Below are 115,343 nucleotides of genomic sequence, written 5' to 3'. Positions count from 1 at the left end.
AGGGGTCAACGCGAGCTCGCGGCGCGTGCGCTCGGCGATGGGGGGCTGTCCCGCGCGCTGGTCGAAGAGGATCAGCCATCCGCGCTGGAGCTCCAGCCCGGCGAGGTACTCATCCAGCTGGGCAAGCCCCTCGGCAAGGGGATCCGGGCGGCCGTCGCGCCAGACCTTGAGCTCGATCGCGAGCGTTTCGCCCGCATAACGGACGCAGAGATCCATCCTGCCCCGGCCGATGGCGTACTCGCGATCGATGGTGCCGCCGCCGTTCACGACGCGGTGGAGGAAGGCCATGACCACGAGGTGCGGGGCGATCTCGTGGTAGGGCGCCGCCCTGAGCAGCGGCTCACCGTGCTGGCGCCAGAAGGAGAGAAAGGCGTCGAGGAGGCGATCGGCGTCGAGGCGGCCGTCCTGAGTGAGCCAGGTCGCCGGGATGCGCGGCAGCGAGTCGCGCACCCCGCTCGCGAGCTCACGGACGATGATCTCGCGGTAGATGGGGTTGGCGATGACGAGACCGCCTTCCGCCGTTCGGCGCACGAGGCCCAGGTCGACCGCGAAGCGCCGGTCGTCTTCGGGCACATCGCCGAGGGTGGTGCCGGCGAGCATGGGCTCGATCACGGCGCGGATGCGCGGCTGGCGCAGCCGGTCCACCAAGCTGTCGAGGTGCGTGTCCTGCCGCTCGATGAGGATCTCCCTGGCGCGATCGACGTCCGCGGCCGTGATGGGCAGCGCGCGATCCTTGACCAGGACATCGACGAGCTGGCGGGCGAGCGCGTTCACGAGCCATGGCTGACCCTGGGTGAGCTCGAAGGCCCGATCCACGGCGTCCGGATGGAAGACCTGGCCGGTTTCGGCCGTGTGCTGGGCGTAGAGCGCCGCGACCTCGTCGTGCGTGAAGTTGCGCAGGGTGAGGGACTCGACCTTGATGTTGAAGGGGCTCGACGTCCCGAGCCTGTCGCTGCCGCCGGACGTGACCTTGTAGTCGCGCACATCGCGCAGGCCGACGAGCGCGAGCGCGTGCGGGAAGTCACTCGGGCGATCGGGATAGCCGCTGCGGATCTGGCGCAGCAGGGAGACGAGCGTCGCGTCGCGCAGGGCGTCGGCCTCATCGAGGAAGACGACGAGCGGACGCGGCGCAGCCTTGGCCCAGGCGCGCAGTGCCGCTCCGATGCGCTGGCCGGGGGGGGCATCGGGGAACGGTGGCGGCCGCAGATCGGCCGGGAGCTGCGAGCCGGCGGTGCCGCGCCATTCGGCGAGCATCGCGAGCTCGGCTGCGCCAGGGTCGTCGGGGAAGGGAGCGCCGATCTCCGCCGAGACGAGGACCGCCACATAGCGCCCTTCGGCCGTGAGATCCCGGGCGAGCGTACGCAGCGAGGTCGTCTTGCCGATCTGCCGCGGCGCATGCAGGACGAAGTAAGCCTTGCGATCGACGAGGTCGCGCACCCCGGGCAGGCGCTCCTCTGGCGGGAGCATGTAGTGATCGGCCGGATTGCAGGGGCCTGCCGTGTTGAACCAGCGGTGCATCGCGGCGGTGAGCCTAAGGGCGGCGGCTCCGGGTGGCCAGCGTGGCGACGCCGGCGGCGTTCGCCCGGCGGCGGCGAACCTCGATGAGATAGGATGTGCGGCAATGTCGAACGGGCGATTCGGAAGCGGCGCGGCGGGGCTGGACGCGATGCGCCGCGCCTTGCAGCGCGGCGACGGCTGGGCCCTCGACGACGACCGCATCAAGGCCTCCAAGGATCTCGACGCGGCCAACCTGCAGCCGACCGTGACCGGCTTCCTCGCCGGCGCCGCCGAGGGGGAGACGCTGCTCGTCTACTTCGCGGCCACGGCCTCGACCAGCGTCCGGCGGCGCGGCCCGAGGTGTTCGAGCCGGGGCCATGGAAGAGCGGCCAGGTCCAGCGCCTCGGTGTGCCGCTCAAGGACCTCGAGCCCGGCGATTACCGCGTCGAGGTCGAGCCTTGCCGGGCGGGAACGGAGCGCGGCCACGAGCCTCCATCGACATTCCGGATCCGACTCGGCGGCTGAGATCACGCCGCGCGCTGCCCTGCGCGGCCGGCCAGGACCTCGATGCCCGGGCACCAGAACGCGCCGTGGTCGCGAATGTCCCCGGACGCCCGGGCACCAGAACGCGTCGTGGTCGCTCTGCGATCCAGGTGCCGAGACAGACCACACCTTGGGATGATCGTGGTGTAGATTACATTTTGCTCCCGGCAGGGTGCCGTGGTCCCGCGGGGGAGGGCCGTCGCCGGAGGCCCGTGTGAACGACATCGCAGACGCAATGCGCGATTTGGACGTGGTCGAGGAAAGGTTCGAGATCGAGCGGTTCGCCGGAAGCGGCGGGATGGGCGACGTCTATCGCGCGCGTGACCGGCGGTCGGGGGAGGCGGTCGCGCTGAAGGTGCTCCAAGGCGCGAGCGCGGGCGATCTGCGCCGGTTCGCGCGGGAGGCGAAGGCGCTCGTCACGCTCCGGCTGCCAGGGGTCGTGCGGTACGTGGCGCACGGGACGACGGCCGCAGGACAGCCGTACCTGGCGATGGAATGGCTGGAGGGCGTAACGCTGGAGCAGAGGCTCGCTCAAGGGCCGCTCTCGATGGCGGAGAGCGTGACGCTGGCGGCGCAGGTGGCGACGACGCTGGGCGCGGTCCACCGGCAGGGCATCGTCCACCGCGACCTGAAGCCGAGCAACCTGATGCTGGTGGGCGGCGCGGTCGAGCGAGCGACGCTGCTCGACTTCGGCATCGCGCGCGAGCTCTGGCTCACGCAGAGCCTGACGGCGCCCGGAGCGATCCTCGGGACGGCCGGGTACATGGCCCCCGAGCAGGCGAGCGGCGAGGCGCCGGTGGACGCCCGGGCGGATGTGTTCGCGCTCGGGTGCGTCCTGTTCGAGTGCCTCGCGGGGCGCCGGCCGTTCCTGGGCGACAACCTGCTGTCGCTCCTCGTGAAGGTCGTGCTGGAGGAGGCGCCGCGGCTCGGGGAGCTGCGCGACGGCATCCCCGAGCCGCTCGAGCGCCTCGTGGCCCGGATGCTGTCGAAGTCGGCGGAGCAGCGGCCGCGCGACGGCGCCGCGGTCGCGGCGGAGCTGGCCGCCTTCACCGGGGAGGGGCTCGCCGCGGGAGGGAGCGCGGTCGCGGCGCCGCGCGCGCCCGGCGAGGAGATCACGACGTCGGAGCGGCGGGTCATGTGCGTCATCCTGGCCGCCCATGGCAGCGAGGAGACCGACGCCACGCTGGCGGAGGCCGATGGGGTCGCGCAGGCCCAGGCGCTGCGGGACATCGCGGCGCGCCACGGCGGGAAGCTCGAAGTCCTGCGGTCGAAGTGGCTGCTCATCGCGCTGTCGGGGGCCGAGTCTCCGACGGACCTCGCGGTGCGAGCGGCCCATTGCGCGCTCGCGCTCCGGTCCGTGATTGGGGGCGTGCCCATGTCGGTCGCGACGGGGCTGGCGGCGATCGAGGGGAGGCTGCCAGTCGGCGAGCTGGTCGATCGGGTGGCCCAGCTGATCGTGGGGCGCGACGGCCCGCCGTCCGGGGGTATCCGGCTCGACAGCGCGACGGCGAGCCTGCTCGCGAGCCGCTTCGAGACCGTCCAGGGCCCGGACGGGTGCTGGCTGCGCGGCCGGAAGGAGGAGCCGGACACGGTGCCGAGGCTGCTCGGGAAGCCGACGCCGTGCGTGGGGCGCGAGCGAGAGCTCTCGCAGCTCGCGGCCGAGTGGCGCCATTGCGTGGACGAGCCCGCGGCGAGCGCGGTGGTCGTCGTGGGGGCCGCGGGCATGGGCAAGTCGCGCCTCGCCTGGGAGTTCCTGCGCGTCATCGAGGAGCAGCGCGAGGCCGCCGAGGTCTGGATCGGCAGGGCCGATCCGATGGCGGCCGGCTCGGCGTTCGGCTTGCTCGCCCAGGCGCTCCGCCGCGCCATGGGGCTGCTCGACGGCGAGGCGCTGGAGGTGCGGCGGAGCAAGGTGCTGGCGCGGGTAGAACGGCTCGACGGGCTCGGGAGCAAGGGGCCGCACGTGGCGGCGTTCCTCGGCGAGCTGGTGGGGGCGCCGTTCCCTGACGAGGGCGATGTGCAGCTGCAGGCGGCGCGTCAGAGCCCGGTGCTGATGGGCGACCGCATCCGCCAGGCGTTCGAGGACTTCGTTCGGGCCGAGTGCGAGCGGCAGCCGGTGCTGCTGGTGCTGGAGGATCTGCACTGGGGCGACCTGCCGACGGTGCGGCTGATCGACGCGGCGCTCCAGCACGCGAGGGACCTGCCGCTGCTGGTGCTGGCGCTGGCGCGCCCCGAGGTGGACGAGCTGTTTCCGGAGCTGTGGCGCCAGCGGGTCGGGCTCCGGCTGCGGCTCGCGGCGCTGCCCCGGCGCGCGAGCGAGCGGCTGGTGCGGGAGGTGCTGGGCGACGGCGTGAGCGCGGCGCAGGTGGACGAGCTGCTGGCGCGCGCCGAGGGCAACGCGTTCGTGCTGGAGGAGCAGATCCGGGCGGTGGCCGAGGGGCGGGGCGAGGGGATGCCGGAGACGGCGCTGGCGATGGTGCAGGCGCGGCTGGAGGCGCTGAGCGTGGAGGAGCGGCGGGTGCTGCGCGCGGCGAGCGTGTTCGGCGAGACCTCGTGGGAGGGCGCGGTCGCGGCCCTGGTGGGCGGGGCGCCGGTGGCGCAGCCGCTCGCGGAGCTCGGGCGGAGGGAGCTGTTGGTGCGGCGGCGCGAGGCGCGGATCGCGGGCGAGGTGGAATACGAGTTCCGGCACGCGCTGGTGCGGGAGGCGGCCTACGGCATGCTCACCGAGCGCGACCGCCGCGTCGGGCACGGGCTTGCGGGCGACTGGCTGGCGCGGGCTGGCGGGGCGGACGCGACGGCCTTGGCGGAGCACTTCGAGCTCGGCGGGGCTCCAACGCGGGCGGCGGAGGCGTACCTGCGCGCGGCGGAGGAGGCGCTCCGGGGCGGCGATCTCGACGCGGCGATCGCGCGGGCCGACCGGGGTATCGGCTGCGGCGCGGCCGGGGACGCCGCCGGCAGGCTCCGCTGGGTCCAGGCGGAGGCTCATGTTTGGCGCGGCGATCTCGCGCTGGCCGCGGAGCGGGGGAGCGAGGCGCTGGGCCTGGTGGAGCGCGGCTCGGCCGCATGGTTCTCGGCCATCATCCCCCTCCTATGGGCCACGTCGAAGCTGGGTCGACTGGATGTCGTCGGTCGCGTGACGACCGAGGCGGTGGACGTGGCTGCCTCTGGCGACGCGCAGGACGCGAAGCTCCGCTGCCTGTCCGTGGGCGCGAACGCGCTGGCGCTGGGGGGGCGGTACGCCGAAGGCGCCGCGTTGCTCGATGTGGTCCAGCGCGCCCTCGCGAGCTCGGAGACGAGGGATCTGGAGGTGGTCGCGCACATCCACGACGCGCGCGCGGCCTATGAGATGTGCAGGGGCGACCTGGGCTCCTGTGCAGGCAGCCAGGAAGCGGCGTTGCTCGCCTTCGAGCAGGCTGGTGATCATCGCAACGCGCTCAGCGCCCGGGCGAGCCTGGGCGCCGTGTGCATGGAGCTCGGCGACTTCGAGGCGGCCCAGTCGATGCTGCGGGCAGCCGTGGAGGCGGCCGACCGGATGCACCTGGACGAGCTGAAGGTTTCTGTGCAGGCCAACCTCGCGCAGGTACTCGGGTACCGTGGTCAGCTCGCCGAGGGGCGGGCGCTCGCCGAGGAGGCGGTCGCGTCGAGCCAGGGTGCCGGCATGGTGCGCACGGAGCTGTTTGCTCGCTGCTACCTGGCGAAGATCGCCTTCGCGATGGGGGATTTCGAGGCCGCCGAGCGCGAGGCGCGCGCCGCCATCGCGCTCTTCGAGAGCGCGCCGACGCTCTGCGTGCAGGCCTTCTCCATCCTCGCGCGCGCGCTGCTCGGGCTCGGGCGCACCGACGAGGCGATGCAAGCTGCCGCCGAGGCGAGCGCGCGGCTCTCGGAGTTTGGCACGCTGGAAGAGGGCGAGTCGCTCGTCCGCTTGACCTATGCCGAGGCGCTCGCGGCGAGCAGCCGGCGCGCCGAGGCCGAGGTCGCGATCACGTCGGCCAGGACGGCGCTGCTCGCGCGCGCCGAGCAGCTCAGCGATCCGACCTGGCGCGAGCGCTTCCTCCGCGACGTGCCGGACAACGCCCGCACGCTCGAGCTCGCGCGGCAGTGGCTCGGCGGCTGAGCCCTCGCGCTGCTGTCGCGCCGAACGGCGCGGGGGAAGCCGTGGCGCACGAAGCGGCGGACCGCCGTCGGCGCCGCGGGCCCCTCGCTTGCCGGCGCTTACTTCGTGGCCAGCTTCGTCAGGTCGAGCATTTCGTCGACGTCCGGCAGGACGATCAGGTCGCACCGGCGGTTCTTCTGCTTGCCGGCCGGCGTGTTGTTGCTCGCGATGGGGTCCGTGTCCGCGAACCCGGCCGCGCTCCAGTGCCTCGTCGGCAGCTGGCCCTCCTTGCCGATCAGGAACAGCAGCACGGCCCGGGCGCGCATCAGCGACAGCCCCCAGTTGTCCTGGAACGGGCCGCTCTTGTAGGGCTGGCTGTCGGTGTGCCCGGCGACCTGGTAGTCGCGGTCCACGAGCGACTTGTCGCCCCGGATGACGTCCGAGATCTTCTTCAGGATCTGCTGGCCGTCCTTGCTCAGCGTGTCCTTGCCCGAGTCGAACAGGACGTCTCCGGGCAGCGAGATGACCATCCGGTTCCTGCGGACCTGGACCTCCAGGCCGAGCTTGACGAGCTCCTCGAGCTTCTTCCGGAGCAGGTCGAACCGCGCCTGGATCGCCTCGAGCTGCTTCGCGCGCGCCTTGTACTCGGCCAGCGCCTTCTCGCGGTCCTCCAGCGTCGAGCTCATCTTCGAGATGTCGGCGCCCTGGTCCGCGAGCTTCTTCTCGAGCTCCTCGACGCGCTGCTTCGCGTCGGCGAGCTCCTTCTCGAGCTCGGCCTCCCTCTTCTGGCTCCGGTTCTGGAGCTGGTTGTACTTGTCGAGCTGCGACTTCCACTCCTGCTCGGAGTGGCCGCAGCCCGCGGCGAGCAGCGACGACAGCGCGAGGGGTAGTGCAATGAGTGTCCGGTTCATGAGCGCTTTCTCCATGGCTCCGTCGGCGGGAGCGGGATGCTGCGGGCGAGAGCGTCGCTCAGCTCGGGCGAGAGATCCAGAGGGGAGGACGGCGAGATCCCCCCGTCCGCGCGGCCGTGCGCTGCAGGTGAGGCGGGATCGGGGCTCCGGCGGCGCAGGTGAGAGCGGCGGCGGCGCGGCCGGCGACGGCGCTGGCGCGAGCGGGGACGCCGGCGGCGGCGCAGCCGCGGGCGTTGCTGGTGCGTCTTGGCTTCGTCAGCGCGTTGCCCACCCCGACCGAGGTTGAGGCGGACCTGGCGGACCCGACCGAGGTTGAGGCGGACCCGACCGAGGTTGAGGCCCCGACCGAGGTTGAGGCGGACCGGTGGACCCGACCGAGGTTGAGGCGGACCCGACCGAGGTTGAGGCGGACCCGACCGAGGTTGAGGTGGACCCGACCGAGGTTGAGGCGGACCCGACCGAGGTTGAGGCGGACCCGACCGAGGTTGGGCCGGCCCCGCCACCCTGACTGAGGTTGAGGAGGCCCCGCTAGCCGTCCCTGCCAGCCGACCGGGGTTGGGGTGGCCGGGGTTGGGGTGGCCGGGGGGCCCCTGCTCCGATGCGTCCCGGGTGCGCATCCGTGACCGGGTTCCAGGGCATGGGGCCGAGCGGTGCCTTGACCACACAGGCCGGGCGTGAGACATCGGCCCCCGGCCTCCGGGCCACCGAGAGCTCGGATCTTCAACCTCTTCCTGCGCGCGGGGCGAAAACGCGCGAACGAAACCAAGCAGATGCCCATCTCGTCGCGGTCTCCGGGTACGTCGTGCCGCCCTGGCACCCCTCGCCGTCGCCTCCGGTCGGGCCTCGCGCTCGCGCTCGTGCTGGGCGCGTCTTCCGCGTCCGCCCAGCCGGCACGCCGGCCGGCCCAGCCCGCCGCGCCGGCCCAGCCCGGCGCAGCGCAGTCCGGCGCAGCGCAGCCCGCCGCACCGGCCCAGCCCGCCGCAGCGCCGCCCGCCGCAGCGCCGCCCGCCGCGCCGGCCCAGCCCGGCGCGACGCCTGCGCAGCCCGGCGCCGCGCCGGCCGGCGCCGAGACGCCCGAACCCCCGGCGGCGCGCCAGCCGCTCCTGCCGCCGGCCGACACGGCCGCTCCCTCCGCGCCGCAGCCGGCCACGCCGGCGGCCTCGGAGGCGCCCGCAGCGGCTGCGGCGGCCGAGCAGCCCGAGCGGCAGGCGATCCAGGCGGAGATCGGCGCCCGGCCCAGCGAGGTCTACGCCGAGGACTGGTGGTCTCACGCGCGACCGACGTTCGAGTTCCACGGCTACTACCGGCTCCGCTGGGAGCTCTTCAACAGCTTCGCCCTCGGCCGCATCGACCCCCGCAATCAGGCGCTCTGGCCGCAGCCGGCCGACAACTCCTACAAGGGGCACGTGCTCGAGCGCTGCAACCCGAGCGAGACCACGAGCGGCGGCACCCGCTCGTTCGACTCGTGCAAGAACGACACCCAGGCCGGCGCGAACATGCGGTTCCGCCTCAATCCCGAGCTGCACATCAGCGACAACCTGCGCATCCTCACTCAGGTCGATCTCCTCGACAACGTGGTGCTCGGCTCGACCCCGGACGGCTACGCGAACCAGCCGGCGGCGGGCGGCGGCTACGAGGTCGCCCGCCGGGGCGGCTACTCGCCGCTCGGGGCCTTCTCCAGCACCCAGTGGGCGCCCAGCGCCGGCATCAACTCGACGAAGGACTCGATCTCCGTCAAGCGGATCTGGGGAGAGTACATGACCCCCGTCGGTCTCCTCCGCTTCGGCCGCATGCCGAACCATTGGGGCCTCGGGATGGTGGCGAACAGCGGTGACGGGTACGACTCAGACTACCAGTCGACCGTCGACCGGCTGATGTTCGTCACGGGCATCAAGAAATACGACATCTACTTCGCCGGCGCGTGGGACTGGGCCAACGAGGGCGCGACGAGCGCGTCGATCCAGGACCTCGAGGGCCAGCCGTACGACCTCGCCCAGTCCGATGACGTCGATCAGTACGTGTTCGTCGCCGTCCGCCGCAAGAATCCCGAGCTCCAGAAGCTCGAGCTCGCCCGCGGCAACATGGTCATGAACGGCGGTGTCTACTTCGCTTACCGGCAGCAGACGCTGGCGAACGACGTCACCGCCGGCGACACCACCACCACCGCCCCGTCCGCGGCGCTCGGCCAGAGCGCCGACAACGTCGCTGCGGGGTACGTGCATCGGGGTGCGGAGATGATCATCCCCGACGTGTGGTTCCAGCTCCTTTACAAGAAGTTCCGCTTCGAGCTCGAGGCTGCGATGATCTACGGATCCCTCGATCTGCGCGGGCAGGGCGAGAGCGATTATGCGAACGTCCTCTCGCCGAAGGACACCGGCTGGGGTGTCCGGCAGTTCGGGCTCGCCACGCAGGCCGAGCTCACCGAGATGGAGGGCCGGCTGCGCGTCCACTTCGGCTTCGGGTACGCGACCGGCGACGACGACGCGCCCGCCCTCGAGCCGCGGGGGACGGAGCTCGGGGCCATGGATCCCCAGAACTCGACCGATCGCACGTACTCGACATTCCGCTTCCACCCCGATTACCGGGTCGACCAGATCCTCTTCAGGAACATTCTCTCTCGGGTCCAGGGCGCCTATTATTTCCGCCCTGGCGTCGACTGGGACTTCGCCCGCGACAAGAACGGCCAGCGCGCCGGCCTCGGCGCCGCGGCCATCTGGAGCCGCGCCTCCGAGTTCCTCCAGGCTCCCGGCAACTCCCGGGATCTCGGCATCGAGCTGAACGCGCAGCTGTACTTCCAGTCCAAGGACGGGACGCTCAACGACGACCCCGACAAGATGGGCGGCTTCTACACGGCGGTGCAGTACGGCGTGCTGTTTCCTCTCGGCGGGCTCGGCCAGCTCAGGGGTGACGACGCGGTCCAGAAGATCGATCTCGAGACCGCACAGACGGTGCGCTGGTATCTCGGTATCCTCTTCTGAGCCCGAACCCGCCCAGCGCTCAGCCAGCCTCGCGCGCCGCCGTGTGTCTGGAAATGAGCGCTCGGGGCGGCGAAGCGGCGCGAAACGGCGACGTCGTCGCTCTCGTCATGAGTCCTGCATGAGCCATCCGGGGCCAAACAGCCCTTGATCTCGCGACCGTCCTGGCCAAGGATAGGATTGTCTGGACGCCAGGCGCGTCGCGATACTTCCCTGGTTCACCGAGGAGAACGGGTGGCGCGAGCCGCCGTTCTCCGGAGGGACGTGATGGTTCGTCGTCTCTTCATTGCGATGTTCTTGGCGGCGTCGATGGTGCTCGGGTCGACCGCCCTGTCCGTCGCCCAGGACGCAGACACGTCCGCTTTCCGCGACATCGCGGTCGGCAAGGACTATCGGCTCCGTGTCGCGGCGGCGCTGTCGCTCAGCAGGTCGAAGAGCCCCGGCGCGCGGCCTGCCCTCGAGAAGGCGCTCAGGGATCCGCACCCGGCGGTGCGCGCGTCGGCCGCGGCGGCGCTCGGCGCGCTGGGCAACCCCGCGGCGGTCCCGGCGCTCAAGGCGGCGCTCAACCTCGAGCCTGCCCCCAACCTGAAGCGCCCGATCCAGGCCGCCATCGAGAAGCTCTCGCGCTCGTCGTCCAAGGCGCGCTTCCTGGTCAGCCTGGGCAAGTTCGAGAACCGCTCCGGCGTGAAGGACGCGAAGCTCGGACCGCAGCTCAAGCAGCAGACGCGCAACCGCGTGGCGCAGTTCGCCGACATCGAGATCGTGGCCGACGGCACGGACCTGGCTGCGGAAGGCAAGAGCCGCAAGCTGCCGGCCTTCACGCTGGACGGCTCGGTCACGCACCTGAGCAAGCGCCATGGGGCGGACGGGGTCGGCTTTGCCGCCAAGGTCGAGTACGTGATCCGCGAGATGCCGAGCCAGACGCTGAAGGGCTCGATGACCGGCTCGGCCCAGGCGCTCGGCGAGGCGAAGCGCGCCCAGGGCTTGAGGGAGCTCGCCCAGCTGCAGAGCGACGCTGTCGCGGGCGCGATCGAGAGCGCGCTCCAGAGGGCGCCGCTCGCCCTCGAGGCCGCCTCCGGCAGCAGCGTCGTCGCCTCCGGCCGCTGACCCGGCGCTCCGGCCTCGCCGGCGTGGGCCGGCGCGCGCCGGCTCGCGCACCGGCCCGGCGCGAGCGGGACCGGACACCGGCCCGGCGCAAACCGGCCCGGCGCGCGCGTCTTCCGCGGCGGGCGCCGCGGGCGCGCGTCGAGCAGGCGGAAGCCGCTCTCCGGTCGTGCTAGACCGCGCGTCCTCCTATGTCCATCGCAACGCCTGCCAGCTCCGACCTGCTCCGCCGCACATTCCTCGAGTTCTTCGCCCAGCGCGGGCACGAGATCGTCCCGAGCGCGCCGCTCGTGCCCCAGAACGATCCGACGCTGATGTTCGTGAACGCGGGCATGGTGCAGTTCAAGGACGTCTTCACGGGCAAGGACAGGCGCCCGTACCAGCGCGCCGCCTCGAGCCAGAAGTGCATCCGGATCAGCGGCAAGCACAACGATCTCGAGAACGTCGGCGTCACCGCGCGCCACCAGACGTTCTTCGAGATGCTCGGCAATTTCAGCTTTGGCGACTACTTCAAGGAAGACGCGATCGCCTTCGCCTGGGAGCTCCTGACGAAGGTCTACGATATCTCGCCGTCGCGGCTCGTTGTCACCATCTACAACGGCGAGGGGGGCTTCCCGGCCGACGACGAGGCCGCGGCGATCTGGCGCAAGGTCACGGGCTTCGGCGACGACCGGATCCTCCGGCTCGGCCTGGCCGACAACTTCTGGACGATGGGTGACGTCGGCCCGTGCGGCCCCTGCTCGGAGATCCACTTCTTCCACGGGAAGGAGCCCGACGTCGCGCGCTTCGGCGAGGAGCCGCGCATCGATGGCACCGGCTGGACCGAGATCTGGAACAACGTGTTCATGCAGTACGAGCGCGCCGAGAAGGACGGCCCGCTCGTGCCCCTGCCGGCGCCGAGCATCGACACCGGCATGGGCCTGGAGCGGCTCGCGAGCGTGCTCCAGGGCGTGACGTCGAACTACGACACGGACCTGCTCCGCGGGCTCGTCGACAAGGCCGCCGAGCTCAGCGGCAAGCCGTACACGGGGGGCAGCGCCGACGACGACGTGTCGATGCGGGTCATCGCGGATCACGCGCGGACTGCCGCGTTCCTGATGGCCGAGGGGGTGATGCCCGAGAAGCAGCGGCGCGAGTACGTGCTCCGCCGGGTGATGCGCCGCGCGATCCGCCACGGGCACCGGCTCGGGATCGAGCGGCCGTTCCTGCATGAGGTCGCGCTCGAGGTGGTCCGCCGGATGGGCGAGACGTACCCGGAGCTCCGCGACCGGCGAGAGCTCATCGCCCGCGTCACCGAGGACGAGGAGGTCCGCTTCCGCTCCACGCTGAAGCGCGGGATGAAGATCCTCGACGAGCGCTTCGACGAGATGCGCTCGTCCGGCGAGCGGACGCTCCCGGCCGCCGCCGCGGCCGATCTCTACACCACCTACGGCTTCCCGCTCGATCTGACCCAGGTCATCTCCGCCGAGTCGAACTTCGACGTCGACGTCCAGGGGGCCGAGGCGATCATCAAGGGCGCCGGCGAGGCGGACGGCCCGATCGATCCGACCGCCGCGGTGGACCCCGCGCACCGCGAGGCCCGCGCCAAGCTCGCGCAGCCGGTGGTGTTCACGGGCTACGAGCACGAGGAGGGCGACAGCGAGATCGTCGCGATCGTCCGGGTCGAGGTCCAGGGCGAAGGCGACCGGGCGCGCAAGGTCCGTGCGCTGGTCGAGCGCGCTGAGGCGGGGGCGACGGTCGAGATCGTCGTGCGCGAGACGCCGTTCTACGCCGAGTCGGGCGGCCAGGTCGGCGACGTCGGCGAGGCGACGGCGGACGGGGCGCGCGTCGAGGTGAAGGACACGCAGAAGCCGCTCGCCGGGCTGGTCGTGCACGAGGGCGTGGTCAGCGAGGGGGCGCTCGCCGTGGGGCAGCGCGTCCACCTGGCGGTGGACCACGCGGCGCGGTCGGCGACGCGGCGCAACCACTCGGCCACGCACGTCCTGCACTGGGCGCTGCGCAAGGTGCTCGGCGAGCACGCGCAGCAGAAGGGCTCGCGGGTCGGCCCGGACGTCCTCCGCTTCGACTTCACGCATAACCGGCCCCTCACCCGCGAGGAGATCTCGCGGATCGAGGATCTGGTGAACGAGAAGGTCCTGACGAACGCGAAGGTGACGACCGAGATCCTGCAGATGGACGAGGCGCGGCGGCGGGGCGCGATGGCGATCTTCGAGGAGAAGTACGGCGACACGGTGCGGATGCTCACGATGACGCCGGAGGTGGTGGAGCTCTGCGGCGGCACGCACGCGTGCGCGCTGGGGGACATCGGGCTGTTCAAGATCACGAGCGAGGGCGGCGTGGCCGCGGGGGTGCGGCGGATCCTCGCTTCGACCGGCCTGAACGCGCTCGCGTACGCGCGGGGCGTCGAGGCCGAGCTCGCCCGGGCGCGCCAGGTCGCGAAGGCGCAGGGCGGCGATCTCGCCGAGAAGATCGGGAAGATCGTGGCGCACGAGCGGGAGCTCGAGAAGAAGGTCGCCGAGCTCGAGCGCCGGATCCTGGAGGGGGCGGGCCCCGCGCAGGGCGGCGGCGGCGGTGGCGGCATCGACGCGATGCTGGACGGCGCCCGGGACATCGGCGGGATCAAGGTGCTCGCGCGCCGGGTGCCGGACGGCACCAACCCGGGCGCTCTGCGCGATCTCGCGGAGAAGCTGCGCGACAAGCTCGGCGATCGTTCGGCGGTGCTGCTCGGCGCGGCCGTGGGCGACAAGGCGCAGCTCGCCGTGATGCTCTCGAAGGCGGCCACCGAGCGGCTCAAGGCCGGCGAGCTCATCAAGCCGATCGCCCGCATCGTGGGCGGCTCCGGCGGCGGCCGCCCGGACATGGCGCAGGCCGGCGGGACCGACGTGGCGCAGCTCGACGCGGCGATCGCGGCGCTCTACGCCGAGGTCGAGCGGGCGCTCGCGTCGTAGCGCGCGCTGCCTGCGCCCTGCCGGGACAGTCGTTCAGGCGTCACGCCACTTGGTGCGGGCGAGCGGGAGCAGCTTCGGGGCTTTCCCGCCCCGCGCGGGGCGTGCCGGCAGCCGCGCTGGCTCGCCCGGCGCGGCCACCCGGGGCCGCGCGCCGCGGGCGTGAGCGCCGATGGTCGCGCGAACGATCGGCGGCAGGAACACGGACTCCAGATCGACGCGCGCGAGCGCGGCCGCGACCGTGGCGATGCGATCCGGCAGCGACGCGTTGGCGTCGACCAGGATGATCCGCCGGCCGAGCACCGTGCAGAGCCCGCCCCGCGGATTGCGCGCGTCCGACAGGTGCGGATCGAACGCTTCCATCCTGACGGCGATGCCGACCTTGTCCGCCGCCAGGGTGAGCTCGTCGAGCAACCGCGAAAGCTCCACCCACCCAGCGTAACCCTCCTGTCCGGCAGATGGCAAAGCGCAAAAGCGCTGTTGCCCGCGCCGCGCCGCGCCACCGCTGGCCGGGCGAGCCGCGGCCGTGACGACCGCCTGACGATCGCGGCGCGCCGTCCGGGAGCGCCCGTCCGCGCCCGGTTACACGCGGTTACCTGTCGTTGTGCATGATTACGCGCGGTTACGCATGATTGCGCACGGTTACGCACGATTACGCGTGGTCATGTACGGTGAGGCCCGGTCCGTCCGGCGCGCTCCGGTCAATCGCTTCCTCCATCATCGCATAGCGCTCCTCGGCCGCGCGGTGGTGGTGCCGTCGTGCGGCGATGGGTTGAGTCGAGGGAGAGCCTTCGACTCCTGGACTCCCGGACATCTCGACGCACTCGACACCTCAACAGATCGACGCATCAACTCCGCTTCTCCATCGGTCTTCTCCCGTGCTCCGGACTGGCCGACATCCGCTCACGAGCCACATCGATGCTCGTCCAGGGGCCCGCGCGCGCCGTTGGTTGACTGCGCGCCGAGCGTTCATCGTTCATCCAGCCTGCCGCTTCCGGCCGCCGCGCGCTCGCCTCGGCGCGGCGCCCGGTCGATCCGGGCATCGCGCCGCCCGCCCCCAGGTTCCGTGCCCTAGAGGTCGGTCAGCGGCTTCTCCTGAGCCGGATCGCGCGTCCCGTTGACCGCCGTTTCCGAGCGTGCTACGAGCAGGCCGTTCCGCGCGTCGTGGTCGAGTGGGAGCGAATGTGCGTTTCCCGGCTGCGGTGGGGTATCCCGCGCGCTTCGTCAGCCACTTTGGACGGGGCGGCCGCGATGGGGACGACGAGGGCGCCCGCCGGGCGGCGCGCCCGAAGGGCGAACAAAGATGACGTTCACGGATGCAGCCGCCGAGGTGCTTCGCCTCATCGGTAGACCGCTTCACTATAAAGAGATTACCGATATCGCGATCGAGAAGAACCTCCTTAGCCACGTTGGAAAGAGCCCAGAGGTGACGATGGGCGCCCGCCTGGCGGCGACGTTGAAGAAGGACACGGCGGACAACCCTCTGGTGCGCGTGAAGCCGGGCGTGTTCGCGCTGCGCGAGTGGGACGAGAAGACCATCAAGTCCGGGCTCGACGGCAAGAAGGCGAAGCGCGGCGGAAAGCCCGAGGCGGCCAAGGCGCGCAAGGACGAGGAGCAGCCGACCCTGTTCGACGCGGGCGCCGACGACGACGCGGTGGAGGAGAGCGATCTTGGCGCTCCCGCGGAGCTCGAGGCGGAGAGCGGCGCGGTCGAGGTCGAGGGCGGAGCCGTGGACGCGGCGGCGCAGGCGGCGCCTGCGATCGACGATGAGGACGAGGACGACGAGAAGGTCGCGGCCGGCGCGACGAGCGCGGCCGGGCTGAACGGCGTGGAGATCGCGGCAGCGCGCGAGCCCGTGCCGCCGCCGACGCCGTCGTCCCCGCGCGCCGCGAGCACGTACATCGACGAGGAAGAGGGCGAGCTCGACGACGCGGAGCCGCCGGGCCCGGACGAGGCGATGCGGGCCGAGGCCGTCGCCGGCGCCGCGGAGCTCTTCGACGAAGAGGACGACGACGATCAGCCGATCCTCGGCGGCGACGACCGCGCGACGCCCGGCTCGTCGGGCGAGCAGGGCGAGGGCCGTCGCCGCCGCCGCCGTCGCCGCCGTGGCCGCGGGACCGCGGAGGCCAACCCGAGCACCGGTGGGCTGCCTTCCTACGTCGCGACGCCGGTGTTCGAGGCGCGGCGCGAGAACGGCCGCGAGCCGCCGCGCTCCGACCGGACCGAGCGCTTCGATCGTCCCGACCGGGGCGAGCGCACCGACCGGGTCGAGCGCACCGACCGGGGCGAGCGCACCGACCGGGTCGAGCGCACCGACCGGGCCGAGCGCATCGATCGAGCGGACCGCCCCGACAGCTTCGGCGCCGAGCCCGTCTACCGCGGTCCGCAGGTCATCGAGCTCACGGGCGGCGAAGGGCACGCGCTCGACGACCTCGCCGGCCGTGATCTCGCCGATGCGGTCGCCGGCATCCTCTCGACCTTCGATCGGAACGCGGGCGCGGTCTCGCTCCGGCAGATCGCCGAGACGGCGCAGCGCCGCGGCCGCCTCGCCGGCGACGTGCAGCTCGTGCAGTCCCAGGTCGCGGCCGCCGTGCGCGCCGACAACGCGCGCCGCACCGCCGCGGGGCAGCGGCCCCGCTTCCGCTTCGCCGGCGGCAGGATCGCGCTGACGGACTGGCTGCTGCCGGGCGACCTGGCGCGGCTGGAGCAGGAGGCGCTCGCCGCGGTGGAGCGCTACCGCGACGCCGCGCGGCGCGCCTTCGTGCGCAAGCTCTCCGAGCTCCCGGGCCATGCCTTCGTCGAGATCTGCGTCCTCGCCCTCGAGCGCATCGGCATCGGCCAGCTGCGCGCGGTGCGCCGCGCCGGGGCGCCGGGCGGCGAGAGCCACTTCTCCGGCGCGCTCCGCACGGCGGGTGACGAGATCAAGATCGCGCTGGTCATCCGGCGGGACGGCCGCGAGGTCGGCCGCGAGCGGGTCACCGAGCTGCGCGGCTCGCTCCACCACTACGGCCCCGCGACCGCCGGCTGGATCCTGACCGCCGGTCAGATGCTCTCCGGCGCGCGCGAAGAGGCCGCGATCGTGGGGACCGCGCCCATCTCCCTCTTCGATGGGCTCGCGGTGGCCCGCCTCTGCGAGGACAACGACGTCGCCGTCCTCCGCGCCCGCCTCCCGGTCGCGATCCCCGACGTCGATCTGCTCGAGGCGCTCCGGGCGTCCTGATCCCGCTCGCGCGCGCGTCCGGCCGGGGGCTCGCTCCGGGCCGGACGCGCGGCTCTCCCGCCGCCGTCTCCTGGGCCCTCGGCCCTCCCTCGACAACCCTCCTCCACGGCCGCGCCGCTCGCGCCGCTCCGGCGGTGTACGGGCTCGGCGCCGCTTCCGCGGTTGACGGGCTCGGCGATCCTTGCCAGCGTCCGCGCCCATGCGCCATCGCGCGATCGCCTGGGCCGCGTCCCTCGCCGTGCTCGTGACCGGCTGTGCCTCCGTGGATCCGCCCGCGTCCCGGTTCCCGACCGCCGACGCGGCGCTCGACCGGATGAAGGCCTCCTATGCCTGCGTGAACGGCGTCCAGGGCACCGCCAAGGTCGACCATTTCTCGCGCCAGGGGCGGCTCCGCGGGGACATGTACATCCTCGCGGTCAATCCGGATCGGGTGCGCTTCGACGTGGTGAGCCCGTTCGGCGCGACGCTCTTCACGCTCACGTCGAATGGCACCCAGTTCCAGATGCTCGATGTCGGGGAGAAGCAGCTCCTGCACGGGCCCGCGAGCGCGTGCAACCTGGCGCGGCTCACCCGGGTGCCCATCCCCGGGCACGCCCTCGTCTCGCTGCTCCGCGGCGAGGCGCCGGTGCTCGCTCACGAGCCGCGCGGCGCCTCGATCGCCTGGGACGGCGACGGGTTCTACCGTGTGCTGATCCAGGGCTCCCGCGACGCCGTGGAGGAGATCCACCTCGAGCCGCACCCCCGCGACTTTCTCGCGCCGTGGAGCCAGCAGCGCCTGCGCGTCCGCGAGGTCCGTGTCGCCCAGCGCGGGACAGACCTCTATCACGTGGAGCTGAGCCATCACGAGGCCATCCGCACCGCGCCGCCGCGCGTCGATCCGGAGGGGATCGACGATCCGATCCCGCCGAGCGGCGGCGCCTGCCTGGCCGAGATCCCCCGCTCGATCCGCATGCGGGTGCCCAACACCGAGGACGACGTGATCTTTCAGTACAAGGAGGCGAAGTGGAATCCGCCCCTCATCTCGGGGGCGTTCACGCAGCCGGTCCCGGGCGGCGTCGTCCGCCGTCATGTCGACTGCCAGGACTAAGGTGCTCTGAGCAGGCGCGCTCAGGCGGCTCCTGAAAGGACAATGGCCATCGTGGCTGGCGCCCGCCGGCATACGGCAGCGCTCGCCTGATGGCGTGGACGCCGCTCGCTCGAACGTCTAGACAGACGCAATCCACCTCGCCGTGGCGGGAGGAGTCGGCGATGGACGCTGAGCCGGGAACGATCGTCGGCGACAAATACCGCCTGGAGGGGCCGCTCTCGCGGGGCGGGATGGGCTCGGTGTGGCTGGCCCGGCACCTCCAGCTGGGGGCGCCGGCGGCGATCAAGTTCATGGATCCGGAGCACGCGGCCTCGCCGGAGTTCCGCGCGCGCTTCTACCGCGAGGCGCGGACCGCGGCGAACCTCGGTAGCCCGCACGTCGTGAGCGTGCAGGACTACGGGATCTGGGGGGCTGTCCCGTACCTCGTCATGGAGCTGCTCCGGGGCGAGGATCTCAGCCGTCGCCTGAGGCGCGTCCGCCGCCTCTCCCTCGCCGAGGCGGCGCGCATCGCGATCCAGACCGGCAAGGCGCTGCGCCGCGCGCACGAGTCCGGGCTCGTCCACCGCGATCTCAAGCCTGGCAACCTGTTCCTCTCGCGCGTCGACGAGGACGAGGAGATCGTCAAGATCCTCGACTTCGGCATCGCCAAGCAGCTCACCGGCAAGCTCCTCACCGACGAGACCACGAGGACCGGCGAGCTCCTGGGCTCGCCGTTCTACATGAGCCCGGAGCAGGCGCGCGGCGACAGGAACCTCGACGCGCGGAGCGACCTGTGGTCGCTCGGGGTGATCCTCTTCCGCGCGGTCACGGGCAAGCTCCCGTTCGAGGGCGACGTGCTCGGCGCGGTCCTGTCGCGCATCCTCTGCGAGCCGATCCCGCTCGCGACGCACCTCGCGCCCGACGTGCCGGCCGATCTCGACGTCTTCTTCCTGCGCGCCCTCTCGCGCGACAGAGCCCAGCGGTTCCAGTCGGCGCAGGAGATGGTGCACGCCTTCGTCGTCGCGATGGGCGATCCGGGCATCCCGCTGCCCGTGCCCTCGGCGCCGGCGCCGGCGCCCGTGACGTTGCGGCCGGCGCCTGTGACGTCGCGCACGGGGACGCTGCTCGGGCTGTCTCCGGGCGGCACCGGCGACTTGGAGGGCTCGGGGGAGCTCGCCCCGCTCTCCCGACCCGGGGACCAGGGCCCGCGCCCGCGGCAGGACACGCTCGCCTCGCTGGCCGATCCGTCCCGGCCCGGCACGCTGACCGCGGCAGCGGCCGGCGAGGTGCGCGTGGACCGAAGGCCTCACGCGAGCGCGACGCTCCGCTGGCTCGTGGCGTGCGGCGCGCTGTCCGCGATCAGCGCGACGGTCGCGGTCACGGCGCTACGGCCCGTCGGCGAGGAGGGCGCCGCGCCCTACCACGTGGCCGCGCCGATCGAGCCCGAGAGCGTGAGCTCGGCTGCGCCGACCCTGCAGGTGGTCCGCGCATCGACCCCTGTGATGGCACGCTTGCCCCTGGCCGAGGACGTGCCCGCCGCGGACGCCGCGCTGCTCGCGGCCACGGCCGAGCCGGCGGTGTCCGCCGAGCGAAAGGCCCCGCCGTCTCCGTCGGCCCCGCGCCGGAGCCCGCGCCGGTCGCGCGAGATCATCGATCCCTGGCAGCGAAGGTAGCGTGCGGTCGCGCCGGTCCGACGAAGCCGGCTACGCGAGCGCGTCGCGGATGCGGCGCGGCGCGTCCGTGATGAGCCCGTCGACGCCGAGCGCCGCGAGGTCCTGCGCTTCCCGTGGGTCGTTCACGGTCCACACGTTGATCACGCGGCCCTGCCGCTTCAGGAGCGCGATGCGCTCGGGGGACGCGATCGTCCGCTCGATGTGCGCGGCGAGCGCACCGAGCGCCGGCGCGAGGCGCACGGCCGCGTCGTGGTAGCGGCTCCGGTGCACGAGGAGCGCGCGCGGGACGGCCGGCACCAGGGCGCCGAGGGAGGCGATCATGACCGGATCGAACGACGAGACGAGCAAGGCGTGGCGCGGATCCCAGGCGCGCACGAGCCGCGCGGTCGCGAGCACGACGGCGGTGCGATCGGGCACGTCCCGCTTCATCTCGATGTTGACGGCGAGCCGCCGGCCGCGCGCGAACGCGAGCACCTCGGACAGGAGCGGCACCCGGTCGCCGCGGAGGTCGACCCGCCGGAGCTCGTCCCAGGGGAGCGCCGCGGCGGCGCGCGGGTCCGCGCCCTCGGTCACCCGCGCGAGGTCCGGGTCGTGCAGCGCCACGAGCTCGCCCGAGCCGCACACCCGCACGTCGAGCTCGATCCCGTCGGCCCCCTGCGCCGCGGCTTCCTCGAAGGCGGCGAGGGTGTTCTCCGCGGGGGCGCCCTCGCCGCGCACGCCCCGGTGCCCGAAGAGGAGCGGCGCGCGTGTCGCCGCCGCGCGCGATGACGCTGCCCGTCCGGTCTCGCGCGCGCTCCTGCGGAAGCGCTGCTCGGCCCAGGTCACCGCGCGGGCTCCCCGTCGAGCTCCTCGGCGACGGCGCGGGCCGCCTCGCGCGCGCGCTCGAGCGCGGAGAGCGGGAAGGACGCCGCGCCGACCGCCGGGTGCCCGCCCCCCTCGTAGCGCCGGCAGATGGGGGCGATGTCGCGATCGCGGGGGACGCCGCACCACGGGTTGTAGCCGACCGAGAGCTTGTAGTGCTGCTTCTGCCGGGAGAGCGTGACCGAGTACACGCAGTCCGGGTACATCGCGTACGTCATGAACTTGCCGACCGCCTCGAGCGGCGCGTCGGAGAGGTCGACGAGCACCACGCGGCCGAGCTTCCGCGCGCCGCGCTCGATGCGCGTGACGAACGTCTGGCGCGAGACGGAGAGGGGACGCCAGAGATCCTGGATGTCCGCCTCGCGCGCCACCTCGCTCACGGGCCGCTCGACGAGCCGGGGCACCACGGAGGCGAGGAACGGCCCGTCCCCGTGGTGCTCCACCACGGAGGCGAGCTGCATGATCGGCTCCTCCCGGCTCACGGCGGCCTCGGCCGAGGGGAAGCGCGCGGTGTCGATGAGGTCGGCCCACCGGATGAGCTCATCGGCGCCGGACATCTCGACGCCGAAGTGATCGCGCGCGACGTCCGCGATGAGCTTCGTGCACGAACCGTAGGCGGCGTCGTAGAAGACCTGAGGCGCGTCGCCCGCGACCTTCGCGCGCGACGCGCCGGCGAGCGCCGCGTCGCGCTCCTCGTCCGAGCCGAACCCGGTGACGTGGTGGTCGAAGTACCACGTCAGCTTCTTCGTCGGCGTGTAGCGGAAGTCGAGGATCGCGTTCTCGTCGCCGTCGAGCCACGAAGGCGGGATCATCGTCATGCCCGGGCCGTACCCGCAGGAGCGGTACCGCAGCGCGAGCGGCTCGCCGGGGCGGAGCGCCTGCATCAGGCGGGTGAACAGCGCCGCGCTCGCCATGCCGTCGAAGCAGTGACCATGCGTCGCGACGACGATGTCCCTGGGTTTCATCGGGCGAGTGGGTAGCACGACCCACGGCCGGCCGCTCGCAGGCCGAGCGCGGCGCGGCGGTTCTGGTAGGCTCCGCGCGGTGCGGCGCGCTCTCGCTCTCGTCGAACTGCATCCGTTCGGGCCGGCGCGCCGCCTGCTCGCTACGTCGCTCGCGCTCGCCGTGTCGGCGTGCGGCGGAGGCCGCGCCGAGGTCCTGCGCCCCAGCCCGCCGCCTCCGCCGGCCTCCTCGCCCCCGCCCGACGTGCCGCGGAACCCGCCGCCTCCGCGCGACGCGCCCGAGCTGGACCCGGAGGCGTCGCGCCTGTTCCTGAGCCGCGCGGCAGAGCAGCGGCCCGCGGCGAGCGCGCCGGTGCCGCGCGTGACGGCGCTCGCGCTCGCCAACACCGCGCGCGGTGAGGCGAGGGGCATGGCGCCCCTCGGCGACGTCGTGTCGCTCGCGATCGCGGAGGGGGAGAGCGCCGCGATCCCCGTGCGCGTCCCGCGCGGTGTCGACGAGTGCGCGGTGTTCATCGCGCAGGGCGGGCTCGGCGTGATCGAGGTCGATCTCTTCGTCACGAAGGGCGCGCCGCCCGCGCTCGAGATCGTCGCCCAGGACGCGGACCGCGGGCCGGTCGCGGTGATCGGCGGCCGGGGAGCGTGCCTCCCGGCGCCCGGCGCCGCGCCGCTCGCCGTGGAGCTCCACGCGCAGGTGCGGCGCGGCGCGGGCGTCGTGCTCGTCCAGGGCTTCCGGGGCGCGCGCCCGGCCCCGGCGCCCGGCGCCGCGCCGCCCGGCGCGACCCCGCCTGACACGGCGCCGCCGAGCGCCGCGCCTCGCGTGCCGCCCCGATAGCGCGGCGACCGCGCCGGGCGCGGGCGGCCGCGCGCTCCTCGTGCTGCGGTCCTCATTTCGCGCAACTCGTCCCGGGCGTCGGTCGACACGCCGCGTATGGCGTCGATCGAGATCCAGCCCGCAGATCCCTCCTACCCCGCGCAGCTCTGGGCCCTCGTTACGGAGACCGAGGCCGCGCCGCCGACGCTCTATCTCCGCGGCGCGCTCCCGGCGTGCCCGGGCGTCGCGATCGTCGGGACGCGCGCCGCGAGCGACGAGGCCCTCCGGTTCACCCGCGCGCTCGCCGCGGCGCTCGGCGAGGCGGGCTTCTCGATCTGGTCGGGCGGGGCGCGCGGCGTCGACGCGGCCGCGCACGAGGGCGCGCTCGACGCGCGCGCGCCGACGGTCGTCGTCGGCGGCGGAGGCCACGCGCACCCGTACCCGCGCGAGCACGCGGCGCTGTTCGCGCGCGTCCTCGCCGCGGGCGGCGCGCTGCTCGCGCGCGTCCCCGACGACACGCCGCCGCTGCCGGCGCTGTTCCTCCAGCGCAACGCGGTCCTCGCCGCGCTCACGCTCGCGACCGTCGTGGTCGAGGCGGGGGTCGAGAGCGGCGCCCGCTCCGCCGCCGCGGCGGCCCGCCGCCTCGGCCGCCACCTCTGCGTCGTCCCCCACGCCCCGTGGAGCCCGCGCGGTGTGGGCTGCGCGCTGGAGCTCGTCTCCGGCGCGCGCCCCATCACGCGCGCGGCCGACGTCATCGACGTCCTCGGGGGGCAGGCGCCGCCGCCCCGCCGGCGGGCGCGGCGCTCGGAGCGCAACAGGCCGGCCGGCGGGGGCACGCTCCCGCTCCCGGAGGCCGCCTTCGGGGCGCGGACGGGCGTTTTGCCCGAGGAAAATGGGCCACCTCCGTCGATGAGCGCGGCCGAACGCGCGGTCCTCGACGCCCTGGACGCCCGGCCGGCGCACGTGGATGAGGTCTGCGAGAGGACGGGGCTTCCGCCCAGACGCGCCGTGGAGGCACTCTTGACGTTGACGCTCCAGGCCGTAGTAGTAGAGGGGCCCGCCGGGTTGTTTCGGCGGGCTCTTCGTTGAAGGGGCGCGCCGGCTCACCCTGCCCAGTGCGGTTTCGGGTGGCCGCCTCCTCGCGGGGGGGCCTCCCTCGCACCGAAGGGCGCCCTTCAATCCTCACAAGCCCGATCTCGTTGCTCAGAAGGTGGTGATGGCCAAGACGCTCGTCATCGTGGAGTCGCCGGCGAAGGCGAAGACCATCAAGAAATATCTCGGCAACGGGTACGAGGTGTTCGCCTCGAAGGGGCACGTCAAAGACCTGCCCAAGAAGCAGAACGCCGTCGACGTGCAGAACGATTTTGCCGAGACCTACGAGGTCATCGAGGGCAAGGAGAAGGTCCTGGAGGAGCTGAAGTCCGCCGCGAAGAAGGCGGACGAGGTGCTCCTGGCGACCGACCCCGATCGCGAAGGGGAGGCGATCGCGTTCCACATCTCGGAGGAGATCAAGAACCCGAAGCTGAAGGTGGCGCGGGTCGAGTTCCACGAGATCACGAAGAAGGGGGTCGACCACGGCGTCCACAACCCCCGCAAGCTCGACGAGAACCTGTACGACGCGCAGCGGGCGCGGCGCGTGCTCGACCGAATCGTCGGCTACGACGTCTCGGCGCTCGTGTGGTCGAAGCTCGCGTTCGGCCTCTCGGCGGGGCGGGTGCAGTCGGTCGCGCTGCGGCTCATCGTGGACCGCGAGCGCGAGGTCGAGGCGTTCGTCCCGGAGGAGTACTGGAACATCGCGGTCGGCCTCGGCGCGGCGAGCCCGCCGCAGCGCGCCCCGTTCGTCGCGAAGCTCGCCTCCGCCGACGGCAAGAAGCTCGAGGTGACGAACGGCGAGGTCGCCGGGAAGGTGCGCGCCGATCTCGAGACCGCCCGCTACAAGGTGGCGAAGGTCGTGCGGCGCGAGCAGAAGCGCAACCCGCCCGCGCCGTACACCACCTCGAAGCTCCAGCAGGACGCGACGAACTACCTGCACTTCGGCGCCAAGCGGACGATGCAGATCGCCCAGGCGCTCTACGAGGGCATCGACCTCAAGCGCGACGGCGGCCCGGTCGGCCTCATCACGTACATGCGTACCGACTCGACGCGCGTCAGCGACGACGCGATCGCAGAGGTGCGCGGCGTGGTCGCGAAGCGGTACGGCAAGGAGTTCGTCCCCGAGCGCCCGAACGTCTACAAGTCGAAGAAGAACGCGCAGGACGCGCACGAGGCGATCCGACCGACGAGCGTCGAGATCCACCCGGACTCGATCAAGAAGCACCTCAAGGACGAGCAGTACAAGCTGTACAAGCTCATCTGGAACCGCTTCGTCGCCTCGCAGATGACGCCGGCGGTGTACGACCGCACGACGGTCGAGATCGACGTCGCGCCGACGGTCGCGGCGCCCGCGTACCGGAGCTACCTCGCCCGGGCGACCGGGCGGATCCTCAAGTTCGCCGGCTGGCTGCAGGTGACGGAAGGCCAGCAGGAGTTCGCCGGCGAGGAGGAGAGCGCAGGCGCAGCCGCGGAGGGCGGCGCCGCCGCGCCGGCGCCCGAGGCGGCCGCCGCCGAGGCGGAGCGCGCGGCGCCGGGGCCGTCGGCCGAGGAGGATTCGGAGGCGCTCCTGCCCGACATGAAGGAGGGCGAGGCGCTCGCCGTGTCGCCCCCGGGCGTCATCACCGACCAGAAGTTCACGCAGCCGCCGCCCCGCTACAACGAGGGCTCGCTCGTGCGCGAGCTGGAGAAGCGCGGCATCGGCCGCCCGTCGACGTACGCCGAGATCATCAGCAAGGTGCAGCAGCGCGCGTACGTCGAGAAGCGGGACGGCGGCGCGTTCCAGCCGACGCTCCTCGGGAAGTTCGTGGTCGACGGCCTCGTCCGGTCGAACCTCGACATCATGGACCCGAACTTCACGGCGCAGATGGAGGAGGAGCTCGACGCCGTCGGCGCCGGCAGCCTGAAGCGCGAGCAGCTGCTCAAGACCTTCTACAAGAAGTTCAGGGAGCAGCTCGACAAGTCGAAGAAGCTCGCGCCGTGGAAGCCCGAGGCAGAGAAGACCGACATCGTCTGCGACGAGTGCGGGTCGATGATGCTCAAGAAGTGGGGCAAGAACGGCTGGTTCTTGAGCTGCGAGCGCTACCCGAAGTGCAAGGCGACGCGCGACCTGTCCGACGCGCGGGGGACCGCCGCCGTCCGCGAGACCGACATCTCGTGCGACAAGTGCGGGAAGCCGATGATCATCAAGACGGGCCGCTTCGGCGACTTCCTGTCGTGCACGGGGTACCCGGCCTGCAAGAACACGCGCCCGGTTCCGCTCGGCGTCGCGTGCCCGAGCTGCGGCGGCGATCTCATCGAGATCCGGCCGCGCAAGAAGGGCGGGCGCACCTTCTACGGCTGCTCCAACTGGAACGCCGAGCAGAAGTGCGAGTTCAAGCTCTGGCAGAAGCCGGTGCCGGTCCCGTGCCCGCAGTGCGGCGCGAAGTTCGTCACCCGCACCGGCGGCAAGAAGGCGATGCTCGTCTGCGCGACGAAGGACTGCGGCTTCAAGCAGGAGATCGTCGAGGGGGAAGGGGAGGACGGCGCCGCCGACGGCGCCGCCACCCCGGACGCCGCGGCGGCCGTCGCGAGCGCCGCCCCGGCGCCGGCCGCCCGGCCCGCGCCGGCGGAGCCCACGCCAGCCGGCCGGCCCGAGGCCGCGCCGCACGGCGCTGGCGCGGCCCCGGGGGCCGCCGAAAAGCCCGCGCGGGCCGTGCGCGCCCGCCGCACGGCGAGCTAAGAAGCCCGCGAGACCCCCCACCCTGGTGAGCTGTATGAACGGAGCGGAGAGCCCGCACGACGTCGTCGTCGTCGGAGGCGGCCTGGCCGGTTGCGAGGCGGCGTACCAGCTCGCGCAGCGCGGGCTGCGCGTGCGCCTCGTCGAGATGAAGCCTCACAAGCGTACGCCCGCGCAGACGAGCGATCGGATGGCCGAGCTCGTGTGCTCGAACTCGCTGCGCGGCGCCGCGCTGAGCAACGCGGTGGGGCTCCTCAAGGAGGAGCTCCGGCGCGTGGGCTCGCTCGCCTTGCGGTGCGCCGACGAGACCTCGGTGCCGGCCGGTGGCGCGCTGGCGGTCGACCGCGAGCGGTTCGCCGAGGCGATGACGCGGGCGATCGAGGCCCACCCCCGGATCACCGTCGAGCACCGGGAGGTGACCGAGATCCCCGCCGAGCGGCCCGTGATCCTCGCGACGGGGCCGCTCACCTCCGACGCCCTCGCGGCGAGCCTCGCCGCGGCCGTCGGTGCCGAGCACCTCGCCTACTACGACGCGATCGCGCCGATCGTCAGCGCCGACTCGATCGACTGGTCGCGCGTGTGGAAGCAGTCGCGCTACGGCAAGGGGGGCGCGGTCCGCGGCGACCGGGCCGCGCAGCGGGAGCCAACCGCGCAGCCGGACCGGGCCGCGCAGCGGGAGCAAACCGCGCCGCCGGAGGACGCGGCCGAGCGCCGCGACGACGCCGAGGCCGGCGACGAGGCGTACGTGAACTGCCCCTTCGACGAGGCGCAGTACAAGGCGTTCGTCCAGGCCCTCGTCGCGTCGGAGAAGGTGGAGGCCCGCGCCTTCGAGGAGGTGCGTTACTTCGAGGGGTGCCTGCCCTGCGAGGTGATGGCGGCGCGCGGCGAGCAGACGCTCGCGTTCGGGCCGATGAAGCCGGTGGGGCTCACCGATCCGCGCACCGGCCGGCGCCCCTACGCGGTGCTCCAGCTGCGCCCGGAGGACGAGGCGGCGACGGCGTACAACCTGGTCGGCTTCCAGACGCGCATGAAGTACGCCGAGCAGCTGCGGGTGTTCCGGATGGTGCCCGGCCTCGAGGAGGCCGAGTTCCTCCGCACGGGCTCCGTGCACCGCAACACCTTCGTCGACGCTCCGGCGCTCCTCGGCCCCGCGATGGAGCTCCGCGCGCTGCCGGGCGTGCACCTGGCCGGCCAGATCGCGGGCGTCGAGGGCTACGTGGAGAGCGCTGCGGCGGGGTTCGTGTGCGCGATCCTCCTCGCGCAGCAGCTGCGGAACGAGCCGCTCCGGCCGCCGCCGCCCACGACGGCGCTCGGCGGCATCCTCACGCACCTCGGCCGGAAGCAGCCCACGTACCAGCCGTCCAACATCACCTGGGCGCACATCGCGCCGCTCGATCCAGCGCACGGCAAGCTGCGCAAGCGCGCCCGCTACGAGGTGATGGCCGAGCGCGCCCTCCGCGACCTCGACGCGTGGTGGGCCGCGGGCTGACGGCGGCTCGCCGCGCTCCCGCATGGCGCGCGGCGCGCCAATCGTGCGCTGGCTGCCCGCAGCGCGCCGGCTTGGATAGCCTGGCGGTGGTGCGCCGCGCGCCGCCCGCGCGCTCCCGAGAGCCCGCCCGCGCGGACCCGCGCCCATGGAGGTAGCCGATGAAACTTCGCTTGTTCGCGCTCCTTGCGCTCGCCGTTCCTTCCGCGACGCTCCTGTCGCCGCGCGAGGCGCTCGCCTGCGGCGGGTGCTTCGCCCCGCCCACCGAGACGACGGTCGTCAACGCGCACCGCATGGTGCTCTCCGTGTCGCCCGTCCAGTCGGTGCTCTGGGATCAGATCCAGTACTCCGGCGATCCCAGCGCGTTCGGGTGGGTGCTCCCGGTGAAGCGCGGGGCGTTCCTCGAGGTCGGCTCGGACGCGTGGTTCGAGACGCTCGACGCGGCCACGTCGGTGCGCATCACCGCGCCGAGCTCCACCTGCGCCCGCAGCGGCGGGGGCTGCGGCGCGGCCCTCGGCTCCGCGGACTCGGCGGGGGAGGCGTTCGGCGGCGATGACGTCACCGTGCTCCACCGCGGCACCGTCGGCCCGTACACCACCGTGACGCTCGCCACCGATACGCCCGGCGCGCTGAACGCGTGGTTCGACGAGAACGGCTTCAACGTCGATGCGTCGACGCAGCCGATCCTCGACGCCTATGTCGACGAGGGCTTCGACTTCATCGCCATCAGGCTCGAGCCGGGCAAGGACGTGAAGGAGATGACGCCGGTGCGGGTCGTCACGCCGGGGGCGAACCCCGCGCTCCCGCTCCGGATGGTCGCCGCCGGGACGGGCGCGAACGTCGCGATCACCCTCTTCACCATCAGCGAGGCGCGGCTCGCCCCCGAGGGGTTCGCGGCCGCGGCCGTCCCCATCGACCTCCTCGCGTGGGACTTCGCCTCGCAGGAGTCGAACTACGGCGTGCTCCGCGAGAAGGCGATCGCGGCGGCCGACGGCGGCCGCGCGTTCCTCACCCCCTACGCGCAGCAGGGCTCGCTGTTCTCGCCCGTGTCGAGCCCCGCGGCGCCGTTCGGCGTGCGCTACACGACGAGCGGCTCGACCACCCCGGTCGACACGATCGCCGCCGCGTTCGCCCAGCAGGGGCTCGCCAACGGCGAGACCGGCGAGGTCCAGGACTCCGCGTGCGCCGTGCGCTTCGCCGAGATCGCGACCGAGAGCCGCGCCGTGGCGAACCCGTGCCCGGCCGGCGTCCCGCTGTCCCATCCGAGCTGCGGGGAGGTCGCCGCCGACCAGATCGACGCGCGCGAGCTCGCGTGCGGGGCGCTCGACGACCTCGCGATCGCGATGGTCGGCCTGCACCCGAAGGACGTCTGGCTGACGCGTCTCGAGGCGAACCTGCCGCGCGCCGCGCTCGACACGGACCTCGTCCTGAGCCCCGCGCCGCAGGAGCGGGTCGACAACTGGCTGCGCGCCCGCGTCAGCGTCCACGCCGACGTGCTCTGCGGCGCGGCGATCCCGGTCCTCGACGGCGACCGCCCCTCGCGGACCCGCGGGCAGGGCACGCTCGTGGGCATGACGCTCGGCGCCCTCGCCCTCGCGGCGGCGATCGCCCGACGCGGCGCGCGCCGCCTCGCCTCCCGCCCGGCCTGACCGGCGCTCAGACGCCTTCGTCCCGCGTGCTGGCCCGGGCGACGGGCAGGGCGTGGCCCTGCTCCGGGACGATGGTGAGGGCGCCGTCCGCCTCCAGGATGGCCCATCGCACCTGGGAGAGGCGCTCCAGCCCGCTCTTGTGCATCTCGGACAGGATCTCCTCCGGCTGGATCCGCTCGCGATTGCACGCCTCCTCCAGGATACGGCCCTTCGCGACCAGCACCGTGGGCGAGCCGTCGATGACCTCGGACGCCTTCGGGAAGAGGTGCGTCAGGACGGACGTCAGGAACACGAGCACGAGGACGGTGGACACGCCCGCGAGCGCGTTCGCGAGCGACGCCTCGCGGACGAGGGCCTGCGAGACGATCTCGGGGATCAGCATGAGGGTGACGAGCTCGAACGGCGACATCGAGCTGAGCTCGCGCTTGCCGAGCACGCGGAACGCGGCGGCGAGGAACACATAAACAACGGCGACGCGGGCGACGGTCTCCATGGTGATCTCAGGGGAAGATGAACGTGCGGAGCGGCACGTGGACGCCGCGCTCCCCGCCGCACGACAGGGTCGCGTTGCCCGAGGCGAGCCAGCTGCGCTCGCCGCGGAGCTCGATGTCGATCCGGCGGCGCTCGCCGGGCGCGAGGTCGCCCAGCGCGAAGCGCCCGAACGCCGCCTCTGCAGGCGTGGTGTGGTGCTCCTCGAAGCTGTCCAGGTAAGCCTCGTCGATCGTGAGCGCGGCCGCCCGGCAGGGCTCGCCCGCCGTGTTCTCCACGTCGAGCGTGACCCGCTCCATGTCGCGGAAGCGCATCCGCTCGGGGTAGGCGACGCGGAGGGTGAGCCCCTGCGCCGTCGCCTCGCGCGTCTGCAGCGCGTGCATGAACAAGGCGCTCGCGGCCACGCAGGCGAGCGCGAGCGCGCCGATCGCGTGCAGGGGATCCAGGGCGAGCCGGCGCCGCAGGGGCGGCGCGGACGGCGGTGTGGGCACGGGTTCGGACGGCGCCCGGCGCGACCTGGTGCGCGTCCGGGCGGGCCGAGGAGCGGAGAGCTCGCGGGTGGCGGGGATCATCGCGCCCACGCCGTTCAAGACTGGTGCCGCGCCAGCTCGCGCACGCGCGGTCCGCTCGCGCACGCGCGGCCCGCTCGCGAGGGCGGCCGCTGCGCCGGAGAGGCCGCTTGCCCCGCACGCACCGCGGACGGCGCCGTGAGCGTGGCGCTTTGCCACGTGGTGAGCCTCCTGTTGCTGACATCCCTGCGCGATCGCGCCTTGGCGATGTGGCACACGGGCTGCTTGAGCCACGGCGGTGAGCGCGCGGGCCGCTGTGGCAATCGAGCTTCAGCCGCCCGGCGTTCGGGACTCGACATGACCTGCTCGGCGCCGACGTTTCCAGGCTCCAGGGCGGACTCCAGCACCGCTCGCGCTGCGGCAGGGGGCGCTCTCCACACGACGCGCCTCCTCCCCGGGATGAAATGGGTGCTCGAGTCGCTCCTCGATGACATCGCGCTCGCCCGGGAGCGGATATGGATCTCCACGTACATCTACCGCAACGATCTCATGGGTCGTCGCTTCGCCGACGCCTTCGCGAGCGCCGCGCGGCGCGGCGTGGATGTCCGGCTCCTGTACGACGCGCTCGGCAGCCACACGACGCCGGCGGCGTTCTTCGAGGACATGCGGGCTCGCGGCATCCGCGCCCGCGCCTACAGGCCGCTGGGCGCCGTGCTCCGCGGGGGCGCCCTGTTCCCGCGGGAGCACTCGCGCATCGTGGTGATCGACGGCGCCGGGTACGTCGGCGGCGCTGCGTGGGCCGACGAGTGGCTGCCGCGCGACGAGGGCGGCGACGGCTGGCACGAGGTCTGTAGCCGGGTGATGGGGCCCTGCGTGACCGACATGGCGCGGGCGTTCGAGTGCCGCTGGATGCTCGCCAACGAGGCCGCGGGGCGCTCCTTCGATTACTGGACGGGCGGCGTCTACGACGACGTGGAGTTCATCACCGACGCGCCCACGCCGCCCGCGGTCATCTACGAGCGCCACCTCGCGCGGGTGCGCGCGGCGAGGCGGCGGGTGTGGATCGAGAACGCGTACTTCTGCCCTCCGCGCGGGCTCGAGCGCGAGCTCATCGACGCCGCGCGCCGCGGGATCGACGTGAAGATCATCGTGCCGCGCGACTCCGACCTTCCAGCCATCCGCCACGCGAGCCTCGCGCGGTACCCGTCATGGCTGGAGAACGGGCTCCAGATCCACGAGTTCCTCCCGTCGATGCTCCACGCGAAGTTCGCGGTGATCGACGACGACTGGGCGACGGTGGGGACCTTCAACGCGAACTCGACGAGCCTGAGGTGGGTGAGCGAGGCGAACCTCATCGTCAAGCAACCCGCCTTCGTGAGGGACGCGGCCCGCCTGTTCGAGCAGGACCTCGGGCGGAGCGAGGCTGTACGCCTCGACAACCTGCCCAGGCAGGGCCCCTTCGCGCAGGCGCGCAACGCGCTGTGGAGCTTCGGCCTCGACCTGGTGGAGCCTCGCCATGCGGGCGCGCTCCCCGAGGCCGAGCGTGAGGGCGGGTTCCTGCAGGCGCTCGGCGTCTAGAACACCTATCACGTTGAAACCCGGAGAATTTTCACAGGGAGGCGAGGAGGCGGGGGAGGAAGAAAGAATGATTTCTTTCTCTTGCCGTCTCTCGCTCCCCGCCTCCCCGTCTCCCTGTGAATTTCCTGCTTTTCTCGTGGTTTCAACCCGTGTCGCTCTAGCCCGCCCGCCGGGCCGGCGTCCGGGCCGCTACGGCGCCGCTGGAGCGCTCGAGGAGCCCTCCGCTGCGCCGGCATCCGCGGCCGGCGGCGCCTCGTCGGCGGTCGCCGGACGATGGACGCCCTGCTCCTTCTCGGCCGCCCCGGCGTCATCGTAGACCTCCACGGCGCTCGGGGGCGCCTCGGCGGCCGGCGGGCAGGCCGCTTCCCCGCCTTCCTGGCCTCCGCCAGCCGCACAGGCGGCGCTCCCTGGCGCCTGCGCCGAGCCGGCGGAGACCGGCTGCGCAGACGAGGCCGGCGCCTCCGCGCCCGCGCTGGGCCCGGACGAGCCGGGCGGCGGGCTCGCCGCTGGCGCCGGCGGCTTCCCGGTCGCGGCGGGCGCGTTCGCCGCCGGCGCCGCGATCGCAGCCCGCGCGGCGGCCGCGACCGGCGCCTGAGGCGCGGAGACCGCGGCCTTCACCGCGCGCGCCGGGCGCGATGTCGTGGGTTCGACCGGCGGCGCCGCGCTCCCCTGCGCCACGCCGTCCGGAAGGGAGCTCGCCACGAGCGGTGGCTGCGCCGGAGACGGCGCCGCGGCGACCATCGCCACGGGCTGGACCAGCGGCGCCGGCATCGACTCGCCCGCGCGACCCGCCGTGCCCAGCGCGACGCTCCACACCGCCGCTCCCGCCAGGGCCACGAGCCCGGCCGCCGCGACGGCGCGGAGCGGAAAGCGCTCCCGCCACGACGACCGCGGCGACGGAGACGCCGCCCCCGGCAGATTCACCATCGCGGTCGCCTCGGACCACGCGCGCTCCCCGCTCTCCTCGATCCCCTTGCGCTCCACCGCCCCCGGCGCGCCGTGACCCGCCGCAGCCGCCGCCCCCGGCGCCCTCGGCGCGGCCGTCATGGGCACCTGCAGCTCCAGGGAGTCGTCCGCGCGGCGCGAGTGCAGCGTCGGCGCGGAGCTCACCGCGTTCAGCCGCGGCGACGGCGACGGGATCTGGCTGGCCCGCTCGTCCAGCCATTGCGCGCGGAGCGACGCGCCGCACACGTCCTCCGAGACTCCCCTCGAGACAAGCCACGTCGCGAGCGCGCTGCCCAGCTCGCGCATGCTCCCCCAGCGATCCGCCGGATCCTTGCGCAGCCCGCGCTCGATGATCGACCACAGCGCCGGATCCGAGCCGCAGCGCTCGACGAGCGAGCGCACCGGATCCTGGATGATCGCGCGCAGCGTCCCGAACCCCTGCTCCCCGGCATACGGGGTCTCGCCCGCGATCGCCTCGTACAGCATCGTGCAGAGCGCCCAGATGTCCGCGCGATGATCGATGTGGCCTTGCCCGAGCGCCTGCTCCGGCGGCATGTACTGCGGAGTCCCGATCACGGCCGCGCCCGTCGATCCGGACTCGGGCTCGGTCCACGTCACCTTCGCGATCCCGAAATCGACGACCTTGGGCCTTATCCGCCCGTCGCCCTGATTCGCGAGCATCACGTTGTCCGGCTTGAGATCCCGGTGAACGACGCCCCGCTCGTGGGCCGCGTGCATCGCGCTCGCGACCGGCAGCAGGATCGCCAGCGCCACCTCGGGAGCGAGCCGGCGCTCGCGGCAGAGCACGTCCCGGAGGGCCTCGCCCTCCAGGAGCTCCATCACGATGTACGGGGTGCCGCCCGCGGTCTTGCCGAGATCGAAGACACGCACGATCCCGGGGTGGCTGAGCTTCGCCGCGGCCCGCGCCTCACGCAGCAGGCGCTCGGCGATCGCGGGAGAGCGCATCTCCGGCCGCAGCACCTTGATGGCCACATTGGCCTCGAGCGCCGTGTTCGTGGCGACCCAGACAGACCCCATCGCGCCCTCTCCCGCTTTGCGGAGGAGCTGGTACTTCTCGCCCACCACCGTGTCGACCTCGAAGCATTCCCCTGAGGTGTGCTCGAACGCCTGGGTCATGTTGCTCGACATGCGCTCTCCTGCCGTCTGCTCCGGCCATCCGCCGCTCGCCACGCGACGGCACGCGCCGAGTCTGGAGCATCGCGTGTGCCAGGCGATCCGCTCGGGGAGCTCCTGAACGCCTGCACGGGCGCGTCAGCGGCAGCGCGCCTCAGCGAGGCAAGTTGCCACGTGCCTTCCGCCTTCCGGCGACCGCTCAGATGAAGCTGTCGTAAGGGCGCCGCTGCGAGCTCTCGCTCCGGACGTCCTCGGCGCCGGCGTACTCGAGGATCAATTCCAGGATCTCTGCGTCTCGCTCGGAGGAAGCATTTACGCCCACGAGGATCGCGCCTTGTCGTAGGCCGCTGTCATAGATGCTCGCCCGGTGCTCGGGAATGCCGGCGCTGACGAGCGCGTCGACGAGCCCGCCGGCCGCGCCGCCCGCGCCAGCTCCGGCGAGCGCGGCCTCGATGGGCCCCGCCGCCACGAGCCCCAGGTCAGGGAACGCCACGCTCGCGCCGAGCACCACGAGCGAAGTCGAGGCTGCCCCCGCCGCCCCGCCGACGTCCGCCGCCGCGCCGGCGGTTCCGTCCACGGCGCGCTGGTCGGACCCCGCATCGCTCATGACAAGGCTGATGGCGTCACGCGTGTATCCACAGCTCATCACGCGCTCAACCGACCTTTCGGCGTCCGACCGTGTCCTGACGAGACCGGTCACCAGCTTTGGCCTCACCTACAGCTCCTTTCCCGATGAACGTCCTCTCGCGCGCGCCCTGCCTGTATTCTGGAAACCCACATCGTCACAGCAGGCGACAGCAGGCAGCATGCCAAAGGAAAATGCGGGAAATGCTCGGTACTCTGCGCAGTCGATCGCCCGTGTGCCGCGCAAGAGCTTGCGCAGGTGCGCCACACTGAGGCGTCGTTGCAGCGCAGACGAAACCGCCGGGCGTGCTCGGGGGGGATCGCGGGTGTTGTGTGGAGAGCGGCGGTGACGGGAGATGAAGCGAGCTCAGCGATGCAGCCAGATGCGGAGCTGCGCCAGCAGCTGCTCCGTGTCGACCGGCTTCGAGGTGTAGTCGGTCGCGCCCGCCTCCAGGCACTTCTCCCGGTCGCCTTTCATCGCCCTCGCCGTGACGGCGATGATCGGCAGCGTCTGGAATGCCGGCTGTTTGCGGATTGCGCGGATCGTGTCGTATCCGTCCATCTCCGGCATCATGATGTCCATGAGCACGACGTCGATGCCGCTCGTGCTCGCCAGGCGCTCGATGGCGGCCTTCCCCGTGTCGGCGGTGAGGGTGCTCATCCCGTAGCTCTCGAGGACGGTCTTCAGCGCATAGATGTTGCGGAAATCGTCGTCGACGATCAGCGCACACTTGCCGGAGAGCGCGGCGGCCGACTCGTGGAGCTGCTCCACGATGAGCCGCGCCGGCTCCGGCAGATCCGAGACCCGGCGGTGCAGCGCGAGCGTAACCTCGTCGAGCAGGCGCTCTCTCGACTGGACATGCTTCACGGGCAGCTTCTGCGCCAGCCGGGAGAGCTGCGCCTCGTCGTCCCCGGCGACGCCGGCCGGCGCGACCACGATGGCCGTGAGATCGGCGAAGCGCCCTGCGCGATCGAGGCGCTCGATGAGCTCGAGGCCGGGCATGTCCGGCAGGCGCAGGTCGATCACGATCGCGTCGAACGCCTCGCGATCGAGCGCTTCGAGCGCCTCCTGGGCCGTCGTCGCGCTGGCGACCGTGACCTCCTCGTCCCCGAGCAGCTCGGTCACCGGGGCGAAGGAGGCCTCGTCCGGCGCGACCACGAGCAGCCGGCGCCGCGGCGAGCCGATCAGCCCGGCGAGCCGCGCGAACGCCTCGTCGAGCGCCGTCCTGCTGCTGAGCGGCTTGTTGAGCAGGCCCACCGCGCCCATCCGCCGCGCGCGGCTCCGCTCCTCCTCCGTCTCTGTCGTGATCACCTGGACCGGGATGTGCCGAGCCGAGAGGTCGCGCTTCAGGCAGTCGAGCACGCGCCACCCGTCGACGTCGGGCATGTTGATGTCCAGCGTGATCGCCGCGGGCTGGATCTCTCGCACCAGCGAGAGCGCGGTCGCGCTGCGGAGCGCGACGACCGCCTTGAAGCCGTGCTCCCGCGCGACATCCACGAGGAAGCGGGCGAACACGGTGTCGTTCTCCACGATCAGGATCGCGCGGTCGCCGGGGCGGACGTTCTCGCTGTCGTCGATGATCTGGACGTCCGCGCTCGCGGACGTGCGATCCGACGGCCGGCTGCTGTGGACGGCATCATCGATGGACGGCGGCGCGTCGAGGACGTGAGTCGGCTGCCGCCGCGCCGCCCGCACGGGCCGGAAGGTGCGCGGCAAGTAGAGCGTGAACGTGCTGCCGCGGCCCGGCGCGCTGACCAGCGTGAGATCGCCGCCGAGCATCCCCGCGATCTCCCGGCTGATCGCGAGCCCGAGCCCTGTGCCGCCGTACTTGCGGCTCGTGCTGCCGTCCGCCTGCTGGAACGCCTCGAAGACGATCTGCTGCTTGTCCGGGGCGATCCCGATCCCTGTGTCATGGACGGAGAGCGCGATCACCACATCGGACCGGCTGAGCACTTCGTTCTCACGGCTCCAGCCGCTGCGGGCCACTGTCACCTCCAGGACCACCTTGCCGCGCTCGGTGAACTTGAAGGCGTTGGAGAGCAGGTTCTTGAGCACCTGCTGCAGCCGCTTCGCGTCGGTGAACATCGACGTCGGCAGCGTCGACGAGAAGGAGAGCTCGAAATCGAGCTTCTTGGCCTCGGCGACGTGCCGGAACGTGCGACGCACGTAGTCCGAGAGGTCCGTGAAGCTGATCTCTCCGACGTCGACGACGACGGTGCCCGACTCGATCTTCGTGAGATCGAGGATGTCGTTGATGAGCCCCAGGAGATCGGTGCCTGACGCGTGGATCGTCTTCGCGTACTCGACCTGCCTCGCCGTGAGGTTCTGGTCGTTGTTCCTGGAGAGCTGGTCCGACAGGATGAGGAGGCTGTTCAGCGGGGTCCTGAGCTCATGGGACATGTTCGCCATGAACTCCGACTTGTACTTGGAGGTGAGGGCGAGCTGGCGCGCCTTCTCCTCCAGGGCCTGGCGGGCCTGCTCGACCTCGTGGTTCTTCCGCTCGACCTCCACGTTCTGCTCCGCGAGGAGCCGCGCCTTCTCGCCGAGCGCGGCGTTCGTCTCCTGGAGCTCCTCCTGCTGGCTCTGGAGCTCGCGCGCCAGCGACTGGGACTGCTTGAGCAGGTCCTCGGTGCGCATGTTGGCCTCGATCGTGTTGAGCACGATGCCGATCGACTCGGTGAGCTGGTCGAGGAACGCCTGGTGGGTCGGGCTGAAGCGCTCGAGCGACGCGAGCTCGATGACGGCCTTCACCTGCCCCTCGAAGAGCACGGGCATCACGATGATGTTGACCGGGGGCGCGTCGCCGAGGCCGCTCGTGATCGTGATGTAGTCGTGGGGCGCGTTGACGAGGAGGATCTTCTCCTTCTCGAGCGCGCACTGCCCGACGAGCCCCTCGCCCAGCTTGAACTGGTTGTCGACGTGCTTGCGCTCCTTGAACGCGTAGCTCGCGAGCAGCTTCAGGACGGGCTCCTCGCGGGAGGCATCCATGATGTAAAAGACGCCCTGCTGCGCCGTGACGACGGTGGCGAGCTCGGACAGGATCCTCCGGCCGACGGTGAGCAGATCCTTCTGCCCCTGGAGCATGCGCGAGAACTTGGCGAGGTTGCTCTTGAGCCAGTCCGTCTCGCTGTTCTTCAGCGTCGTGTCCTTGAGGTTCCGGATCATCTCATTGATGTTGTCCTTCAGCGCGGCGACCTCGCCCTGCGCCTCGACCTTGATGGACCGGGTGAGATCGCCCTTGGTCACGGCGGTGGCGACCTCGGCGATCGCGCGCACCTGCGTGGTGAGGTTCGCCGCGAGCTGGTTCACGTTGTCGGTGAGGTCCTTCCACGTGCCGGCCGCGCCGGGCACGCTCGCCTGCCCGCCGAGCTTGCCCTCGACGCCGACCTCGCGCGCCACCGTCGTCACCTGATCCGCGAACGTCGCGAGCGTCTCGATCATGCCGTTGATCGTGTCCGCGAGCGCGGCGATCTCCCCCTTGGCGTCGACGACCAGCTTGCGCTTGAGATCGCCGTTGGCGACAGCGGTCACGACCTTGGCGATGCCGCGCACCTGGTTCGTCAGGTTGCCGGCCATCGAGTTCACGTTGTCGGTGAGGTCCTTCCAGGTGCCTGCGACGCCGCGGACGTCGGCCTGCCCGCCGAGCTTGCCCTCGGTGCCGACCTCGCGGGCGACGCGGGTGACCTCGGAGGCGAAGGAGCGGAGCTGATCGACCATCGTGTTGATGGTGTTCTTGAGCTCCAGGATCTCGCCTTTCACGTCGACCGTGATCTTCTCGGAGAGATCGCCGTTGGCGACGGCGGTGGTGACGGCGGCGATGTTGCGCACCTGGGAGGTGAGATTGCCGGCCATCGAGTTGACAGAGTCGGTGAGGTCCTTCCAGGTGCCTGCGACGCCGCGGACGTCGGCCTGCCCGCCGAGCTTGCCCTCCGTGCCGACCTCGCGGGCGACGCGGGTGACCTCGGAGGCGAAGGAGTTGAGCTGATCGACCATCGTGTTGATGGTGTTCTTGAGCTCGAGGATCTCGCCCTTGACGTCGACGGTGATCTTCTTCGAGAGATCGCCCTTGGCGACGGCGGTGGTGACGGTCGCGATGTTGCGCACCTGGGCCGTGAGGTTCGACGCCATCGAGTTGACGGAGTCGGTGAGGTCCTTCCAGGTGCCTGCGACGCCGCGGACGTCGGCCTGCCCGCCGAGCTTGCCCTCGGTGCCGACCTCGCGGGCGACGCGGGTGACCTCGGAGGCGAAGGAGTTGAGCTGGTCGACCATCGTGTTGATGGTGTTCTTGAGCTCGAGGATCTCGCCCTTGACGTCGACGGTGATCTTCTTCGAGAGATCGCCGTTGGCGACGGCGGTCGTGACGGCGGCGATGTTGCGCACCTGGGAGGTGAGGTTGCCGGCCATCGAGTTGACGGAGTCGGTGAGGTCCTTCCAGGTGCCTGCGACGCCGCGGACGTCGGCCTGCCCGCCGAGCTTGCCCTCGGTGCCGACCTCGCGGGCGACGCGGGTGACCTCGGAGGCGAAGGAGCGGAGCTGATCGACCATCGTGTTGATGGTGTCCTTGAGCTCGAGGATCTCGCCCTTCACGTCGACGGTGATCTTCTTCGAGAGATCGCCCGTGGCGACGGCGGTGGTGACGGCGGCGATGTTGCGCACCTGGGAGGTGAGGTTGCCGGCCATCGAGTTGACGGAGTCGGTGAGGTCCTTCCAGCTGCCGGCGACGCCGCGGACGTCGGCCTGCCCGCCGAGCTTGCCCTCGGTGCCGACCTCGCGGGCGACGCGGATGACCTCGGAGGCGAAGGAGCCGAGCTGCTCGACCATCGTGTTGACGGTCTTGGCGGTCCGGAGGAACTCGCCGTCGAGCGGCCTGCCGTCCACCTCGAGGGCCATGGTCTGCGAGAGATCGCCCTTGGCCACGGCGCCGATGACGCGCGCCGTCTCGGCGGTGGGGTGGACGAGATCGCCGATCAGCGCGTTGATGCACGCGATCTCGTCGGCCCAGGCGCCGCTCACCTCGCCGATGAAGGCGCGCTGGGAGAGCTTGCCCTCCTTGCCCACCGCGCGGCTCAGGCGGGCGAGCTCCTTCGCGAGCTTCTCGTTGCGCTCGACGACATCGTTGAACGTATCGGCGATCTTCCCGTCGAGCCCGAGCCAGTGGACGGGCAGCCGCACCGAGAAATCGCCCTTCTTCAGGCCCGTCAGCGACATCAGCAGCGTCCGCCGGTCGAGCTCGTCGCTCTCGATCGGCGCGGCGGCCTGGGGGCGCTCGGCCGGGCGGGCCTTCCTCGCGCGCGCGGCGCCGTGCTGCAGCCCATCCCCGGACGCGGCCTTCTTGCTCTTGCCATTGCCGGCTTTCGCCTTGCGGGCCGCCTTGTCGAGGTCGCTTCGCTGCTCCATGCCGCTGTTCTCCTGGTCCCGCCTGCGGACAGGACCGATCGGTCACCAAGGAAAATGAGCGCGCCCCCCGGGCGCGGAGGGGCCCAGGGGGGCTGGAGGCCGTCGGACCCCGTGCCCCGGCGCGATCCCAGGGCGCCGCGCGAGAGGACGGCAGGAGGACAGGCCCTCTCGCCTGCACGGCGGTCTCATCGGTCGAGGCTGCGCTGGGGCTCCGCGCGACGCTCCCCGCCGCCGAGGAGCGGGGCCCTCGCTGAAAGGCCGCGAGGCGGCCGTCGGGGTCCCCTCGGGTTCAGGCTTCATGGCACGTCGGCCATGCGCTTCTGCTCCCACCGCGCAGCAGCATGGGCTCGTCTTACTAGCAGGCGCTCAGCCGGGCAAGCTTCGCGCCACGCGCAGCACGCAGCGCGCGCGTGCGGCGCGCAAGGCGCGCGTGTCCGCGGCGCGCGGTCGGCCGAGCGCGCGCCTGAAACCGCGGCGGGACACCGCGGGAAGGGGCCGCTGCGCCGGCGCGGCGGCCCTCCGAGCCGGCGCCTCAGGCCACGTCGGATTTGGGCGAGCGGCGCCTCGTCGGGAGATCGCTCGGCTTGTTGCGCGGCGTGATGATGCTGTAACGCCCTGCCTCGCCCACCCTCTCATGGACGCCCGACTCCATGGCATCTCTCGCGGTCCTGAGCGGCGGCAGCCATCGCGACACGTTCGCGAGGCACGAGGTGCGCTCGGGAAAGGGAGAGTGACGGGGGGGCGGCCTCTCCGTCGCTCCGCGCAGCGGCCGCTCCGAAGCCGCGTCGTGCGGCCGCTCTTCGGCGGCGTCATGCGGCCGCTCCGGTGGCCCGTCAACCGGCCGCTCCACGGCGGTGTCGTACGGCCGCTCCGCGGCGGCGTCGCACGGCCGCTCCGGGGTCGCGCTGTGCGTCCGCTCCGAGGGGGACCCGTGCGGCGGTGCGAACGGTGCGGCGCTCTGCGCAGGGAGCGTGCCGGAGGACGCGCGCCGCTTCGCGGTCGTCGCGGCGATCCGGTGCCGGAGATCCTCGACGTGCTTCGCGAGCCGCTCGGTCTCCTGCGTGAGCCGCGTGAAATCCTCCTCGGTGAGCCGAGTGAAATCATCGACCTGGCTTCTGCGCTCTGACATAAACGATCCTTTGCCGCGTCTCGTCAGCCGATCTCGACGCCCCGTCGGCTCCGCTGCACCTCCGCTTGCGTCTGCACGCCGCATGCCGCGCCGCTCGGGTCGGTCGCACGCACCCGGCGGGGTCGAGCGACGCTGGCGCGGATCGCCCCAACGGGGCGTGCCTGCCTCCATCCGTCCTCGCGATCTCTTGTCGGCGAGCGGCGGGGATCTGGCTGGACACGCGGGGGAGGGTTCGGCGGCACGCCCTGTGCCGTGGGGACGCCGCACACACGATAGATGAGCCCGGCGCGCCTCGCCCGGTCACAGCCCTCTCCGCCGCTCTCCAGAGCGCGGCGGGGAGGCCCGTGTCCCTGGGGCTCCAGGCCACGGAGGCGCGCGCGGCGCTGGTGCGCTGGTGCGCTGGTGAAGGAGTGGACGCATGCAGAACTCGAACTTTGAATCGCTCGGCGCCCGGCTGGGGATCCCGGGGGATGGCGTGTGGCCGTGGGTGATCGTCGCGGCGAGCGTTCCGGTCGGCTTCGGGCTCGCTCGGATCGCCGCGAGCGTCTTCCGGCGCGCCGGTCTGATCGTCGCGCGACGGACCGCGACGCCGTGGGACGAAAAGACACTCGACGCGGCAATCGGCCCCGTGACCCTTTGTCTCGGGGTCGTCCTGACAGCGGGCCTCGCCAAGCTCACGCCGCTCGGCCAGGGCCTCGTGACCGATCTGCGGGCGCTCCTCTCGGCGCTGTTCATCGGCGGGGTGGCGTGGCTCCTACTGCGCATCGTGGGGATCCTCACGGAGGTGCTGGACGCGCGCGCCCTGCGTCACCTGGAGGAGGGGAGCGAGTCGTCCCGCGGGCTCCGCACCCAGGCGCGCGTGCTCGAGCGGGTCGCGCGGGTGCTCATCGTGATCGTGGCGAGCGCGCTCGTGCTCCTGAACTTCGAGGCGGTGAGGAACGTCGGCGTCTCGTTGCTGGCGTCGGCCGGCATCGCGGGCGTCGTGCTCGGCCTCGCGGCGCAGAAGCCGGTCGGCGCGATCCTGTCGGGCCTCCACATCCTGTTCACCCGCCCCATCGACCTCGGCGACAAGGTCGTGGTGGACGGCGAGTTCGGGACGATCGAGGAGATCCGGCTGACCCACGTGGTCGTGAAGATCTGGGACGAGCGGCGGCTCATCGTCCCGACGGCGAGGCTCCTGGACCAGTCGTTTCAGAACTGGACGAAGCACGGGGCGGAGAAGCTGGGCACCGTCGAGATCTACGTGGATTACCGGACCCCGGTGGACGCCCTGCGGCGGCATTTCGAGTCGATCCTCCCGAGCAGCGAGCTCTGGGACGAGCGCGCGAAGGCCGTTCAGGTCACGAAGGTGACAGAGCGCACGATCGAGGTGCGTTTGCTCGTCTCGGCGCGCGATCCTGGGCAGCTGTTCGATCTGCGGTGCTGGCTTCGCGAGGAGATGCTCCGCTGGGTCCAGGAGCAGGAGGGCGGCGCGTACCTGCCGCAGGAGCGTTTGACCCGGAGCGCCTCTCTCTCGGAAGCGGCAGAGGGTCGTGGTCCGGCCTCGGGCCGCGCGCGCCGGGCTGGAGCGGGCGACAGGCTGCCCGATGTGGCGCCGTGACGGTGGGCGCCCACCATGTAGCGGAACGCCACACCGCGGCATTCAGGCGACGTGCGATGAGCCCGGCGCATCCGCTGCGCGCCTCGGGAGTGTCGGAGGCCGGTCCAGGCCCTGCCGCAGGCGCTCCGACGCGATGACGACGCGATGACGACCAGCGCCGCGGAATAGCCCTTCAGGCCAGTCGCGCCCTGCCTGATCGCCAGGAATGGCTCCGCGCGCCGCCCCCCTCGCAAGCGAGGCGCAGGAAAACGGCACATGATTTGCAGTAAAATCAGAAAGATCTGGGACAAGTGCCCGTCAGCCGAGCGGTCGATCGCGCGACGAGGTGTTCGCCACGCCCCGGGGAGGAGGCAGTGGCACGTCGGAACTGCGCCTCGCGCCATGTGCAGGTGCCTGCGGGAACCCAGGAGCAAGACACCATGAAGTCGGTCATCAGGATCACGCGGCTCGGCGGTGTTGATGTATTTGCGCATGCGGCGTTCGGCCTGCTGCTCCCGATCGGGGCGCTCCAGTGGGGAGCGCGGCATGGGTGGAGCGGCGTGCTCTTCGGCTGCGCGCTGGGCGCGGCGCTGCTCGGGTGCGTGGCGCTGCAGGCGCTCGTGCGTGGGATCGTGGCGAGGCAGCTCGGGCTGAGGCTGCGGGAGATCCTGCTCTCGCCGCTCGGCCCGATCGTCAGCCGCTCGCGTCCTGCTGTGGGACGGGCGCAGGGCCGCGCGCTCGGCCTCGCGGCGAACGTGGCCTTTGCGGTGCTCTTCGTTCTGGCCGTCGAGGCCCAGCACGGGGTGGGCGAGCTCGGGTGGATCTCGGTCCTTCAGGCCGCCGAAGCGCCCTCGCGCGAGGCCGCGAGCGTGTGGATCGCCAGCGCGAACCTGGGGATCGCCCTGCTCGGCCTGCTGCCGGCGTTGCCGCTCGAGGGGGGGCGCGCGCTGCGCGAGGCGCTCTCGCCGCTCACCGGCGCCTGGCTCGCGACGTCGATGACGGCTGCGCTCGGGCAAGCGGCGGCGGCGGTGCTGTTCTTCATGGGCCTGTTCGGCGGTCAGCTCGTCGTGGCCGCGCTGTCGGCGCTCCTCTTCGTGGAGGCGCGGCGGGAGTGGAGCGCGGCCCAGGCGGTGATGGCGCCCGCGGCGCCGCCCGAAGAGCCTCCGAGCGAGGGCAGGGCGATCCAGCTGTGGCCTGGCGAGCTCGTGGGCGACGCCGCGCGGCGGATCCTCGCGAGCCAGGAGCCGGACTTCCCGGTCGTCTACGAGGACCGCGTGATCGGGGTCGTGACGCGCACGGACGTCATGCGCGCGCTGGCCGCCGGCCGGGAGGGGTCGTTCGTCGCATGGATCATGCGCTGCGACGTGCCCCGGGTGGCGGCGGACGTGTCGCTCGACGAGGTGGGGCGGCAGATGATCGAGAAGAACACGCCGGTGGTCGCCGTCTTCGACGGAGAGAGCTACCTCGGGCTCGTCAAGCACTCGGACATCGCGGGCGCGCTCACGCGCGGGGGCGGGGGTCGGCTCGGGAGGATCCACCTGGCTCCTCAGGTCGGCTCGGCATAACCGCGTTAACCAATTCGCGCGGCGTCCTCCCACCTCCGAACGTTTACGTGGTCGTCAGAGAAAGCCGAGGACGCCAGAAGACGCCAAGAGACGCCAAGAGACGCCAAGAAAACAATAAAATTTTGGCGTCTCTTGGCGTCTTCTGGCGTCTCAACTTCTCGCCGTTTCCGTAGCGTGGTTCCGGACCCAACGACGCTCGAGCGAAGCGCCCCGCCAACCCGGAGAGGGGGGCGGGGCGCTTGTCGGGAACCGCGAAGCTCAATCGCCTCGAACGAAATTGAGCTTGAAGGAGACCACGAGCACGAGCGCGTCCTGACTGATGCGGCGCTTGCCCCAGGCGACCCCGATGTGCAGCCCCTCGATCGGATCGAGGTTGGAGGGGAGCCCCACGGTGTGCGTGAGCGTCTTCGTGAAGTTCCACTCAGGCCGCTTGTTCGCGAGCGCCGCGTTGACCGCCTTCATGACGGTGTGGTCGAGGATCGAGGGGATGCCCCGGATGTCCGCCTCCTCGAGCTCGACGTTGAACGCCAGGACACTCCCCTTGTTCCTCTCGATGATCTCGGGGCAAATCAGCACCTTGAGCTCATCGAGCCGGATGGTGGGGTTGACGCCCGCGATGGACCACTGGAGCTCCGCCGGGCAGGTGACCCGCAAGCCCAGGTCGTCGGCCAGGGCAATCTCGGTCGCCTTGCCCAGGTACAGCCAGCGATCGGTCGTCTCGTCGTCGTCCAGGTGGATCTTCACCGGGAGGAACTCGCCCAGGATCTGCGCGAGATCCTCCCGCGTGATGATGGCTTCGAGCCACACAGCCAGCGCCTCAGCTCAGGTGATGGCCGCTCTCGCCGCCGTGGGACAGCCCAGCTCCCTCGATGCCGTAATGCGAGTTCGCAGAGCTCGCGTCGGACGGCGCGACCGCGCCCTTCACCGCGTCGACCGCGCTGCCGACCTTGTCCTGGACCTTGCGCTCGGCCTGCGTCGCCTGGCGCTTCAGGCCGTCGAGGCGGGTCAGGAGCTCGCGGCGCAGCGCCTCGCCCGACGTCGGCGAGAGCAGCAGGGCCACGCCCGCGCCCACCGCGAGGCCGGCGCCGAAGAGGCCGAGCGCCGTGAGCGGGCTCCGCTTGCGCGACAGCCCGACCCAGCCGAGCACGTCGTCGAAGCCGAGCGCCCCGACCGTGGCGGCGACGCCGGCGACCGCCTTCGCGACGTCGAACGCCGTCGTCCTGGCCGCCGTCGCGGCGACGCCCGCGCCGGTAGCCGCCGACTCAACCACACCCTTCGCAGTCCCCACCGCGTTGTTCATTCGGTTCGTCATGGCTCTTGTCTCCTCGTGACGGACACGACATCCGCCGGTTCGTGTCGGGAAACCATTGCAGGGCCCGGACCAACCGAGAGCTTGCGCCCGGAGCGCCTGTCCCCGGGGCCGCGGAGCGCCGCCGTGGCGCCTGCGTGACGAAACGCCACAGCTGTCGTGACGCGCCTCGGGCGCAACACGCGCCGTGACACGCGCGCCGGTGAACCAAGGGCCGCGGCGCGCGGCGCCGTCGCCAACGGAAGAGGTGGGACTGGAGGAGGAGAGCCGCCCTGCGGAGAGGGAGAGAGCCAGCTGCAGCGCCGCTCCGGCAGGGCTCCGAGCCGCGTCCGCCGAGCGGGCGGGCGGGCGAGCGCGCGCGTCACCGGGGGGCATGGGCGACGCCGATCAGCGCGACGTCGACCCTGCGATCATAGCCATAGGAGTACATCGGTTGAGCTCCGACCGCCCCGGCGGCGCCGGTCGCGCGCGTCGTGATGTGATCCGCGGGGATGCCCTCCTTCACGAGGATCTCCTTCACCCGCGCGGCGCGGCGGAGCGAGAGATCCTGGTTGTACGCCTGGGTGCCGCGCGGATCGGCGCGGCCGACGAGCTCTATCCTCGCGCCCTTCAGGCTCGATGAGAGCAGGCAGTCGACGAGCGCCCGGAGCTCCGCGTGCTCCTGCGGGAGCGGCTCGGAGGAGTCGAAGGCGAAGCTCGTCTTGGGAAGGCGGCAGACCTCGGCGATGTCGGCCCCGAGGGTGAGGCCGATGAACCGATCTTCTCCTTCCCTGAGATCGGGCCATTCGACCTTGTAGACGCCATCCGGGCCCGGGTTCGGCAACCTCGGCTCGGGCCGAGCCTGCTCCGGGGGAGGTGCCGCGGCGCACGCGGTGAACAGCGAGAGCGCAAGCGCGCCCAGGCAGAGCCTGGGCAGGTTGGACATCGACAGCATGTGAACCCTCCTTTCGAGGTCGGCCGCGATGAGCCGCCTCGTGTTCGGAGGAGGTCGTTCAAGCTCCGTGCCTGTCCGGCGATCGAGGCGTGTCGCCGCGCGCCACGCCCCGCGCTCGAGGCGGGCTCGTCAGGGGGATGAAGGCTCTCTGGCCTCGAGCTTGGGCCAGGTGAACCGGAAGGTGGCGCCGGCGCCGACGGCGGACTCGACCCAGGCGCGCCCGCCCTTGTTCTGGACGATCTTCTGCACGACCGACAGGCCAATGCCGGTGCCCTCGACCTTGTCACGCGCCTTCAGCGTCTGAAAGATGCCCCAGATGCGGTCGTGGTACTCGGGCGCGATGCCCGCCCCGTTGTCGGAGACCGAGAACTCCCAGAACGGCCCGGCGTCGCGCGCGCCGATCCGGACCTCCGGATTGGCGCCCCCGGCGTGCTTCAGCGCGTTGCCGATCAGGTTCAGGAACGTCTGCTGGAGCGGCGCGCGCTCCGTGACGAGGACGGGCATGTCGGGGGCGATCTCCACGAGCGTCTCCGGCGGGGGCGCGAGCAGCTCGATGATCTCCCGGAGGAGCTTGCCGACGTCGATCGCCTCGGGCTTCTCGCGGGCGCGGCCCGCCCGCGAGTAGCTCAGGATCCCGTCGATGAGGTTCTCGAGCCGGTGGACGCGCCCGCGCAGCAGATCGAGCTGCTTGCGGCTCTCCGCCGTCATCTTGTCGTTCAGGTCCTCCTCGATCCACTGCGAGAGGTTGGCGATGCCCCTGAGCGGCGCCTTGAGGTCGTGGCTCGTGACGTACGCGAACTGATCGAGCTCCTTGTTGCTGCGCTCCAGCGCCTGGACGAGCCGCTGCCGCTCCTCCTCGGCGCGCTTCTGATCGTCGATGTCCGTGTACGTGCCGAACCAGCGGACGATGCGGCCCGACCCGTCGCGCGCGGCGACCGCCCGGCCGATGAACCAGCGGTACACGCCGTCCGCGCGCCGGAGCCGGCACTGGCTCTCGTACGGCTCGCCCGTGCGGAGCGCCTCCCGGAAGGCCTCGATCGCCCGCTCGTGCTCGTCGGCGTGGATGATCCGGCTCCAGCCCTCGCCGCCGGTGTCCCCCGCGGTGAGCCCCGTGTAGTCGTACCAGCGCCGGTTGAAGTACTCGTGGTGGCCGTCCGGGCGGTTCGTCCACACGAGCTGCGGCATCGTCTCGGCGAGCAGCCGGAACTGCGCCTCGCTGTGCTTCAGCTCCTCCGCGAGGGTCTCGACCTCCTTGCGCACGGTGACCTCGCGCTCGAAGAGGAGGGCGTTGTCGACGCTGAGGGCGGCGCGCCGGGCGAGCTCCTCGGCGAACTGCACGTCGACCTTCGTGTAGTGCCGGCCCGACTCGGCGTGCGCGAGCGTGATCGCGCCGAGGACGCGGCCGCGCGCCGCCAGCGGCACGACGAGGTACGACCGGAGGCCGAGCTCCCGCGCCATCCGGAGGTGCTCCTCGTCCCGCGCGTTCTCGACGAGCAGGGAGTCCGGGATCTCGGAGGCCCACTCGACCTCGCCCGTCCGGAGCACCTTCGGCACACCGCGGCTCGCCGCGGGATCGACAGGATAGCTCTGCTCGATCTGGCGGACGAGCTCCACCTTCTGGGGATCGGTGTGCTGGACGGCGACGCGCTGGATCGCGCCGTCCTGGCCCTGGATGTCCACGGCGCACCAGTCGGCGAGGAGCGGGACGACGAGCCGGGCGAGCTGCCCGAGCGTCTCGCGGAAATCGAGCGAGGAAGAGAGGATCTCGCCCGCGCCGGCGAGGAGGCTGACGTTGGCCTCGGCGCGCTTGCGCTCGCTGATGTCGAGCACGTAGGTGAGGTTGCGCCGCTGCGTCTCGATGCGGGCGGACCCGACGAGGACCGCCACGCGCTTGCCGTCCTTGCGGATGTACTCCTTCTCGAACTGCCTCGTGACGCCGTGGAGGCTCAGCTCGTTGACCGCGTCGTGGTGGACATGCTCGTACTCCGGCGGGGAGAGCTCCTGCCAGCTGAGCAGCCCCGCCTTCAGGTCCTCGCGGGTGTAGCCGATCATCGAGAGGAAGCAGTCGTTCGCCTCGATGACGCGCCCCTCGTAGTCGCTGAAGAGCAGGCCCATCATGCTGGTGTCCATGATGCGCCGGAACACCTCGTCGCTCGCCTGGCGCTCCAGCTGGCGGAGCGCGGCCTCCTGCCGCTTGATCTGCTCGGCCCTCCGGTGCAGCTCGACGAAGACCGCCACCTTGGCGCGGAGGATGTCGGGATTGAACGGCTTGAGTACGTAGTCGACCGCGCCCTCGCGGTAGCCGCGATACCGTCGGTCCTCGTCCTCCGGCAGCCCCGAGATGAAGATAATCGGCGTGTGCCTCGCCCGATCGAGCCCCCTCACGCGGGCGGCCGTCTCGAAGCCGTCGATTCCGCGCATCTTCACGTCCATGAGGATCAGCGCGAACTCCTCGCGGTGGAGGTGTTCCAGCGCCTCCTCGCCGGATTGCGCGGTGACGAGCCGCTGGCGCAGCGGATCGAGCACGGCCTCGAGGGCGAGGAGGTTCGCGCGGTGATCGTCGACGAGCAGGATGCTCGCCACCGGCTCGGACGGAGCGGAGGGGAGGGGAGCGCCCGGCTGGACCGAGGACTTCACCTGAAGCGGGCTCAGCCCTGGCTTTCGGTCGGGCATGACGAAGACGGTTAACGGCGCCCGGACCTTCTGGCAAGCGAAAGCGGCGCTCGCGCGGCGAGGGCCATTCTCCTGCTCGAAGCGGGCATCTCCGGCTCGCCGCGGCGCCTCCAGCGCGCAGCGACGAGGCCGCGCTGGATCGGGCTCCGCGCGCCACGCTGTGGCGATCCGTCACGCGCGCCGAACGGAGCGGACCGTCGTGGATGCGGCGCCGCGACGCCGCGGCCGGCAGCGCGCGGCTGGCATGGGGCCTGCTGGACGTGCCGCAGAGGGAGCGCGTATGCGATTCGGACTCAAGCTGGCTTCATTCGTGGGAGCGCTCGCGGGCGCGCTGCTGCCGTCGCCGGCGGCGGCGGACGACGGAGCGGGGCTCTTCGCGCTCCCGCCGAGCCGGCTCGACGCGGCGGACGTCGCGGGGATGCCGACCTCCGAGCCGCCTGCGATGTCCGGAGCGACGTTCGTCGATCTGATGGCGCGCGCGGTGATGGCCGTGCTGTCGCCGCCTCCGTCGGAGCTCCGCGTGGCGCCCCTCATGGGCCGAGGTGGGGGCGGAGGGCTCCGCCTCGTCCTGCCCGTGTGCGAGGACGGCTGTTCGCGTTATGCGTCCCGCGCCGTCTTGCTCGTCGCGCAGAGCGCGCCCGACTCGCCGCTCGCGTGGCTCGCCGCGGTGACCAACCGCGGAGGGCGATCGCCCGAGGGGCCGCCCGGCCTCGCGGCCGTCCGGGAAGAGGCCCGCCGCGCGCGCGCGAAGGTGCCTCAGGAGGAGGCGAGCGCGCTGCCCGAGTAGGCGCCGCGGCGAGTCACGCCGCGGGTGCCCGCCAGGAGGCCGCCTGTCTGTCCGACCTGTCCACCGTGTCCGCCGTATCCGCTGCTGAGCTGGCCTGAAGCGGAGGAGCCGAGTCGGCGCAAGACGAATGTCGCGCGGGGCGGCGGTGGGCTGGACCTTCCTCTCGGGGGATCGGCGTCGGCGCGCGTCCGCCGCTCACCGCGAGGCCCGGGCCGACGTGACCGCCTCGTGGAGGGCGCGGAACATCGCCGCGAGCCTGTCCGGCTGGTAGCTGGCGTTGAGCCCGCTGGGGTTCGGCAGCACCCAGAGCCGCGTTGCGCCGAGCGTCTCTGTCTGGGGGCCCGGCACGGCGCGGGGCCTGCCGAAGGCGCCTCGATAGGCGCCGATCCCGAGCACGGCGAGGAAGCGAGGGCGGTAGCGCCGCACCGTGGTCTCGAGCCGCCGCCCGCCCGCGGCGAGCTCCTCGGCGGACAGCTCGTCCGCCGACGCGGTCGCGCGCTCGACAACGTTGGTGATCCCGTACCCCAGATCGAGCAGCTCGCGCTCCTCGGACGGGGAGAGCACGCGATCGGTGAATCCGCCGGCGTGCAGCGCCGGCCAGAACCGGTTGCCGGGGCGGGCGAAGTTGTGCCCGACGGCGGCGGTGTAGAGGCCCGGGTTGATGCCGCAGAAGAGGACGTCGAGGTCGGGGGCGATGACGTCCGGCACCGTCTTGCCGGCGGCGGCGAGGAGCTCGTCGCGGGTGGGTCGTCGGGGTCGGGGAGGGGAGTGCACAGGCTTTCCAGGCGGGCGCAGGGCGCCGCGGCTGCAGCTTACGACGCCGCCGCGCGAAGGAGCGCGGGCGCCGAGGGCGAGGAGCGCGGGCGCCGGGGACGACGGGCGCGGCCGACGGGGGCGAGGACGTGGATCGACGCTGGACGGGGGCGCGGCAACGGATACCGTCGTGCTTTCCCCGGATGCTGGTGCGCTCGCTCGGTCTGATCTCGGCTCTCCTCGCGGCCGCCTGTGCGCGTGCGCCCGAGCCGAGCCCGGCGAGCGGCGCGGGGGCTACCCGGGCCGCGCGTGCGTCGGGCGCGGCCGGCTCCGCCAGCGCTGCCCCGGTGGGGGCGCGCTATTTCCAGGCGTTCTCCGAGGGCGTGTTCCGGGCAACGCACGACGGACCGGCCGCGGCCGTCGCGGCGCGCGTCGTCACGGAGGGCGCGCGGCTCGAGCTCGGCGGAGACGGCCGCGTCGCCGCGGCGGCCTGGGAGGCCGATCTGTGGGCGTCCGGCGAGCCCGTCGTCGGATCGCTCGCGATCGCGCCCCACCTCGGCGGGGGCTTCCTGCACTGGACCCGGCGCAGGGCGTTCCGCTCGCGCGGCTTCACGGGGCCGCTCGCGGAGGTGGCGCTCGGCGGCGGCGGCGCGGTGCGGGGCGCCCGCAATGGCCTGCGAGGCGTCGTGGTCTTCACGGAGCAGGGGCCGCGGGAGCTCCTGCCGGGCGAGGATCGGGGCCGGGCGCTCGACACGCCGGCCATCCACGATCTGGCCGCGCTGGACGCCGCGCGCGCGGCGCGCCTCGACGTCTTCGGCCGCGCCGCGACGACGGCGGACGGCGGCAGGACGTGGATCGATGTCGGCCAGCGGCTCGGGCTCGCCGTGCGCGTGAGCGTCGCTCCGGACGCGCTCTCGCTCGACACGCCGCTCGGGCGCGTGCCCGTCCTCCCGGACGGATCGCTCGGCCGGCCCGACGGCGATCTCCGCGCGATGTGGCAGCCGAGCGGGTCGTTCCAGCTGCTCTTCGCGGGCGCCCAGGCCGCCTCGCGCGACGCCCCCGTCCTCGACGATCTCGCGCCGCTCGCGGCGGCCGTCTCCGCGGGCGCGCTCTTGCCCGACGGGACCGCGCTCGGGGTGTTCGAGGGCGGCGTCGCGCGGATCGACGTGAGCACGGGCGCGGTGCGCGAGCGGTTCTCCGGCTGGCTCCCGGACGGGCTGGGCTGCGCGCCGGTGCCCGCGAGGGGCGGGCCGCTCTTCCTCTGCGTGTGGGACGATTACGACAACTACGGCAGCTACGTCCTGCGCTCCGAGCGCGGCGAGGCGCCGCGGATGGAGCGCGCCTTCAGCGACGAGGGGTTCTTCGTGGCCGACGACGGCGGCGCGCTCGGCTACGTCGGCGGCTGCGCGGCGTCGCCGCGGGTCGCCAGCGACGAGGAGCGAGAGCGCCGCTACGGCGAGGTCGTGATCCACCCGAGGATCTGCGTGCGGCGCGGCCCGGACGACTGGGTGGAGCATGCGGTCGAGCTCGGCGAGTCGCAGACGCTGGTCGGCTGGGCGCCGCGCCGCGACGGGAGCGCGATCGCGCTGCTGAGGGGCGAGCGCGACGCGCGCCTGCCAGCGCCCGCCGGGGCGCCGCGGGGCCGCGACGAGGGGGGCGTGCGGGTCGTGCAGCTCCGCGGGCACCTCGCCGGCTGGTACTGGACGCCGCCCCCGCGCGACGGGGCACGGGCGCTCGTCGACAGGCGCTTCCGCGCGCGCGAGGACGGCGGGGTCGACGGGTGGCTGTCGTCGGTCGAGTGGCCCGATCCCGTCGGGCAGGCGAGCCTGGGCGTCACGATCGCGGACGACGGGACGGTCTCGCCGCACGTCCTGCCGCCGGATCCGGCGGGGATGGTGGTGACCGGCGACCACGGCGTGCTCGTCACGGCGGGCGCGGAGCTCTACGAGACGCTCGATCACGGCCGCACGTGGCGCGCCGCCGGGCGCTCGCCGGTGCCGCCGCCGTCGTTCCAGGGCGGGTGCTCCGCGCTCGGCTGTGCGTTGAGCGGCGTGGTGCGGCTCGGCTGGGGCGCGGGCGAGCCGTCGCCGGCCATCGCCGCCGCGCCGGGCCCCGGCTGCGGGGCGGCGGAGGCCAGCCGCGCGGGCGCCGCCGGGGCCGGCGCGGCGGCTTGCGTGGGCGGCGTCGGTCGGATCGACGAGCCGCCGGCGGCGCTGCCGTCGCTCTCCTGTGCGCCGATCGAGCTGCCGGCGCTGCGCCCGCGCGCCGCGCCCGAGGCTGGCTCGGAGCGATGGACCGTGCCGACGTCGTATGGCGAGACGCTCGATGTCGTCGCCGACGCGCCGCCGCCTGGGCGTGCCGCGCAGCCCGCCGAGGAGGCGCCGCCCGCCGAGGACGCCGCGCCCGAGGAGGCGCCGCCCAACGTCGCGGCGTCGGGCAAGGGCGGCGCGGCGCCGGGAAAGGGAGGTCCGAAGGGCGCGGCGGTCCGGACGCACAGCGTGCTCTACCTCCCGCCGTTCGATCTGCGCGGCGAGGCGCTGCGGCTCAACGCGACCGGGCTCGCGCCGAGCGGCGGGCACGGCGGGAAGCGCAGCGCGTCGATGCCGCTGCTCGCTGCGAGCGGCGAGGTCGGGCTGCTCGTCCTCGCCGAGGCGGGCGAGCTGCTGCTCGGCCCGCAGGGCGCGCGGGCGCTCCCGGCGTTCGAGCCGCGCCGAGGTTACGAGGGCACCGCGCCGGGGCGGGCCCCGGGTCTCCTGCTCGGTCCTGGCCGCGCGCTCGTGCTCGGCGAGCTCCGGCGCCGCGTGGCCGTCGAGGAGCACACGCCGGAGCCCCGGCGGCCTGCGCGCCTCGTGGCGCTCGACCGCGAGGAGCTCCGGGGCCGGCCGATGACCCTCGCGTGGCGCGACGATGGGGAGGCCGGCGTGCTGGTGCTCGACGGCTCGGCCCTCGAGATCGCGGGCGCGGCGGTGCTGGACCGCATGGGGGGGACCGCGGGCGAGGTGGTCGCGCTCGCGCCCTGGGCGACGCTGACCGCCGCCAGCGACGCGCGCTGCCGCGCCCAGCGGGGCGCGTGGCGCGCGCTCGTGGCGCTCGATCCGGAGCGCGCGCTGCGCCTCGACAGGAGGGCGCTGCCCGCGATCGCGCTCGGGAACCAGGGCCTCGCGCAGGTGCGCTGGGGGCGCGAGCGCGTCTGCCTCGAAGCGCTGCACCTCGCGGCCTCCGACTCGAGGCGGCGCGGTGAGCGCGCGGAGGGCGCGGCGCTGATCGCGCGGTGGATTGCCGCGCGGGGGCAGGGGAGCGGCGCCGGCGCCGGCGCAGGACAAGGTGTGCTGCGAGCGCAGGCGACGACGCAGCGCCTCGTGTGCTCCGTGGGCGCGCGGCCCGAGGACGGCTGAGGCGCGGCGTGGATGTGGGCCAGCCGCTCCGAAGACCCCTCCGCAAGCACGATCGGCTCGGACGAATGATGCGCCCGGCGGACGGATAGGTTGGTACCATCACCATTCCCAATGCACGGCGACGGGACAGAACGGTCGAAGGACTTCGATAGTACAGCGTCAATGCAATTTCGTGCTCCGTTCTCTCGGCAGACCAGCGCCGGGGCGGGGCTCGTGTTGCTCTACGCCGACAACTACGAGCAGTTCCGTCCTGCGTACCCCGTGCTCGAGCAAGGCTCGGTCCTCGGCCGCGATCCGACCGCGGATGTGTCCGTGCCGACGCGGAGCGCTTCGCGCCATCATGCCCGGATCGAGCGCCGGGGCGGCGTCTGGCGGCTGACCGACCTCGGCGGCCGCAACGGCACGCTCTGCAACGGCGAGTTCGTCACGGAGGCGTCCATCGCGCACCTCGATCAGGTCCGGGTCGGCGACGCCATCTTCAAGTTCGTCGAGCGCGACGTCGAGAGCTACGCCCGCTACCGCATCGACGGCGCCTACGTCGAGCCGCCGGGCTCGCAGGAGGGGCCGCCGAGCTTCTCGATGGGGCGGATCGTGGGCGGCTACCAGACCCGGAGCCTCGCCCGCAGCCTGCACGAGATCGCGCGCAGCGAGCTCTCGGTGCTGATCCGCGGTGAGAGCGGGACGGGAAAGGAGATCTTCGCCCAGCAGCTCCACGACTGGAGCGGCCGGCGCGGCCCGTTCCTGGCCGTCAACTGCGCCGCCATCCCCGCCGCCCTCGTCGAGGGGGAGCTCTTCGGGCACCGGCGCGGCGCGTTCTCGGGCGCCGACCGCGACAGGGCGGGCATCCTCCGCGCGGCCCACGAGGGCACGCTCTTCCTCGACGAGATCGGGGACATGCCGGTGGAAGCCCAGGCGAAGCTCCTCCGGGTGATCCAGTCGAAGGAGTTCACGCCGCTCGGCGCGACGCAGGCCGAGCGGATCGACGTGCGGATCGTCGCCGCCACGCACCGCGATCTCGACAAGCTCCAGCAGACGGGCGCGTTCCGCGCCGATCTGTTCGGTCGCCTGAACGAGCACAGCGTGACCCTGCCCCCCCTCCGCGAACGCAAGGAAGACATGTTCTTGCTCTGCACCGCGCTCGCGGCGCGCCACGGCCGGTCCGAGATCCGGCCCAGCATGGTCTCCATGGCGGCCCTGCTCCACCACGATTTCCCCTACAACGTGCGGGAGCTCGAGGCGCTCCTGAAGCGCTGGGCCGCCGCGGATCGCGGCGCCGAGTTCGGCATCCAGGATCTCAGCGACAGCATCCGCGATCGGATGAAGACGTACGGGGTCCGGGGCGCTGCCCTCGCGAGCCCGCTCGCGGAGGACTCCCGCGCCACGGTCTACCCGCAGTACGACGAGGAGCCCTCGGAGGACGGAGCGTCCGCGCCGGGCGGGCCGCTGCCGCCGAGGACCGCCCCGGAGGAGAGCGTGCTCCGGGAGCTCCTGGCGAGGCACCAGGGGAACGTCGCCGCCGTGGCGCGCGTGCTGGGGAGGGATCGCGTGCAGGTGCACCGCTGGATGAGGCGGTACAACCTCAAGGCCGACACGTTTCGCGGGTAGCATCGCGCTCGGCGCCGCGCAGAGCGGCTACACTCGCGCCGAACGAGAAGGACAGGCGCTGAGCGGCCTGCCCTCGATCGCGCCGAGCACCGCACGGGATGGATCCTGCCCGCTTGAGACTGGATGTCGTGGCTCCTCTCCTCGCCGCGCTCGCGCTCGCGGCGTGCGGCGCGGCCGAGCCCTCGGTCGCGCCGCCTGGCCCGCTCGATCCGCCTCCCCGCGCCCCCTCGACCGTCGCGCTCGGCCCGGCCCGGTACGTCGCGCAGCCCTACTTCGGCCTTGTCGAACGCGTGGTCATCGACGGCCGGGAGGTCGACAGGGCGATCGTCAACGGCCAGCGCGCCGAGCTGCACGGCGTCGATCGGCTCGAGCCGCTGGGCGCGGACGGCGTGGTGCTCGCCGGCGGCGCGGCGTTCCCCGCGTGGGCCCAACCCGGCGCGCGCGTTGTCGGCGTCACGCGCGTCACGCGCGCCGCGCGCTACCTGTTCTGGAGCGGCGGCGACATCTACGCCGCCGAGAGCTTCGGCGGGGAGCTCCGCAAGCTCGCGACCCTGCCGGGCGACGTCGCCAGCGCGTTCCCGTGGCTCGACGGCATCGGGCTGCTCACCGCGGCCGGGAGCTTCGTCGTCCAGGGCGCGAGCGGCGCGCTGCGGCCGCTCGGCTCGCCGTCCCTCGTCGCGGCCGCGGCGGTCAGCGAGCGCCGCGCGCTCGTCCTGACCGTCTTCGGGCGCGCGCTCCTCACGTTGGACGCGGGCGCGTCGTACCGCGACGTCACGGCGGAGCTCGGCGATGCGATCGCGCTCGACGTCCGCGGCGAGGAGATCGTCGCCTCGCTGGCCTTCGGCCTCGAGCGCCCCGTCGAGCCGAGCGGTCGCCTCGGCGAGCCCCGCGCGCGGCGCGCGACGCCGGCGGCCGGCGTCGATCCCGGGTGGCTCGGCCGCGCGCCCTTCGAGCAGCTCGCGGACGCCGTCGCCTCGGGCCTGCCGCTCGCCGACGGCGGGGCCGCGCTCGCCGTGGACGGCCTCATCGGCCGCGTCGATCTCGCCACCGGCCGCGCCTCGTCCGTCGCTCCGCTCCCGCCGGGCAGCGGCGAGTGCGCGCCGTTCCGCGCGGGCGACGCGCTGCTCGCCGTCTGCGCCGGTCCGGAGCGCGCGAGCGTCGTCGACCTCTCCAGCGACGCGCGCGCGCTCCGCGTCGAGCGCTCGTTCGAGCTCCTGCCCGAGCCGGGGCGGGAGAGCGATCGCTTCGTCGGCGTCGACGGCGAGGCGCTCGGCTACGTGGGGCCGTGCGAGGGGCGGCCGAGGCCGCGGATCGATCTCCGCGAGCTCTCGCAAGGGGCGCTCGGCGGCGACGCGACGCAACAGAGCGCGGTGTTCTGCGTGCGGCGCGGGCCGGGAGACTGGGTCGAGCACCGCCTCGACGCGGCGGACGCGACCGACGCCCTCGCCTGGATCCCGCGCCGCGGCGGGGGCGCGGTCGCGCTCATCGCGCGCCCCGGCACGTTCCTGCCGGACGGCGAGCGCGTCGAGGTGCGCGGCGCGCTGCGCGTCGTGCGGCTCGCGCGGGGCGAGCCGCCGCTCGTCTGGCCTCCGTACGGCGAGGAGCGGGCGGAGCTGCTCTCGCGCGCGCTCGCCGCGCGCGCGGACGGCGCGATCGAGGGCTGGCTCCCCGTGCACGGCTACGCGGCCGATCCCGCGCCGATCACGATCGACCCCGCCGGCCGGCTGCGCCGCCACGCCGTGCCGGCGCGCGCGCGCTCGATCGCGGCGTCGGGCCTCTTCGCGCTCGCCGAGACCGAGGACGGCGGGCTCTTCGAGTCGATCGATCGAGGGCAGCGGTGGACGCGCGTCGCGCCGCCGCCGGGCGGCGGGGCCGCGCGCCTCAACGCCTGCTCGGCGGTGGGCTGCAGCCTCGGCACGTTCCTCCGGCTCGGGTGGGCGTCGGCCCCGCGCTCCGGCGGCGGCGGCGGAGGCCGCGCCGCGTCGCTGCCCGGCGCGGCCCTGGCGGAGCCGCCCCCTGCGCGGCTCGCGCCCGATCGCGACAGGGTGCGGCCTCCGGCGCCGCCGCCCCTCGCGCGGCTCGCCTGCAGCTTTGCGGGGCCGCTCGACGCCGCGCGCGTGCCGGAGTCGTCCGGCTTCGGCGCCGTCGCCGCGCCGCCCTCGCGCATGGGGGGCACGCTGCGGCTCGGCACCCTCGGGATGCTGACGCTGCCGTCGTTCAGCGCTGGCCAGTCGGGCAGCGCTGGCCAGTCGGGCAGCGGCGGCCTGCCGGGCGCCTCGTTTGCCGACGCGGAGCTCGCGTGGATCGCGCCGCTCGACCTGCGCGCCGAGATCCACCGCGCCACCGTGCCGCTCGCGAGCGCCGGGCTGCTCCAGCTCGCGTACCGGCCCTACGAGGCGCCGATCGGGCTCGTCATCGATCGCGACGGTCGCGTGGCCCCTGTCGCGGCCGGCCCGGCGGAGGCGTGCCTCGCCGGCCTGCTGGACGCCGCGGGCGTCACGCGGCCGGTCGGCGGCTGCGCCCCCCAGCCCGCGATCGGCGTCGATCTCGGCGATCGCGCGGTGTTCCTGAGCCCGCGGAACGACGGCCTCGCGGTGAGCTCGGTCGACCTCCGCGGCGCGCGCGGCGAGGCTCCGCTCGCGCGGCCCGCGGGCGGCGGGCCGCCTCCGGCGATCCGGGAGCTCCACGTGCAGCGCACCGCGCGCGCGACGGGGGCGGATCGGGCGCGCTTCGCCTTTGGCGCAGGCTCGCGCGCGGGCGCGCCCGTCTTCGTGGCGGTGGCAGGAGACGGCGGCGCGGTGCTCTCGGTGGTCGACCCCGTGCTCGGCACCCTGGGGCCCGAGGAGGCCCTCGCCCCGCTCGGCGCGCTCGGCGCGGGCGGCGACCCCGCCTGCGCGCCGCGCGGCGGAGAGGCGCGCGTGGTCCTGTCGTTCGATACGGAGATCGGCCTCGTGCCCGGCGCGCTGCCGGGGATCACCGCGGCCGGGACGGCAGGCGTCGCGGTGATCCGGTGGTCGCGCGAGCGCGCGTGCCTCGACGCCGTGGAGCTCGCCGTGCGCGACGAGCGCTACGACGGCGGCCTCGGCTTCTACGAGCCGCCCGGCGTCGTGAAGAAGCTCATCGCGCGCTTCGCGGGGCCATCCCCCGCGGCGCCGCTCGGCGCGCACGGCGGGCTCGTCGATCGGCGCGGGCGCGGCGGGCCTGGCCCCGCGGCGGCGCGGCGGAGCGAGCCGGCGCAGGGCGCCGGCGGCGGCACGCTCGCGTTCGTCCTGTTCGGCCAGGAGAGCCGGCAGCCGGTGCAGTGCAAGGCGGTCGTGGGCGTGCGCTGAGCCGAGCGCGCGCTCGCGGACCTCTCGACCGCGCCGCGCGGCCCCGGATCGCGCGGTGCGCCGCGGATGGCGCAGCGTTCGCGGCGCACCGTCTGCCCGTCTGACCGTCCAGCAGCACGCTGCGGCGGATTTCCAGATGGTCTAGGATGCGCCGCGTGAGCGCCGCTGCGATGCCCTCCCGCGCAGGCGTGCTCCTCGCGCTCTCCCTGGCCGCCGCGTGCAGCGCCGCCCCGGAGCGCCCTCCGCGGCCTGCACAGCCGCGGGTCGCCGCGCTCGCCGACCCGCTCCCGCTCTCTCCTGCGCGCTACGTGCTCACCGAGGACATCGGCGTCCTCCTCGACGCCGCTGTCGGGGCCGACGAACGCGCGCCCGCGCCCGGTCCGGAGCCCGCGCTCTTCGAAGGGCGCCGCGTGCGCCTCGAGGGCGGCGTCGTGCTCGCCGACGCCCCCGCGGCCGAGTCGCTCCGCGGGTTCCGGTCGATCCCGGCGCGCCTCGGGGGCGGGTTCCTCCTGTGGTCCGAGGGCCGCGTCTACCGCGCCGCCGACTTCCTCGGCGAGCTCGCGCCCATCGCCGACGTCGGCGCTCCCGGCGGCGCGCGGCCCTACCTCGACACGATCCTCCTGCGCAGCGATCGGGGGCTGCTCGAGATCGATCCCTCCACGCTCGCCGTTCGCGGCTTCGGCGCCGCGGGCGTTGTCGACGCGGTGGCCGTCGACGCGCGCCGCGCGGCGCGCCTCGACCTGCTCGGCCGCGCCTCGGTCACCCTCGACGGGGGCGGCACCTGGATCGACGTGCTCGAGACGCGCGGGCTCGCCACGTCGCTCCTCGAGGAGCAGGACGGCGGCAGAGCGGTCGCGCTCCTCGGTCCGCAGGGCGGCGCCACGCTCCACGTGAGCGCCGCCGGCCTCGTCCCCGTGGTGCCCGCGCCGCCGCGGGCCGGGCCGAGCGCCTCGCTCTCTCTCCCGCCTGCGCGGGACCCCACGCTCGGCACCACCTCGGTCCGCGCGCTCGCTCCGGCGGGGGTCGCGCTTGCCGCGGCCACCGGCGCGCTCCTCCCTGGCGGCCGGTTGCTCGTCACTCGCGACGGTGGCCTCGCCGTGCTCGCGGCGGCGACCGCCCAGCCCCTCGCGGAGGCGGTGATCGAGAGCCTCGATCCGAGCTATGCGCGCTGCCAGCCGTTCCGGTCGGGCGACGATGTCTTGCTCGCGTGCGCGCACGAGGCCGCCCAGGTGCTCCGGCTCGAGACGACGCTCTCCGCGCCGCGGCTGGAGGCCACGTTCCCGCCCCGCGGCCGAGGCCCCGACCCGATCGCGAGCCCGCAGGGCGCGTTCGTCGGCGACGATCGCGGCCGCCTCGCCTTCCTCGGCCGGTGCGGCAGCGTCCCCCCTGGGCTCCACGACTTTCCGGAGAGCCCGGGAGACGCCGGCCCGACGGACGACGAGGCGCCATGGCCCCGGCGCTTCGCGCGGCTGGCGCCCGACGAGCCGCAAGGGGACGCCGCGAGCCGCGAGCCCGTAGAGGAAGGCGTTGCGCGCGTATGCGTGCGCGTCGGCGGCGGCCGCTGGGTCGAGCGCCGGATCGAGGGCGAGGACGCCGACCGCCTCTACCGCTGGATCGTCGGCGAGCGCGGGAACGTCACCGCGCTCGTGCTGGAGGCGCCGAGCGGTCCGCGGCCGCGGCCCTCCGAGGAGGACGAGGAATCTGACGAGGAAGTGCGCGGGACCTCCGAGGGCGAGGAGGCGGACGGCGCGCCGCGGAGATCGCCTCCCGGCCCCCCCGCCCGCGGGCGCGAACGTCGTCCTGCGGGCCCGCCCGAGGGCGTCCGCGTGATCCGCGTGCGCGATCGCGACCCGGCGCTCGCGGGCGGCGCCTTCCCGGCGCTCGTGGGCGGCATCTTCCCGGGGTCCGCCGACGCCGTATCGCCGCCGCGCCTCATCGACACCGATTTCTGGGAGGACGAGGACGGCCTCGTGCGCGGCTGGCTGCACCTGCCCGAGGAGGCCGGCGGCGTCTCGCCCGCCCGCGAGGCGCTGCCGGAGGCGGGCTCTCCCGCGCGCGCCCGTCGAGCGGAGCGGCTGCTCTCGAGCCGCCGCGGCGGCCGCATCGCCGGCCTGCGCATCGACGCGCGCGGCGGCGTCACCGTCTTTCCCCTCCCGGCCGGCGTCCAGAACGTCGTCGTCGGCGGGCGGTTCGCGCTCGCCGCCACCGGCGACGACCCGCCGGCCTTCTTCGAGTCGACCGACGGCGGCCGCTCGTGGCGCCCCGCCGAGGGCCCGCCCGCGCGCCAGATCGAGCCTCCCTTCGACGAGGGCGCCCCCTTCGCCTGCTCCCCGATCGGCTGCGCGATGGGCGAGCACGGCCTCGTCCGCCTCGGCTGGGGCGGCCCTCCGCCCTCGCCGCGCGGCGCGCCGCCGCCCTTCGCTCCTGCGGTGAACCCAGCGCTCCGCGCCGCTCCTCCGCCGCTCGTCTCCTGCCGCCTCGACGACGACCCCTCGTCCTTCCCGCCGCCGTCGGCCGCCCCGGCGCCGCCCTCCTCGGGTCGCCGCGCTCCCCGGGGCACACCCGCGGCAGGGGGGCCCGCGACGGCCCGTCCGACCGGCGGCGCGCCCCCTGTCGTCTCGCTGTCGACCGCCCCGTCCTCGCCCCTGGGCGCGCTCCGCGACGGCACCTTCACCGCGAGCGTGCTCCTGCCGTTCGCGCGCGCCGGAGCGCCGCGCCGCCTGTCGCTCCGCGACGGCTCGCTCGGCGCGGCGTCCGGCGACATCGTCCCCGTGCTGCTCGCGCCCGGCGCCAGGGCGCCCGCGGATCTGCTGCTGCTGTTCGACGCGAGCGGCCCGCACGGGCGGCGTGGCCTCCGCGTGCGCGCGGGCGCCGAGCCCCCGGCGCTCCTTCCGTTCGACAACGCCGGCACGATCGCCGCCGCGGTCGAGCTGCCGGGCGGCGAGCTGCTCGCCCTCGACGCCGGGAGGCGCAGCTTCGTCGTCGCCGTGCGGCACGGCACCTTCCCGGCCTTCGGGCTCGCGCGTGTCCCCGAGCTCGCGGGCGCCCGCCTCACCCTGGGCCGCCGGCTCGACGCCCCTGGCGTGGCCCTCATCGGCTACTCCGTCGCTTCCGGGGAGGTGGTCGCGGGGCCGATCGACGTCGCCCGTGGCCACGTCGGTCCGCTCGAGCCGCTCGGGCCCCTCGCGTCGCTCGCGGAGATGGGCGCCGGCGGCTGCGGCGGCGCGCGACCGTCGCACCGGTTCATCGCCGAGCTGCCCGCCACGCTGCGGGTGGCTTCGAGGAACGGGGCGCCGCTGTTCGAGGGGGACGCCCCCGCGTCCGCGCTGCTCTCCGGCGGCCGCGGCGCCCTGTGCGTCGAGGCGATCGAGATCCGCGCCGCGGCCCGGGGCGGGCTGGACCTCGGCGTGGTCTTCGGCCCCGACGGCGCCGCCGCGCTCCGCGACGGCGGGGGTGGCGGCGGCGTGAGACTCCGCTGCGAGCTTCTGTGAAACCGGCCATGACGGGCGGCGAGCATCCGGAGATTCCGCGTCGGCGGACCTATCGTGCTAGGGTCCGCCAATGCCCGCCCTTCGATCCTTGGCCCTGCCGATCGCGGTGGCCGCGTCGATGCTCGCGCTGAACGCATGCTCTGAGCGGCCCACCAACTTCCCCGATCGCGACGGTGTCATCGCCGCCCAGGCCGAGTGGTGCGCCGCGCTCGCCAAGCTCCAGCGCGCCGGTGCCTCCTGGGAGCACCTCAACGCGTGCAAGGCCGCCTACCCGACCTCGTCGCCCACGTACCTCCGCGCGATGACGGCCTGCTTCTCGCGCCGCATGGAGGCCGCCGCCGAGAGCTCGCCGGACCGGAGCCAGATCATCCTGGAGTGCAACGACGAGGTGGCCGTCAAGCTCAACCCGGACGAGCCCACGGCGGCGCCGGTCATCGAGTCCCGCTGCGCGCGCATGGCCCGCTGCGAGAGGGTGCCCGTCCCCGCGTGCAAGAGCGCGTTCAGCAAGCTCGAGGCGGCCCAGCGCGCGATGTTCACCACGATCTACAACGCCGCCGGCCGCTACGAGATCATCGACTGCCTCGAGAACGCGAGCTGCACCGACAACGAGGAGGCGGGCCGCCAGGCCTGTTACAAGCCCACCTCCGACGCGCTGCTCTGGTTCCCCGACTGAGCCCCGCGCGCTGGCGGTCGTCGCCTCGTCCACGCTGGCGGTGATCTTCTCGTCCACGCCGCCAGCCCTCTCGTCCGCGCCGGAAGCCCTCTCGTCCGCGGCTCGTTTCCACGAAATCCCTGGTAGCGTGCCGCGTATGCGAACCGCCCGATCTCGAACCGGTCTCCTGTCTCAGCTCGGCGCGCGGCGTCCGCGCGCCGAGCGTCCTCACGCCCGCCCCGCAGCGACCCAGCCCGGCGCGGCGCGCCGCCTCTTCCTCGCCCGCGTCGTGGCCGCCGCGCTCGCGCTGATCGGGGCGTGGCTACCCGCGAGCGCCGCGCACGCGGCGGGCACCGTCACCATCGTCGACCGCTCGCCCAAGGAGGACAGCGGCCGATGGAAGCTCAAGATGACGATGAACTACGGAGGGATGCCGCACCTCGGGCACATCCCGATGCTGTTCTCGTTCACGCCGACGGTGCACTACGAGCGAGCGCTCACCGACAAGTCGCCCGAGACCCCGGTCCTCGTCCGCATCCCGCTCCAGAACCAGCAGGGGATCAACGAGAGCATGGACGTCGGCTTCTCCGACAGCAGCGGCAAGGTCTTTGCGATCACCAAGTTCGACTTCGTCCTCCGGCGCGATCGTGGCTTCGAGGCCGGCGAGTACGAGCTCGTGATCAAGCGCGCGAGCGACGGCGTCCAGATGGGGCAGAAGCAGAAGATCACCCTGCAGGGCGACAACCCCGTCATCGATCGCCGCGCGATCGTCTTCAGCGGCGAGAAGAAAAAGAAGGACGACAAGGCGGACAAGGCCGAGGCCGAGAAGAGCGACGAGCCCGCCAAGGAAGAGGCGCCCGAGGGCGAGCCCGCGGAGGGCACCGCCGAGGCGGAGGCGCCCGTCGACGACGCGCCGCCGGCCGAGGCGCCGCCGCCGGTGGAGCCCAAGCAGGGCGGCTGCGGCTGCCGGCTCTCGCCCGACGAGGCCGCGACGCCCCTCGCCCTGCCGCTCGTCGCCCTCGGCGCGGCCGCCGCGCTCGCGCGAAGGCGCGGCGAGCGCCGCGCGCGCCGCGCCTGACAGCGCCCGCGCCGCGAGCGCCCGGGATCGAGCGAGACAGCCTCTGTGCTGGACGTTGCGCGCGGTCTCGACCGGCCGCGCCTGCAGCAGCACATCGTGATCGCGCTTGCAGGGACCACCCGAGCCCGCAGACAATCCCGGGCCGACGTCCGCTGTCCGCGACTCCCTCGCGGGCCCGCCGTCCCCAATCCAATCGATGAGCTCCCTAGTCCCTGCCCACCAGCACCCCCTGCTGTACGCGATCTTCGTGCGTGTCTGGCTCCACGAGCTCTCGCGCGCCGCCAAGGCCAGGGTGACGCTCGCCAGCGTGCCCGACGCGGCGCTCGACCGGCTCGCCGCGCTCGGGGTCGACTACGTGCACCTGATGGGCGTCTGGACGCTCGGCGAGGAGGGCCCGCGCCGCTCGCTCACGGATCCCGACCTGCGCGCCGAGTACGACCGCGTGCTGCCGGACTGGACCGAGGCCGACGTGGCTGGCTCCCCGTTCGCGGTCGCGCGCTACGAGGTGAACCCCGCGTTCGGCGGCGACGCCGGCCTCGCGGATCTGCGCCGGCGCCTCGCGGCGCGCGGCATCGGGGTCATCCTCGACTTCGTGCCCAACCACGTCGCGCGCGATCACCACTGGGTGAAGGAGAAGCCCGAGCTCTTCATCGCCGGCGACGACGGCGCCCCGCTCAGCGGGCGCGACCCCTACATCCCGCCGTGGCCCGACACGGCCCAGCTCGACTACCGCCTCGCGGCGACGCGCGCCGCGTCCGTCGAGGCGCTCCGCAGCGTCGCGTCGCGGTGCGACGGTGTCCGCTGCGACATGGCGATGCTGGTGCTCGACGACGTCTTCCGGCGCACGTGGTCCAAGCGCCCGCCGGTGGAGCGAAAGGCCGAGGCCACCGGCGAGTTCTGGGCCGAGGCCATCGACGCCGTCCGCCGCGACCACCCGAGCTTCGTCTTCATCGCCGAGGCCTTCTGGGACCTCGAGTGGCGCCTGCAGATGCTCGGGTTCGACTACACCTTCGACAAGAGCCTTTACGATCGGCTGAGCCACGCCTCCGCGTCGTCGGTCCGCGGCCACCTCGCGGCGACGCCCGACTACCAGCGGCGGAGCGTCCGCTTCATCGAGCACCACGACGAGCCGCGCATCGCCGCCGTGCTCCCCCCGGATCGGCGCCGGGCCGCCGAGTTCATCGCGGCGACGGTGCCCGGGATGCGGTTCATCCACCACGGCCAGCTCGAGGGGCGGACGGTGCGCGCCTCCTTGCACCTCGCCCGCGCCCCCGAGGAGCCGGTCGATCAGGCCTGCCTCGCCTTCCACGAGCGGCTGCTCGCGGCCGTGCGCCGCCCCATCCTGCGCACCGGGAGCTTCGCCACGCTCACCGCGCGCGGGCCGGGCGCCGACGCGTTCGTCGCCTACCGGTGGGAGCCGCTCCCGGCCTGCGGCGCGCCCCGGAGCGCGGCGCCCCTCGTGGCGGTGATCAACTTCGCCCCGTCGCGCAGCGGGTGCCGCATCCCGCTCGACATCGCCGGCATCGCCGGCCGCAAGGTCCTGCTCGCCGACCTCATGACCGGCAACGAGCACCCGCGCGACGGCGACGAGCTCGTCGATCTGTCGCGCGGCCTCGGCGTCGAGCTCCCCGCGTACGGCATCCACCTCTTCGAGATCCGGCGCTGATGCGCGTCGCGCCCGGGTCGTCCAGGGCCCTTGGAGATGCTCATGCCTGATGCTGGCGCGAGCGCGCCCCTCCGCCTCATCACCATTCCCTGGAGCCACTTCTGCGAGAAGGCGCGGTGGGCGCTCGATCGCGCCGGCGCGCGGTACCGGGAGGACGCCTACCTCCCGCTCGCCCACGCGCTCCCTTCGCTGAGGGCCGGCGGGCGCCGCTCCGTGCCGGTGCTCGTCTCGCCGGCGGGCGTGCTCGCCGACTCGACGGACATCCTGCGCTACGCCGACACGCTCGTGCCGCCGGAGCGCGCGCTCTTCTTCCAGGGTTCCCGCGAGCCCGGCGCGGGCCGCGCCGAGGTCGAGGCGCTCGAGGAGCGCTTCGACGCCGACCTCGGCCCAGCGACCCGCCGCGTCGCGTACTTTCACCTCCTGCCCGACGAGGAGGGCGCGTTCGCCTTGATGGGCGGGTCGTTCCGCGGGCTCGAGGGCGCCGGCGCGGCGCCGCCCTGGTGGTTCGGGCGTGGCATCTTCCGCGCTTACTACCCGGTCGCGCGAGCGGTCATGAAGCGCGTCATGCGCATCGACCCCGCCGCCGCCGAGCGCTCGCGAGGCAAGATCCGCGCGGTCTTCGACGCGGTGAACGAACGCCTGCGCGATGGGCGCCCCTTCCTCGTCGGCGACCGCTTCTCGGCGGCCGATCTCACGTTCGCCGCGCTCGCCGCGCCGCTGCTCGTGCCCGAGCACCACCCGTCGCCGCTCCCGCCGCCCTCCGAGCTGCCGTCCGAGCTCCGCGCGCTCGTCGAAGGGCTCCGCGCCGAGCCGGCCGGCGCGTTTGCCCTGCGCATGTACCGCGAGCAGCGGCGCGCGAGGCCTGGTCGAAGCGCCGGCGGGTGACGCTCGACGCTGCCCGGCCGCGGGCCGGCGCCGGCGTCGGCCCGCGCGCTCACGCGAGCGCCGGCACGCCCGCGATGAGCTCCCGCGCCGCAGGCCCTGCCTTCAGCGGGTCGCGGTGCGCGCCGAAGTGCCGCGCGTGATCCCGGACCGCGCCGATCGCCGCCTCGGGGGCGAGGCCGTGCCGGGCGCGCAGCCACGCTGCGAGCACGACGCCCGCGCGGCCCGCGCCGGACGCGCAGTGCACGACGGCGGGCGCGCCGCTGGACTCGGCGCGCCTGAGCGCGTCGAGCGCGCGCTCCAGCGCGTCGGGCGAGGGGAGCGCGCCTCCGTCGAGCGGCACGTGCGTCACCCGGAGGAACTCGCGCTGGTAGCGGCCGAGGAGCGGGATCCGGTGGAGCGCCAGCTCTCCCTCGTCGAGCAGGCAGAGCACCTCGCGGATCCCGTGCCGCGCCATGAAGGCGAGCCACGCCTCGACGGGCGCGTCGCTCGGATCCGGGTGCGCTGCCGAGCTCGGCGGCGCGACAACGGACGAGCGGATCCCGGAGGCCGACCAGTTCGCCATCCCGAAGCCGGGCCGCTCCGCGCCGTGGACGATCCGGTCGAGCGGCGAAGCGGGCGCGAAGTTGAAGGGGGCCGGCGTCGCCTGCTCGTGCGCGCTCCGGTAGAACAGCTCGAACTCCGCGACCGACGCCTCGAGCTCGGGGTCGTCGATGGAGCCTGGCCGCACGCGCCGCACCTCGGCGATGGCCTCGGCCGCCGATCTGCCCAGCGACACGAGGCGGCACGCCAGCACGACGCCGGTGCGCCCGACGCCGCCCTCGCCGTGAACGGCGATCGGCCTCGGCGCCCGGCCGAGGAACGCCACGGCGCGGAGGAGGTCCGCGCTCGGGATGCGCGTGAAGTCGGCGAGCGGGCAATGCAGGTGGATGAGCGGGCCCACCGCCGCAGGCGGTGGCGCCCGACGCGAGAGCGACACCAGGCTGCGGAAGCCGAGCTCCGCGAGCTCCTCGACCGCCTGGGGCGCGTGGGGATAGGCCATGCCGGCGAGCTCGCCGGGGATCACGAACGAGAAATTTTCGAGCTCACTCATGGCCGTCGCTCGGTGCGCAGGGGGTCGTGGCTCGCGCCTCGGGGTGGGGCATCCGTCTGCACCTCACCTCGAGATCGCAGCTCGTCGCAGCGCTTCGCCGCCTCGCGCTGCGAGGCGACCGGGAGCGGCTGCTCCGGGCCGTCGGGCGGCGGCCGCTCGTCCGTCCTGCGGGCGAGCGGGGCGCCGGGCGGGCGGCGGCGGCGAGGCCGAGGACCGCCGAGAGCGTGGGCCTGGGCGCAAGGGCATTCCTCATGGTGGGTGAGCATTGTAACGGCAGTTCACCGCCGCATGGCAGCCGTCACCGCGGGGCGGTTCGTCCAGGTCGCGCCGACCCGCGCGAATCGCGGACGGTACGGGTGAATCGCGGACGGTGCGGGTGACTCGCGGGGGGCGCGGCTGAATCCGGAGGGGCGGCGCGGCGGGGGCCGCGCCCCGACGATCGCACGTCGCTCCTGGTTCCCTCGGCACGGTCCGGCGTGTATGAAGGGCCCGTGGTCCGCTTTGCCCTCGCCCGGACGGCCATCGCGCGTCCGCTGATGCTCGTCGCGCTCGGGCTGGGCGCGGCGTGCAGCGGCGCCGCTCCGCCGGCGACGGCGCCAGCGCCGCCGCGCCAGGGGGAGGAGGCGCCGGCGCCCGCGGCGGCCCGGCCGGAGGCCGCCCCCCCGCAGGCGGCGCCGCCCAGCCCGGCCGAGGCGCAGGCCTTCGTGGCCGCCGTCGACCGGGAGCTGCGCAGGCTGCGGATCCAGTCCGCGCGCGCGTCCTGGGTCAACCAGACCTACCTCACGGACGACACCGACGCGCTCGCCGCCTCTGCCGAGGAGGCGAGCATGGAGTACCTGAACCGCACGATGAAGGCGGCGGCGCGCTTCGACGGGCTCGCGTTGCCCGCGGACGTCGCCCGCCAGCTTTCGCTCCTCAAGATCTCGACCTCCCTTCCGGCCCCGAGCGACCCGGCGGAGCGCGCCGAGCTCGCCGCGCTCTCGGTCGAGATGACGAGCCTGTACGGCAAGGGAAAGCACTGCCCGAAGGCCAGGCCAGGGCGGGCGACGCCCGCGGGCTTGGGCGCGGCGCGCGCCGCGGGCGCCGGGGCCGAGCCGAAGTGCCTCGCGCTCGACGAGCTCGAAAACCTCCTGAAGACCAGCCGCGACTGGGACGAGCTGCTCGATGCGTGGGCGGGCTGGCACGCGATCGCCCCGCCGCTCCGGCCGAAGTTCGAGCGTTACGTCGCCCTGGGCAACAAGGGGGCGGCGGAGCTCGGCCTCCCGGACGTCGGCGCGCTATGGCGCGCCGGATACGACATGTCCCCCGAGGCGTTCGAGGCCGAGACCGAGCGGCTCTGGGGCAAGCTGAAGCCGCTCTACGACGAGCTGCACTGCTATGTGCGCGCGAGGCTGCGCGCGATCCACGGCAAGGACAGGATCGGCGAGAAGGCCCCGATCCCGGCGCACGTCCTCGGCAACATGTGGGCGCAGGAGTGGTCGAACGTCTACGCGCTCATGGAGCCGTACAAGGGCCAGCCCTCGCTCGACGTGACGCGGAAGATCAAGGCGAAGAAGCTCGACGGGAAGCAGATGGTCGCGCTCGGCGAGCGGTTCTTCACCTCGCTCGGGTTCGACCCGCTGCCGGCGACCTTCTGGGAGCGATCGCTGCTCAAGAAGCCGGCCGACCGCGAGGTCGTCTGCCACGCGAACGCCTGGGACGTGGGCGACCGGGGCGATCTCCGCCTCAAGATGTGCATCGAGCCGAGCGAGGAGGATCTCATCACGATCCACCACGAGCTCGGGCACGTCTATTACTTCCACCAGTACTACAAGCTCCCGATCCTGTTCCAGTCGGGCGCCAACGAAGGCTTCCACGAGGGGATCGGGGACACGCTGGCCCTCTCCGTGACGCCGAGCTACCTGAGGTCGCTGGGGCTGCTCGACAGGGTGTCCGAGGACGAGAAGGGGGTCATCAACTTCCTCTTCAAGAAGGCGCTCGACAAGATCGCGTTCCTCCCGTTCGGCAAGCTCATCGACCAGTGGCGGTGGGATGTCTTCTCGGGCAGGACGAAGCCGGCCGACTACAACGCGGCGTGGTGGGCGCTGCGGCTGAAGTACCAGGGCGTCGCGCCGCCGGTGCAGCGCAGCGAGGCCGATTTCGACCCGGGGGCGAAGTTCCACGTCGCGGCGGGCGTCCCGTACATGCGCTACTTCCTGGCGCACGTCTACCAGTTCCAGTTCCACCGCGCGCTGTGCAAGGCGGCCGGGCACACGGGGCCGCTCCACACGTGCTCGATCCACGGCAGCGCGGCCGCGGGCGAGAAGCTGCGCGCCATGCTCTCGCTCGGCGCGAGCCGCCCGTGGCAGGAGGCGATGCAGGCGGTGACGGGGGAGACCGCGGCCGATCCGGGCGCCATGCTGGAGTACTTCGAGCCGCTCCGGAGGTGGCTCAAGGAGCAGAACAAGCGTGAAGTCTGTGGGTGGTAATTGAGCGTGGGTGAGCGTAGGTGAGCTGTGCGCGTCTTCGTCGCTGTTGATCCGGGAGCCGAGCTCCTCGCCAAGATCGGAGATCTCCTGCGGGAGATCTCGCCGCGGGCTCCGTCCGCCAAGTGGGTGGAGCCTGCCGGGCTGCATATCACGCTCGCCTTCATGGGCGAGATCGGAGAGGAGCGCCTGCCGCTCGTCATCGCTGCGGCCGGGAGCGTCGCCGCGTTCCACAGGCCGCTCACGTTGCGCATCGAGAAGGGCGGCGCGTTCGGAACGCGGCGTCGCCCGCGCGTGCTCTGGCTCGGCGTGGGCGGCGCTGTCGGCGCCCTCACCGCGATCCACCGCGACCTGGAGCAGACGCTCTCGATGTCGACGGGCTACGTCCCCGAGGACCGGCCGTTCGAGCCGCACCTCACCCTCGCCCGCTCGCGCGATCCGCGCGGCGATCCGGCGCTCGACGCCTGCGCTCAGGCGGTCGGCAGCGTCGACTTCGGCGAGACGCGGGTCGAGGAGATCATCGTCTACCAGAGCGAGCTGACCCCGAAGGGGGCGCGCTACACGGCGCTCGCGCGCGTGCCGCTCGAGGGGATCGGCACCCCCGAGCAGGCGCGCTGAGCGTCGTCCTCCGTGGAGGCGCCGCGCTCCGTCCTTCGAGAGGACGGCGTCTCGCTCGGGCGCCTCAGCGCTTGCGCGGCCCTGCCGGAGGGATGAGCCCGAGGCGCACCGCCTCCTTGTAGGCGAACGATCGGCTCAGCCCGAGCAGCCGTCCGGCCGTCGCCGCGTTGCCGCCTGCCGCCCGGAACGCTCGGGCGAACGCCTCGCGGCGGGCCCTCTCGAGCGCCTCTGCCAGCGGCTCCACGGGCTGCCCCAGCGACCCGTCCGCGAGCCGCAGCCGCTCCCCGGGGAGCTCGATCCGCGGGGCGAGCGAGCGCTCCTGCGCGCCGCCGTCGATCGCGTCGAGATCTTCGCGCCGCACGACGAGCGCCCTGCCGGCCGCGCTCTTGCCCTCCGCGATCGTCCGGCGAAGCACGGCGCGCTCCACGGCGTTCTTCAGCTCGCGGACGTTGCCCGGCCACGCTCCCTGCGCGAGCGCGCCCAGCGCCGGCTCGGTGAAGTCCACCCGCCCCGCGCCGAGCTCGGCCGCGAGCTCGGCGGCGAAGCGCTCGCAGAGGGCGGGGATGTCCTCGCGCCGCTCGCGCAGGGGCGGCACGCAGAGTGGGTAGACCCAGAGCCGATGGAACAGATCGGCGCGGAAGCGCCCCTCGGCGACCTCGCGCCGGAGATCGCGGTTCGTGGCCGCGACGACCCGCACGTCGACGCGGCGCGCCCGGTCCTCGCCCACGGGCTGGATCTCCCCCTCCTGCAGCGCGCGCAGGAGCTGCGCCTGCGCCGAGAGCGGGAGCTCGCCGATCTCGTCGAGGAAGATCGTCCCGCCGTGGGCCGCCTCGAACCTGCCAGCGCGCGCGGCCGTGGCGCCGGTGAACGCGCCTCTCCTGTGGCCGAAGAGCTCCGATTCGACCAGCTGCGCGGGGATCGCCGCGCAGTTGACGATCACGAGCGCCCGGCGCGCCCGGGGCGATCGCTCGTGCAGCGCGCGGGCGACGAGCTCTTTCCCCACGCCCGTCTCGCCCGTGACGAGCACCGGCACCGACAGCGGGGCGAGCACCGCGATCTCGCGCTCGATCCGCCGCATCCCGGCCGAGCGGCTCGCCGGCGCCGGGCCGCTCGACGCCGGGCCGAGCGCGCGGCGCGCCTCCGGGTCGGCGTCGAGCGGCCCGGCGCCGGCGTCGAGCCGCAGCGCGCCGGCGCAGAGCCCCGCGAACACGCGCGCGTCCTCGTCGCGCAGGCCGCGGAGGCCGTGGGGATCGCAGGCGTCCAGCGTCAGCAGCCCGGCGAGGCGGCCCTGCACGTGCAGCGGGATGGCCATGCAGGCGTGGATCGGGTGGATCTCTCCGGGGCTGCCGAGCAGCCAGCCGCTGTAGGGGTCGGGCTCGCTCGGATCGAGGAAGCGGATCGGCCCGGCCGCCTGCGTCGCTCTGCGGAGGCGCGGGTGCTCCGCGGGCCGGAAGCTCATCCCCAGGGCGGCCGGCGACAGCCCGATCTGCGCGGCGACGCCGACCGAGCCGTCCTCCGCCGCCGTGAGCACCGAGAGCGCGTCCGCCGCCGTCACCCGCGCGAGCGCGCGGAGGATCCGCTGCAGCGCCTCGTCGCGGGCGGGCGCTTCGGACAGGCTGAGCACGGCGTCGAGCAGGGTCACGCGGGTTCCTCGAGGAGACGGAGGCGACGGAGGTTTCCTGTCGGAGACACCGGCAGGAAACACCGTGGGGTGCAGCGGAGCAAGGCGCGCGTCGGGGAGGCGCGCGGGTGGGCGCCGCCGGAGCGGCTGCCCTCGGCAGCGGGCCAGGTTTCCTGGGGGAAACCGCCGCCGGCTGCCGAGGTCGCGCCGATCCGGCGAGGATCGACGCGATCCCCGGAGAAACGCTCCTGGCACGGCCCGTGCGAACGCGTTCGGCCAGCGCGAGCCGACGGGCGAATCGACCGCCGACGACGGCTATCACCGGCACAGCGCCCGGCCTGGAGGTTTTCATGGGATTGAATGTTGGCTTGCTGCGGGAGAGCTTCGAGCTCGTGATCGAGAGGGCGCCCAACCTCACGCACCGTTTCTACGGGATCCTGTTCTCTCGGTATCCGCAGGTGAAGCCGCTCTTCGGGCGCAATAGCCAGGAGCAGCAAGAGAAGATGCTCACCGAGGCGCTCGCCGCGGTCATCGACCGGCTGGAGGACGCGTCGTGGCTCGAGGAGAAGCTCATGGCGATGGGGGCAAAGCACGTCGATTACGGCGTCACGGACGCGATGTACCCCTGGGTCGCCGACGCGTTGATCTCCGCGATGGCCGAGGTCGCGGGGGCGGACTGGTCCCCGGCGCACCAGCAGGCCTGGACCGACGCGCTCGGCGCGATCGCCTCGCTCATGCAGCGCGGGGCGAGGGAGTACGGCGCCGCGACGCCCCACGCGTCGCCACCGGCGGCACACGCGGGCGGCTAGGGAAACGAGCCCCCTCGACCCTGTCGCCCGCGGAGCCCGCGCGTCGGCCGGCGGCGTCACTCTCCCATCGCCTTCACGACGACGCGCTTGCGCCGGCCGCCGTCGAACTCCGCGTAGAAGATCTGCTGCCACGGCCCGAGATCGAGCTTCCCCGCGGTGATGGGCACGATCACCTGGTGGTGCACGAGGATCGACTTGAGGTGGGCGTCGCCGTTGTCCTCGCCGGTCCTGTGGTGCTTGTAGTCGGGCCCCTCGGGGGCGAGCTGCTGGAGCCACGTCCAGATGTCCTCCCAGAGGCCCGGCTCGTGGTCGTTCACGAACACGCCGGCGGTGATGTGCATGGCGCTCACGAGGACCATGCCTTCCCGGATGCCGCTGGCGGTGACGACGGCCGCGACGCGCTCGGTGACGTTGATGAGCTCGCGCCTGGCCTTCGTCTCGAAGTAGAAATAGTCGGTCTTCGATTTCATGGCTTCTCCCCCGCGCGGGTCACGGAGCGTGACGGAGCGCGTGATCGACGATCGCGCCGCGGCCGCCTGCCGCCGCGGGCGCGCGCCGGCTCCGGGGCTCCATAGCCCACCTCCTGGCCTTTCGCGAACCGCGTGCGGGCGCAGCGCCGTGGGGCTACGATCGAGCGCCGTGAAGGCGGCGCGGCGGCGGCTCATCCTCGAGATCGTGGCGACCGACGCGACGTTCGAGCGCACCGAGATCCGGGGTCAGGCGGCGTGGGTGGGCAAGTGCATCCATTGCCTCTCGCACGTCGTCGTCGGCCTCGACGGCGAGCCGATCCAGCGCGCGACGATCGAGCACATCGTCCCGCGCACGCACGGCGGGACGGACGCGCTCGACAACCTGGCGCTCGCGTGCGGCCGGTGCAACGCGCTGAAGGGGATGCGGCTCGACGTCCGGCGCCGCGACGATCCGAGGCTCGTCGCGGTGATCGAGCGGCTCAGGGAGCGCAAGGCGAGCCGCCTCCGCGGCGCCGGGACGTAGCGCCGCTCCGCCGTGGCGCCGCGGGCCTGCACCGCCCTGGATCCCCCCCGTCGGGAGCCCTACGCGCGGCCGCGAGGGCTCCCTCCTCGCGGCGCCGCGCTCAGGGGTAGAGCCGCTCGACGCGCCAGCCGTCGCCGTGGCGGACGTAGACCACGCGGTCGTGCAGGCGGTTCTCCTGGCCGTACCAGAACTCGACGCGCTCCGGCACCACCCGGTAGCCGCCCCAGAACTCCGGCCGAGGCACCGGCCGGCCCTCGAAGCGGCGCTCGATCTCGCGCACCCGATCGAGGAGCGCCTCGCGCGAGGGCAGCGGCGCGCTCTGCCGGGACGCCCACGCGCCGATCTGGCTGCCCCGCCCGCGGGTCTCGAAGTAGGCGTCCGACTCCGCGTCGCTGACCCGCTCGATCCGCCCCTCGACGCGGATCTGCTCCGCGGCCTTCGCCCAGTGGATGCACAGCGCGGCGAACGGGTTCGCCGCGAGATCCATCGACTTGCGGCTCTCGTAGTTGGTGAAGAACACGAACCCGCGATCGTCGATGCCCTTCAGCAGCACCATCCGCGCCGAGGGGCGCCCGGACGCGTCCGCCGTGGCGAGCGTCATGGCGGTCGCGTCGGTCGGTTCGGTGGTTTGCCGCTGCTCGAGGAGCTCGCGCGCGATGACGAACGGATCGGTCGGCTCGGTGATCATGGTGAAACGGTGCTCATGGTGAAATTGCGTCATGCATATACAAGCAGAGCGCGCCGCTGGCGAACCCGCGATGCATGCGAGCAACGCGCGCGCGCTCGGGTGGCTGCGTGGCTGCGTGGCTGCGTGGCTGCGTGGCTGCGTCGCTGCATGGCTGGGTGGCTATGGCGGCGCGGCGGTTTCCCTCGTCCCTCGCTGATTTCCGGGAAAGCTCGCGTTGTCGCGCACGCGCTGGTTTGATACTAGCGGAGGGGCGGAGCGAGGGCGTGCATGGTCGTACCGGTGAGCGTGGGGGACGTCCTCGCGGAGAAATACGAGGTCGAGCGCGTCCTCGGTGAAGGCGGGATGGGCGTGGTCGTCGCCGCCCGCCATCTCCTGCTGGGCGAGCGGGTGGCCATCAAGTTCCTGCAGCCCCAGGCCCGCGAGCGCGCGGACCTCGTCGCCCGCTTCCTGCGCGAGGGGCAGGTCGCGGCGCGCATCCGGAGCGAGCACGTGACGCGCGTGTACGACGTCGGCACGCTCGCGCGCGGCGAGCCTTACCTCGTCATGGAGTACCTCGAGGGGACCGACCTGAAGGCCGTCCTGCGCGATCGCGGGCCGCTCCCGGTCGCGCTCGCCTGCGACTACCTGCTCCAGGCGTGCGACGCGCTCGCGGAGGCGCACGCGCTCGGCATCATCCATCGGGACCTGAAGCCGGCCAACCTGTTCCTGACCCAGCGGGCCGACGGCAGCCCGCTCATCAAGGTCATCGACTTCGGCATCTCCAAGATGGCCCTCGCGGCGGAGGCGACGGCGCCCAAGGCGCACGACATGACCGAGAGCTCGGCGATGCTGGGCTCGCCGTTCTACATGGCGCCCGAGCAGATGGTCTCCTCGAAGAGCGTCGACGCGCGGGCCGACGTCTGGTCGATGGGCGCCATGCTCTATCAGCTGCTCACGGGCGCCGTCCCCTTCCGGGGCGACTCCCCGATGGCCATCTACGACCGCATCCTCGAGGGACCGCCGCGGCTCGACGCGCAGCGGTCCGACGCGCCCGAGCGCCTCGGCTGGGTGGTCCAGCGCTGCCTCCAGAAGAGCCCTGCCGATCGCTTCGGCAACATCGCCGAGCTCGCCGCCGAGCTCGCTCAGTTCGCGCCGCCGCACGCGCGGCACCTGGCCGATCGCGCCGCGCGCGTGCTGCAGATCCGCCTCGACGCGAGCGCCGAGGCGGGCCGCGCGCCCGGGCAGCCCCGGCGCTCGAGCTCCACGTCGCCCGGGCCCGCCGGCGGGACGCCGTCGTCCAGCGACCCGGATGGGAAGGGCGTGGCGGCCGGCTCCGCGTGGGATGGCGCGCCCACGGCGCTCCTCGCGGACGGCGCGGCGACGGATCGCTCCTGGGGCGGCACGCGCGCCTCGTCGCGCCAGGGCGGCGGGGCGCGCACCCTGGGGATCGCGGCGGCCCTCGCGGCGGCGCTCGTGGGCGCCGCGGGGCTCGCGTGGCTCGTGTGGTTCGCGCTCCGCGCCCCCGCGTCGGGTGGGGCGCCGCTCGCCGCGTCGGCGCCCTCGGAGGCGCCGCTGGCGCCGGAGGCACCCTCGCGCGACGCGGCGGTGCCCGCGGCCGATCTGGCGGCGGGCAAGGCGGCCGAGCTCCTCGACGGCGGCCCTGCGCCGCCGCCTGAAGCGCCCGTGTCCGAGGTCGCGACCGCGCGGCCGACCGCGAGCGGGTCTGCGGCGCCGCGGCCGCCGGGGTCGTCGAAGGGCGCGCGGCCGTCGGGGCGGACCCAGCCGCCGACCCGCCCCACGTCGACCGCGCCGCAAGACTTCTTTTCCGATCCGCGATGACATCACGTGAGCCCAGGAGAGGTGCCGTCTTGCTTTGCCATCGTCGTCTCTCGAGCCCCTGTCCGGAATCCGGCGGCCCTGCTGCGGTCTCCCGCGCGCCGCTGGCCGGGTCCGGTCGCCGTCGAGCGGCAGCGCTCCTGTCGGCGATCGCTGCGCTCGCCTTGCTCGCGCCGGCCGCGCGCGCCGCCGAGCCGACCCGGGAGGAGCGCGCCGCCGCGGTCGCGCTGTTCGACGAGGGCCGCGCGCTGATGGCCGCGGGGAAGCACGCCGAGGCCTGTCCGAAGTTCGCCGAGAGCCATGCGATCGACCCCGGCATCGGCACCCTCTTCAACCTCTCCGACTGCTACGAGCGCACCGGCAAGATCGCGACCGCGTGGATCGGCTTTCGCGACGTCGCGGCCGCCTCGCTCTCGGCCGGGCAGACGGAGCGCGAGCGGGTGGCGCGCGGCCGGGCCGCCGCGCTCGAGCCGCGGCTCTCCCGCCTCCAGATCGTGGTCCCGCCGGCGGCGTCGATCGCGGGCCTGGGCCTCACGCGGGACGGGGTCGCCGTGGGCAGGGCGCTCTGGGGGACGGCGGTGCCGCTCGACCCGGGCGAGCATCGGATCGCCGCCGCCGCGCCTGGCTACGAGCCCTGGGAGGTGAAGGTCACGATCGACAAGCCGGGCGTGGTGAGCGTCACGGTGCCGGCGCTCGAGCGCGCCACGGAGACGGCCTCCGCCCCGGGATCGAGCGGCGCGTCGACGCCGGCGGTCGCGGCGCCGCCTCCTGTCCGTCCGCCGGCGAGCGACCCGCCCCCGGCGCAGGGGGGGAGCATCCGCAAGCCGCTCGGCATCGTCGGGGTCGGGCTCGGCGTGGTCGGGCTCGGCGTCGGCACGGCGCTCGGCTTCATGGCGAAATCGACGTTCGACAAGGCCACCGAGGGCGGCCATTGCGACGAGGCGGGCCGCTGCGTCGATCAGACGGGCCTCGATCTGCGCGACGAAGCGGTGGCGAAGGGCAACATCGGGACGGCGGTGTTCATCGCGGGTGCGGCCCTCGCCGTGGGCGGGGCGATCCTCTGGATCACCGCGCCGTCTGCGCCTGACGCCGCGGCGTCCGCGCGCGGCCGCGGGCCGACGGCCGGCGCCCCCTGGAGCGCGCGCGTCGGCCTGGGCCCCGGGAGCGTGTGGATCGCGGGCACTCTCTGAGCGGCGCGCCACAGGAGCAGGAGCGGCCGTCGTCGCAGCGGCGGAGCGCGGGGCGCCCCACGACGTCCGGCATCGAGCCGGGTGAGGCGATTGGCACCGATGACAGAGGAGAGGCGGCGTGAGCGAGGGCGCCCCGAGATACCGGCGTTCAGCGCGGCCCCGCGATTGACACGGATCACCTCTCCGACATGGCGCCGTGCGGCGAGCTGACCGATGATGCCGAGTCGATCGGCATCGATTGCGGTGCACGGGTGAAACACAGCACGTCTCTCCGCCCGGGCTCGTCCGGCGCGGTGAGCCAGGCGCCTCCGCGCTATGGCGCGGCGCGGCTGGCCTGCTGGTGACGCTGCGCGCCGGCCAGCGAGCTCCGGCGGCGAGGGCGTGGCGAGCGATGATCCGTCGCAGGCGATGATCAGAAGGGTCCTGGACGGGAATATAGCCCCGGCCCCGAGCGGACCTCGGGGACTCGCACGTACCGCTCTGTTTCAAATATCCACTTCGACGAGTGAGCAGCGCATCGATGGCCCACGCTGGCGTGCGCCGGGCGCATTTCATCTGAACGGCAGATCAAATCATGGCAATGCTGCTCGACGCCGGTCGAGGGGCGCTTTTCTCCCATTGCCCGATTGCGGTGGCGACCGTTTGAGCGAGCCTGTCGAATGCCCTTGAGCCCACCGGCCCTGGGGAGAGGAGCGCCCCCGGCGTCTCCGATCTCGCATCGAGCAAACGTGCGCCGTCGGCCGGCCAGGCGAGCGCGTGTTGGCGTTCTGCAGGCATGATCCGTCACCTGCTCACGCCGGGCTCCGATGTCCTGTTCTTTCGCCCGGCGGTAGTTCATGAGTGCGCCACGGCGCTTGTCATGTATAGAATGCGTCTCATGACGAAACAGCGTTCAACCTTGGCTTTGTGGATGACCTTCGCGCTGGGTGGCGGCGCGTGTCTCGCGCTGGGCGCCGGTGCGTGCAGCGACGACGGGGCGACCAGCTCTGGCGACACCGTGACGAGCGGGGGGAACCAGGGCTCCTCCGGTGCGCAGACGGGGACGGGGGCCGGCGCTGGCTCCGCCTCCAGCTCCGGCGCGGGCGCTGGCTCCGGCTCTGGTTCCGGCTCCGGCTCCGGCGGTGGCAGCAGCACCTCGTCGTCCGGGACCACCGCGGGACAGGGCGGCTCCGGCGCCGGCGGCGGCGACCCGGTGGCGTGCGATGCCAGCGCGGCGCCTGACGTCGGGAAGCTGGCGCTCGCTCCCGTCGTCAGCAACGTGGACAAGCTGGTTTACGCCGCTCAGCCGAAGGGGTCGAGCGACTGGTATCTCGTGCTGCAGACCGGGCAGATCCGCGTGTTCTCCGGCGGTCAGCTGCGCAGCGAGGTCTTCCTCGACGTGAGCAGTCAGATCCGGCTCAGCTCCGGCGGCTTCGACGACGAGCGCGGGCTCATCAGCATGGCGTTCCCGCCCGACTACGCGACGAGCGGCAAGTTCTACATCATGATGACGGCGACCACGGGCACGGACATGAACCGTGACATGGTGGTCGAGTACAAGCGTTCCAGCGAACCTTACGTGGCGGATGCGAACTCGGCGAAGACGATCGTGCGGCTCGACACGTCCGCCGTGAATCACAACGGCGGCCATATCGCGTTCGGGCCCGACGGGATGCTCTACGTCGGCACGGGCGACGGGGGCGGGTCCTGCAACAGCGACAAGCCGGGCGGGTCGCAGGACCCGGCCTCGCTGTTCGGCAAGATCCTGCGCCTCGATCCGAATGCTGCCGAGCCGTACGCCGCGGCCGGCAATCCCCTCGACGGCGCGGCCTCGCGGGTCTGGCACTATGGTCTGCGCAACCCGTATACCTTCACCTTCGACCGGGGGACGGGCGACCTCTTCATCGGCGATGTCGGCCAGGATAGCTACGAGGAGATCGACTACGTTCCTGCTGGCACCTCGGGGCTGAACTTCGGCTGGCCGAAGTGGGAAGGCACCCACGCGGATACCTGCCAGGGGCGCACCATGCGCGCGGGCGATACGCACACCCCGCCCATCACCGACATGGATCGGCGGCAGAGCGCGACAGGGCCGTACCGCGACTACAAGTCGGTCGTCAGCGGATTCGTGTACCGGGGCAGCCAGGTGCCGCAGCTCCGGGGCGTCTACCTGTTCGGCGACTACACCGGCGGGAAAATGGGCGCGCTCATGCAGTGCGGGGCGCAGACGTCGCCCATCACGGTCATCAACAAGAACCCCGATCCGAACGCGCCGAACGCGCCGGCATTCGCGCGTCAGGGCAGCCTGCCGACCTTCAACGCGCTCACCGCGATCGTCGAGGACAACGACGGCGAGCAATACTTCGTCGCGAACCGCAACAGCCTGGTGAAGATCGTTCCCGGGACCTGACCAGGCCGCCCAGGGCGCGGGCGCCGGATCTCGCGCCCGGCCCTGGATCCAGCGCGCGAGCTCCCGCCCGCTCTTGCACGCGGGCGGCCACGCGCGCCCGCTCCGCCTCCGCCGACGCAGCCAACCCCGCGCAGCCGCCGTCGCGCCGCCTCCGATGGCAGCGGGCGCGCGCCCCCCTTCCGAGCGCACAGCGGATGTGCTTCGCTTGCCCCGCTCGTTCAGGAGGAGTCCCATGAAGAATGTCTTGACAGTGCTTGTTGCGCTCGGCGCCCTGTGTCTCTTCGGCTGCGAGGGCAAGCCCCAGGCGACGCCCGAGGCGAAGCCCGCGGCCACGACCGAGGCGGCGAAGCCCGCGCCCAAGGCCGAACCGGAGAAGGCGGCGCCGGCCGAGACCGCGAAGCCGGCGAGCACCGGCGGCTGGTGATCGGCGCGGCGGCTCGGCCCGCTGCCCCCCGGCGCAGGCGCATGGCCGCGGTCCGCCTCGCCCTCGCGCTCTCGCTCGGCCTGGCCGCCGTGGCGTGCGACGGCCGCCCTGCGCCCCCGGTCCACGGCGGTGCCCCCGATCCGGACCCGCTCGAGCCGCTGCGGCGCTTCGAGGCGGCGCGCCGAGCGGAGGCCGATTTCTCCCGCGCACCCAGCTCCGACCGGCTGTTCGGGCCCGACCCGATCGCGCTCCTCCCCGTGGATCCGCTGGGCCGCCCTGCCGCGCCGGGCGCGCCCGCGCTGCTCTCTCCGCTCCGCGGCCGCGACGCGCTCGTCCTGCTCGACGCGTCGCTTCGCGAGCTCGCCCGCGCCCCCGCGCCGGCCTCGCCGACAGGGGTCGCGGTCACGCCCACCGGCGAGGTCTTCGCGAGCGGCGAGGCGTCGCCCTCGCTCTTCCGCTACGCCGTCCGCGGCGCCTCGCTCGAGCCCGCGGGGCGCATCGAGCTCGCGGGCCTCCACGGCGTCCGGGACGTCGCGGCCGGCCCCGAGGGGCTCCTTTACGCGCTCGACGAGCGCGCCGGCACGCTCGTCACGCTGCGGCCTGGTCCCACCGGCGCGGACGGACGCATCGATGTCGAGCGCTGGGACGAACCCATCGGCGCTGGCCCGTTCCGCGTCGTGCGCCTCGCGCATCACCTGATCGTCGATTGCCTCCTCGACAAGACGCTCGTCGTGCTCCCGGTCGGCGCCGACGGCCGCCCGCTCCCGGGCGGCGCGGCGCGCGTCCGCCACGACGGCCCGATCTGGAGCTTCGACGCGCTCGAGACGGGCGGCGCCGGGGGCGGGCTCCTTCTCGCGGCTGGCGGGGTCGAGGATCACCCGCTCGACAGGACCGGCGGCTCGTTCGGATACATCGACTCGTTCGTCTTCCTCTACCGCGTCGTCGCCGGCCCCCGGCCCGAGGTGACGCGGCTCTCGGCCGTCAACGTCTCGGAGCTCGGCGTCCTCACCCCGAAGGCCGTCGCGCTCTCGGCGATCCCCGGATCGAGCGGCGTGCGCGTGATCGCGACCGGTTATGGCGGCGATCGCCGGGCCGAGCTCCTCTTCCGCGCCACGGACGCCGGCCTCGCGAGCGCGCCGGAGGTCTCCACCCGCCCGCTTTCCCCCGGCGTGGCCGCCATGGCCGCGCTCGGCGGCGGCGCCTTCGCCTATGCGAACCCGTTGCTCGACGCGTGGCTGCTCGACGCGGGCGACGGCGCGGTCGTGAAGCAGCCGGTCCGGGACGGCGGCGAGGACGACGCCCGCTCCGACGAGATCCGCCTCGGCGAGGCGCTCTTCTTCACCTCGCTGATGGCCCCGTGGAACAAGGCCGACGGCCCGCTCAGCCGGTTCACGTGCGAGACGTGCCACTTCGAGGGCTACGTCGACGGCCGCACGCACCACACCGGTCGAGGCGACGTGCGCGCCACGACCAAGCCGCTGCTCGGCCTGTTCAACAACCGCCCCCATTTCTCCCGCGCCCTCGATCCGGATCTCACCGCGGTGGCCGACAACGAGTTCCGCGTCGCCGGCGCGCTGAGCGGCCACGACCCATGGTTCTCGATCTCGAGCGAGGGCGCGCCGTGGCTCGCCGATCTCGGGCTCGCCGACGCCGGGCGCGCCGCGCGGCCGCCCGAGGCGCTCCGCCGCGCGCTCATGAGCTTCCTCATGGCGTTCTCGCACCGCGCGAACCCCGCCGTCCTTGGCCGGACGAGCTTTACCCCGCTCGAGCGCGACGGCGCCCGGGTGTTCCGGGAGCGCTGCGCCCGCTGCCACGCGCCGGTGCTCCGCAGCGACGACCCCGGCTCCGCGGCCCCGTTCGAGCGCTGGGAGGCGCTCGTGCTCGCGCCCGAGGGCCCGATCGTGTGGGGGAGGGCCGGCTACGAGAAGACCGGCGTCGTCCCGTACGTGCACGAGGACGGCGCGCGGGTGCCGTCGCTCCGGCGGCTCTACAAGAAGCGGCCCTACTTCACGAACGGCTCCGCGAAGACGCTGCGCGATGTGCTCGAGCGGGCGCGCTTCGAGGACACGGGCGGCCGCGCCGCCGGCGATCACCGCGGCACGGCCGCTGCCGCTGCCGCTGCGCCGGGCGCCTTCTTCCACGACGGCGCGCCCGCGGGCGAGGGCCTCGTCGCGCTGGACGCCGGCGCGATCGAGGCGCTCCTCGCCTTCCTCGATCTGCTCTGATCGCGCGGCGCGCCCGCTCGCCCGCGGCCAGGCAGACCGTGGGCACGCAGCGCGGAGCGCGCGTGTCCGCGTGCACTCGATCTCCGCGGCGGCCAGCCCTGAGCCTGCCCGCGCGGATCCCCCAGCATCGCCGCGCGATCCGCGGTAAATGGGGGAGATGCGACAGCACCCCACGTTCCCCCGCCCGTCGGCGTCGGCCATCGACAAGGCGCGCCGGCTCCTCGAGCGCGCGCTCGGCCCGTCGAAGGTCATCACGTCGGCCGACGGGTGCGCGGCCTACGCGGGCGACGAGTCCGATCAGCCGCCGGTGAGCCCGGATGCGGTCGTGCTCGCGTCCTCGGCCGCCGACATCGAGAAGGCGGTGCGGGCGGCGAGCGAGGCGGAGGTGCCGGTCGTGCCGCGCGCCGCTGGCAGCGGCAAGTCGGGCGGCGCGGTGCCGGTCGGGGGCGGGATCGTCATCGCCACGATCGGCATGAACTCCATCAAGGAGATCAGCCGCGAGGAGCAGATCGCGGTCGTCGAGCCGGGCGTCATCCTCGCCGACCTGCACGCGGCCGTCGAGGCCGAGGGGCTCTTCTACCCGCCCGATCCGAACTCGCTCAAGATGTGCGCGCTCGGCGGCAACATCGCCGAGAACGCCGCCGGCCCGCGCGCCTTCAAGTACGGCGTCACGCGCGAGTACGTGCTCGGGCTCGACGCGATCCTCATCGACGGCACGCGCCTCCGCACCGGCCGGCGCACGGTGAAGGGCGTGACGGGGTACGACGTCACGGCGCTGCTCGTCGGCAGCGAGGGCACGCTGGCGATCACGACGGAGGCGACGCTCCGGCTCATCGCGAAGCCCCCGTCGGTCATGACGCTGCTCTGCCTGTTCCCGGACGTGCGCGCCAGCGGGCGCGCGGTGAGCGCCCTGGTCGCCGCCGGCGTCGTCCCGCGCTGCCTCGAGCTGCTCGATCGCCCCACGCTCGACGCGGTGCGCGCGCGCGGCGTCGGGGTCGACGAGCGCGCGGGCGCGATGCTGATCATCGAGGTCGACGGCGAGCCCGCGGACTGCGAGGTCCAGGCCGAGCGGGTGGGGGAGGTCTGCATGGATGCCGGGGCGCTCGACGTGCTCGTCGCGCAGGACGAGGCACAGCGCGAGCGGCTCTGGGAGGCCCGCCGCCAGCTCTCGCCCACGACGCGCGCCATGGCGCGCTACAAGATCTCGGAGGACGTCGTGGTCCCGCGCGACAAGATCCCGGCGCTGCTCGACGAGGTCGCGGAGATCTCGGCGGCGACGGGCGTCCGCATGCTGACGTACGGCCACGCCGGGGACGGCAACCTCCACGTCAACATGCTCTGGAACGACCCGGACCTCGTCCCCCAGGTGGAGACGGCGCTGTCGCGCCTGTTCCGCGCGGTGATCGGCATGCGCGGCACGCTGAGCGGCGAGCACGGCATCGGGACGTCGAAGGCGGACTTCCTCGCGCTCGAGCAGTCGCCGGAGCTCATCGCGATCGAGCGCAAGATCAAGGCGCTCTTCGACCCGAAGGGCCTGCTCAACCCGCACAAGATCTTCCCGCGGCGGACGCTCGAGGCGGCCGAGCGGGGCGAGCGCGACGGGGGAGCCGAGCGCGCGCCGGGCTTCCCGTCCCACGTCGTGGCGCCCTCGCACGGGGCCTGCTGAGCCGATGCGGGTCCTCGGCATCGATCCCGGCTCGCGCCACCTCGGCTGGGGCCTGCTCGTGCGGCAGGGCACGCGCATCGAGCACGTCGCGCATGGCGTCATCGACATCGACACGAGCGGGACGTTCGCCGCCCGGCTCGTGGAGATCGACGACGAGCTCGGCAAGGTGATCGCGTCGCTCGCGCCCGACGCGGCCGCGGTGGAGAGCCTGTTCTTCGCCAAGGACGCGCAGAGCGCGGCGAAGCTCGGCCACGCGCGCGGGGTCGTGCTGCTGCGGCTGGCGCGCGCGGGCGTGCCGATCTCGGAGTATCCGCCGGCGCTGGTGAAGCGGACCATCGTCGGCCGGGGCGCGGCCGAGAAGGCGCAGGTCGCGCAGGTGATGACCGCGGTCCTGCGCCTCGCCGCGCCCCCGCGGCCGGACGCTGCCGACGCGCTGGCCATCGCGATGACCCACCTCAGCGCCGCGGGCTTCGCGGCCGCGCTGGCGGCGTCGGGCGCGCCCGTCCCGCGCCGCGCCCGGCCGCGACGGGCGCGCCTCGGGTGAGCGTGGGCCGACGCGGCTCCCTGGTCGCGCATGGGGACGAGAGGCGCGGCGGCTTGGTCGACCGCTGACCGCTGACCGCGCGACAGGGGGCCGGCGGGCGCGGCCCTGGCGGTCCGGGCGCACATCCCCTGTGCTATGGAGCCTGCATCGGACGCTCCCGCGCCGCGTCCAACATGAAAACGTGCGGCGCGCCCCGGCTTCAGCGAGGGTGCGGCTGCCAGGGCACGGAACCGGCGGTGCATCGCCGGCGCCCCCGCCGCCGACGGGCGGGGGCGAGACGCCTCTGGACATCAAAGGAGATCGGGAAGGATGACGCGAACCTCACTCAACCGCCTCGCCGCCGCGTGCCTCATCGGGCTGACGGCGCCCCTCACGGTCGTGCTCGCGACGCTCGCGACCGCCGGCGAGTCCCAGGCCGCGGGTCCCACCGCCGAAGAGCTCGGCAGGCGCGTCCAGCAGTTCTACGACTCCACGAAGACCTTCAAGGCGAGCTTCACCCAGACCTACACGATCAAGGTCCAGGACGTGAAAAAGGTCTCCACCGGCAAGGTGACCTTCGAGAAGCCGGGCAAGATGAGCTGGATCTACGACGCGCCGAACGGAAACCGCGTCGTCTCCGACGGCATCACGATCAAGGTCTACGAGAAGGACAACGAGCAGATGTTCGAGACCCCGGTGAAGGGCTCTCAGTATCCGGCGGCGCTCGCGTTCTTGATGGGCAAGGGGCAGCTCACGAAGGATTTCTCGCTGCGCCTGCTCGATCCTGCGCAGATGAAGTTCGAGGGCGGCTATGTCCTCGAGGGGACGCCGAAGGAGGCGACCCCTGCGTATCAGAAGATGCTCCTCTATGTGGACGGGCAGACCAACCAGGTCCGCCGCGTGCTGATCCTCGACGCGCAGGGCAACCGGAATCGGTTCGACTTCTCGTCGCCGGTCGTGAATCAGCCGGTCGGGAAGACCGAGTTCGATTTCACGCCTCCACCGGGCACGCGCGTCGTCCGCCCCTGACGTTCTCCCGCCACGTTCCCGGCGCGGAGGAGCCGCTGCCGCGTTACCCCGCCGACCCCCGACAGCTCGTGGAACCCGTGGAAGCGGAGCGTCACAGCCTCCGCGCTCCTCGCCGGCAGCACGCCGTGGCGAAGCTGCTGGGATATATGCCCGGCGCGTCCCTGCCGTGGTAGAAATATTCCGTGATACTTCGATCCCACGGGCGTGAGCGACAGCTCCGAGGCTGGCGTCGCCCGGCGCGGATCGTCACCGCTGCTTTCGGCTCCACGCGCGCGGCGGGGATTCGCCTCGGCTGAACGGTCACCCGCTGTCACGAGGCTTTCGCGAGAGCGCTCGATCCATGAACAATCCCCACGGACATCGTCCCGATTCCCCCGGCGTGCCGCAACAACCCCGGCCGGCGGAGCGCTTGAGCGAGCGCGCGCAGGGCCCTTCGGGGTATCCGGCGCAAGGTGCGGGGCAGAGCTCCATGGGGCAACCGCCGCACGGGCAGCAGGGCCACGGGCAGGCGCCGCAGGGGTACGCGCACGCGCAGCCAGCGCAGGGCTACGGGCAGGGGCACGTATATCCCCAGGGGCCGCAGGGCCATCCGCAAGGGCCGCAGGGGCACGCGTATCCGCAGGGGCCGCAGGGCCATCCGCAAGGGCCGCAGGGGCACGCGTATCCGCAGGGGCCGCAGGGCCATGCGCACGGGCCGCAGGGCCATGCGCACGGGCCGCAGGGCTATGCGCACGGGCCGCAGGGTCACGCGTATCCGCAGGCTCCACAGGGCTACGCGCAGGGGCACGCGTATTCGCAGGGGCCGCAGGGTCACGCGTATCCGCAGGGGCCGCAGGGTCACGCGTACCCGCTGGCACCCCAGGGCTACGCGCGGGGGCATCAGGGTCACGCGTACGCGCATCACCACGCAGGCTACCCGGCGGCCGTTCGGAGGTTCGACCCGGACCGGCGGCTGCGCATCGCCGGGCTGTGGCTGTGGGCCATCGGCCTCATCGCGGGCGCGGTCCTCAACGTGCTCTTCACGCTCCTCGGCGTCATCGAGTCCGGGGGGAGCATGCTGAGCGCCATGCTCGTCGGGGCGCTCTTCGCGTTCCCACCGCTCGTCCTCTACCTGTTCGTCCCGATGATCATCGATCGGTACGATCCCGAGCCGTGGTGGTGCCTGCTGATGGCGTTCCTCTGGGGAGCGCTCGCGGCGACCGGCTTCTCGATCCTGATCAACACGGGCGTCCACATCGGCGTCTCAAGCAACTTCGGCGAGCCGGCCGGCGAGCTCGTCAGCGCATCGGTCAGCGCGCCGTTCGCAGAGGAGCTCTTCAAGGGGCTCGGCGTGTTCGGCTTCTTCTACTTCCTGCGCCGGGAGTTCGACGGGATCGTCGACGGCATCATCTACGCCACGTTCTGCGCGCTCGGCTTCGCCGCGGTGGAGAACGTGCTCTATTACGCGCGCGCCTCGATGCAGGGCAGCGACGTTCTCGCCGGCACGTTCGTCCTGCGGGGCGTCTTCACGCCCTGGCTCCATCCGCTGTTCACGTCGATGACCGGCATCGGCTTCGGGCTCGCCCGGGAGTCGTCGAAGACGTGGGTGCGCGCGGCGGCCCCGATCGGCGGCTACCTGCTCGGCGTCGCGCTGCACGCGGTGTGGAACTTCCTCCCCACCGCGCTGGGGCGCGCGATGGGGGACATCTTCATGCCGTGGCTCCTGCTCTGGTTGTGCTTCGTCGCGTCGTTCTTCGGGATCATCGTGGCGCTCGTGATCCGCAAGGGCTGGGTGATCCGGGATCATCTGCGCGACGAGGTCGCGCTCGGCATGCTCACCCAGGACGAGCTCGAGCTCGTCTGCTCGCCGATCGGCCGGCTCCGGTGCACCCTGGGCTGGCGCGGCGCCACGGGGCGGAGCTTCATCCGCGCCGGCGCGCGGCTCGCGCTCAGCAAGTGGCACACGGCGCGCGCGCTGCAGGGCCGCAACCGCACCCTGAGCGCCGATTTCATCGGCCCGCTCCGGCAAGAGATCGCGCAGCTCAGGCACGAGCTTCTGGCCCGAGCGCCCCGGTAGAGCGGCGGTCACCCGCGTCGGATACGGGCCCATCTCGACCTTTTCGGTGCTCAGCGCACGTGAGTGCGCTTCCGCGCCGAAAACGCCGATCTGGACCCGTCTCCTGTGCGGGTGACCGCCGCTCTGGAACCCTCGATCCGCCGGCGGTCAGCTCTGCGAGGTGTTCGTCCCGTCCGCGGCTGGGCGCGCGGCGCGGTCCTCGCGCCGCTGCACGGGCTTCGCGGGGATGCCCACGACCGTGGTGTTCGGCGCGACATCGTGCACGACCACGGCATTGGCGCCGATCCTGGCGCCGTCACCGACCGTGACCCCGCCGACGATCTTCGCCCCCGCGCCGATGAAGAGGTCGCTCCCGAGCACCGGTGTCTGCCGCCGATCGGCGCCGATGGTCACCTGGTGCTCGATGAGCACGTTCGATCCGCCGCGGACGTTGCCATTGATGACAACGCCGTTCGAGTGGATGAGCACGAACCCGGGCCCGAAGTCCGCGCCGCGCCCGATCACGCAGCCGCCGGCCAGGTTGGTCGCCTTGTTGAGCACCATCTCGAGCACCGGCATCCGGTGGGCTCGCGCGGCCTGCGTGAACCTGTAGAGGACCATCGCCGCCGTGCCGTCGGTCGCCAGCGTCTTCAGGATGATTGGCAGTGGATCGCTGCCGTAGCACCATGTGGCCTTCTGGCGCACGTCGGCCGCGATGAGTCGCAAAGTCCGCAGCATCCCGACGAGCCTAGCGCATCTCGCCCCGCCCGTGCGACCTTTCGCCGCGCGCCCTCGGGGGCACCTCGTCGCGTGGCGTCTCGTCGCGCCGCGCCGCGCCCGCGTGACCTTTCGCCGTGCCTGCGCTCCCCTGCTACATCCCGTCGCGCGTCCGCTGCGCCTGCGTGCTCGCGCGGTCTTTTCGACGCCGCACCGCCCTGTTGCCATCCGGTCATCGGTCCGTCACATCGCTCGGGTACACGCGCTCTTCACCATGGCGCGGATTTTAGTCATCGAGGACGAGCCGGCGCTCCAGAAGGTGCTCGATTACAACCTCAGGCAAGCCGGGCATGAGGTGCTCCTCGCGGGGCAGGGCGGTGAGGGGGTCCAGCTGGCCGTGGACCAGCGGCCCGATCTCGTCTTGCTCGATCTCATGCTGCCCGACATCCCGGGGACCGAGGTGTGCCGTGCTCTCCAGCAGAGCGATGGCACCCAGCGGATCCCCGTGATGATCGTGTCGGCGCGCGGGGACGAGGTCGACCGCATCGTCGGCTTCGAGCTCGGCGCCGTCGACTACGTCGTCAAACCGTTCAGCGTGCGGGAGCTCGTGTTGCGCGTGCAAGCCGTGCTCCGCCGCGCGAAGTCCTCCGGGGACGGGGAGCGGAGCATCGAGTTCGGGTGCCTGCGGATCGACGAGGGCGCTCACCGCGTGTGGGTCGAGCGCGAGGAGGTCGAGCTGACGCTCCTCGAGTTCAAGCTCCTCGTCGCGCTGTACGAGGCGCGCGAGCGCGTGCAGACGCGCACCGCGCTCCTCGACGGCGTGTGGGGCATCGACGTGAGCATCACGACGAGGACCGTGGACACCCACGTCAAGCGGCTTCGCGACAAGCTGCGCAGCGCCGGCGATTATATCCAGACCGTCCGCGGTATCGGCTATCGATTCGCCGCTTCGCCCGACCTCCCCGAGAGCCGCAGCGCCTGAGCGCCCTGCCGGGCGAGCACGACAATCGTTGCCACACCGTCACCGGGCCGCAACGGCAGCGAGTGTACCCTGCAGACGGTGATTCACATGCTGGGCGACCTTGTTGAAGCCTGCCGGTCCCTCTCATGAGGTCAGGTGGAGCTCTTGTGTTGTCGCCAGCGTGCGCCGGGAGCCTCGATGTATCTTGAAACGTGGAGTGCAGGGGAGGCCGATCCTGAGCGGGCGAAGCGCCTCGCGATCGGGGTTGCGGCAGGGCTCCTGCTGTTCGCGGCCATCGCGCTCGCCGCCGCCCGCCTGAGCGGCGCGATCGCGCCTCCTCCGCCCGAGGAGGAGGTCGTCGAGGTCAAGCTGGCCACCCAGATCCCCGAGGCGCCCCCCGTGGCCCCGGCGCCCCCGCCCCCGCCGCCGGCGGCGGAGGCTCCGGCGCCTCGCCCCGCGGCGCCCAGGCGCCCGGCGCTCGTCGCGCCGACCGCGGTGCCCAGCGAGGCGCCGGCGGAGGCGGACCCGGGCCAGGCCAAGGCGAGCGACGACGACACCTACGGAGAGCCGGGAGGCGTACCGGGCGGCGTGCCCGGCGGGGTCCCCGGCGGCACGGGGACGGCCGCCGTGGCTGCGCCCGCGCCGCCGCCGCCACCGCCTCCGCAGCCGAAAGGGCCGATTCACCTCCCCGAGAACGCCACGCCGCCTGTCGCGCTCTCCAATTCGCTCCCTCCCATCCCCGAGGCGGCGCGGAGCGCGGGGATAGAGGCCACCGTGGTCGTCAGGTTCGTGGTGACCGAGACCGGCGAGGTCACGAACGTCACCCTCGTCCGCGGCCATCCGCTGTTCAACGACGTGGTGCTCGCGACGGTGAAGACGTGGCGCTATCGGCCGGCGATCCACGAGGGGAGGCCGGTGTCGACCTTCAAGACGGTCCGGATCCCGTTCAAGGCGAAGAGATGACGTCGAGCGCGCGGCCGCGGACTCGGCCTCTCGCGCGAGGAACGAAGGAGGTTCACCATGATGCAGTTTGATCTCGGGCACATCTGGGCGACCATGGGGCTTTTGAGCAAGCTCGTCGCGTTCGCCCTCGTGCTCATGGCGCTGGCGAGCGTCGCCGTCGTTGTGGAGCGGCTCATCGCGCTCGCGCGTCAGGCGTCGGAGACCCGGCGCTTCGCGAGGGAGGCGCGCCCCGTGATGGAGGCCTGGGACACCGCGCGGCTCGTCTCGATCGCCGACGGCTATGGACGCTCCGCGCTCGCCCGGCTCGTCGGCGCGGCGGTGCGCCGCTTCCAGCGCGCCGTCGAGGCGGGCGACGGCGGCGTGCCACCGGTGGAGCTCGCGCGCCGCGAGGTGTCGCGGCGCCGGGAGGCGATCTCCGCCGACCTGCGCCGCGGCCTCTCGGTGCTCGCGACGGTCGGCTCGGTGGCCCCGTTCGTCGGGCTGCTCGGCACCGTCATCGGCATCATCACGGCCTTCCAGACCATCGCCTCGACCGGCTCGGGCGGCCTCGGCGCCGTGAGCGCCGGCATCTCCGAGGCGCTCATCGTCACCGCGCTCGGGCTCGCGGTCGCCATCCCGGCGGTGCTTTGCTTCAACTACCTCACCACCCGTATCGCCGCTGTGGAGCTCGCGCTCGAGCGCAGCGCGGGTGAGCTCATCGACGAGATGGAGAACGAACATGGGCGTTCGAGTGGAGAGCGGTCGCTCGGGTCGGCAGCAGCCGCCTGAGCCGGAGATCAACGTCACGCCGCTCGTCGACGTGGTGCTCGTGCTCCTCATCATCTTCATGGTGATCGCGCCCCAGATGGAGCACGGCGAGCGGGTCGAGCTCCCGGCGGTGTTTCAGCCGGATCCGAAGTCGAAATCGAAGCTCGATCCGATCTACGTGACGATCACCGGCGCAGGCACCGTGTTCCTCGAGAAGGAGGCTGTCGCCGACCTCGGCGCGCTCGGCGAGCGGCTGCGGGCCATCCGCGCCGCCGAGCCGGAGCGCCGGGTGGTCATCAAGGGCGACTCCTCGGCGCGGTACGGCCGCGTCCGGGAGGCCTTCGCGCTGTGCCAGGAGGTCGGGTTCGCCGGGATCTCGCTGCAGGTGAGCCAGCGGGGCGGCGGGGCGTCCGCCGCGCCGGAGGAGGGATAGCGCCGTGGGGATGAGCGTTCCGCAGGGCGGAGGCAAGAAGGGCGGCGTCGCGCCGAGCATGAACGTGACGCCGCTCGTCGACGTGGTGCTCGTGCTCCTCATCATCTTCATGGTCGTGACGCCGCTGCTCGCCAAGCAGCTCTGGCTGAATCTGCCCAAGAAGGACGACACCGCGAAGCTCGCGCCGCCTCCCGTCGACGCCGACAAGCCCGTGGTGCTCACGGTGGATCAGCGCGGCGTCCTCCGCATCAACCAGGCCGAGGTGCAGCGCGGCGAGCTGAAGGAGCGGCTCGCGCGGATCTTCGCGGCGCGCTCGGACAACGTTCTTTACTTCGACGCGGATGACGAGGCCGTCTACGCGGTCGCCGTGGAGGCCATGGACGCCGCGCGCATGGGCGGGGCCAAGACGATCGCCGTCCTGACGGAGAAGCCCGCGCGCTGAGCCAGGGCAGAGGCTCGATGACTCGATGAGGTGAAGTCGAGGCGCGCGGGAGCCGCCGCCGCGTCGCTCGAGCGCGCGGGCGCGGCGGGGTGCACGGGAGAGGGCGCGAGGTGGCCCTCCGCTCTCCTCATCAGACGGGCGCGCGTGCGCCCGGCCATCGAATCGAGAGTCGCGCCCGGGCTCGGAGCGCGCGAAGGGACAGGTGCATGAGTCGCAGAAGGATCTCGGGGGTAGTCGCAGCGCTGGTGACACCGCTTTGCTGGGGGGCCACGGCCCTCGCGCAGGGCGACCCCGGAGCCGCTGCGCCGCTGCCAGACGGCGCGGCGCCTCAGGCCGTCGGTCCTGCGGCGGAGGACGCCGCGGGGCTCGACGAGCCGAGCCCGTCGCGCCCGCCGCCCGCGGGGAAAGGCGTGGTGTGGGGCGTCGTCACGGACACCGCCACGAAAGAGCCCTTGCTCGACGCCCAGGTGTCCGTCGTGGGGACGAAGCTCAAGGCGATCGCGGACCTCGACGGGCGGTATCGGCTGGAGCTCCCGCCGGGCACCCATCAGCTGCGGGTCTGGTACGAGGCGTACAAGCCGCAGCGCGTGCAGGACGTACGGGTGACCGCCGGGCAGGTGGTCCATGTCGATGTCGGCCTCGATCCCGATCGGCAGACAGAGGAGGTCATCGAGGTCGAGTTCGAGCCGGAGCGGGCGAGCGTCGCGGCGCAGCTGCTCATCCGGAAGAACGCGGCCCACGTGGGTGACGCCATCGGCGCGAAGGAGATCGCGAAGACACCCGATCGCAACGCCGCCGAGGCCGCGAAGCGTATCGTCGGCGCGACCGTTGTCGACAACAGGTACGTCTACGTCCGCGGCCTGGGCGAGCGCTACACGAACGCGCTCCTGAACGGCGCCCCCCTGCCGAGCCCCGAGCCCGACCGGCAGGCCGTCCCGCTCGACCTCTTTCCGTCGCTGATCCTCAGCGACATCACCGTCGTCAAGACGTTCACGCCCGATCTCCCCGGCGATTTCGTGGGCGGCTCGGTCCAGGTCAACACACGCGAGCTCCCGACCCAGTTCCTGTTCCAGGCATCGCTGTCGCTCGGGTTGAACAGCCAGGCGACGTTCCGCGATCGCCTGAGCTACGCCGGCTCGGGCACCGACTGGCTCGGGATCGACGGCGGCGCGCGCGCGCTTCCCGGCGAGATCCCCGACTACAAGGTGGTGCGGCTCGGCTCCAAGCCGGGCGGCGGCACCATCACGAGGGACGAGATGACGGCCTATGGGCGGGCGATCAACTCGTCGATGGTGACGACGCGGTCGTTCACCCCGCCGAACGGGAGCGGCAGCGTGGTCGTCGGCGACACCCTGAAGCTCGGCGGCGAGCAGCGCCTCGGTTATATCGCCACCCTGAGCTATGGCCGGAAGTTCGCTCCGCGCGCTGAAGAGCGCACCAGAACCTTCGAGCCCGATCCTCTGGGCGGTGAGCCCGCACCCAACGGCGACACCAGCACCGGGAGCATCCGTGATCAGGTGTCCTGGGGCTCGTTCGCCAGCGTCACCTACAACCCGGATCAGAACCACAAGGTGACGATCACCGGACTCCACAGCCGCTCGTCGGAGGATCTGGCCAGCGAGATCAGCGGGAACCCTACAGACGGCAGCAGCGCGTTTCGCGACACCCAGCAGCGGTTCATCTCCCGGGCCCTCACCTTGGGTCAGCTCCAGGGAGAGCACCGCATCGGCGCGCTGGACGGCGGCACCCTCGACTGGAAGGCGTCCATCTCCCACGCGTCCTCGGACGAGCCCGATACGAGGGAGACCGTCTACATCAGGGACGATGCGAGCGGGGCCTTCTCGTGGGACGAGGGCACGCTGAGCGGCGCCCACTTCTTCAGCGACATGACCGACGTGAACTACGGCGGGCAGCTCTCCTATACCCAGCCTCTCGTCCGTGGGGACACCCCGACCCGGGTGAAGCTGGGCGGTCTGTTCAACCTTCGAGAGCGCGAGTTCAACGCGCGCCGGTTCCGGTTCAAGCAGCGCCCGGGCTCGGACCCGACGATCCTGCGCCAGGAGCCGGGCCAGCTGTTCTCGGACGAGAACATGGGCACGGCGCTCGAGCTGGAGGAGATCACGCGCGAGACCGACTCCTACACGGCGAACAGCGATCTCTATGCAGGCTACGTGATGACCGACGCCGCCGTCACACGATGGCTCCGCGCGGTGCTCGGCGCCCGGATCGAGGCCTCCACGCTGTCGCTGAGGGCGTTCGACAGGTACTCCCCGGCAAGCCCGGAGATCAAGGAGGAGAGCGACAAGGTCGATATCTTGCCCGCGGCCAACGTCATCTTCAAGGCGAGCTCGATCTCGAACGTCAGGCTCGGCGTATCCAGGACGCTGGCCCGACCCCAGCTCCGCGAGCTCAGCCCGACCTTGTATCAGGAGGGATACAGCGGGATGGAGGCGAAAGGCAATCCGGACCTCGGGCGGACGAGCGTCGTGAACGCCGATCTCCGCTTCGAGGTCTTCCCGACGGCCGGCGAGGTGGCCGCGGTCAGCGTCTTTTACAAGCACTTCCAGGATCCGATCGAGGAGATCATCGTCCCGAACAGCGGCAGGGGCAGGCTCAGCTACGTGAACGGAGAAGCCGGTTATGTCGCCGGGGTCGAGCTCGAGCTCAGGAAGGGCCTGGGCTTCATCACCCCTCTCCTGAAGGAGGTCACGGCGCTCGGAAACCTCACGTTCGTGCAGTCGGAGGTGACGATCGATCCCGAGAACACCGAGGGAGGGGTCACCATCGAGAGCACCCCGACGCACCCGCTCCAGGGCCAGTCTCCCTTCGTCGTGAACCTGGGGCTCGATTACGCCAGAGAGTCGACCGGCACGAGCGCCCGGCTCCTCTACAACGTGTTCGGCGCCCGGCTCAAGCGGGTGGGTCGCAACGGGCTGGCGGACGAGTACGAGCAGCCGCGGCACCAGATTGACCTGACCGTGGCCCAGCGCCTCGGCGAGCACGTCGAGGTGAAGCTGGCCGGCGAGAACCTCCTCAATGCGCCCGTCCGCGTCACCAGGGGGAGCGACGGTGATGAGGACAAGATCGCCAGCCAGTACAGCGTCGGGACGACTGTGACGTTGAGCGCCGCCCTCACCTACTGAGCAGCTGCCATTGAATCGTCACGCGGCGCTCGTCACGAGTTTTCCTACACACGCCATGTTGGGGGAGGAGGTAGAATAAATTGCGTACATTCAAATTGGGCTTGGTTTGCGCCTCGGCGCTCTCCGTCGCGGCGTTTGCCGCGTGCGGCGATGACGACTCGATCTCCCCGACCTCGACAAGCACCTCGTCCGCGAGCAGCTCCGCCAGCGGCGGTGACGGTGGCGGTGGCGGCGAGGGCGGCGGTGGCGACGGCGGCGGTGGTGGCGACGTCATCGCCGATTGCTCCTCCCCGGTGGAGGTCAGCGAGGCGATCACCGCCAGCACGAGGTGGACCGCCGACACGTGCTACCTCATGAAGGGGATCATCTTCGTCGAGCGCGGCGCCACCCTGACCATCGAGCCCGGCACGAAGATCATGGGCGAGAAGGTGAGCCTCGCCACGCTCGTCGTGAAGCCCGGCGCCAAGATCAACGCCAAGGGCACCGCGAGCAAGCCCATCGTGTTCACGAGCCAGGGCGAGGAGGGCGATCGCGCCGCCGGCGACTGGGGCGGCGTCATCCTGCTCGGCGAGGCGCCCGTCAACGTCGAAGGCGGCAAGGCCAGCGTCGAGGGCATCACCGGCGAAGGCACGGAGTACGGCGGCGACAAGCCCGCGGACAACAGCGGTGTCCTCGAGTACGTGCGCATCGAGTACAGCGGGATCCTCCTCTCCCAGGACAACGAGGTCAACGGCCTCACCTTCGCCGGCGTGGGCTCCGGGACGACCGTCGATCACGTGATGGTGCACCACACGCTCGACGATTGCTTCGAGTTCTTCGGCGGCACCGTCAACGCGAAGCACCTCATCTGCGCGCAGAACGGCGACGACGGCTTCGACTTCGACCTCGGCTACACCGGCAAGCTCCAGTTCCTCGCGCTCCAGCAGGACCCGTCCGTCGCCGACGAGACGAACGGCTTCGAGGGCGACAACGACGCCGACTCGTCGGCCAACACGCCCCTCAGCGAGCCGACGATCTACAACGCGACCCTGTGCGGCAAGAACAAGGAGGTCGACAAGCAACAGTACGGCATGCTGCTCCGCCGCTCGACGAAGGCCCACATCTTCAACACCATCGTGACCGGCTTCGAGGCGGGGGTGGATCTCCGCAACGAGCTCACCGAGGTCGAGCTCGCGAGCTCGATCTTCTTCGGCAACATCGAGGCGAACATCGCCTACGAAGAGACCGACACCGAGGCGGCGACCGAGTCGAAGCTCGACGACGACGATGACGCTGGCACGGACGAGGTCGCGTGGTTCGAGGGCGAGGCGACCAACAGCGCCGAGGATCCCGGGCTCGCCGACTGCTTCGCCGCAACGCCTGACTTCCGGCCTGAGGCCACGCTCACCGAGAACGCGGCGACCCCGCCGGATGACGGCTTCTTCGACCCGGAGGCGAGCTACATCGGCGCCTTCAAGGCCGATGACACCTGGGCGACGGGCGCCTGGGTCTCGTTCGACGCGAACTGACGCGGCGCCGTCCGCGCCGGCCCTCCGCGATGCGGCGGGCGGACCGGATCCGTGGCGGGAGAAATGACGAAGGCCGGCTCTTCAGCCGGCCTTTATCGTCTCTGGCGTCACGACTCCGCCGCAGGCGCTCAGCGCACCCGCGGCGTAAACCCGGACACACTGCTGCGATGCTCGCTGCATACGCCTCGCGCGTCCGCGGTCTCCTTGAATGACACCCTTCCGCACACCTCGCAGATGCACAGGTGTGCGCGATAGAACTCCCGGTCGAGCAGGATGTCGGCGGCGAGCAAACTGAGCACAATGTCGCCGAGGAAGTCGATCTCGCGCGGCGAGGCGACCCAGACGGGACGGCCGCCGACCGCCGCCCGGCGGACCCTGCCCCCGTAGATCGCCGCGTTCAGGAATCGATCGTCGGCGACGGGCGCGATCAGCCCCCGGAGGGCCGTGATGACGCGCCCGCGGGCCTTGTGGATGAGCTCCTCGAGGTTGCTGCCGCCGTCGGCCCGGGGATCGAGCATGACGGGCGTCGCGCCGGGCTCGCGCACGATCTGGGGGCGCTTCATCAAGCCCGGGGTCACGAGGTGGTCCACGAACCATTCCTGGAGGTCCTTGGGCGTCCACTCGGACGCCGGCCACTCCAGGAACTCGAGAGCGCCGCGGAGTCCGCTGATGCTCTGGAGACCGGGGTGGGTGGGGAGGCTCGGCAGGGTGCGGGATGTGTGCAGACGCCGGGACGAGCGGCGGCTCGCCTCCTCGATGTTGCGGCCGGATCCCATGTTCACCTCGAGGGCAGACCCCCGGTCCCGATGGATGCGAGCTCTTGCAGAGGCCACCATGCCGAGGGAACAAGCACAACTTGTGCCGAACCTGGCGAACGGGGCGACCTGGATTTGCTGGGAGTTCTGCCCAGAGAGCCTTCGCATGCCGTTGGGATGGCCGGCCACTGGCCGGCCAGGTTCTTCAGCGGGTAAGATTGTGCCCGATGGACCACTCCACCGTCCGCGTCTCGGTTGCACCGGAGCCCTCGGTCGCCGAGCCTGTCCCCGGCATCGTCCTGATCTTCTCGGGGGATCAGCCGCGCTGCGCTCCCATCCCGCTGGATCGTGGCTCCGTGGTGGTGGGTCGCGGAGGCGTCGGCGGCGTGCCGCTCATGGACGACTCGCTCATGTCGCGGCGACACGCCCGCATCGCGTACGACGGCGGCGCCTGGACCGTGGAGGACCTCGGCAGCACCAACGGGACGTCGGTCAACGGCGAGCCGATCCGCGGCGAGGTGCGGAGGGACGCGATCCAGGTCGTCGGCGCGGGGACATCGGTGTTCCTCGCGCTCAGCGACATCCGGAGCTTCGCGCGCGGGGGCGTGCGCCTCGAAAAGGAGAGCGTCCTCGGGCCGAGGCTGCAGCTCATTTACGACACGATCATCCGCGCCGCGGCCGGGGGAGACAGCCTCCTCGTGACGGGCGAGAGCGGCACGGGCAAGGAGCTCGCGGCGCGCGCCTACCACGAGGCAGGGCCGCAGGCGCGCGGCCCATTCGTCGCCGTCAACTGCGCGGCCATTCCGGAGGGCCTGGCGGAGCGGCTCCTCTTCGGCGCCAGGCGCGGCGCCTACTCCGGCGCGACGCACGACACCGACGGCTATGTGCAGGCCGCCCACGGAGGCACGCTCTTCCTCGACGAGGTGGCGGAGCTCGACGCGGCCGTCCAGGCGAAGCTGCTGCGGACGATCGACACCCGGCAGGTCCTCGAGCTCGGCGCGGTCGCGCCTCGCCCGGTGCAGATCCGGATCTGCGCGGCGACACACGACCTCCGCGCCCGCGTCGCCCAGGGCCGCTTCCGGGATGATCTCTACTACCGTATCGGCCGGCCCGAGGTCCGGCTCCCGCCCCTCCGCGAGAGGACCGAGGAGATCCCGTGGCTGCTCGCTCAATGCGCGAAGGCGGTCGGCGCGGCCGCTCAAAGCGCGCCGCCGGCGATTCACCATTCGATGATCATCGCGTGCGCGATGCGCCGATGGCCGGGGAATCTGCGCGAGTTCGTCGGCGAGGCGCGGCGCGCCGTGACGCGCGCGCTCGACGAGAAGCGGCGCACGGTCGAGGCCAAGGATCTGGATCCGCTCGCCGGCGTCGGGCTGAGCCCGGAGTCGATCGAGCCGCAGGCCCGGCCGACGGCGAGCGATGTTCGACCGGCGCGCGCAGGACAGGCGCTGCCCGAAGATGAGATCGCCGAGGCGCTTCGCCTCGAGCGAGGCAATGTGTCTCGCGCGGCCACCAGGCTCGGAGTGCACAGGAATCGAATTCGACGCTGGCTCGAGAAGAATGGCGTCGATCGCTCCCACTTCGCCGAGGGAAGCGACCTGTCCGACAACGACTGAACCGCTGGCGCCCGCCGTCGCATGCACAGGTGCAGGAGTGCGTCAATGGTGCCGCAGCGTCGCTGGAGAGCGCTCGTCTTCCGGCTGCGTCGCGATGAGGAAGTCACTCCCGGCGTAGGCTGCTGAGCCCGAGGGGGCGGTCGTTCCATACATCACCTCCAGCAAACGCTCTGCTCCTTCCGAAGGCCTGAAGGCCGTCGCGGCGCTGTTTCTCCGGCGAAGAGGCGCGCGATCGTCGCAGGGTTGCCTCCATCCGGCGACGCAACGTGGGCTCGATCGACCGAACGCCCATGTATAGGGACTTTACAGAGCTGATTATGCGGGTTGTAATGTGGTGTGTAAGCCCCGTCCCCAGCGAGGTGCTGTCACGACCACGGTCAACTCAACGAGTCCGGCGCGTGCTCGCCAGGTCGGAGCCCACGATGCGCCCTGAAGAGACCACCGGTGAAGTGTGCCGTGGCCTGCGCGTCGCGCGCGGCCTGCGTCATCGAGGCGGCGCTCCTCGCGATCCGCGCGCGCCGGGGCCGGCGGGGCTTCCGCCTGCGGCGCGATCACGCGCGCCTCGCGGGACGCCTACGAGTGCCTACGTCTGTCGCCAGAAGACAGGCTCGGACGGCGCGCGGAACACGAGGACGGGGGCGCGACGCACAATGACGATCTTGGACTTGACCGGGCGGGCGGCTTCATCGATGTACAGAGAGTTGTCTGTCGGGTCTCCTTGCGAGCTCAGGCCCCGTCGCGTCACGGGCGGGCGCCGTGCTCCGCGGCCTTGCCGCGGGCGCCTGCCCCTTGCTCGCCGTCGGGCTCTCCCTCAGCGACATCTGCAAACATTGAAACCCCTGGCTCCTGCGAGGTGGTCGACGTCATGCGTTCTCGCCTGAAATCGGCTGCCCGCGGAGAGCCCAGCCAGGACGGCGGGCTGCCTGGTTGAACAGCCCTGGACACCATGAACGCGATCCGTAGACACGTATCGGCCGAAGAGGCGCCTCTTAGCCTACGAGCGCACATCGAGGGGCCCACCAGCTCGACAGCGTCCAGCCCAGGGCAGCAGCCGAGCTCGGGGACCCGCCAGACCCACTCGCGTCGCCGCCCGTTCCTGAGCCGCCTCCTCGCGGCGGGCGAGGCGATCGACGCGGGGGACAGCGAGCGCGCGAGGGCCCTCATCGAGGGCATCCTGCGGGCCGAGCCCGATACGGGGGACGCGTCCGAGCGCATTTCTGGCGTGTTTGGCCGGGCGCTGCTCGCCCGCCTGGACGGAGATCGCTCCGGCGACGGGAATCTGTACCTGCGCAGCGCCGGGCCGCGGGACATGCTCGCGGCGTTTCAGCTGCTCGTGCACGCGACGCCGCTCATCCGGTTCGGCTACCTCAGCGCGAACGCGGCCATCGTCGAGGCGTTCCAGGACGAAGGGGAGATCCATGTCATCGACATCGGCGTTGGCGGCGGTACGCAGTGGCCATTCCTGCTACACCGGCTGGCGACGCGGCCCGGCGGCCCGCCGCGGGTCCGGCTGACCGGCATCGACCTGCCGTGCCGGGGCCCCGATCCCGAACAGCGGCTGCGCTGGGCGGGCGCGTTCATCGGGGGGTGGGCGGAGCGCCTGAAGGTCCCCTTCGAGTTCCACGGCGTCGCGTCCTCGGTGGAGCGCGTCGACTGGAGCCGTATCGCGTCCCGCTCCACGGCGCCCATTGCGGTCAATGCGGCGTTCGCATTGCACCACGTGCCGGATGCCTCGGTGCACGCCACCGCGAACCGCGACACGATCCTCACGAGGATCCGGGCGCTGTCGCCGCGCGTGCTGACGCTCGTCGAGCCGGATGTGGAGCACAACGCGCACCAGTTCCTCCCGCGGCTGTCGGAGGCGATCGGCCACTACTACGCGGTATTCCAGGCGCTCGAGGCGCTGCTCCCGCCGCACATCGCCGCGCGGGAGACCATCGAGCAGGTCTTCTTCGGGCAGGAGGTGATGAACGTGGTGGTGGGCGAGGGGGCCGCGCGGGTCGAGCGGCACGAGCGCCGGGGCGCCTGGCAGCGCCGCCTCCGCATGAACGGCTTCGAGCCGCTCCGCGTCTCGCCGCACGAGTCGCTGGTCCGCGGAGCGCTCCGCCTGAGCCAGGGGTTCGACGTCCGGAGCGACGAGCCCGCGCTCCTGCTCATGCGCAACGGCGTGTCCATCGTGGCCGCGTCGGCGTGGCGTCCGCGGCAGCTCCCGCCGCCATCGCGGTTCATGTCCGGCCTGTTCCGCCGCTAGGAGCGCCGCACAGCGCAGGTGATCCCATAACGCACGAATCTGCGCCCCTCTTTCAACGACCGCTTCCCTGTCCGGATCACATCCGGACGCGAGCGGCCCCTCGCCCTCAGCGCCTCAGGAGGACGAATGCCACCCAGAGCACCAGCGCGCCGAGCGCGAGGCACGCGAGGGGGATCCACAGGGCGCGGCGCTTGTGCATTGCGGCTTCCCGGAGGTGGCGCCGGTACCCCGGCGTGTGACCGCCCTCGGCCGCGGACGGGGGGTCGTGGAAGGGAAGAGGGCTCAGCCCTTCGCGCCTGACGAGCTCGAACAGCACCGAGCCGCGCGCCTGGGCCCGTGCGAGCTGCCCCAGCAGCTCACGGCGACAATGAAGGCAAAACGTCGACGCATCCTCTTCGATGCCGACGAGGTCGAGCTCCCGTAGCCGCTGCTGCTCCCAGCTCTCCCTGGCTCGCCTGGCCTCGTTGTGCGCGTCCTCTCGGCGGTCGTCGTGGTGTGGGCTGTCCGTCGCGCTCATCGCAGCTCCTGATCGGGGGCGCGGCCTGCGGCCCCCCTAGAAGGATCTATTCCGGCCAGCCGCGAGAAATTCTCACGCAATGCGCCTGGCGAACATGCCGCGCTGGCCGCAGGCCACCCGGACGAGCTGACAGCCAGCGCGCCGAGCTCAGCGGGTGACGAGCACCTTGAGAGCGCCGGGCGCTGCGGCGGCCGCGAGCGCCTCTGCGGCGCGCTCCAGCGGGAGCCGCGCCGACACGAGGGAGCGGACATCGACGGTCCGGGCCTCGAGCGCGCGCAGCGCTGGCCCGAACAGCCCGCAGCGCGAGCCGACGACGGTGATCTCGTTGATGACGAGCTCGGCGAGGTGGACGCTGGAGAGCCCGGCCACCGTGCTCTTGAGCACGAGCGTGCCCCTGGGCCGGGTCGCGCGGACGGCCCTCACGAACCCCTCGGCGGTGCCGGTGGCCTCGACCACCAGCTCGGCCGGATCTCCGGCCCAGGCGCCCCGGGGCGGCGAGGCACCGGCGTCGGCCTGGCCCGAGGGCTCCGGGCGAACGAGCTCGGTCGCGATGCCCTGCGCGCGCAGCAGGGCGAGCTTCTCCTCGTGTTTGCCGACCGCGAGGACGCGGGCGCCAGCCTGGTGGAGCACCTGCGCGATGAGCAGGCCGAGCTTCCCGTCGCCGAACACGAGCGCCGACGCGCCCGGCGACACACGCACCTGCTCCAGGATCGCGAACGCCGCCGCGAGCGGCTCCGCGAACACCGCCTCCTCATCGTCGACCCCGTCGGCCACGGCGTGGAGGTTCGCCACGGGCACCGCGACGCGCTCCGCCAGCGCGCCGTCGGCGCCGACGATGCCCATGACGGTGCGCGTCGGGCAGTGCCTGCCCAGCCCGCGCGCGCAGCTCTCGCAGCGGCCGCACGCGAAGTTGATCTCGCCCACCACGCGGCGGCCAAGCCAGGCGGCCGGGCCCTCCACGACGTCGCCGACGAACTCGTGCCCGAGCGTGCCGCGGAAGCCCATGTAACCTTGGATGATCTCGAGATCCGTGTTGCAGATCCCGGCGCACCGCACCTCGACCACGGCCATGCCGGCCGTGGTCGAGGGGGGGTCGCGGTCGATGACGCGCGCGGCCGTTCCGTCCCAGACCAGCGCTCGCACGGTCGAGCTCTAGCCCGCCGCGAGCGCCAGCCGGCGCTTGGCCGGCTGCATCAGGTACGCGTCGACCGCGTCCGCGGCCTTGCGCCCCTCCGCGATGGCCCAGACGACGAGGCTCTGTCCGCGCGACATGTCGCCCGCGGCGAAGACGCCCTCCACGCTGGTGCGCCCGCCGTGGGCCTTCACGTTGCCGCGCTGGTCCATCTCGACGCCGAGCTGCTCGAGCAGCCCCTCGCGCTCGGAGCCGACGAAGCCCATCGCGAGCAGGACGAGCTCGCACGGGATCTCGAACTCGCTCCCCGGGACCGGCACGAACTTCCCACCTTCCAGCTTCACCCGTATCGCCTGGAGCGCGCGGACGTGCCCGTGCTCGTCCCCGAGGAACGCGGTGGTCGACACCGACCAGTCGCGCTCGCCGCCCTCCTCGTGCGAGGACGAGGTGCGGAGGATGAGCGGCCACGCGGGCCACGGGTTCGTCAGCGAGCGCTGCTCGGGGGGGCGGGGGAGGAGCTCGAGCTGCGTCACGTGCGCCGCGCGGTGGCGGTGGCTCGTGCCGAGGCAGTCGGAGCCGGTGTCGCCGCCGCCGATGACGACCACCCGCTTGTCCGTGGCGAAGATCGCCTCGCTGTCGGGGATCACGTCGCCGGCGACCCGCTTGTTCTGCTGGGTCAGGAAATCCATCGCGAAATGGACGCCCTTCAGCTCCCGGCCGGGCACCGGCAGGTCGCGCGGCCGGCGCGCCCCGCCGCACAGCACGACGGCGTCGTACTGCTCGCGCAGGGCGTCGCCGGTGATGTCGACGCCGCAGTGGACGCCCGTGCGGAACGTCACCCCCTCGGCCTGCATCTGCTCCATGCGCCGGTCGATGAGGTGCTTCTCCATCTTGAAGTCGGGGATGCCGTACCGGAGCAGGCCGCCGATGCGATCGTCGCGCTCGAAGAGCGTCACGTCGTGGCCCTTGCGCGCGAGCTGCTGGGCAGCAGCGAGCCCGGCGGGCCCCGAGCCGATCACCGCGACCTTCTTGCCCGTGCGCTGCTTCGCGATGACCGGCGCCACCAGGTTCCGGTCGAACGCGCGATCCGCGATCGCGCGCTCGACGTTCTTGATGGTGACCGGCTTGCTCTCGATGTTCAGAACGCACCCCGCCTCGCAAGGCGCGGGGCACACGCGCCCCGTGAACTCGGGGAAGTTGTTCGTCGCGTCGAGCGACGCGATCGCCTCGGGGAGGCGATCGCGGAACATGTGATCGTTCCAGTCGGGGATCAGGTTCCCGAGCGGACATCCGTCGTGACAGAACGGGATGCCGCAGTCCATGCACCGGGCTGCCTGATCGCGCAGCTCGGCGTCGGGGACCGGGAGCTCGAACTCCTGCCAGTCGTTCAAACGCTCGGAGACGGGCCGCTTCTTGATGTCGACCCGCTGGATCTCGAGGAAGCCTCGTACCTTACCCATGGGCGGCCGACCTCTCTCCCGTGCTCAGGGGACCCGCGTTGGCGGGGATGTAACGTCCAGTGGAAACATAGGGGGTGGAAGGAGAAAGGAGAGACACGAGCCTGTCGGACCCGTCCGCTCCGTTCGTCGCGGGCGACGCCGCGGCCTCCAGGGCGCGGCGGTACTCGCTCGGGACGACCTTCACGAACTTCGACAGCACAGCCTGCCAGGACTCGATCAGCTCGATCGCCTTCCGGCTGCCCGTGCGCCGCACGTGCTCCTCGAGCAGCGCCCGCACCGACTCGGCGTCGGCGGCGGTCATCGTCTCGAGCTGCACCATCTCCTTGTTGCAGCGCGCCTCGAAGAGCGCGTCCTCGTCGAAGACGTAGGCGAGCCCGCCGCTCATGCCGGCCCCGAAATTGCGGCCGGTGGTGCCCAGGATGATCACGGTGCCGCCCGTCATGTACTCGCAGCCGTGGTCGCCCACGCCCTCGACGACGGTCGTGGCCCCGCTGTTCCGGACCGCGAAGCGCTCGCCGGCGCGGCCGTTGAAGAACGCGCGGCCGTTCGTCGCGCCGTACAGCACGACGTTGCCCACGATGACCTGATCGTCCGGCCGGAACGGCGCCTCGCGCGGCGGCCGCACAGCGACAACGCCGCCCGAGAGGCCCTTGCCGACGTAGTCGTTCGCGTCGCCTTCGAGCTCGAGCGTCATGCCCCGCGAGGCGAAGGCGCCGAAGCTCTGGCCGGCGCTGCCGGCGCACTTGACCACGATGCTGTCCTCGGGGAGCCCGGCGCTGCCGTGGCGGCGCGCGATCTCGCCGCTCAGCATCGCGCCGAGCGTCCGATCCGAGTTCTTCACGCGGGTCTCGATGACGACGGGCGCCCCGCCGTCGATCGTCGCGCGCGCCTTCTCGATCAGCTTGAGGTCGAGCACCCGGTCGAGCTTGTGGTCCTGCAGCTCCACGCAGTGGGTCGGGCTCGTGAGCGCCTCCTTCGGGCGGTACAGCACCTCGGAGCAGTCGATCTTCCTCGCCTTCGGGTGGAGCCCGGCGCTCCGCTGCACGATGCAGTCGGAGCGCCCGACCATCTCGGTCAGCGTGCGGAAGCCCAGGCGCGCCATGATCTGCCGGAGCTCCTCCGCCACGTAGAAGAAGAAGTTGATGACGTGCTCCGGCGCGCCCGTGAACTTCTTGCGGAGCTCCGGGTCCTGCGTGGCGATGCCGACCGGGCAGGTGTTGAGGTGGCACTTGCGCATCATGATGCAGCCGGTCGCGACCAGCGGCGCGGTGGAGAAGCCGAACTCCTCGGCGCCGAGCAGCGCGGCGAACGCGACGTCGCGGCCCGTCATCAGCTTGCCGTCGGTCTGCACGATGGCGCGGCCGCGGAGCCCGTTCATCACGAGCACCTGGTGCGCCTCGGCGAGGCCGAGCTCCCACGCGACGCCCGCGTGGTGGATCGACGTGAGCGGGGAGGCGCCGGTGCCGCCCGAGTCGCCGCTGATCAGCACCACGTCGGCGTGCGCCTTCACGACGCCCGCGGCGATGGTGCCGACGCCCGCCTCGGCGACGAGCTTCACGCTGATGCGCGCCTTCGAGTTGATGTTCTTCAGGTCGAAGATGAGCTGCGCGAGATCCTCGATCGAGTAGATGTCGTGGTGCGGCGGCGGCGAGATCAGCGTCACGCCGGGCGTCGAGTGGCGCACCTTCGCGATCACCGCGTCGACCTTGTGGCCCGGGAGCTGGCCGCCCTCGCCGGGCTTGGCCCCCTGCGCCATCTTGATCTGCAGCTCGTCGGCGTTCACGAGGTACTCGGCCGTGACGCCGAACCGCGCCGAGGCGACCTGCTTCACCGCGCTCCGCTTCGAGTCGCCGTTCGGCAGCCGGAGGAAGCGCGCTGGGTCCTCGCCGCCCTCGCCGGTGTTCGACCGCGCGCCGATCCGGTTCATCGCGATCGCGAGCGTCTCGTGCGCCTCCTTCGAGATGCTCCCGAAGGACATGGCGCCCGTGGCGAAGCGCTTCACGATCGAGGCGGCGGGCTCGACCTCCTCGATCGGCACCGGCGGGCCCGCGGGCCTGAAGTCCCACAGCCCGCGGAGCGACATCGGGTGCTCCTGCTGCTCGTTGATGACGGAGGCGTACTCGGCGTAGCTCTTCGCGTCGTCGAGGCGGACCGCCCGCTGGAGCGAGGCGATCGACTGCGGCGTCCAGAGGTGCCGCTCGCCGGACACGCGGAAGTGGTGGTGGCCGCCGACGTCGAGGTGCGCGCGCGCCCGCTCGCCGTACGCCGCGTGGTGGCGCGCGAGCGCCTCCTCCGCGATCTCGCGCAGCCCGACGCCGCGGACGCGCGACGCCGTGCCGGTGAAGTACGCGTCGATGACGAGCTGATCGATGCCGATCGCCTCGAAGATCTGCGCGCCCTGGTAGCTGGAGAGCGCGCTGATCCCCATCTTCGACATGATCTTCAGGATGCCCTTCTTGAGCCCCTTCACGTACCGCGAGCCCGCCGCGGTCGGCGAGAGGTCGGCGCCGAGGGTCTTGTCGCGGCACATCGCCGCGATCGACTCGAACGCGAGGTACGGGTTCACCGCGCCGGCACCGTAGCCGATGAGCAGCGCCATGTGGCCGACCTCGCGCGCCTCGCCGGTCTCGACGATGATGCCCGCGCGCGTGCGCGCCCCCTCGTTGATGAGGTGGTGGTGCACGGCGCCCACAGCGAGCAGGCTCGGGATGGGGGCGAGCGTCTCGTCGATGCCGCGGTCGCTGAGGATGAGGATGCTCGCGCCGTCGGCGATCGCGCGGCTCGCGTCCTTGCAGAGCTTCGCGAGCGCGGCGCGCAGGTTGTCCTCCGGGTCGCCGTCGACCGGGAAGTACATGGGCAGCGTGGCCGCGCGGAAGTCGGGGAAGACGTTCTTCCGCAGCTTCGACAGGTCGTCCTGCGTGAGGATCGGGTGCGGCAGCTCGAGCATCCGGCACTGGCGGGGCGTCTCCTCGAGGAGGTTGCCCTCGCCGCCGACGCAGCTCACGAGCGACATCACGATCTCCTCGCGGAGCGGGTCGATCGGCGGGTTCGTGACCTGCGCGAACAGCTGCTTGAAGTAGCGGAAGAGCAGCTGGGGCTTCTCGGAGAGCACGGCGAGCGGGATGTCGATGCCCATCGAGCCCACCGGCTCCTCGCCGAGGGTGGCCATCGGCCCGAGGATCATCCGCAGGTCCTCCTCGGTGTAGCCGAACGCCTGCTGCAGGCCCCGGAGGTCCGCGTGCGGGATGGTGTAGAGGCTCGGCACGTCCTCGAGGGCGCGCAGATCGATCTTGTTCTCGGCGACCCACGCCGCGTAGGGCTTCTGCGTCGCGACGCGGCGCTTGATCTCGTCGTCGCTGACGACGCGACCCTCGGTCGTGTCGACGAGGAACATCTTGCCCGGCTGGAGGCGCCCCTTCTGGATCACGCGCGCCGGCTCGATGTCGAGGACGCCGAACTCGCTCGCGAGCACGACGAGCCCGTCGCTCGTCACGACGTACTTCGCGGGGCGCAGCCCGTTCCGGTCGAGCGTCGCGCCGATCAGCCGTCCGTCCGTGAAGCACAGCGCCGCGGGGCCGTCCCAGGGCTCGATCAGACAGCCGTGGTACTCGTAGAACGCCTTCTTCTCGGCCGACATGTCCGGGTCGAGCGCCCAGGCCTCGGGCACGAGCATCATCATCACGTGGGGCAGCGAGCGGCCGCTCGCGAGCAGGAAGTCGACCACGTTGTCGAGCGCGGACGAGTCGGAGCCGCCCGGGCGGATGATCGGCTTGAAGTCCTCGATCGCGTTCGCGAAGACATCGCTCTTCAGCAGCGCCTCGCGCGCCGACATCCACGCGGTGTTGCCGCGCACGGTGTTGATCTCGCCGTTGTGCGCGATGACCCGGTACGGGTGCGCGCGCTCCCACGTCGGGAAGGTGTTCGTGGAGAAGCGCGAGTGCACCATCGCGAGCCGCGACACGGTGCGCTTGTCGGACAGATCGGGGTAGAACGCCGCGACCTGCTCCGCGAGCATCAGGCCCTTGTAGACGACCGTCCGCGACGAGCACGACGTGATGTAGAAGTCGTCGGCGTTGGCGGCGCGGCCGGCGCGCTTGCGGATCGCATACAGGACCTGCTCGAAGGACTGGCGAGGCGCGACCCTGCCGATGAACAGCTGGCGGATCGCGGGGCGCGAGTCGCGCGCGATCGGGCCGAGCGCCGCGTCGTCGATGGGGACGTCACGCCAGCCGAGGACGCGCTGTCCGTGGTGCACGACCGCGGCCTCGAGGATCGCCTCGCACTGGCGGCGCCGCGACGGGAGCTGGGAGAAGAACGCCGTCGCGACGGCGTAGTCGCCGGGAGCAGGCAGCGCGATGCCAAGGGCGGCCAGGGACGTGGCGTACAGCTCGTGCGGGATCTGGAGGAGGACGCCCGCGCCATCGCCGGTGCAGGGGTCGCAGCCAGCGGCGCCGCGATGGGTTAGATTTTCGAGGATCTCGAGCGCTTGGCAGACGACCTCGTGCGTCGCTTCACGGCGGAGCGTGGCGACGAATCCGAGACCGCATGCGTCGTGTTCGAAAGCCGGATCGTAAAGACCTTGTCGTTGGGGCAGAGGCATGGTGCTGACTTCACACGCGCGTAGCACAGGTGGCACAAGGATTGGAGCCCTAGTTTAATGCGGCGCGCCAGGAGCCGCGGAACCGGGCGCAAAATGGGGAAGGGGTGTCGCCTTGCCCCGGGGGCCGCCGCGCTCGGCGGCGGCGCTCGGCAGTGGACGCCCGTCGTCGGCCGTGGTCTGGGTGGGGGGCGGCCGGCTCGCCGGTCCGGCCCCTGGCGGCGCGGTATTCGGATGAAGCTCTTCGCACTCAGCGATCTCCACGTCGGGTATGCGGAGAACCGGTGGGCCATCGAGCGCATCACGCCGCGGCCGAGCGACTGGCTCATCCTCGCGGGGGATCTCGGGGAGACGGAGCAGCACCTCATCTACGTCCTCGAGACCCTGGGTCCGCGGTTCAAGCGGCTCGTGTGGGCGCCGGGCAACCACGAGCTCTATACGATGCCGAGTGAGCGCGGCGGTCCGCGCGGCCAGGCCCGGTACGAGCGGCTGGTCGAGCTGTGTCGGAGCCGCGGCGTGCTCACGCCGGAAGACCCCTACGTGCTCTGGGACGGCGAGGGCGGACCGCACGTGCTGGCGCCGATGTTCCTGCTCTACGACTACAGCTTCCGGCCGGACGGCGTGCCCGAGCGCGACGCGGTGGCGTGGGCCATGGAGAGCGGCGTCCTCTGCAGCGACGAGGAGCTGCTCGACCCGGCCCCCTACGCGAGCCGGCCCGCGTGGTGCCGGGCCCGCCTCGCCGCGACGGAGGCCCGCCTCGGCGCGATCGAGGGGCGCCCCACGGTGCTCATCAACCACTTCCCGCTGCGCGAAGAGCTCGTGCGGCTGCGGCACATCCCGCGTTTCTCGATCTGGTGCGGGACGCGGCGCACGCACGACTGGCACACGCGGTTCCGCGCGCGGGTGGTCGTGTCAGGGCACCTCCACATCCCCCGCACCGACTGGATCGACGGTGTTCGTTTCGAGGAGGTGTCGTTCGGATATCCGCGCCAGCGGCCCGTCGAGCGCAGCGCCGACAGCTGCCTTCGGGAGATCCTGCCGGGCCCTGCAGGCGCGGCGCCGCCGAGGATGTAGATGCTCACGATCGGCCCCGGCGCCGCGCACCTCTGGTACGTCTTCTGCGACTCGGCTCGCGACGAGGCGTTGCTCGAGGCGTACCACCGGCTGATGACGCCTGACGAGGCGGCGCAGCAGGCGCGCTTCCTGTTCGCCGAGAACCGGCACGAGTACCTGCTCACCCGCGCCCTCGTGCGCACGGTCCTCTCGAAGTACGCGAACGTCGCGCCCGAGGCGTGGTCGTTCGTCCGGAACGAGTTTGGCCGCCCGCAGATCGCCGGACCTCCGGGGGTGCCGCCGATCCGGTTCAACCTGTCGAACACGCGGGGGCTGATCGCCTGCCTGGTCGCGCTGGATCGCGACGTGGGCGTCGACGTCGAGGACACCGAGCGCGCGAGCAGCGCGGTGGACATCGCCGATCGCTTCTTCTCGCCGGGCGAGGTGACGGCGCTGCGCGCGCTGCCGCCGGAGAGGCAGCGCGCGCGCTTCTTCGAGTACTGGACGCTCAAGGAATCGTACATCAAGGCGCGCGGGATGGGGCTCGCGATCCCGCTCGATCAGTTCTCGTTCCACCTGGACGATGGACCGGCGATCGGCATCTCGTTCGATCCGCGGCTCGGCGACGACCGCTCGGCCTGGCAGTTCGCGCTCTACCAGCCCTCGGCGCGGCATACGATGGCCGCCGCGATCCGCAGCGGGGGCGGACCCCCGCTGTCGATCGAGCTGCGGGAGACGGTGCCGCTGCGCGACGGCGGATGAGCGACGGCTGGGGCCGCCCGCGCGCGGCGCGCGAGGTCAGTCAGGCCGCGCGATCGAGAGCTCGACGTTGCGCCACGAGGGCTCTCCGCGGCCGTCGTCGCCGAAGCCGGAGGTGACGTCCACGACGGCCCGGCGGCGCCCTTCGGCGGCGATCGGGTCGTCGTCGACGGCGTAGTCGAGGGCGGCGCCCCGGATGGCGACGAAGCCGTTGTCCTCGTCCCAGATCTCGATGACGCGGACCTGATGGGGGTAGTCGGCGAGCGCGGAGGTCTCGAGCTCCCAGTACGCGTGCCCGCCGGCCGGAGAGACCCGGGTCACCCGGTGCACATGGGTGTGTCCGGCGAGGTGGAGCAGGACGTTGTCGTAGCCGCCGACGAGCGACTGCCACGCATCGACGTCGATCGCGCCGGGCACGGCGGGGGTGCCCGTCGCGGCGAAGGAGCCGTCCCCGAGCGAGCGCGACGCGTGGTGGGACGTGAGGATGACCCACCTGCGCTCGCGCTTCGCCCGGTCGAGCGCGGGACGGATGAACCGATCGACGTCGTCCTGGAGGATCACGCCGTTCGGCCCGCCCGTCTCGGCGGCCGTATCGAGCACGATGACGCGAAGGGGGGTGTCCTTCATGTCGAACTCGTAGAACGCTTTGCCGTACGCGCGCTCGTCGGGCCCGATCCCGTGCCCGTCGCCGGTCGCCGCGACCCGATCGAGCAGCGCGGGGCCGCTCAGCAGCGTTCTCCTCGGGTCGGGGACGACCTCGCCCGTGATCACCGGCGCGCCGGGGAGGGACCAGTCGCGCGTCCCGCCGTCCGACCAGCTCCCCGTCGCGAGCTCGGCGCGCGTGTGCACCGGGAAGTTCCCCTGGTGCAGGACATCGTGGTTGCCGGTCACCCATCGCCAGGGAACGAGCAGCCCCTCGGCGAAGAACGGATCCTTGGGATCGTTGTCGGGGCCTGGCACGGGGTCGTCGTCAGCGCCCGAGTCGCACTCGACGCGCTCGGCGCCGTCGAGGATGGCCGAGAACCACGCGATCTCGTTCGTCTGCGCGCTGTCGGCGTTGTCGCCGCCGAGCAGGACGAAGTCGATCGGCGCGCTGCGATGGAGCGCGTTGATCGTGCGGACGGCGGCGTTGAGGATCCGGCACTCGTGGCCTTCCTGCGGGCGGAACGCCGACGCGAACACGCCGGGCGAGTCGAAGATCGCCAGCCGAGCGGGCGACTCGTCGTCCGCGAGCTGGGTGTCGGCGAGGTGGACGAACCTCGTCAGGAGCGTCGGCCGCTCGCCGCGCGGCGGTGGAGGGGTGTCGTCGAGCGTCGCCGGAGCGAGCGGCTGCCCCGGCCCGCCCTCGAGCTCGCCGTAGCCCTCCGCGAGCATCTGCTCGATCTCCGCCGGGACAGCGGGGTTCCTGTCCGGTGGATCGGCCACCGCGGCGCGCGGCGCCCAGGTGCGAGCGGTCGTCAGCGACGGCGCGCCGCGGAGCGCTGGCAGCGGTACCGGCGCAGGAGCGATGGACTCCTCCCCGGCACACGCCGCGAGCGCAAGGGACGCAAGGAAGAAGCACGCCGCGGGGCGACCTGGGCGCGCTCGCGCGATCCGCCGCCGACCGAGCTCCCATGTTGTGATGCCCACCGCTCGTGTCTGGCTCATCGCTTCCTTACATGACAACACCACAGCGTCTGATCAAGAAATGTTCACTCGGGCGGTAGCGCTGCCGTTGGGGGCCGGCGCCGACCGAGGAAGAGAGAGCGCAGAACGCGCGTAGTGCGTCCCACATCGCGCAGCGCGGCGGCGGACGTCGGCGGAGCGTCACGTCGAGGCGCACGAGCGGGCCGAGCCATGGTAGGGCGGAGCCGCGGCCGGCGCGCCGGCGGCTGCTAGGATGCGGCGCGTCCGAGCCAGAGGCGCTCGTCCCGAGGTCATCTATGGTCATTTCGCGATTCCTGGGTTGCGCGCTCGCGGCGGCGATGCTGGTGAGCTGCAGCGATCCCGAGCCCATCATCGAATACCGCTACAGGGCCTACGAAGGCGACGCGTATCCGGACCGACTCCCCGAGATCACGATTCCGGAGGGCGGGATGGGGTTGGTGAGCGATAGCCTCTCCGATACGATCTCTCTTGTCTCGCTCGCGACCGGGGAGCGGTTCGGCGTCCACCCCGTGGGCCGCGATCCCGTGACGATCGACGGGCCTCACCATGTGGCCGTGGACGCCGAGGGGGGCGCCGTCTACGTCGCGCTGTCGTACCCTGACATCGCCGGCGCGATCGGCCCCCACGCGGTGCACGGCGGGAGCGTGGTGGCGGGCTACGTCCAGAAGCTCGCGCTCGACGATCTGCGCATCCTCGGGCAGGTGCGCGTCGAGGCCAACCCGGGTGATATCGTGATCTCGGAGGACGGCAAGCGCGTGGTCGTCTCTCATTTCGATCTGAAACGCGTGCTCGACAACCCAGGCGACGTCGAGGCGGCGCGCTCGTCCCTCGCGGTGATCGATCCCGAGGAGGTCGTGCTCTCGGGATCGCCCGATCCGGTGTTCATCCCGGTCTGCATGGCCGCCCACGGAATCGCCCTCTCGCGCCCGGACGGCGCCCGCGCCTACGTCGCTTGTTACGGCGAGGACGTGCTCGCGATCGTCGACCTGACGGACCCTTCCGCCGAGGTGAAGCGCGTGCCTGTGGGGTCTACCTCCAGCCCGTCGCCCCATGCCAACAACTACGGACCCTACGCGGCCGTCATGTCGCCCGATGGAAAGACCATCGCCGTGAGCAGCACGGAGAGCAGGGACGTGCGCTTCTTCGATGTCGCGTCGGAGACGTTCGACGATTCCCGGAAGATCCTCACGATCGGCGCGCCCTACTTCCCCGCATGGACCCCCGACGGGAGCGCCATCTATGTGCCGACCCAGGTGCCCGACACCATCGTGCGGATCGGCGTGACCCCGGACGACGACGGCGTCGTCACCCGAAATATCGCCGATGAATGCATGCGGCCACACCTCGCGCAGCTCGACGAGGCGCACGGGCTCTTCGTCGTCTGCGAGGGCGACAGGAGCGCGACGCCCGGCAGGGTGCTCCGGCTCGATCCAGAGACGCTGGAGACGCTCAGCGACACGGAGGTGGGCCTCTATCCCGACGGGCTCGTGCGCGTCGCGCCGGAGGCGCCGTGAGGGCGCCCTGCGGTCTTGCGGCCGCGCTCGCGTGCGCGGCGCTCCTCTGTGGCTGTCCGGGTGATCCCGAGACGAAGGTCGTCGACGCGACGGCCGTCGACCACGGCGCGGCGCTCTTCCGGGACCCGTCGATCGCGGAGACGCGCTTCAATCGCTATTCCTGCTCGACGTGCCATGAAGCTGTCGCCGGCGACGCGGGCGACGCCATGCTGCCGGGCGCCCCGCTGGCCGGCGCCGTCGAGCGCCCGCATTACTGGGGCGGGCAAGAGGTCGAGCTCCTCGGCGCGATCAACCATTGTCTCTATTACTTCATGACGAAGGACCTGCCCTGGACGGCGGACGACGACGCCGCGCAGGCCATCTATGCCTACCTGGAGTCGCTGCCCAGCGATGAAGGCGCGGCCGAGGCCGTCCCCTTCACGCCGGTCTACGAGCTGAGC

General features: G+C 72.6%; 79 protein-coding genes (2 of these 79 running past the window's edge). 51 read left to right on the top strand and 28 right to left on the bottom strand.

Annotation, left to right across the window (positions count from 1 at the left end; all coding sequences use genetic code 11):
• Together WME95_RS28515 and WME95_RS28510 are read right to left on the bottom strand one after the other, a co-directional pair.
• A protein-coding gene (locus WME95_RS28515; RefSeq protein ID WP_437902501.1) for an ATP-binding protein crosses the window boundary here: on the bottom strand, positions 1-1,518 show its 5' portion. 33 nt of this gene lie to the left of the window's left edge; 1,518 of the gene's 1,551 nt are visible here — the first part of the coding sequence; its start codon is at positions 1,516-1,518; its stop codon lies off the left edge, out of view.
• A gap of 291 nt (positions 1,519-1,809) precedes the next feature.
• Positions 1,810-1,983, bottom strand: a complete 174-nt coding sequence (locus tag WME95_RS28510; protein ID WP_437902500.1) for a hypothetical protein — start codon at positions 1,981-1,983, stop codon at positions 1,810-1,812.
• 292 nt (positions 1,984-2,275) lie between these two features.
• Here WME95_RS28510 and WME95_RS28505 point away from each other — a divergent pair, with 292 nt between their 5' ends.
• On the top strand, positions 2,276-6,151 hold the full coding sequence (locus tag WME95_RS28505) for a protein kinase domain-containing protein (RefSeq protein ID WP_437902499.1): 3,876 nt from the start codon (positions 2,276-2,278) through the stop codon (positions 6,149-6,151).
• Positions 6,152-6,249: 98 nt separating this feature from the next.
• Here the strand turns inward: WME95_RS28505 and WME95_RS28500 are convergent, their stop codons facing one another.
• Positions 6,250-7,041, bottom strand: coding sequence for an OmpA family protein (locus tag WME95_RS28500; RefSeq protein WP_012237759.1), 792 nt, complete (start codon positions 7,039-7,041; stop codon positions 6,250-6,252).
• A gap of 364 nt (positions 7,042-7,405) precedes the next feature.
• Here WME95_RS28500 and WME95_RS28495 point away from each other — a divergent pair, with 364 nt between their 5' ends.
• From WME95_RS28495 to alaS, 4 genes are all read left to right on the top strand, one after another.
• Entirely contained in the window at positions 7,406-7,549 is a 144-nt protein-coding gene (locus tag WME95_RS28495; RefSeq protein ID WP_437902498.1) for a hypothetical protein, read from the top strand.
• A gap of 262 nt (positions 7,550-7,811) precedes the next feature.
• The gene (locus tag WME95_RS28490; RefSeq protein ID WP_437902497.1) at positions 7,812-10,019 is read left to right on the top strand and encodes a TIGR04551 family protein; all 2,208 of its coding nucleotides are present in this window, start codon (positions 7,812-7,814) and stop codon (positions 10,017-10,019) included.
• 264 nt (positions 10,020-10,283) lie between these two features.
• The gene (locus WME95_RS28485) at positions 10,284-11,123 is read left to right on the top strand and encodes a HEAT repeat domain-containing protein (protein ID WP_437902496.1); all 840 of its coding nucleotides are present in this window, start codon (positions 10,284-10,286) and stop codon (positions 11,121-11,123) included.
• 188 nt (positions 11,124-11,311) lie between these two features.
• Entirely contained in the window at positions 11,312-14,068 is a 2,757-nt protein-coding gene (alaS, locus tag WME95_RS28480; RefSeq protein WP_437902495.1) for an alanine--tRNA ligase, read from the top strand.
• Positions 14,069-14,101: 33 nt separating this feature from the next.
• Here the strand turns inward: alaS and WME95_RS28475 are convergent, their stop codons facing one another.
• A complete protein-coding gene (locus WME95_RS28475) occupies positions 14,102-14,494 on the bottom strand; it encodes a hypothetical protein (RefSeq protein WP_437541673.1) in 393 nt (130 codons plus the stop codon).
• Between the two features lie 874 nt (positions 14,495-15,368).
• On the opposite strand from WME95_RS28475, the gene WME95_RS28470 reads away from it, so the two are divergent.
• The 3 genes from WME95_RS28470 to WME95_RS28460 all read left to right on the top strand — a co-directional run bounded on the left by WME95_RS28470 (position 15,369) and on the right by WME95_RS28460 (position 20,024).
• Positions 15,369-17,285, top strand: a complete 1,917-nt coding sequence (locus tag WME95_RS28470; protein WP_437902494.1) for an HTH domain-containing protein — start codon at positions 15,369-15,371, stop codon at positions 17,283-17,285.
• 199 nt (positions 17,286-17,484) lie between these two features.
• Positions 17,485-18,372, top strand: coding sequence for a LolA family protein (locus WME95_RS28465; RefSeq protein ID WP_437541669.1), 888 nt, complete (start codon positions 17,485-17,487; stop codon positions 18,370-18,372).
• 161 nt (positions 18,373-18,533) lie between these two features.
• A complete protein-coding gene (locus WME95_RS28460; protein ID WP_437902493.1) occupies positions 18,534-20,024 on the top strand; it encodes a serine/threonine-protein kinase in 1,491 nt (496 codons plus the stop codon).
• Between the two features lie 30 nt (positions 20,025-20,054).
• On the opposite strand, the gene WME95_RS28455 is transcribed toward WME95_RS28460, so the two are convergent.
• Positions 20,055-20,849 carry a glycerophosphodiester phosphodiesterase gene (locus WME95_RS28455; RefSeq protein WP_437902491.1) on the bottom strand — a complete coding sequence of 265 codons (795 nt, stop codon included), beginning with the start codon at positions 20,847-20,849 and terminating at the stop codon, positions 20,055-20,057.
• Entirely contained in the window at positions 20,846-21,850 is a 1,005-nt protein-coding gene (locus tag WME95_RS28450; protein ID WP_437902490.1) for a hypothetical protein, read from the bottom strand. Before WME95_RS28450 ends, WME95_RS28455 begins: the two co-directional genes overlap by 4 nt.
• A gap of 79 nt (positions 21,851-21,929) precedes the next feature.
• Between WME95_RS28450 and WME95_RS28445 the strand changes: the two genes are divergently transcribed.
• The 5 genes from WME95_RS28445 to WME95_RS28425 all read left to right on the top strand — a co-directional run bounded on the left by WME95_RS28445 (position 21,930) and on the right by WME95_RS28425 (position 29,601).
• Positions 21,930-22,679, top strand: a complete 750-nt coding sequence (locus tag WME95_RS28445) for a hypothetical protein (RefSeq protein ID WP_437902489.1) — start codon at positions 21,930-21,932, stop codon at positions 22,677-22,679.
• 96 nt (positions 22,680-22,775) lie between these two features.
• Positions 22,776-23,747 (top strand): DNA-processing protein DprA, encoded by a 972-nt coding sequence (locus tag WME95_RS28440; protein ID WP_437902488.1) that lies wholly within the window; start codon positions 22,776-22,778, stop codon positions 23,745-23,747.
• Positions 23,748-23,874: 127 nt separating this feature from the next.
• The gene (gene topA, locus WME95_RS28435) at positions 23,875-26,469 is read left to right on the top strand and encodes a type I DNA topoisomerase (RefSeq protein WP_437902487.1); all 2,595 of its coding nucleotides are present in this window, start codon (positions 23,875-23,877) and stop codon (positions 26,467-26,469) included.
• Positions 26,470-26,503: 34 nt separating this feature from the next.
• Positions 26,504-27,955, top strand: coding sequence for a methylenetetrahydrofolate--tRNA-(uracil(54)-C(5))-methyltransferase (FADH(2)-oxidizing) TrmFO (gene trmFO, locus WME95_RS28430; protein WP_437902486.1), 1,452 nt, complete (start codon positions 26,504-26,506; stop codon positions 27,953-27,955).
• A 158-nt stretch (positions 27,956-28,113) separates the two neighbouring features.
• On the top strand, positions 28,114-29,601 hold the full coding sequence (locus WME95_RS28425; protein WP_437902485.1) for a DUF2330 domain-containing protein: 1,488 nt from the start codon (positions 28,114-28,116) through the stop codon (positions 29,599-29,601).
• 7 nt (positions 29,602-29,608) lie between these two features.
• Here the strand turns inward: WME95_RS28425 and WME95_RS28420 are convergent, their stop codons facing one another.
• Together WME95_RS28420 and WME95_RS28415 are read right to left on the bottom strand one after the other, a co-directional pair.
• The gene (locus WME95_RS28420) at positions 29,609-30,094 is read right to left on the bottom strand and encodes a DUF421 domain-containing protein (RefSeq protein WP_437902484.1); all 486 of its coding nucleotides are present in this window, start codon (positions 30,092-30,094) and stop codon (positions 29,609-29,611) included.
• Positions 30,095-30,101: 7 nt separating this feature from the next.
• On the bottom strand, positions 30,102-30,581 hold the full coding sequence (locus tag WME95_RS28415; protein WP_437902483.1) for a hypothetical protein: 480 nt from the start codon (positions 30,579-30,581) through the stop codon (positions 30,102-30,104).
• A gap of 477 nt (positions 30,582-31,058) precedes the next feature.
• Here WME95_RS28415 and WME95_RS28410 point away from each other — a divergent pair, with 477 nt between their 5' ends.
• Positions 31,059-32,177: a phospholipase D-like domain-containing protein gene (locus tag WME95_RS28410; RefSeq protein ID WP_437902482.1), complete on the top strand. Its 1,119-nt coding sequence runs from the start codon at positions 31,059-31,061 to the stop codon at positions 32,175-32,177.
• A gap of 189 nt (positions 32,178-32,366) precedes the next feature.
• Here the strand turns inward: WME95_RS28410 and WME95_RS28405 are convergent, their stop codons facing one another.
• The 4 genes from WME95_RS28405 to WME95_RS28390 all read right to left on the bottom strand — a co-directional run bounded on the left by WME95_RS28405 (position 32,367) and on the right by WME95_RS28390 (position 41,407).
• Positions 32,367-34,271, bottom strand: coding sequence for a serine/threonine-protein kinase (locus tag WME95_RS28405; RefSeq protein WP_437902481.1), 1,905 nt, complete (start codon positions 34,269-34,271; stop codon positions 32,367-32,369).
• 184 nt (positions 34,272-34,455) lie between these two features.
• Positions 34,456-34,863, bottom strand: coding sequence for a hypothetical protein (locus tag WME95_RS28400; protein ID WP_437902480.1), 408 nt, complete (start codon positions 34,861-34,863; stop codon positions 34,456-34,458).
• Between the two features lie 384 nt (positions 34,864-35,247).
• Positions 35,248-40,278 carry a HAMP domain-containing protein gene (locus WME95_RS28395; RefSeq protein WP_437902479.1) on the bottom strand — a complete coding sequence of 1,677 codons (5,031 nt, stop codon included), beginning with the start codon at positions 40,276-40,278 and terminating at the stop codon, positions 35,248-35,250.
• Between the two features lie 532 nt (positions 40,279-40,810).
• Positions 40,811-41,407 carry a hypothetical protein gene (locus WME95_RS28390; protein WP_437902478.1) on the bottom strand — a complete coding sequence of 199 codons (597 nt, stop codon included), beginning with the start codon at positions 41,405-41,407 and terminating at the stop codon, positions 40,811-40,813.
• Positions 41,408-41,825: 418 nt separating this feature from the next.
• Between WME95_RS28390 and WME95_RS28385 the strand changes: the two genes are divergently transcribed.
• Both WME95_RS28385 and WME95_RS28380 read left to right on the top strand, forming a co-directional pair.
• Positions 41,826-43,007, top strand: coding sequence for a mechanosensitive ion channel family protein (locus WME95_RS28385; protein WP_437902477.1), 1,182 nt, complete (start codon positions 41,826-41,828; stop codon positions 43,005-43,007).
• A 419-nt stretch (positions 43,008-43,426) separates the two neighbouring features.
• Positions 43,427-44,551, top strand: a complete 1,125-nt coding sequence (locus WME95_RS28380) for a CBS domain-containing protein (RefSeq protein ID WP_437902476.1) — start codon at positions 43,427-43,429, stop codon at positions 44,549-44,551.
• 258 nt (positions 44,552-44,809) lie between these two features.
• On the opposite strand, the gene WME95_RS28375 is transcribed toward WME95_RS28380, so the two are convergent.
• From WME95_RS28375 to WME95_RS28360, 4 genes are all read right to left on the bottom strand, one after another.
• Positions 44,810-45,358, bottom strand: coding sequence for a hypothetical protein (locus WME95_RS28375; protein ID WP_012237734.1), 549 nt, complete (start codon positions 45,356-45,358; stop codon positions 44,810-44,812).
• A gap of 10 nt (positions 45,359-45,368) precedes the next feature.
• On the bottom strand, positions 45,369-45,863 hold the full coding sequence (locus tag WME95_RS28370) for a YtxH domain-containing protein (RefSeq protein ID WP_437541630.1): 495 nt from the start codon (positions 45,861-45,863) through the stop codon (positions 45,369-45,371).
• Positions 45,864-46,221: 358 nt separating this feature from the next.
• Entirely contained in the window at positions 46,222-46,794 is a 573-nt protein-coding gene (locus WME95_RS28365; RefSeq protein WP_437902475.1) for an OmpA family protein, read from the bottom strand.
• Positions 46,795-46,923: 129 nt separating this feature from the next.
• Positions 46,924-49,467, bottom strand: a complete 2,544-nt coding sequence (locus tag WME95_RS28360) for a PAS domain S-box protein (protein WP_437902474.1) — start codon at positions 49,465-49,467, stop codon at positions 46,924-46,926.
• Between the two features lie 280 nt (positions 49,468-49,747).
• On the opposite strand from WME95_RS28360, the gene WME95_RS28355 reads away from it, so the two are divergent.
• A complete protein-coding gene (locus WME95_RS28355; RefSeq protein ID WP_437902473.1) occupies positions 49,748-50,254 on the top strand; it encodes a hypothetical protein in 507 nt (168 codons plus the stop codon).
• A gap of 195 nt (positions 50,255-50,449) precedes the next feature.
• On the opposite strand, the gene mug is transcribed toward WME95_RS28355, so the two are convergent.
• Positions 50,450-50,962: a G/U mismatch-specific DNA glycosylase gene (gene mug, locus WME95_RS28350; RefSeq protein ID WP_437911040.1), complete on the bottom strand. Its 513-nt coding sequence runs from the start codon at positions 50,960-50,962 to the stop codon at positions 50,450-50,452.
• A 248-nt stretch (positions 50,963-51,210) separates the two neighbouring features.
• Between mug and WME95_RS28345 the strand changes: the two genes are divergently transcribed.
• From WME95_RS28345 to WME95_RS28310, 8 genes are all read left to right on the top strand, one after another.
• Entirely contained in the window at positions 51,211-54,402 is a 3,192-nt protein-coding gene (locus tag WME95_RS28345) for a hypothetical protein (protein WP_437902472.1), read from the top strand.
• Between the two features lie 162 nt (positions 54,403-54,564).
• On the top strand, positions 54,565-56,007 hold the full coding sequence (locus tag WME95_RS28340) for a sigma 54-interacting transcriptional regulator (RefSeq protein ID WP_437902471.1): 1,443 nt from the start codon (positions 54,565-54,567) through the stop codon (positions 56,005-56,007).
• 128 nt (positions 56,008-56,135) lie between these two features.
• Positions 56,136-59,336 (top strand): hypothetical protein, encoded by a 3,201-nt coding sequence (locus WME95_RS28335; protein ID WP_437902470.1) that lies wholly within the window; start codon positions 56,136-56,138, stop codon positions 59,334-59,336.
• 155 nt (positions 59,337-59,491) lie between these two features.
• Complete coding sequence (locus tag WME95_RS28330) at positions 59,492-62,827, top strand: hypothetical protein (RefSeq protein WP_437902469.1); 3,336 nt, start codon at positions 59,492-59,494, stop codon at positions 62,825-62,827.
• Positions 62,828-62,897: 70 nt separating this feature from the next.
• The gene (locus WME95_RS28325; RefSeq protein ID WP_437541615.1) at positions 62,898-63,500 is read left to right on the top strand and encodes a hypothetical protein; all 603 of its coding nucleotides are present in this window, start codon (positions 62,898-62,900) and stop codon (positions 63,498-63,500) included.
• A 136-nt stretch (positions 63,501-63,636) separates the two neighbouring features.
• The gene (locus WME95_RS28320; RefSeq protein WP_437902468.1) at positions 63,637-64,557 is read left to right on the top strand and encodes an MYXO-CTERM sorting domain-containing protein; all 921 of its coding nucleotides are present in this window, start codon (positions 63,637-63,639) and stop codon (positions 64,555-64,557) included.
• Between the two features lie 196 nt (positions 64,558-64,753).
• Positions 64,754-66,223: an alpha-amylase family glycosyl hydrolase gene (locus WME95_RS28315; RefSeq protein ID WP_437902467.1), complete on the top strand. Its 1,470-nt coding sequence runs from the start codon at positions 64,754-64,756 to the stop codon at positions 66,221-66,223.
• A gap of 42 nt (positions 66,224-66,265) precedes the next feature.
• On the top strand, positions 66,266-67,108 hold the full coding sequence (locus WME95_RS28310) for a glutathione S-transferase family protein (RefSeq protein WP_437902466.1): 843 nt from the start codon (positions 66,266-66,268) through the stop codon (positions 67,106-67,108).
• Positions 67,109-67,157: 49 nt separating this feature from the next.
• Here the strand turns inward: WME95_RS28310 and WME95_RS28305 are convergent, their stop codons facing one another.
• Positions 67,158-68,198, bottom strand: coding sequence for a phosphatase domain-containing protein (locus WME95_RS28305; RefSeq protein WP_437541608.1), 1,041 nt, complete (start codon positions 68,196-68,198; stop codon positions 67,158-67,160).
• A gap of 536 nt (positions 68,199-68,734) precedes the next feature.
• Between WME95_RS28305 and WME95_RS28300 the strand changes: the two genes are divergently transcribed.
• Together WME95_RS28300 and thpR are read left to right on the top strand one after the other, a co-directional pair.
• A complete protein-coding gene (locus WME95_RS28300) occupies positions 68,735-70,666 on the top strand; it encodes a M2 family metallopeptidase (RefSeq protein WP_437911039.1) in 1,932 nt (643 codons plus the stop codon).
• 27 nt (positions 70,667-70,693) lie between these two features.
• Positions 70,694-71,281: an RNA 2',3'-cyclic phosphodiesterase gene (gene thpR, locus WME95_RS28295; protein WP_437902465.1), complete on the top strand. Its 588-nt coding sequence runs from the start codon at positions 70,694-70,696 to the stop codon at positions 71,279-71,281.
• Between the two features lie 64 nt (positions 71,282-71,345).
• Here the strand turns inward: thpR and norR are convergent, their stop codons facing one another.
• Positions 71,346-72,923, bottom strand: a complete 1,578-nt coding sequence (norR, locus tag WME95_RS28290) for a nitric oxide reductase transcriptional regulator NorR (protein ID WP_437902464.1) — start codon at positions 72,921-72,923, stop codon at positions 71,346-71,348.
• A gap of 329 nt (positions 72,924-73,252) precedes the next feature.
• Here norR and WME95_RS28285 point away from each other — a divergent pair, with 329 nt between their 5' ends.
• Positions 73,253-73,711 (top strand): globin domain-containing protein, encoded by a 459-nt coding sequence (locus WME95_RS28285; RefSeq protein ID WP_437902463.1) that lies wholly within the window; start codon positions 73,253-73,255, stop codon positions 73,709-73,711.
• Positions 73,712-73,767: 56 nt separating this feature from the next.
• Here WME95_RS28285 and WME95_RS28280 read toward each other — a convergent pair whose 3' ends face one another.
• The gene (locus WME95_RS28280) at positions 73,768-74,181 is read right to left on the bottom strand and encodes a secondary thiamine-phosphate synthase enzyme YjbQ (protein ID WP_437902462.1); all 414 of its coding nucleotides are present in this window, start codon (positions 74,179-74,181) and stop codon (positions 73,768-73,770) included.
• A gap of 169 nt (positions 74,182-74,350) precedes the next feature.
• Here WME95_RS28280 and WME95_RS28275 point away from each other — a divergent pair, with 169 nt between their 5' ends.
• A complete protein-coding gene (locus WME95_RS28275) occupies positions 74,351-74,704 on the top strand; it encodes an HNH endonuclease (RefSeq protein WP_437541598.1) in 354 nt (117 codons plus the stop codon).
• Positions 74,705-74,804: 100 nt separating this feature from the next.
• Here WME95_RS28275 and pdxH read toward each other — a convergent pair whose 3' ends face one another.
• The gene (gene pdxH / locus WME95_RS28270) at positions 74,805-75,392 is read right to left on the bottom strand and encodes a pyridoxamine 5'-phosphate oxidase (protein ID WP_437902461.1); all 588 of its coding nucleotides are present in this window, start codon (positions 75,390-75,392) and stop codon (positions 74,805-74,807) included.
• A gap of 267 nt (positions 75,393-75,659) precedes the next feature.
• Here pdxH and WME95_RS28265 point away from each other — a divergent pair, with 267 nt between their 5' ends.
• The 9 genes from WME95_RS28265 (at position 75,660) to WME95_RS28225 (ending at position 88,709) form a co-directional block, all read left to right on the top strand.
• Positions 75,660-77,210: a protein kinase domain-containing protein gene (locus WME95_RS28265; RefSeq protein WP_437902460.1), complete on the top strand. Its 1,551-nt coding sequence runs from the start codon at positions 75,660-75,662 to the stop codon at positions 77,208-77,210.
• A gap of 161 nt (positions 77,211-77,371) precedes the next feature.
• The gene (locus WME95_RS28260) at positions 77,372-78,397 is read left to right on the top strand and encodes a hypothetical protein (protein WP_437902459.1); all 1,026 of its coding nucleotides are present in this window, start codon (positions 77,372-77,374) and stop codon (positions 78,395-78,397) included.
• 910 nt (positions 78,398-79,307) lie between these two features.
• Complete coding sequence (locus tag WME95_RS28255; protein ID WP_437902458.1) at positions 79,308-80,786, top strand: PQQ-dependent sugar dehydrogenase; 1,479 nt, start codon at positions 79,308-79,310, stop codon at positions 80,784-80,786.
• 232 nt (positions 80,787-81,018) lie between these two features.
• Positions 81,019-81,210 (top strand): hypothetical protein, encoded by a 192-nt coding sequence (locus WME95_RS28250; protein WP_044965791.1) that lies wholly within the window; start codon positions 81,019-81,021, stop codon positions 81,208-81,210.
• A 41-nt stretch (positions 81,211-81,251) separates the two neighbouring features.
• Positions 81,252-83,435: a hypothetical protein gene (locus WME95_RS28245; protein WP_437902457.1), complete on the top strand. Its 2,184-nt coding sequence runs from the start codon at positions 81,252-81,254 to the stop codon at positions 83,433-83,435.
• A gap of 157 nt (positions 83,436-83,592) precedes the next feature.
• On the top strand, positions 83,593-85,101 hold the full coding sequence (locus tag WME95_RS28240) for an FAD-binding oxidoreductase (protein ID WP_437902456.1): 1,509 nt from the start codon (positions 83,593-83,595) through the stop codon (positions 85,099-85,101).
• Positions 85,102-85,105: 4 nt separating this feature from the next.
• Positions 85,106-85,645: a crossover junction endodeoxyribonuclease RuvC gene (gene ruvC / locus WME95_RS28235; protein WP_437292967.1), complete on the top strand. Its 540-nt coding sequence runs from the start codon at positions 85,106-85,108 to the stop codon at positions 85,643-85,645.
• A gap of 309 nt (positions 85,646-85,954) precedes the next feature.
• Entirely contained in the window at positions 85,955-86,653 is a 699-nt protein-coding gene (locus WME95_RS28230; RefSeq protein WP_437541581.1) for a LolA family protein, read from the top strand.
• Positions 86,654-87,122: 469 nt separating this feature from the next.
• Positions 87,123-88,709 carry a PrsW family glutamic-type intramembrane protease gene (locus WME95_RS28225; RefSeq protein ID WP_437902455.1) on the top strand — a complete coding sequence of 529 codons (1,587 nt, stop codon included), beginning with the start codon at positions 87,123-87,125 and terminating at the stop codon, positions 88,707-88,709.
• Between the two features lie 147 nt (positions 88,710-88,856).
• On the opposite strand, the gene WME95_RS28220 is transcribed toward WME95_RS28225, so the two are convergent.
• A complete protein-coding gene (locus WME95_RS28220; protein ID WP_437902454.1) occupies positions 88,857-89,426 on the bottom strand; it encodes a serine O-acetyltransferase in 570 nt (189 codons plus the stop codon).
• 253 nt (positions 89,427-89,679) lie between these two features.
• On the opposite strand from WME95_RS28220, the gene WME95_RS28215 reads away from it, so the two are divergent.
• The 7 genes from WME95_RS28215 (at position 89,680) to WME95_RS28185 (ending at position 97,602) form a co-directional block, all read left to right on the top strand.
• Positions 89,680-90,387, top strand: coding sequence for a response regulator (locus tag WME95_RS28215; protein ID WP_437541577.1), 708 nt, complete (start codon positions 89,680-89,682; stop codon positions 90,385-90,387).
• A gap of 177 nt (positions 90,388-90,564) precedes the next feature.
• Positions 90,565-91,329 (top strand): energy transducer TonB, encoded by a 765-nt coding sequence (locus tag WME95_RS28210; protein WP_437902453.1) that lies wholly within the window; start codon positions 90,565-90,567, stop codon positions 91,327-91,329.
• 57 nt (positions 91,330-91,386) lie between these two features.
• Positions 91,387-92,097 carry a MotA/TolQ/ExbB proton channel family protein gene (locus WME95_RS28205; RefSeq protein ID WP_437902452.1) on the top strand — a complete coding sequence of 237 codons (711 nt, stop codon included), beginning with the start codon at positions 91,387-91,389 and terminating at the stop codon, positions 92,095-92,097.
• A complete protein-coding gene (locus WME95_RS28200; protein WP_437902451.1) occupies positions 92,048-92,509 on the top strand; it encodes an ExbD/TolR family protein in 462 nt (153 codons plus the stop codon). Before WME95_RS28205 ends, WME95_RS28200 begins: the two co-directional genes overlap by 50 nt.
• A gap of 10 nt (positions 92,510-92,519) precedes the next feature.
• Positions 92,520-92,951 (top strand): ExbD/TolR family protein, encoded by a 432-nt coding sequence (locus WME95_RS28195; RefSeq protein ID WP_437911038.1) that lies wholly within the window; start codon positions 92,520-92,522, stop codon positions 92,949-92,951.
• 206 nt (positions 92,952-93,157) lie between these two features.
• Positions 93,158-96,094, top strand: a complete 2,937-nt coding sequence (locus WME95_RS28190; protein WP_437902450.1) for a carboxypeptidase regulatory-like domain-containing protein — start codon at positions 93,158-93,160, stop codon at positions 96,092-96,094.
• Positions 96,095-96,195: 101 nt separating this feature from the next.
• Entirely contained in the window at positions 96,196-97,602 is a 1,407-nt protein-coding gene (locus WME95_RS28185; protein ID WP_437902449.1) for a hypothetical protein, read from the top strand.
• 128 nt (positions 97,603-97,730) lie between these two features.
• Here the strand turns inward: WME95_RS28185 and WME95_RS28180 are convergent, their stop codons facing one another.
• Complete coding sequence (locus WME95_RS28180; protein ID WP_437292956.1) at positions 97,731-98,378, bottom strand: hypothetical protein; 648 nt, start codon at positions 98,376-98,378, stop codon at positions 97,731-97,733.
• A 206-nt stretch (positions 98,379-98,584) separates the two neighbouring features.
• Here WME95_RS28180 and WME95_RS28175 point away from each other — a divergent pair, with 206 nt between their 5' ends.
• Positions 98,585-99,973 (top strand): sigma 54-interacting transcriptional regulator, encoded by a 1,389-nt coding sequence (locus WME95_RS28175; protein ID WP_437541562.1) that lies wholly within the window; start codon positions 98,585-98,587, stop codon positions 99,971-99,973.
• 946 nt (positions 99,974-100,919) lie between these two features.
• Positions 100,920-102,224 (top strand): GRAS family protein, encoded by a 1,305-nt coding sequence (locus tag WME95_RS28170; protein ID WP_437520963.1) that lies wholly within the window; start codon positions 100,920-100,922, stop codon positions 102,222-102,224.
• 106 nt (positions 102,225-102,330) lie between these two features.
• On the opposite strand, the gene WME95_RS28165 is transcribed toward WME95_RS28170, so the two are convergent.
• The 4 genes from WME95_RS28165 to gltB form a co-directional block, all read right to left on the bottom strand.
• Positions 102,331-102,741 carry a hypothetical protein gene (locus WME95_RS28165; RefSeq protein ID WP_437902448.1) on the bottom strand — a complete coding sequence of 137 codons (411 nt, stop codon included), beginning with the start codon at positions 102,739-102,741 and terminating at the stop codon, positions 102,331-102,333.
• Positions 102,742-102,888: 147 nt separating this feature from the next.
• Positions 102,889-103,884, bottom strand: a complete 996-nt coding sequence (locus WME95_RS28160; protein ID WP_437902447.1) for an MDR/zinc-dependent alcohol dehydrogenase-like family protein — start codon at positions 103,882-103,884, stop codon at positions 102,889-102,891.
• Between the two features lie 9 nt (positions 103,885-103,893).
• The gene (locus tag WME95_RS28155; RefSeq protein WP_437541555.1) at positions 103,894-105,333 is read right to left on the bottom strand and encodes a glutamate synthase subunit beta; all 1,440 of its coding nucleotides are present in this window, start codon (positions 105,331-105,333) and stop codon (positions 103,894-103,896) included.
• Positions 105,326-109,933 (bottom strand): glutamate synthase large subunit, encoded by a 4,608-nt coding sequence (gene gltB, locus WME95_RS28150; protein WP_437902446.1) that lies wholly within the window; start codon positions 109,931-109,933, stop codon positions 105,326-105,328. Before gltB ends, WME95_RS28155 begins: the two co-directional genes overlap by 8 nt.
• 231 nt (positions 109,934-110,164) lie before the next feature.
• On the opposite strand from gltB, the gene WME95_RS28145 reads away from it, so the two are divergent.
• Positions 110,165-111,004, top strand: coding sequence for a metallophosphoesterase family protein (locus WME95_RS28145; RefSeq protein ID WP_437902445.1), 840 nt, complete (start codon positions 110,165-110,167; stop codon positions 111,002-111,004).
• Complete coding sequence (locus tag WME95_RS28140; protein WP_437902444.1) at positions 111,005-111,745, top strand: 4'-phosphopantetheinyl transferase family protein; 741 nt, start codon at positions 111,005-111,007, stop codon at positions 111,743-111,745.
• Positions 111,746-111,781: 36 nt separating this feature from the next.
• On the opposite strand, the gene WME95_RS28135 is transcribed toward WME95_RS28140, so the two are convergent.
• The gene (locus WME95_RS28135) at positions 111,782-113,389 is read right to left on the bottom strand and encodes a metallophosphoesterase (protein ID WP_437902443.1); all 1,608 of its coding nucleotides are present in this window, start codon (positions 113,387-113,389) and stop codon (positions 111,782-111,784) included.
• A gap of 275 nt (positions 113,390-113,664) precedes the next feature.
• Here WME95_RS28135 and WME95_RS28130 point away from each other — a divergent pair, with 275 nt between their 5' ends.
• The gene (locus WME95_RS28130; RefSeq protein WP_437902442.1) at positions 113,665-114,903 is read left to right on the top strand and encodes a YncE family protein; all 1,239 of its coding nucleotides are present in this window, start codon (positions 113,665-113,667) and stop codon (positions 114,901-114,903) included.
• Positions 114,900-115,343: the 5' portion of a c-type cytochrome gene (locus WME95_RS28125; RefSeq protein ID WP_437541543.1), read on the top strand. It continues 312 nt past the right edge of the window; the window shows 444 of its 756 coding nt (coding positions 1-444); it begins with the start codon at positions 114,900-114,902; its stop codon lies off the right edge, out of view. The genes WME95_RS28130 and WME95_RS28125 overlap by 4 nt, the downstream gene beginning before the upstream one ends.

The organism is Sorangium sp. So ce327 (assembly GCF_051530205.1).
Classification (GTDB): Bacteria; Myxococcota_A; Polyangia; order Polyangiales; family Polyangiaceae; genus Sorangium; species Sorangium cellulosum_B.
This window is presented reverse-complemented; position numbering and strand designations above follow the sequence as displayed.

What these genes read in the sequence shown, in the direction of transcription:
- WME95_RS28190 (WP_437902450.1), top strand. Translation starts at nt 93,158, where the DNA reads ATGAGTCGCAGAAGGATCTCGGGGGTAGTCGCAGCGCTGGTGACACCG.
- topA (WP_437902487.1), top strand. Translation starts at nt 23,875, where the DNA reads ATGGCCAAGACGCTCGTCATCGTGGAGTCGCCGGCGAAGGCGAAGACC.
- gltB (WP_437902446.1), bottom strand. Translation starts at nt 109,933, where the DNA reads ATGCCTCTGCCCCAACGACAAGGTCTTTACGATCCGGCTTTCGAACAC.
- WME95_RS28205 (WP_437902452.1), top strand. Translation starts at nt 91,387, where the DNA reads ATGATGCAGTTTGATCTCGGGCACATCTGGGCGACCATGGGGCTTTTG.
- WME95_RS28400 (WP_437902480.1), bottom strand. Translation starts at nt 34,863, where the DNA reads ATGAGCGATGCGGGGTCCGACCAGCGCGCCGTGGACGGAACCGCCGGC.
- WME95_RS28245 (WP_437902457.1), top strand. Translation starts at nt 81,252, where the DNA reads ATGGCCGCGGTCCGCCTCGCCCTCGCGCTCTCGCTCGGCCTGGCCGCC.
- WME95_RS28405 (WP_437902481.1), bottom strand. Translation starts at nt 34,271, where the DNA reads ATGTCGAGCAACATGACCCAGGCGTTCGAGCACACCTCAGGGGAATGC.
- WME95_RS28380 (WP_437902476.1), top strand. Translation starts at nt 43,427, where the DNA reads ATGAAGTCGGTCATCAGGATCACGCGGCTCGGCGGTGTTGATGTATTT.
- WME95_RS28195 (WP_437911038.1), top strand. Translation starts at nt 92,520, where the DNA reads ATGAGCGTTCCGCAGGGCGGAGGCAAGAAGGGCGGCGTCGCGCCGAGC.
- WME95_RS28465 (WP_437541669.1), top strand. Translation starts at nt 17,485, where the DNA reads ATGCGCCATCGCGCGATCGCCTGGGCCGCGTCCCTCGCCGTGCTCGTG.
- WME95_RS28345 (WP_437902472.1), top strand. Translation starts at nt 51,211, where the DNA reads ATGCTGGTGCGCTCGCTCGGTCTGATCTCGGCTCTCCTCGCGGCCGCC.
- ruvC (WP_437292967.1), top strand. Translation starts at nt 85,106, where the DNA reads ATGCGGGTCCTCGGCATCGATCCCGGCTCGCGCCACCTCGGCTGGGGC.
- WME95_RS28440 (WP_437902488.1), top strand. Translation starts at nt 22,776, where the DNA reads ATGGCGTCGATCGAGATCCAGCCCGCAGATCCCTCCTACCCCGCGCAG.
- WME95_RS28300 (WP_437911039.1), top strand. Translation starts at nt 68,735, where the DNA reads ATGCTCGTCGCGCTCGGGCTGGGCGCGGCGTGCAGCGGCGCCGCTCCG.
- WME95_RS28485 (WP_437902496.1), top strand. Translation starts at nt 10,284, where the DNA reads ATGGTTCGTCGTCTCTTCATTGCGATGTTCTTGGCGGCGTCGATGGTG.
- WME95_RS28425 (WP_437902485.1), top strand. Translation starts at nt 28,114, where the DNA reads ATGAAACTTCGCTTGTTCGCGCTCCTTGCGCTCGCCGTTCCTTCCGCG.
- WME95_RS28460 (WP_437902493.1), top strand. Translation starts at nt 18,534, where the DNA reads ATGGACGCTGAGCCGGGAACGATCGTCGGCGACAAATACCGCCTGGAG.
- WME95_RS28325 (WP_437541615.1), top strand. Translation starts at nt 62,898, where the DNA reads ATGCCCGCCCTTCGATCCTTGGCCCTGCCGATCGCGGTGGCCGCGTCG.
- WME95_RS28410 (WP_437902482.1), top strand. Translation starts at nt 31,059, where the DNA reads ATGAAATGGGTGCTCGAGTCGCTCCTCGATGACATCGCGCTCGCCCGG.
- WME95_RS28365 (WP_437902475.1), bottom strand. Translation starts at nt 46,794, where the DNA reads ATGCTGTCGATGTCCAACCTGCCCAGGCTCTGCCTGGGCGCGCTTGCG.
- WME95_RS28225 (WP_437902455.1), top strand. Translation starts at nt 87,123, where the DNA reads ATGGGGCAACCGCCGCACGGGCAGCAGGGCCACGGGCAGGCGCCGCAG.
- WME95_RS28145 (WP_437902445.1), top strand. Translation starts at nt 110,165, where the DNA reads ATGAAGCTCTTCGCACTCAGCGATCTCCACGTCGGGTATGCGGAGAAC.
- WME95_RS28250 (WP_044965791.1), top strand. Translation starts at nt 81,019, where the DNA reads ATGAAGAATGTCTTGACAGTGCTTGTTGCGCTCGGCGCCCTGTGTCTC.
- WME95_RS28490 (WP_437902497.1), top strand. Translation starts at nt 7,812, where the DNA reads ATGCCCATCTCGTCGCGGTCTCCGGGTACGTCGTGCCGCCCTGGCACC.
- WME95_RS28130 (WP_437902442.1), top strand. Translation starts at nt 113,665, where the DNA reads ATGGTCATTTCGCGATTCCTGGGTTGCGCGCTCGCGGCGGCGATGCTG.
- WME95_RS28500 (WP_012237759.1), bottom strand. Translation starts at nt 7,041, where the DNA reads ATGAACCGGACACTCATTGCACTACCCCTCGCGCTGTCGTCGCTGCTC.
- WME95_RS28210 (WP_437902453.1), top strand. Translation starts at nt 90,565, where the DNA reads ATGTATCTTGAAACGTGGAGTGCAGGGGAGGCCGATCCTGAGCGGGCG.
- WME95_RS28395 (WP_437902479.1), bottom strand. Translation starts at nt 40,278, where the DNA reads ATGGAGCAGCGAAGCGACCTCGACAAGGCGGCCCGCAAGGCGAAAGCC.
- WME95_RS28180 (WP_437292956.1), bottom strand. Translation starts at nt 98,378, where the DNA reads ATGGGATCCGGCCGCAACATCGAGGAGGCGAGCCGCCGCTCGTCCCGG.
- WME95_RS28305 (WP_437541608.1), bottom strand. Translation starts at nt 68,198, where the DNA reads ATGAGTGAGCTCGAAAATTTCTCGTTCGTGATCCCCGGCGAGCTCGCC.
- WME95_RS28355 (WP_437902473.1), top strand. Translation starts at nt 49,748, where the DNA reads ATGCGATTCGGACTCAAGCTGGCTTCATTCGTGGGAGCGCTCGCGGGC.
- WME95_RS28360 (WP_437902474.1), bottom strand. Translation starts at nt 49,467, where the DNA reads ATGCCCGACCGAAAGCCAGGGCTGAGCCCGCTTCAGGTGAAGTCCTCG.
- WME95_RS28385 (WP_437902477.1), top strand. Translation starts at nt 41,826, where the DNA reads ATGCAGAACTCGAACTTTGAATCGCTCGGCGCCCGGCTGGGGATCCCG.
- WME95_RS28155 (WP_437541555.1), bottom strand. Translation starts at nt 105,333, where the DNA reads ATGGGTAAGGTACGAGGCTTCCTCGAGATCCAGCGGGTCGACATCAAG.
- trmFO (WP_437902486.1), top strand. Translation starts at nt 26,504, where the DNA reads ATGAACGGAGCGGAGAGCCCGCACGACGTCGTCGTCGTCGGAGGCGGC.
- WME95_RS28135 (WP_437902443.1), bottom strand. Translation starts at nt 113,389, where the DNA reads ATGAGCCAGACACGAGCGGTGGGCATCACAACATGGGAGCTCGGTCGG.
- WME95_RS28215 (WP_437541577.1), top strand. Translation starts at nt 89,680, where the DNA reads ATGGCGCGGATTTTAGTCATCGAGGACGAGCCGGCGCTCCAGAAGGTG.
- WME95_RS28280 (WP_437902462.1), bottom strand. Translation starts at nt 74,181, where the DNA reads ATGAAATCGAAGACCGACTATTTCTACTTCGAGACGAAGGCCAGGCGC.
- WME95_RS28390 (WP_437902478.1), bottom strand. Translation starts at nt 41,407, where the DNA reads ATGTCAGAGCGCAGAAGCCAGGTCGATGATTTCACTCGGCTCACCGAG.
- WME95_RS28200 (WP_437902451.1), top strand. Translation starts at nt 92,048, where the DNA reads ATGGGCGTTCGAGTGGAGAGCGGTCGCTCGGGTCGGCAGCAGCCGCCT.
- WME95_RS28220 (WP_437902454.1), bottom strand. Translation starts at nt 89,426, where the DNA reads ATGCTGCGGACTTTGCGACTCATCGCGGCCGACGTGCGCCAGAAGGCC.
- WME95_RS28340 (WP_437902471.1), top strand. Translation starts at nt 54,565, where the DNA reads ATGCAATTTCGTGCTCCGTTCTCTCGGCAGACCAGCGCCGGGGCGGGG.
- pdxH (WP_437902461.1), bottom strand. Translation starts at nt 75,392, where the DNA reads ATGATCACCGAGCCGACCGATCCGTTCGTCATCGCGCGCGAGCTCCTC.
- WME95_RS28470 (WP_437902494.1), top strand. Translation starts at nt 15,369, where the DNA reads ATGACGTTCACGGATGCAGCCGCCGAGGTGCTTCGCCTCATCGGTAGA.
- alaS (WP_437902495.1), top strand. Translation starts at nt 11,312, where the DNA reads ATGTCCATCGCAACGCCTGCCAGCTCCGACCTGCTCCGCCGCACATTC.
- WME95_RS28315 (WP_437902467.1), top strand. Translation starts at nt 64,754, where the DNA reads ATGAGCTCCCTAGTCCCTGCCCACCAGCACCCCCTGCTGTACGCGATC.
- WME95_RS28450 (WP_437902490.1), bottom strand. Translation starts at nt 21,850, where the DNA reads ATGAAACCCAGGGACATCGTCGTCGCGACGCATGGTCACTGCTTCGAC.
- WME95_RS28240 (WP_437902456.1), top strand. Translation starts at nt 83,593, where the DNA reads ATGCGACAGCACCCCACGTTCCCCCGCCCGTCGGCGTCGGCCATCGAC.
- WME95_RS28140 (WP_437902444.1), top strand. Translation starts at nt 111,005, where the DNA reads ATGCTCACGATCGGCCCCGGCGCCGCGCACCTCTGGTACGTCTTCTGC.
- WME95_RS28370 (WP_437541630.1), bottom strand. Translation starts at nt 45,863, where the DNA reads ATGACGAACCGAATGAACAACGCGGTGGGGACTGCGAAGGGTGTGGTT.
- WME95_RS28165 (WP_437902448.1), bottom strand. Translation starts at nt 102,741, where the DNA reads ATGAGCGCGACGGACAGCCCACACCACGACGACCGCCGAGAGGACGCG.
- WME95_RS28255 (WP_437902458.1), top strand. Translation starts at nt 79,308, where the DNA reads ATGACCTTCGCGCTGGGTGGCGGCGCGTGTCTCGCGCTGGGCGCCGGT.
- WME95_RS28320 (WP_437902468.1), top strand. Translation starts at nt 63,637, where the DNA reads ATGCGAACCGCCCGATCTCGAACCGGTCTCCTGTCTCAGCTCGGCGCG.
- WME95_RS28230 (WP_437541581.1), top strand. Translation starts at nt 85,955, where the DNA reads ATGACGCGAACCTCACTCAACCGCCTCGCCGCCGCGTGCCTCATCGGG.
- WME95_RS28505 (WP_437902499.1), top strand. Translation starts at nt 2,276, where the DNA reads ATGCGCGATTTGGACGTGGTCGAGGAAAGGTTCGAGATCGAGCGGTTC.
- WME95_RS28310 (WP_437902466.1), top strand. Translation starts at nt 66,266, where the DNA reads ATGCCTGATGCTGGCGCGAGCGCGCCCCTCCGCCTCATCACCATTCCC.
- WME95_RS28265 (WP_437902460.1), top strand. Translation starts at nt 75,660, where the DNA reads ATGGTCGTACCGGTGAGCGTGGGGGACGTCCTCGCGGAGAAATACGAG.
- WME95_RS28420 (WP_437902484.1), bottom strand. Translation starts at nt 30,094, where the DNA reads ATGGAGACCGTCGCCCGCGTCGCCGTTGTTTATGTGTTCCTCGCCGCC.
- WME95_RS28285 (WP_437902463.1), top strand. Translation starts at nt 73,253, where the DNA reads ATGGGATTGAATGTTGGCTTGCTGCGGGAGAGCTTCGAGCTCGTGATC.
- WME95_RS28175 (WP_437541562.1), top strand. Translation starts at nt 98,585, where the DNA reads ATGGACCACTCCACCGTCCGCGTCTCGGTTGCACCGGAGCCCTCGGTC.
- WME95_RS28170 (WP_437520963.1), top strand. Translation starts at nt 100,920, where the DNA reads ATGAACGCGATCCGTAGACACGTATCGGCCGAAGAGGCGCCTCTTAGC.